General features: G+C 59.5%; 108 protein-coding genes (2 of these 108 running past the window's edge). 49 read left to right on the top strand and 59 right to left on the bottom strand.

What is annotated here, in order from left to right; translation table 11 throughout:
- Nucleotides 1–9, top strand: partial view of a heat-inducible transcriptional repressor HrcA gene (hrcA, locus tag Q1A63_RS02085; protein WP_299630500.1) — the 3' portion only. The gene continues 1,056 nt to the left of window position 1, outside the view; 9 of the gene's 1,065 nt are visible here — the last part of the coding sequence; the start codon falls outside the window, past its left edge; its stop codon occupies nt 7–9.
- Nucleotides 10–18: 9 nt separating this feature from the next.
- Nucleotides 19–582 carry a nucleotide exchange factor GrpE gene (locus tag Q1A63_RS02090; protein WP_298968836.1) on the top strand — a complete coding sequence of 188 codons (564 nt, stop codon included), beginning with the start codon at nt 19–21 and terminating at the stop codon, nt 580–582.
- A 30-nt stretch (nt 583–612) separates the two neighbouring features.
- Here the strand turns inward: Q1A63_RS02090 and mutS are convergent, their stop codons facing one another.
- The gene (gene mutS / locus Q1A63_RS02095) at nt 613–3,249 is read right to left on the bottom strand and encodes a DNA mismatch repair protein MutS (protein WP_299630502.1); all 2,637 of its coding nucleotides are present in this window, start codon (nt 3,247–3,249) and stop codon (nt 613–615) included.
- 138 nt (nt 3,250–3,387) lie between these two features.
- Between mutS and Q1A63_RS02100 the strand changes: the two genes are divergently transcribed.
- Entirely contained in the window at nt 3,388–5,643 is a 2,256-nt protein-coding gene (locus Q1A63_RS02100) for an NADP-dependent malic enzyme (RefSeq protein WP_298968839.1), read from the top strand.
- A gap of 7 nt (nt 5,644–5,650) precedes the next feature.
- Here the strand turns inward: Q1A63_RS02100 and msrA are convergent, their stop codons facing one another.
- Nucleotides 5,651–6,313, bottom strand: a complete 663-nt coding sequence (gene msrA, locus Q1A63_RS02105; RefSeq protein WP_298968841.1) for a peptide-methionine (S)-S-oxide reductase MsrA — start codon at nt 6,311–6,313, stop codon at nt 5,651–5,653.
- Nucleotides 6,314–6,504: 191 nt separating this feature from the next.
- Here msrA and Q1A63_RS02110 point away from each other — a divergent pair, with 191 nt between their 5' ends.
- Nucleotides 6,505–7,200, top strand: coding sequence for an HAD family hydrolase (locus tag Q1A63_RS02110; protein ID WP_298968843.1), 696 nt, complete (start codon nt 6,505–6,507; stop codon nt 7,198–7,200).
- A 6-nt stretch (nt 7,201–7,206) separates the two neighbouring features.
- Here Q1A63_RS02110 and Q1A63_RS02115 read toward each other — a convergent pair whose 3' ends face one another.
- The gene (locus Q1A63_RS02115) at nt 7,207–8,424 is read right to left on the bottom strand and encodes an argininosuccinate synthase (protein ID WP_298968846.1); all 1,218 of its coding nucleotides are present in this window, start codon (nt 8,422–8,424) and stop codon (nt 7,207–7,209) included.
- A 133-nt stretch (nt 8,425–8,557) separates the two neighbouring features.
- Between Q1A63_RS02115 and ilvA the strand changes: the two genes are divergently transcribed.
- Both ilvA and Q1A63_RS02125 read left to right on the top strand, forming a co-directional pair.
- Complete coding sequence (gene ilvA / locus Q1A63_RS02120; RefSeq protein WP_298968848.1) at nt 8,558–9,793, top strand: threonine ammonia-lyase IlvA; 1,236 nt, start codon at nt 8,558–8,560, stop codon at nt 9,791–9,793.
- A 9-nt stretch (nt 9,794–9,802) separates the two neighbouring features.
- Nucleotides 9,803–10,615 carry an SDR family NAD(P)-dependent oxidoreductase gene (locus Q1A63_RS02125; RefSeq protein WP_298968849.1) on the top strand — a complete coding sequence of 271 codons (813 nt, stop codon included), beginning with the start codon at nt 9,803–9,805 and terminating at the stop codon, nt 10,613–10,615.
- Here Q1A63_RS02125 and Q1A63_RS02130 read toward each other — a convergent pair.
- Complete coding sequence (locus tag Q1A63_RS02130) at nt 10,612–10,944, bottom strand: Hpt domain-containing protein (protein WP_298968851.1); 333 nt, start codon at nt 10,942–10,944, stop codon at nt 10,612–10,614. The genes Q1A63_RS02125 and Q1A63_RS02130 overlap by 4 nt on opposite strands.
- 150 nt (nt 10,945–11,094) lie before the next feature.
- Here Q1A63_RS02130 and Q1A63_RS02135 point away from each other — a divergent pair, with 150 nt between their 5' ends.
- The gene (locus tag Q1A63_RS02135; protein WP_298968853.1) at nt 11,095–12,378 is read left to right on the top strand and encodes a SpoIIE family protein phosphatase; all 1,284 of its coding nucleotides are present in this window, start codon (nt 11,095–11,097) and stop codon (nt 12,376–12,378) included.
- Here Q1A63_RS02135 and Q1A63_RS02140 read toward each other — a convergent pair.
- Nucleotides 12,366–12,803, bottom strand: coding sequence for an NUDIX hydrolase (locus Q1A63_RS02140; protein WP_298968855.1), 438 nt, complete (start codon nt 12,801–12,803; stop codon nt 12,366–12,368). The genes Q1A63_RS02135 and Q1A63_RS02140 overlap by 13 nt on opposite strands.
- An 80-nt stretch (nt 12,804–12,883) precedes the next feature.
- Between Q1A63_RS02140 and Q1A63_RS02145 the strand changes: the two genes are divergently transcribed.
- From Q1A63_RS02145 to Q1A63_RS02180, 8 genes are all read left to right on the top strand, one after another.
- On the top strand, nt 12,884–13,873 hold the full coding sequence (locus tag Q1A63_RS02145) for an Hsp33 family molecular chaperone HslO (RefSeq protein ID WP_298968857.1): 990 nt from the start codon (nt 12,884–12,886) through the stop codon (nt 13,871–13,873).
- A complete protein-coding gene (locus Q1A63_RS02150) occupies nt 13,863–14,459 on the top strand; it encodes a CoA pyrophosphatase (protein ID WP_298968859.1) in 597 nt (198 codons plus the stop codon). Before Q1A63_RS02145 ends, Q1A63_RS02150 begins: the two co-directional genes overlap by 11 nt.
- Nucleotides 14,435–15,616, top strand: coding sequence for a CCA tRNA nucleotidyltransferase (locus Q1A63_RS02155; protein ID WP_298968860.1), 1,182 nt, complete (start codon nt 14,435–14,437; stop codon nt 15,614–15,616). The genes Q1A63_RS02150 and Q1A63_RS02155 overlap by 25 nt, the downstream gene beginning before the upstream one ends.
- 168 nt (nt 15,617–15,784) lie before the next feature.
- Complete coding sequence (locus Q1A63_RS02160; RefSeq protein WP_298968862.1) at nt 15,785–17,623, top strand: ABC transporter ATP-binding protein; 1,839 nt, start codon at nt 15,785–15,787, stop codon at nt 17,621–17,623.
- A complete protein-coding gene (locus Q1A63_RS02165) occupies nt 17,620–19,452 on the top strand; it encodes an ABC transporter ATP-binding protein (protein ID WP_298968864.1) in 1,833 nt (610 codons plus the stop codon). Before Q1A63_RS02160 ends, Q1A63_RS02165 begins: the two co-directional genes overlap by 4 nt.
- A 40-nt stretch (nt 19,453–19,492) precedes the next feature.
- Entirely contained in the window at nt 19,493–20,722 is a 1,230-nt protein-coding gene (locus tag Q1A63_RS02170) for an RsmD family RNA methyltransferase (protein WP_298968866.1), read from the top strand.
- Nucleotides 20,723–20,739: 17 nt separating this feature from the next.
- Nucleotides 20,740–21,519: an ion transporter gene (locus Q1A63_RS02175; protein ID WP_298968868.1), complete on the top strand. Its 780-nt coding sequence runs from the start codon at nt 20,740–20,742 to the stop codon at nt 21,517–21,519.
- A gap of 87 nt (nt 21,520–21,606) precedes the next feature.
- The gene (locus Q1A63_RS02180; protein ID WP_298968870.1) at nt 21,607–22,107 is read left to right on the top strand and encodes a L,D-transpeptidase family protein; all 501 of its coding nucleotides are present in this window, start codon (nt 21,607–21,609) and stop codon (nt 22,105–22,107) included.
- A 3-nt stretch (nt 22,108–22,110) separates the two neighbouring features.
- Here the strand turns inward: Q1A63_RS02180 and Q1A63_RS02185 are convergent, their stop codons facing one another.
- The gene (locus Q1A63_RS02185) at nt 22,111–22,638 is read right to left on the bottom strand and encodes a CAP domain-containing protein (protein ID WP_298968871.1); all 528 of its coding nucleotides are present in this window, start codon (nt 22,636–22,638) and stop codon (nt 22,111–22,113) included.
- Between the two features lie 166 nt (nt 22,639–22,804).
- Here Q1A63_RS02185 and Q1A63_RS02190 point away from each other — a divergent pair, with 166 nt between their 5' ends.
- Both Q1A63_RS02190 and Q1A63_RS02195 read left to right on the top strand, forming a co-directional pair.
- Nucleotides 22,805–23,416: a L,D-transpeptidase gene (locus tag Q1A63_RS02190; protein ID WP_298968873.1), complete on the top strand. Its 612-nt coding sequence runs from the start codon at nt 22,805–22,807 to the stop codon at nt 23,414–23,416.
- Between the two features lie 140 nt (nt 23,417–23,556).
- Nucleotides 23,557–23,733, top strand: coding sequence for a hypothetical protein (locus Q1A63_RS02195; RefSeq protein WP_298968874.1), 177 nt, complete (start codon nt 23,557–23,559; stop codon nt 23,731–23,733).
- Between the two features lie 79 nt (nt 23,734–23,812).
- Here the strand turns inward: Q1A63_RS02195 and hemH are convergent, their stop codons facing one another.
- Entirely contained in the window at nt 23,813–24,883 is a 1,071-nt protein-coding gene (hemH, locus tag Q1A63_RS02200; RefSeq protein WP_298968875.1) for a ferrochelatase, read from the bottom strand.
- A gap of 54 nt (nt 24,884–24,937) precedes the next feature.
- Nucleotides 24,938–25,750, bottom strand: coding sequence for a methyltransferase domain-containing protein (locus tag Q1A63_RS02205; protein WP_298968877.1), 813 nt, complete (start codon nt 25,748–25,750; stop codon nt 24,938–24,940).
- 15 nt (nt 25,751–25,765) lie between these two features.
- Between Q1A63_RS02205 and Q1A63_RS02210 the strand changes: the two genes are divergently transcribed.
- From Q1A63_RS02210 to Q1A63_RS02225, 4 genes are read left to right on the top strand one after another with little or no spacing between them, the layout of a single operon-like run.
- A complete protein-coding gene (locus Q1A63_RS02210; RefSeq protein ID WP_298968879.1) occupies nt 25,766–26,497 on the top strand; it encodes a ComF family protein in 732 nt (243 codons plus the stop codon).
- 39 nt (nt 26,498–26,536) lie between these two features.
- Nucleotides 26,537–26,794, top strand: a complete 258-nt coding sequence (gene grxC / locus Q1A63_RS02215; protein WP_298968881.1) for a glutaredoxin 3 — start codon at nt 26,537–26,539, stop codon at nt 26,792–26,794.
- Nucleotides 26,794–27,627 carry a carbon-nitrogen hydrolase family protein gene (locus Q1A63_RS02220; protein ID WP_298968883.1) on the top strand — a complete coding sequence of 278 codons (834 nt, stop codon included), beginning with the start codon at nt 26,794–26,796 and terminating at the stop codon, nt 27,625–27,627. The genes grxC and Q1A63_RS02220 overlap by 1 nt, the downstream gene beginning before the upstream one ends.
- Entirely contained in the window at nt 27,624–28,067 is a 444-nt protein-coding gene (locus Q1A63_RS02225; RefSeq protein WP_298968885.1) for a MarR family winged helix-turn-helix transcriptional regulator, read from the top strand. Before Q1A63_RS02220 ends, Q1A63_RS02225 begins: the two co-directional genes overlap by 4 nt.
- Here the strand turns inward: Q1A63_RS02225 and ubiG are convergent.
- Nucleotides 28,064–28,810, bottom strand: a complete 747-nt coding sequence (ubiG, locus tag Q1A63_RS02230; RefSeq protein ID WP_298968887.1) for a bifunctional 2-polyprenyl-6-hydroxyphenol methylase/3-demethylubiquinol 3-O-methyltransferase UbiG — start codon at nt 28,808–28,810, stop codon at nt 28,064–28,066. The genes Q1A63_RS02225 and ubiG overlap by 4 nt on opposite strands.
- Nucleotides 28,811–28,858: 48 nt before the next feature.
- Between ubiG and pip the strand changes: the two genes are divergently transcribed.
- The 6 genes from pip (at nt 28,859) to infB (ending at nt 36,198) form a co-directional block, all read left to right on the top strand.
- Nucleotides 28,859–29,830 carry a prolyl aminopeptidase gene (pip, locus tag Q1A63_RS02235; RefSeq protein ID WP_298968888.1) on the top strand — a complete coding sequence of 324 codons (972 nt, stop codon included), beginning with the start codon at nt 28,859–28,861 and terminating at the stop codon, nt 29,828–29,830.
- Nucleotides 29,827–30,723 carry an ABC transporter substrate-binding protein gene (locus Q1A63_RS02240; RefSeq protein WP_298968890.1) on the top strand — a complete coding sequence of 299 codons (897 nt, stop codon included), beginning with the start codon at nt 29,827–29,829 and terminating at the stop codon, nt 30,721–30,723. The genes pip and Q1A63_RS02240 overlap by 4 nt, the downstream gene beginning before the upstream one ends.
- Nucleotides 30,724–30,857: 134 nt before the next feature.
- Nucleotides 30,858–31,448 (top strand): ribosome maturation factor RimP, encoded by a 591-nt coding sequence (rimP, locus tag Q1A63_RS02245; RefSeq protein ID WP_298968892.1) that lies wholly within the window; start codon nt 30,858–30,860, stop codon nt 31,446–31,448.
- Complete coding sequence (gene nusA, locus Q1A63_RS02250) at nt 31,449–33,068, top strand: transcription termination factor NusA (protein WP_298968894.1); 1,620 nt, start codon at nt 31,449–31,451, stop codon at nt 33,066–33,068.
- 22 nt (nt 33,069–33,090) lie between these two features.
- Nucleotides 33,091–33,711, top strand: a complete 621-nt coding sequence (locus Q1A63_RS02255; RefSeq protein WP_298969574.1) for an RNA-binding protein — start codon at nt 33,091–33,093, stop codon at nt 33,709–33,711.
- A 9-nt stretch (nt 33,712–33,720) separates the two neighbouring features.
- Entirely contained in the window at nt 33,721–36,198 is a 2,478-nt protein-coding gene (infB, locus tag Q1A63_RS02260) for a translation initiation factor IF-2 (protein ID WP_298968896.1), read from the top strand.
- Between the two features lie 332 nt (nt 36,199–36,530).
- Here the strand turns inward: infB and Q1A63_RS02265 are convergent, their stop codons facing one another.
- From Q1A63_RS02265 to Q1A63_RS02275, 3 genes are read right to left on the bottom strand one after another with little or no spacing between them, the layout of a single operon-like run.
- Nucleotides 36,531–36,929: a (deoxy)nucleoside triphosphate pyrophosphohydrolase gene (locus tag Q1A63_RS02265; protein ID WP_298968897.1), complete on the bottom strand. Its 399-nt coding sequence runs from the start codon at nt 36,927–36,929 to the stop codon at nt 36,531–36,533.
- 5 nt (nt 36,930–36,934) lie between these two features.
- Complete coding sequence (gene argJ, locus Q1A63_RS02270) at nt 36,935–38,161, bottom strand: bifunctional glutamate N-acetyltransferase/amino-acid acetyltransferase ArgJ (RefSeq protein ID WP_298968899.1); 1,227 nt, start codon at nt 38,159–38,161, stop codon at nt 36,935–36,937.
- A gap of 5 nt (nt 38,162–38,166) precedes the next feature.
- Nucleotides 38,167–39,030 (bottom strand): peptidylprolyl isomerase, encoded by an 864-nt coding sequence (locus Q1A63_RS02275; protein WP_298968901.1) that lies wholly within the window; start codon nt 39,028–39,030, stop codon nt 38,167–38,169.
- A gap of 173 nt (nt 39,031–39,203) precedes the next feature.
- Between Q1A63_RS02275 and secA the strand changes: the two genes are divergently transcribed.
- From secA to Q1A63_RS02290, 3 genes are all read left to right on the top strand, one after another.
- Entirely contained in the window at nt 39,204–41,909 is a 2,706-nt protein-coding gene (gene secA, locus Q1A63_RS02280) for a preprotein translocase subunit SecA (protein WP_299630517.1), read from the top strand.
- 108 nt (nt 41,910–42,017) lie between these two features.
- Nucleotides 42,018–43,046, top strand: coding sequence for a hypothetical protein (locus tag Q1A63_RS02285; protein WP_298968905.1), 1,029 nt, complete (start codon nt 42,018–42,020; stop codon nt 43,044–43,046).
- A 21-nt stretch (nt 43,047–43,067) separates the two neighbouring features.
- Complete coding sequence (locus Q1A63_RS02290; RefSeq protein ID WP_298968908.1) at nt 43,068–44,627, top strand: phosphate ABC transporter substrate-binding/OmpA family protein; 1,560 nt, start codon at nt 43,068–43,070, stop codon at nt 44,625–44,627.
- 89 nt (nt 44,628–44,716) lie between these two features.
- Here Q1A63_RS02290 and radC read toward each other — a convergent pair whose 3' ends face one another.
- The 3 genes from radC to dnaK form a co-directional block, all read right to left on the bottom strand.
- On the bottom strand, nt 44,717–45,478 hold the full coding sequence (gene radC, locus Q1A63_RS02295; protein WP_298968909.1) for a DNA repair protein RadC: 762 nt from the start codon (nt 45,476–45,478) through the stop codon (nt 44,717–44,719).
- A gap of 179 nt (nt 45,479–45,657) precedes the next feature.
- Nucleotides 45,658–46,812: a molecular chaperone DnaJ gene (gene dnaJ, locus Q1A63_RS02300; RefSeq protein WP_298968912.1), complete on the bottom strand. Its 1,155-nt coding sequence runs from the start codon at nt 46,810–46,812 to the stop codon at nt 45,658–45,660.
- 77 nt (nt 46,813–46,889) lie between these two features.
- Entirely contained in the window at nt 46,890–48,800 is a 1,911-nt protein-coding gene (gene dnaK, locus Q1A63_RS02305; protein ID WP_298968914.1) for a molecular chaperone DnaK, read from the bottom strand.
- Between the two features lie 211 nt (nt 48,801–49,011).
- Here dnaK and Q1A63_RS02310 point away from each other — a divergent pair, with 211 nt between their 5' ends.
- Together Q1A63_RS02310 and Q1A63_RS02315 are read left to right on the top strand one after the other, a co-directional pair.
- Nucleotides 49,012–49,614 carry an alpha-ketoglutarate-dependent dioxygenase AlkB gene (locus Q1A63_RS02310; RefSeq protein ID WP_298968916.1) on the top strand — a complete coding sequence of 201 codons (603 nt, stop codon included), beginning with the start codon at nt 49,012–49,014 and terminating at the stop codon, nt 49,612–49,614.
- A gap of 366 nt (nt 49,615–49,980) precedes the next feature.
- Nucleotides 49,981–50,811, top strand: a complete 831-nt coding sequence (locus Q1A63_RS02315; RefSeq protein WP_298968918.1) for a VPLPA-CTERM sorting domain-containing protein — start codon at nt 49,981–49,983, stop codon at nt 50,809–50,811.
- A 142-nt stretch (nt 50,812–50,953) separates the two neighbouring features.
- Here the strand turns inward: Q1A63_RS02315 and Q1A63_RS02320 are convergent, their stop codons facing one another.
- Nucleotides 50,954–51,778 (bottom strand): ABC transporter permease, encoded by an 825-nt coding sequence (locus tag Q1A63_RS02320; protein WP_298968920.1) that lies wholly within the window; start codon nt 51,776–51,778, stop codon nt 50,954–50,956.
- Nucleotides 51,779–51,896: 118 nt separating this feature from the next.
- Here Q1A63_RS02320 and cysQ point away from each other — a divergent pair, with 118 nt between their 5' ends.
- The 7 genes from cysQ (at nt 51,897) to Q1A63_RS02355 (ending at nt 59,593) form a co-directional block, all read left to right on the top strand.
- Nucleotides 51,897–52,694 (top strand): 3'(2'),5'-bisphosphate nucleotidase CysQ, encoded by a 798-nt coding sequence (gene cysQ / locus Q1A63_RS02325; protein ID WP_298968922.1) that lies wholly within the window; start codon nt 51,897–51,899, stop codon nt 52,692–52,694.
- Entirely contained in the window at nt 52,694–53,494 is an 801-nt protein-coding gene (locus tag Q1A63_RS02330; RefSeq protein WP_298968924.1) for a manno-octulosonate cytidylyltransferase, read from the top strand. The genes cysQ and Q1A63_RS02330 overlap by 1 nt, the downstream gene beginning before the upstream one ends.
- A 247-nt stretch (nt 53,495–53,741) precedes the next feature.
- A complete protein-coding gene (gene galU / locus Q1A63_RS02335; RefSeq protein ID WP_298968926.1) occupies nt 53,742–54,635 on the top strand; it encodes a UTP--glucose-1-phosphate uridylyltransferase GalU in 894 nt (297 codons plus the stop codon).
- Between the two features lie 19 nt (nt 54,636–54,654).
- Complete coding sequence (gene galE / locus Q1A63_RS02340; protein ID WP_298968927.1) at nt 54,655–55,638, top strand: UDP-glucose 4-epimerase GalE; 984 nt, start codon at nt 54,655–54,657, stop codon at nt 55,636–55,638.
- A gap of 137 nt (nt 55,639–55,775) precedes the next feature.
- A complete protein-coding gene (locus tag Q1A63_RS02345; protein WP_366524255.1) occupies nt 55,776–56,705 on the top strand; it encodes a glycosyltransferase family 2 protein in 930 nt (309 codons plus the stop codon).
- Nucleotides 56,706–56,909: 204 nt separating this feature from the next.
- Nucleotides 56,910–57,896: a glycosyltransferase family 2 protein gene (locus Q1A63_RS02350; RefSeq protein ID WP_298968930.1), complete on the top strand. Its 987-nt coding sequence runs from the start codon at nt 56,910–56,912 to the stop codon at nt 57,894–57,896.
- Nucleotides 57,893–59,593: a beta-1,6-N-acetylglucosaminyltransferase gene (locus Q1A63_RS02355; protein ID WP_298968932.1), complete on the top strand. Its 1,701-nt coding sequence runs from the start codon at nt 57,893–57,895 to the stop codon at nt 59,591–59,593. Before Q1A63_RS02350 ends, Q1A63_RS02355 begins: the two co-directional genes overlap by 4 nt.
- A 39-nt stretch (nt 59,594–59,632) precedes the next feature.
- On the opposite strand, the gene Q1A63_RS02360 is transcribed toward Q1A63_RS02355, so the two are convergent.
- The 34 genes from Q1A63_RS02360 to Q1A63_RS02525 form a co-directional block, all read right to left on the bottom strand.
- On the bottom strand, nt 59,633–60,097 hold the full coding sequence (locus Q1A63_RS02360; protein WP_298968934.1) for a PTS sugar transporter subunit IIA: 465 nt from the start codon (nt 60,095–60,097) through the stop codon (nt 59,633–59,635).
- 43 nt (nt 60,098–60,140) lie between these two features.
- Nucleotides 60,141–60,707 carry a ribosome-associated translation inhibitor RaiA gene (gene raiA / locus Q1A63_RS02365; protein ID WP_298968935.1) on the bottom strand — a complete coding sequence of 189 codons (567 nt, stop codon included), beginning with the start codon at nt 60,705–60,707 and terminating at the stop codon, nt 60,141–60,143.
- A 251-nt stretch (nt 60,708–60,958) separates the two neighbouring features.
- Nucleotides 60,959–61,717, bottom strand: coding sequence for an LPS export ABC transporter ATP-binding protein (gene lptB, locus Q1A63_RS02370; protein WP_298968938.1), 759 nt, complete (start codon nt 61,715–61,717; stop codon nt 60,959–60,961).
- Nucleotides 61,717–62,169, bottom strand: coding sequence for an LptA/OstA family protein (locus tag Q1A63_RS02375; protein WP_298968940.1), 453 nt, complete (start codon nt 62,167–62,169; stop codon nt 61,717–61,719). Before Q1A63_RS02375 ends, lptB begins: the two co-directional genes overlap by 1 nt.
- Before the next feature lie 42 nt (nt 62,170–62,211).
- On the bottom strand, nt 62,212–62,820 hold the full coding sequence (locus tag Q1A63_RS02380; protein WP_298968942.1) for a hypothetical protein: 609 nt from the start codon (nt 62,818–62,820) through the stop codon (nt 62,212–62,214).
- A 6-nt stretch (nt 62,821–62,826) separates the two neighbouring features.
- A complete protein-coding gene (locus Q1A63_RS02385; protein ID WP_299630527.1) occupies nt 62,827–63,789 on the bottom strand; it encodes a KpsF/GutQ family sugar-phosphate isomerase in 963 nt (320 codons plus the stop codon).
- Entirely contained in the window at nt 63,786–64,400 is a 615-nt protein-coding gene (locus Q1A63_RS02390) for a ribonuclease D (RefSeq protein ID WP_299630529.1), read from the bottom strand. The genes Q1A63_RS02385 and Q1A63_RS02390 overlap by 4 nt, the downstream gene beginning before the upstream one ends.
- 7 nt (nt 64,401–64,407) lie before the next feature.
- Nucleotides 64,408–65,220, bottom strand: coding sequence for a PaaX family transcriptional regulator C-terminal domain-containing protein (locus Q1A63_RS02395; RefSeq protein ID WP_299630531.1), 813 nt, complete (start codon nt 65,218–65,220; stop codon nt 64,408–64,410).
- Complete coding sequence (paaZ, locus tag Q1A63_RS02400; RefSeq protein ID WP_298968950.1) at nt 65,210–67,252, bottom strand: phenylacetic acid degradation bifunctional protein PaaZ; 2,043 nt, start codon at nt 67,250–67,252, stop codon at nt 65,210–65,212. The genes Q1A63_RS02395 and paaZ overlap by 11 nt, the downstream gene beginning before the upstream one ends.
- Nucleotides 67,253–67,261: 9 nt before the next feature.
- Nucleotides 67,262–68,326 carry a ferredoxin--NADP reductase gene (locus Q1A63_RS02405; RefSeq protein ID WP_298968952.1) on the bottom strand — a complete coding sequence of 355 codons (1,065 nt, stop codon included), beginning with the start codon at nt 68,324–68,326 and terminating at the stop codon, nt 67,262–67,264.
- A 3-nt stretch (nt 68,327–68,329) separates the two neighbouring features.
- The gene (gene paaD, locus Q1A63_RS02410) at nt 68,330–68,797 is read right to left on the bottom strand and encodes a 1,2-phenylacetyl-CoA epoxidase subunit PaaD (RefSeq protein ID WP_298968954.1); all 468 of its coding nucleotides are present in this window, start codon (nt 68,795–68,797) and stop codon (nt 68,330–68,332) included.
- Between the two features lie 7 nt (nt 68,798–68,804).
- Nucleotides 68,805–69,560, bottom strand: coding sequence for a 1,2-phenylacetyl-CoA epoxidase subunit PaaC (paaC, locus tag Q1A63_RS02415; RefSeq protein ID WP_298968955.1), 756 nt, complete (start codon nt 69,558–69,560; stop codon nt 68,805–68,807).
- Complete coding sequence (gene paaB / locus Q1A63_RS02420) at nt 69,557–69,901, bottom strand: 1,2-phenylacetyl-CoA epoxidase subunit PaaB (protein WP_298968957.1); 345 nt, start codon at nt 69,899–69,901, stop codon at nt 69,557–69,559. The genes paaC and paaB overlap by 4 nt, the downstream gene beginning before the upstream one ends.
- 5 nt (nt 69,902–69,906) lie before the next feature.
- Complete coding sequence (paaA, locus tag Q1A63_RS02425) at nt 69,907–70,899, bottom strand: 1,2-phenylacetyl-CoA epoxidase subunit PaaA (protein WP_298968959.1); 993 nt, start codon at nt 70,897–70,899, stop codon at nt 69,907–69,909.
- Nucleotides 70,900–70,929: 30 nt separating this feature from the next.
- Nucleotides 70,930–72,135, bottom strand: coding sequence for a 3-oxoadipyl-CoA thiolase (pcaF, locus tag Q1A63_RS02430; protein WP_298968961.1), 1,206 nt, complete (start codon nt 72,133–72,135; stop codon nt 70,930–70,932).
- Between the two features lie 96 nt (nt 72,136–72,231).
- Nucleotides 72,232–72,963 (bottom strand): hypothetical protein, encoded by a 732-nt coding sequence (locus Q1A63_RS02435; RefSeq protein ID WP_298968962.1) that lies wholly within the window; start codon nt 72,961–72,963, stop codon nt 72,232–72,234.
- Nucleotides 72,964–73,193: 230 nt separating this feature from the next.
- Nucleotides 73,194–74,333, bottom strand: a complete 1,140-nt coding sequence (locus Q1A63_RS02440) for a Gfo/Idh/MocA family oxidoreductase (protein WP_298968964.1) — start codon at nt 74,331–74,333, stop codon at nt 73,194–73,196.
- A 2-nt stretch (nt 74,334–74,335) separates the two neighbouring features.
- A complete protein-coding gene (locus Q1A63_RS02445) occupies nt 74,336–75,388 on the bottom strand; it encodes a sugar phosphate isomerase/epimerase family protein (RefSeq protein ID WP_298968966.1) in 1,053 nt (350 codons plus the stop codon).
- A 1-nt stretch (nt 75,389) separates the two neighbouring features.
- Complete coding sequence (locus tag Q1A63_RS02450; protein WP_298968968.1) at nt 75,390–76,466, bottom strand: LacI family DNA-binding transcriptional regulator; 1,077 nt, start codon at nt 76,464–76,466, stop codon at nt 75,390–75,392.
- Between the two features lie 11 nt (nt 76,467–76,477).
- Nucleotides 76,478–78,109 carry a dihydroxyacetone kinase subunit DhaK gene (locus Q1A63_RS02455; protein WP_298968970.1) on the bottom strand — a complete coding sequence of 544 codons (1,632 nt, stop codon included), beginning with the start codon at nt 78,107–78,109 and terminating at the stop codon, nt 76,478–76,480.
- Between the two features lie 13 nt (nt 78,110–78,122).
- A complete protein-coding gene (locus tag Q1A63_RS02460; RefSeq protein WP_298968972.1) occupies nt 78,123–79,118 on the bottom strand; it encodes an ABC transporter ATP-binding protein in 996 nt (331 codons plus the stop codon).
- Nucleotides 79,111–80,208 carry an ABC transporter ATP-binding protein gene (locus tag Q1A63_RS02465; RefSeq protein WP_298968974.1) on the bottom strand — a complete coding sequence of 366 codons (1,098 nt, stop codon included), beginning with the start codon at nt 80,206–80,208 and terminating at the stop codon, nt 79,111–79,113. Before Q1A63_RS02465 ends, Q1A63_RS02460 begins: the two co-directional genes overlap by 8 nt.
- A 6-nt stretch (nt 80,209–80,214) precedes the next feature.
- Complete coding sequence (locus tag Q1A63_RS02470) at nt 80,215–80,403, bottom strand: hypothetical protein (RefSeq protein ID WP_298968976.1); 189 nt, start codon at nt 80,401–80,403, stop codon at nt 80,215–80,217.
- A complete protein-coding gene (locus Q1A63_RS02475) occupies nt 80,400–81,338 on the bottom strand; it encodes a carbohydrate ABC transporter permease (protein ID WP_298968978.1) in 939 nt (312 codons plus the stop codon). Before Q1A63_RS02475 ends, Q1A63_RS02470 begins: the two co-directional genes overlap by 4 nt.
- Nucleotides 81,335–81,520 (bottom strand): hypothetical protein, encoded by a 186-nt coding sequence (locus tag Q1A63_RS02480; RefSeq protein ID WP_298968980.1) that lies wholly within the window; start codon nt 81,518–81,520, stop codon nt 81,335–81,337. Before Q1A63_RS02480 ends, Q1A63_RS02475 begins: the two co-directional genes overlap by 4 nt.
- Nucleotides 81,520–82,467 (bottom strand): sugar ABC transporter permease, encoded by a 948-nt coding sequence (locus Q1A63_RS02485; RefSeq protein ID WP_298968982.1) that lies wholly within the window; start codon nt 82,465–82,467, stop codon nt 81,520–81,522. The genes Q1A63_RS02480 and Q1A63_RS02485 overlap by 1 nt, the downstream gene beginning before the upstream one ends.
- Before the next feature lie 94 nt (nt 82,468–82,561).
- Nucleotides 82,562–83,881, bottom strand: coding sequence for an extracellular solute-binding protein (locus Q1A63_RS02490; protein ID WP_298968984.1), 1,320 nt, complete (start codon nt 83,879–83,881; stop codon nt 82,562–82,564).
- Nucleotides 83,882–84,070: 189 nt separating this feature from the next.
- On the bottom strand, nt 84,071–84,982 hold the full coding sequence (locus Q1A63_RS02495) for a DMT family transporter (protein WP_298968985.1): 912 nt from the start codon (nt 84,980–84,982) through the stop codon (nt 84,071–84,073).
- Between the two features lie 192 nt (nt 84,983–85,174).
- On the bottom strand, nt 85,175–85,597 hold the full coding sequence (arfB, locus tag Q1A63_RS02500) for an alternative ribosome rescue aminoacyl-tRNA hydrolase ArfB (RefSeq protein WP_298968987.1): 423 nt from the start codon (nt 85,595–85,597) through the stop codon (nt 85,175–85,177).
- Between the two features lie 9 nt (nt 85,598–85,606).
- Nucleotides 85,607–85,969 carry a VOC family protein gene (locus Q1A63_RS02505; RefSeq protein ID WP_299630540.1) on the bottom strand — a complete coding sequence of 121 codons (363 nt, stop codon included), beginning with the start codon at nt 85,967–85,969 and terminating at the stop codon, nt 85,607–85,609.
- Nucleotides 85,970–86,228: 259 nt separating this feature from the next.
- On the bottom strand, nt 86,229–86,849 hold the full coding sequence (locus Q1A63_RS02510) for a queuosine precursor transporter (protein WP_298968990.1): 621 nt from the start codon (nt 86,847–86,849) through the stop codon (nt 86,229–86,231).
- An 87-nt stretch (nt 86,850–86,936) separates the two neighbouring features.
- Nucleotides 86,937–87,854 carry an esterase-like activity of phytase family protein gene (locus tag Q1A63_RS02515; RefSeq protein ID WP_298968992.1) on the bottom strand — a complete coding sequence of 306 codons (918 nt, stop codon included), beginning with the start codon at nt 87,852–87,854 and terminating at the stop codon, nt 86,937–86,939.
- Nucleotides 87,833–88,762, bottom strand: a complete 930-nt coding sequence (gene mepA / locus Q1A63_RS02520) for a penicillin-insensitive murein endopeptidase (protein ID WP_298968994.1) — start codon at nt 88,760–88,762, stop codon at nt 87,833–87,835. Before mepA ends, Q1A63_RS02515 begins: the two co-directional genes overlap by 22 nt.
- A complete protein-coding gene (locus Q1A63_RS02525; protein WP_298968996.1) occupies nt 88,759–90,186 on the bottom strand; it encodes an MFS transporter in 1,428 nt (475 codons plus the stop codon). Before Q1A63_RS02525 ends, mepA begins: the two co-directional genes overlap by 4 nt.
- A gap of 97 nt (nt 90,187–90,283) precedes the next feature.
- On the opposite strand from Q1A63_RS02525, the gene Q1A63_RS02530 reads away from it, so the two are divergent.
- From Q1A63_RS02530 to yaaA, 3 genes are all read left to right on the top strand, one after another.
- Nucleotides 90,284–90,571: a YggT family protein gene (locus tag Q1A63_RS02530; protein ID WP_298968998.1), complete on the top strand. Its 288-nt coding sequence runs from the start codon at nt 90,284–90,286 to the stop codon at nt 90,569–90,571.
- Nucleotides 90,572–90,704: 133 nt separating this feature from the next.
- A complete protein-coding gene (recQ, locus tag Q1A63_RS02535; RefSeq protein ID WP_298968999.1) occupies nt 90,705–92,750 on the top strand; it encodes a DNA helicase RecQ in 2,046 nt (681 codons plus the stop codon).
- 52 nt (nt 92,751–92,802) lie between these two features.
- Nucleotides 92,803–93,582, top strand: a complete 780-nt coding sequence (gene yaaA / locus Q1A63_RS02540) for a peroxide stress protein YaaA (protein ID WP_298969001.1) — start codon at nt 92,803–92,805, stop codon at nt 93,580–93,582.
- On the opposite strand, the gene Q1A63_RS02545 is transcribed toward yaaA, so the two are convergent.
- From Q1A63_RS02545 to Q1A63_RS02565, 5 genes are all read right to left on the bottom strand, one after another.
- Complete coding sequence (locus tag Q1A63_RS02545; RefSeq protein WP_299630544.1) at nt 93,567–95,864, bottom strand: response regulator; 2,298 nt, start codon at nt 95,862–95,864, stop codon at nt 93,567–93,569. The two genes, yaaA and Q1A63_RS02545, sit on opposite strands and share 16 nt — an antisense overlap.
- 110 nt (nt 95,865–95,974) lie before the next feature.
- Nucleotides 95,975–98,017: a hypothetical protein gene (locus Q1A63_RS02550; RefSeq protein WP_299630546.1), complete on the bottom strand. Its 2,043-nt coding sequence runs from the start codon at nt 98,015–98,017 to the stop codon at nt 95,975–95,977.
- Nucleotides 98,014–100,791 carry a DUF4159 domain-containing protein gene (locus Q1A63_RS02555; RefSeq protein WP_299630548.1) on the bottom strand — a complete coding sequence of 926 codons (2,778 nt, stop codon included), beginning with the start codon at nt 100,789–100,791 and terminating at the stop codon, nt 98,014–98,016. Before Q1A63_RS02555 ends, Q1A63_RS02550 begins: the two co-directional genes overlap by 4 nt.
- Nucleotides 100,788–101,669: a DUF58 domain-containing protein gene (locus tag Q1A63_RS02560; RefSeq protein ID WP_298969009.1), complete on the bottom strand. Its 882-nt coding sequence runs from the start codon at nt 101,667–101,669 to the stop codon at nt 100,788–100,790. The genes Q1A63_RS02555 and Q1A63_RS02560 overlap by 4 nt, the downstream gene beginning before the upstream one ends.
- A 20-nt stretch (nt 101,670–101,689) precedes the next feature.
- Nucleotides 101,690–102,697: a MoxR family ATPase gene (locus Q1A63_RS02565; protein WP_298969011.1), complete on the bottom strand. Its 1,008-nt coding sequence runs from the start codon at nt 102,695–102,697 to the stop codon at nt 101,690–101,692.
- Between the two features lie 68 nt (nt 102,698–102,765).
- On the opposite strand from Q1A63_RS02565, the gene Q1A63_RS02570 reads away from it, so the two are divergent.
- From Q1A63_RS02570 to Q1A63_RS02585, 4 genes are all read left to right on the top strand, one after another.
- Nucleotides 102,766–103,341 carry a DUF1285 domain-containing protein gene (locus Q1A63_RS02570; protein ID WP_298969575.1) on the top strand — a complete coding sequence of 192 codons (576 nt, stop codon included), beginning with the start codon at nt 102,766–102,768 and terminating at the stop codon, nt 103,339–103,341.
- A 91-nt stretch (nt 103,342–103,432) separates the two neighbouring features.
- Nucleotides 103,433–104,119, top strand: a complete 687-nt coding sequence (locus Q1A63_RS02575; RefSeq protein WP_298969013.1) for an SDR family NAD(P)-dependent oxidoreductase — start codon at nt 103,433–103,435, stop codon at nt 104,117–104,119.
- A gap of 36 nt (nt 104,120–104,155) precedes the next feature.
- The gene (locus tag Q1A63_RS02580; protein WP_298969014.1) at nt 104,156–104,920 is read left to right on the top strand and encodes a TIM barrel protein; all 765 of its coding nucleotides are present in this window, start codon (nt 104,156–104,158) and stop codon (nt 104,918–104,920) included.
- Between the two features lie 94 nt (nt 104,921–105,014).
- Complete coding sequence (locus Q1A63_RS02585; protein ID WP_298969016.1) at nt 105,015–105,245, top strand: DUF2798 domain-containing protein; 231 nt, start codon at nt 105,015–105,017, stop codon at nt 105,243–105,245.
- A gap of 23 nt (nt 105,246–105,268) precedes the next feature.
- Here Q1A63_RS02585 and polA read toward each other — a convergent pair whose 3' ends face one another.
- The 4 genes from polA to Q1A63_RS02605 form a co-directional block, all read right to left on the bottom strand.
- Nucleotides 105,269–108,064: a DNA polymerase I gene (gene polA / locus Q1A63_RS02590; protein ID WP_298969017.1), complete on the bottom strand. Its 2,796-nt coding sequence runs from the start codon at nt 108,062–108,064 to the stop codon at nt 105,269–105,271.
- Between the two features lie 84 nt (nt 108,065–108,148).
- Nucleotides 108,149–108,604, bottom strand: a complete 456-nt coding sequence (locus tag Q1A63_RS02595; protein ID WP_298969018.1) for a hypothetical protein — start codon at nt 108,602–108,604, stop codon at nt 108,149–108,151.
- Nucleotides 108,605–108,678: 74 nt separating this feature from the next.
- Complete coding sequence (locus Q1A63_RS02600) at nt 108,679–108,858, bottom strand: zinc-finger domain-containing protein (protein ID WP_298969576.1); 180 nt, start codon at nt 108,856–108,858, stop codon at nt 108,679–108,681.
- Nucleotides 108,859–108,934: 76 nt separating this feature from the next.
- Nucleotides 108,935–109,402 (bottom strand): DUF1203 domain-containing protein, encoded by a 468-nt coding sequence (locus Q1A63_RS02605; RefSeq protein WP_298969020.1) that lies wholly within the window; start codon nt 109,400–109,402, stop codon nt 108,935–108,937.
- A 310-nt stretch (nt 109,403–109,712) separates the two neighbouring features.
- On the opposite strand from Q1A63_RS02605, the gene gpmI reads away from it, so the two are divergent.
- The 3 genes in view from gpmI to Q1A63_RS02620 are tightly spaced (at most 6 nt apart) and all read left to right on the top strand, a layout consistent with a single transcriptional unit that may run on beyond the window.
- Nucleotides 109,713–111,230: a 2,3-bisphosphoglycerate-independent phosphoglycerate mutase gene (gene gpmI / locus Q1A63_RS02610; protein ID WP_298969021.1), complete on the top strand. Its 1,518-nt coding sequence runs from the start codon at nt 109,713–109,715 to the stop codon at nt 111,228–111,230.
- A complete protein-coding gene (locus tag Q1A63_RS02615) occupies nt 111,227–112,357 on the top strand; it encodes a peptidase M23 (RefSeq protein WP_298969023.1) in 1,131 nt (376 codons plus the stop codon). The genes gpmI and Q1A63_RS02615 overlap by 4 nt, the downstream gene beginning before the upstream one ends.
- Before the next feature lie 6 nt (nt 112,358–112,363).
- On the top strand, nt 112,364–113,176 hold the 5' portion of the coding sequence (locus tag Q1A63_RS02620) for a S41 family peptidase (RefSeq protein ID WP_298969024.1). The gene runs 528 nt beyond the window's last position; only the first 813 of its 1,341 coding nucleotides appear in the window; it begins with the start codon at nt 112,364–112,366; its stop codon lies beyond the right edge, outside the window.

Genomic DNA, 113,176 nt, shown 5'->3' on the forward strand with positions numbered 1-113,176 from the left:
CGGAGCTAGAGGTGAATTATGGCAGAGCCCAAGAACGAAGAGTTTCTGGACGACATCGAAGACGCGGAAGCGGAGGCTTTTGCAGATGAGATGGAAGAGATTGATGACGAAGCGCTGGAAATTGACCAGCTGCGCGCGGAGCGTGATGAACTGCGCGATCGGTTCATGCGGGCGCTGGCCGATGCCGAGAATGCGCGCAAACGGTCGGATCGGGATCGGCGCGAGGCGGAAAACTACGGTGGGTCAAAACTGTCGCGTGACATGCTGCCCGTCTATGACAACATGAAGCGCGCGCTGGAAACGGTGACCGATGAGCAGAAAGAAGCAAACTCGGCTTTGATCGAAGGCATTCAGCTGACGATGCGCGAACTTTTGAGCGTCTTTAAAAAACACGGGATCGAGGTAATCGCGCCAGAAGTGGGGGATCGTTTTGATCCGCAGCACCATCAGGCCATGTTCGAAGCGCCGGTGCCCGGGACGAAGGCGGGCGATATCATTCAGGTCGCCGCAGAAGGCTTCATGCTGCACGACCGGCTGCTGCGTCCAGCGCAGGTTGGGGTGTCGTCGACGCCTGCCGGGTAAGCCACAGCCCATAGCGTGAAAAGAAGGCCGTCAGGATTTGGCGGCCTCTTTTAGTTTGTAGAGCGTTTCAAGCGCCTGGCGCGGGGTGAGTTCATCCGGGTGAATGTCGGCAAGCACCTCTTCCACTTGCGACGTTTTCGGCGGCGCGGGCGGTGGCGTCGGTGTCGCCGAAAACAGGGGCAGATCATCAATCAGGGTTTTCTGGGTGGCGCCGCCCTCGCGTTCGCCTTTCTCAAGCGCATCCAGAACCACGCGGGCCCGCGCAATCACGGGCGCGGGCAGGCCTGCAAGTTGTGCCACCTGAACGCCATAGGAGCGGTCGGCGGCCCCCCTTTTGACTTCATGCAAAAAGATGACCTCACCTTCCCATTCTTTCACGGTGACCGTCGCATTATCGACCCCCGGCAGTTTGCCCGCCAGCGCCGTCATCTCGTGATAATGCGTGGCGAAAAGCGCGCGGCTTTTGTTGACATCATGCAGGTGTTCCAGCGTGGCCCAGGCGATGGAAAGCCCGTCATAGGTGGCGGTGCCGCGACCGATTTCGTCCAGGATCACCAGCGCCCGGTCATCCGCCTGGTTGAGGATCGCGGCGGTTTCCACCATTTCGACCATGAAGGTCGAGCGGCCCCGTGCCAGATCATCGGAGGCTCCGACGCGGCTGAACAACTGACTGATCAGCCCGATGTGCGCGGATTGCGCGGGCACGAAGCTGCCCATTTGGGCCAGCAGCGCGATGATCGCGTTCTGACGTAGAAAGGTGGATTTACCCGCCATGTTGGGGCCAGTGAGCAGCCAGATGTTTGCCGCGCTGTCATCGGCGCTCAGGTCACAATCATTCGCAATGAACGGCTCGCCAGAGTTGTTTTTCAACGCATGTTCGACAACCGGATGGCGCCCGCCCGAGATGTCGAAGGCCCGGCTGTCATCGACCTTGGGCGCCGCCCAGTTTTCCGAAATCGCCAGGTCCGCCAATGCGGTTGTCAGATCAAGCTCGGCAAGCCCGGCAGCGGCCTGCGCAATCGTTGCCGCGTTTTCCAGGACCGCATTGCGCAGCACCTCGAACAGACGTTTTTCAATCTCAAGCGCCCGACCCCCGGCATTGAGAATTTTCGTCTCCATTTCTGACAGTTCTACGGTGGTGAAGCGCACCTGATTTGCCGTGGTTTGCCGGTGGATGAAGGTTTCCGACAGGGGTGGGGACAGCATCTTGTCCGCATGTGTGCTCGGGGTTTCGACGAAGTAGCCCAGCACGTTATTGTGTTTGATCTTAAGCGAAGAAATCCCCGTGTTAGAGACGAAATCAGCCTGCATTTGGGCGATCACGCCCCGGCCTTCGTCTCGCAGTTTTCGCGCCTCATCCAGCTCCGCGTCATGGTCGGGCGCGATGAAACCACCGTCCCGGGTGAGCAACGGGGGCTCCGCGATCAGAGCGGCGTCCAGCTGATCGATGAGGTCGGAATGACCGGCCATGTCACCCAGCGCTTTTTTCAACAGCTCGGGCAACTCCAAGGGGCTCAGGGCGTCGCAAAGTGTTTCGGCCTGCGACAGACCGTTTCGAATGGCCGCAAGATCGCGGGGGCCACCGCGCTCAAGCGACAGCCGCGACAGCGCGCGATCAAGGTCCGGCACCTTGCGCAGTTGCTCGCGGATATCCTGCCGATGCGGGGCATTTTCGGTGGCCCAATGCACGGCGTCCAGACGATCGCGGACAAGAGACAGCACGCGTGAGGGGCTGGAGAGCCGCCGTTCCAGCAGCCGTGCCCCGCCAGCCGTCGCGGTTTTGTCGATCACCGACAGCAACGATCCTGCACGGCCCCCCGACAGCGCCTGTGTCAGCTCCAGATTGCGCCGTGTGGCGGCATCAATTTGTACCGTGCGGGCTTCTGCTTCCTTTTGCGGCGGGCGCAGGAGCGGCAGTTTGCCTTTCTGGGTGATCTCCAGATACTGCAGGATCGCGCCCATCGCGGCGACCTCTGCGCGATCAAAGGCGCCGTAGGCGTCCATCGTCTCAACTTCAAAAAGCGCGCAGAGCCGTTTTTCGCCGCCGGTGCTGTCGAAGGCCGACCGCGCCAATCCGGTCAGGGCGATGCCAAAATCCTCGGCAGTCTCTCTCAAATCCGCCTCCTTGGTCTCAGAGACGATCAATTCCGAGGGTGCAAGCCGTGCCAATTCCGGCCCCAGGCGCAAACGGGTCAGGGGCATCACATGAAACGCACCGGTGGAGATATCGACCCACGCCAATGCCTGCGCGTCCCGAACTTCTGCAAAACCCGCGAGATAATTGTGCCGCCGCGCTTCGAGCAAGGCCTCTTCGGTCAGCGTGCCGGGGGTGACCAGACGCACCACATCGCGCTTCACCACCGATTTGGAGCCGCGTTTTTTCGCCTCCGCCGGGCTTTCCATCTGCTCGCAGACAGCAACGCGGAACCCTTTGCGGATCAGCGTCAGCAAATACCCTTCGGCGGCATGCACCGGGACGCCGCACATCGGGATGTCGGCGCCATCGTGTTTGCCGCGTTTGGTCAGCGCAATATCCAGCGCCTGCGCGGCGGCAACCGCATCCTCGAAAAACATCTCGTAGAAATCGCCCATGCGGTAAAACAGCAAGGCGTCCGAGTAATCGGCTTTCAGTTCGAGATATTGCGCCATCATTGGCGTGACGGTCATGCGGTGCCCCCCGGCGGTTTGCGCAGACCTTACAAACGGTGCGGGGGAGGTAAAAGCCTCAAATGCTGTCTGCTTGAGGCGGCGCGCGCGCTGGGCTAGAGGTTACACGCTCGGAACATCAGTAAAGGCCCCAGTCCCATGTCAAAAACCCGCGTGACACCCGAAGAGGCGCTGGCCTTTCATCTGGAACCGACCCCTGGCAAGTTCGAGATCACGGCCACCGTGCCGATGACCACACAGCGCGATCTGAGCCTGGCCTATTCGCCTGGGGTTGCCGTGCCCTGCGAGGCGATTTTCGCCAACCCCGAGACCGCCTATGACTATACCAATAAGGGTAATCTGGTGGCGGTGATTTCCAACGGCACGGCGGTGCTGGGTCTTGGTAATTTGGGTGCGCTGGCCTCCAAACCGGTGATGGAGGGCAAGGCTGTCCTGTTCAAGCGCTTTGCCGATGTGAACAGCATCGACGTCGAACTGGACACCGAAGACACCGACGCCTTTATCAATGCGGTCAAGCTGATGGGCCCGACCTTTGGCGGCATCAATCTGGAAGACATCAAGGCGCCCGAATGTTTCATCATTGAACAGCGCCTGAAGGAAGAAATGGACATTCCGGTCTTCCATGACGACCAGCACGGCACGGCGGTAATTTGCGCGGCGGGTCTTTTGAATGCGCTTCATATCTCCGGCAAGAAGATCGAAGACGTCCGGATTGTGCTGAATGGGGCGGGTGCAGCGGGCATTGCCTGCCTCGAATTGCTGAAAGCCATGGGCGCAAAGCACCAGAACTGCATCATGTGCGACACCAAGGGCGTCATTTATCAAGGCCGCGCCGAGGGGATGAACCAATGGAAATCCGCCCATGCAGTGGCCACCGAGCTGCGCACGCTGGAAGACGCGATGAAAGACGCAGATGTGTTTCTGGGTGTCTCGGTCAAGGGCGCGGTGACCCAGGCCATGGTCGAAAGCATGGCGGAAAACCCGGTGATTTTCGCGATGGCGAATCCAGATCCGGAAATCACGCCAGAAGAAGCGCATGAGGTACGACCCGATGCGATTGTGGCCACCGGGCGCAGCGATTATCCCAATCAGGTCAACAACGTGCTGGGCTTTCCCTATCTTTTCCGCGGGGCGCTGGACATCAACGCGCGCGCCATCAATGACGAGATGAAGATCGCCTGCGCCCATGCGCTGGCCAATCTGGCGCGTGAGGATGTGCCCGATGAGGTGGCGCTGGCTTACGGCAAAAACCTGACCTTCGGGCGGGACTATATCATTCCAACACCGTTTGATCCGCGGCTCATTCACCGGGTGCCGCCCGCCGTCGCGCAGGCGGGGATGAACACCGGGGCGGCGCGGAGGCCGATCATCGACATGGAGGCCTATGAGCTGTCGCTGAAATCGCGCATGGATCCGACGGCCAGCATCCTGCGCGGCATCAATGCGCGGGCGCGTGCCAATCAGGCGCGGATGATTTTCGCTGAAGGCGACGACCCGCGCGTGTTGCGTGCAGCCGTCATGTACCAGCGGGCCGGGCTTGGCAAAGCGCTGGTTGTGGGGCGCGAAGACGACGTGAAGAGCAAGCTCGAAGCGGCCGGTCTGGAAGGTGCCCACCGCGAGGTCGAAATCGTCAATGCCGCCAATACGAACCATTTAGAGACATATAAGCAGTTCCTCTACGACCGTCTGCACCGGCGCGGTTTTGATGCGCAGGACATTCACCGGCTGGCCGCGCGCGACCGGCATGTCTTCTCGGCGCTGATGCTGCAGCACGGCCATGGCGACGGTCTTGTCACGGGTGCGACGCGCAAGTCGGCCCATATTCTGGACCGGATCAACCACGTCTTCAACGCCGATAAGGAACATGGTGTGGCCGGCATCACCGCCGTTCTGAACAAGGGCCGGATCGTCTTCATCGCCGATACGATTGTGAACGAATGGCCGGATGAAGAGGACCTCGCCAACATCGCCGAGCGCGCCGCCACGGTGGCACAGAACATGGGCCTGGAACCGCGCGTGGCTTTCGTCAGCTTTTCCACCTTCGGCTATCCGGTCTCTGAGCGGGCAGAGAAGATGGCGAAGGCGGCGGATGTGCTGGATCAGCGCGGCGTGAGTTTCGAATACGAGGGGGAGATGACCGTCGATGTGGCGCTGAACACGCTCGCGCAGGATGCCTATCCCTTCTCAAGGCTCACGGGTCCGGCCAATATCCTGATTGTGCCCGCGCGGCATTCGGCCAGCATTTCGGTGAAACTGATGCAGGAGATGGCGGGGGCCACGGTGATCGGGCCGATCCTCGCAGGCGTCGACGGGTCGATCCAGATTTGCTCCACAGTGTCGACCGCCAACGACATTCTCAACATGGCTGTGCTGGCGGCATGCAAGGTCGGATAGTCGCGGGTCAACTGCCCGCAAATGGTGCCGCACTGCCCCAAAGCTCTTTGACGCGCGCGTCCCGGCCGCAGGCTTCGCGATAGGCTTTGTAGGCCGATGCCTGGCGTTTCGGCCCAAAGCGGGTGATCACCAATTGCCGACCCTTGTAGTAATCCTGGTGGTAGGCGTCTGCGGGATAAAACTCGCCTGCTGGCAAGACCGGTGTCACAACCCGTTGGCCAAGATCGGCTTCGGCCTTTGCCTTCGCAGCCTTCGCGGTTTTCTCTGCATTGGGGCCATCGACAAAAATGGCCGTCCGGTAGCTCTCGCCGCGATCACAGAATTGACCACCGGCATCCGTCGGATCAACGGACCGGAAAAAGAGATCCAGCAGGGTTCTCTGGTCAACCACACTGGGGTCATAGGTGATCTGGACCGCTTCATAATGGCCGGTCCCGCCAGCGGTGACCTGCTTGTATGTCGGGTTCTGGACTATACCCCCGGCAAAACCGGAAACAGCGCCTTTGACCCCTTTGACCTTTTCGAAATCAGCCTCAACGCACCAGAAACAGCCCCCTGCAACCGTGAGCGTTTCCAGATCGGCGGCTTCTGCTTTGTGACCTTGTGTGGTCAAGGCAAAGGCAATCATGCCGGCCAGTGCAATGGATTTCAGCGTGTCATATTTGAGCATATCGCGTCTCCTTTGGCCTCAGAATGCAGACCAGACACCCGCGCGGCAATTCACGAGCCTGCGATGTCACGGGCTGGTGAAGACAGTTTACGGCTTGGCAATTTATGCCAGTGTTTTTAGCGTGAATTGAAACATCGGGGAGGGCGTGCGATGCCTGTTGAAACAATTTTCGCCTTCTGGGGTCGCCGCTAATGCGCCTTGCGATGTGGTCGGGGCCGCGTAACCTGTCGACGGCGATGATGTATAGTTTTGGCGCCCGGCGCGATTTCACCGTGATGGATGAGCCGTTTTATGCGGCTTATCTTGCGGGGTCGGGGGCGGATCACCCGATGCGGGACGCGATATTGGCCAGCAATCCCAACGATCCGGTTGCCGCCGCCGCGCAATGTGCCGCACCTGTGGCGACGCCACATCTCTACATGAAACACATGCCGCACCACATGCTGGAGGCGTTCCCGCTGGATTGGGCGCAGGATTGTGTGAACGTGCACCTGATCCGCCACCCGGCCCGTGTCATCGCCAGCTATGCCGCCAAACGGGAGGCGCCGACGCTGGAGGACATCGGGTTTGTCCAGCAGCATGCGCTCTATGAGAAACTGGGCGGGATCGTCATCGACAGCACTGACATCCGGGCCGACCCTGAGCATATGTTGCGCCTTTTGTGCGAGACCATCGATCTGCCGTTTGATCCGGCCATGTTGCGCTGGTCTGCGGGGCCGCGGGCGGAAGACGGCATTTGGGCGAAACACTGGTACGGCGCAGTGCACAAAAGTACCGGATTCGCTGGTGCTGAAGGAGACATGCCCAAGCTAGAGCCTGATTTGACGCCGCTTTTACAAGATGCGTTGCCGTACTACCAAGCCCTGGAATGCCACAAACTGACCTGATTTCAGTTACTTCAACCGACGATCCCGCGCGGCCAGCAGCTTCAGGCGCAGCGCGTTGAGCTGGATAAAGCCCGCGGCGTCCTTTTGATCGTAGGCACCGGCGTCGTCCTCAAACGTGACATGGGCTTCGGAATAGAGGCTGTGATCGGACCAGCGACCCACCGTCCGCACGTGACCCTTGTAGAGTTTCAGGCGCACGGTGCCCGTGACATGGGTTTGGCTGGCATCAATCGCGGCTTGCAGCATCGTGCGTTCTGGCGAGAACCAGAACCCGTTATAAATCAGCTCGGCGTAGCGCGGCATCAGCTCGTCCTTCAGATGCATCGCCCCGCGGTCCAGCGTGATCGATTCAATCGCGCGGTGCGCTTCCAGCAGGAGCGTGCCGCCGGGCGTTTCATAGATGCCGCGGGATTTCATGCCGACAAAGCGGCCCTCGACCAGATCAAGGCGTCCACACCCGTGTTTGCCGCCCAATTCGTTGAGCTTGGTCAGGATCGTGGCGGGCGACATGGCGGTGCCATTGATGCTGACCGCGTCACCTTTTTCAAAACCGACCTCGACGTATTCCGGCGTATCGGGCGCGTCCTCGGGGCTCACCGTCCGCTGGTATACATATTCGGGGGCATCCACGGCCGGATCTTCGAGGACCTTGCCCTCAGAAGAGGTGTGCAGCAGGTTGGCATCGACGCTGAACGGCGCTTCGCCCTGTTTGTCCTTGGCAATGGGGATCTGATTTTTCTCAGCAAAATCAAGCAGTTTTGTACGGCTCGACAGATCCCATTCCCGCCAGGGCGCGATCACCTTAATCTCCGGGTTCAGCGCATAGGCGGCCAGTTCAAACCGAACCTGATCGTTGCCTTTGCCGGTCGCTCCATGCGCCACGGCATCCGCGCCGGTTTCTGCGGCAATCTCGACCAGACGTTTGGAAATGAGCGGGCGGGCAATGGAGGTGCCCAGCAGATAAAGCCCTTCATAGACCGCATTGGCCCGGAACATCGGGAAGACGAAATCGCGCACGAATTCTTCGCGCACATCCTCGATGTAGATCTGCTTGACGCCCATTTGTTCGGCTTTTTTACGCGCGGGTTCCAGCTCTTCGCCCTGCCCAAGATCGGCTGTGAAGGTCACCACTTCGCAGCCGTATTCGGTCTGCAACCACTTCAGAATGATCGACGTATCCAAGCCACCGGAGTAAGCGAGCACAACTTTTTTGGGCGCAGCCATTGATATCTTCCTTCGTCACTATGCGTGCTGCCGATACCGGGTTTTAACCAGCGCAGCAAGGTTGAACCGCGTTGACCGTATGCGCGCGCGGGCCTACTGATCATCAACCCGGTAAACCTGAAGGAGTGGGCGCATGGCCCCGAGTGATTTCGTCCAGGCCGCGCGCGCTGCCGAGCAGGAAATGCGCGCTGTTTTTCCACCCACACCGCTCCTGCGCAACGATCATCTCTCCGACCGGTTCGGTGCGAATATCTGGCTGAAGCGCGAAGATCTCAGCCCGGTGCGATCCTACAAGCTGCGCGGCGCGTTTAATGCGATGCGCAAGGTGATCCCGGAAAAATCGGTGTTTGTCTGTGCCAGCGCGGGCAATCATGCGCAGGGCGTGGCCTTCATGTGCCGTCATTTCGGGGTGCAGGGTGTTGTTTTCATGCCGGTCACGACGCCGCAGCAGAAAATCCAGAAGACCCGCATGTTCGGGGGCGAACACGTCGAAATTCGCCTTGTTGGAGACTATTTTGACAACACGTTGTCCGAAGCGCAGGCCTTTTGCACTGCGGCCGGCGCGCATTTTTTGTCTCCCTTTGACGATGAGGATGTCATCGAAGGTCAGGCATCGGTCGCCGTGGAGATAGAAGCCCAGCTTGGGCGTATCCCTGACCGGATTATTCTGCCTGTTGGCGGCGGCGGCCTGTCGTCAGGTGCGCGCAGTTTCTTTGGAGACAGCTGCGCCTATACCTTTGTCGAGCCAACGGGGGCGCAAAGCCTCGGCTGTGCGTTGAAAGAGGGGGCGCCGGTGGATGTGTCACCGATCAACAGTTTTGTGGACGGGGCAGCCGTGGCCAAACTGGGTGCGCGCACCTTTGACCGGCTCAGGGGTGTGGCGCCGCGTGATGTCATTCATCTCTCCGAAGATCGCATTTGCACCACGATTGTCGAGATGCTGAATGTCGAAGGTATTGTCTTGGAACCCGCTGGCGCGCTTGCGATCGAAGCGCTTTCGGACCTTGCGGAGGAGATCAGGGGCAAGACCGTTGTATGCATCGCATCTGGCGGCAATTTCGATTTTGAGCGTTTGCCGGAGGTCAAAGAGCGGGCGCAGCGCTACTCCGGGGTGAAAAAGTATTTCATTCTGCGCCTGCCGCAACGGCCCGGCGCGTTGAAGGAATTCCTGAACATTCTTGGTCCGGACGACGACATCGCGCGCTTCGAGTACCTGAAAAAATCCGCCCGGAATTTCGGGTCTGTTCTGATCGGGATCGAGACCACCCGGCCTGAGAACTTCGCGCGTTTTCTGTCCGAACTGGACGCCGCCGGGTTCACCTATACCGACATCACCAATGATGAGACGCTGGCACAGTTTGTCATCTGAGGAGGCCGCATGGAGTTCACGAACAAAACGGTTGTGATCACCGGTGGTGCCGGCGGGATCGGTTTCGCCTTGGCCGCTTTGCTCAGCGCAAAGGGCGCGAAGGTCGCCATCGCCGACCTTGATGCTGAAGCGGTTCAGACGGCGGCCGCGCACATCGGGTGTTTGGGAATTCCCTGCGATGTGACCGACGAAAGCAGGGTCCAAAGCCTTGTTACATCCGTGTCGGAAAAGCTTGGAGAGATCGATATATATGTCTCTAACGCGGGCGTTTTTCATGGCCAACCGGATCATGCGGCGTCAGCGACCGATGATGTCTGGATGCGCAACTGGTCGGTTCACGTCATGGCGCATGTCTATGCTGCGCGCGCCCTGCTGCCGCAGATGTTGAAGCGTGGATCCGGGTATTTCATCAATGTCACATCCGCGGCGGGACTGCTGAACCAAATTGGTGATGCGGCTTATTCGGCGACCAAGCAGGCGGCAGTGAGTTTTGCGGAGTCGCTGGCGATCACCCATGGTGATGCCGGGATCGGGGTTTCGGTGGTCTGCCCGCAATATGTGGCGACCCCGTTGATTGGATTGCAGGATGCCGATGCGCAAACCCAGCCCGGGCTGCTGACGGCAGAGCAGGTTGCGGAATCAATCCTGAAGGGGGTCGAGGCCGGACAATTTCGTATCCTGCCGCATCCGGAAGTTGCCCGTTTTGCCGAGATGCGGGCGCAGAATCACGATGGGTGGATAGAAGGCATGCAAAGGCTTCGCGCCAAATCGCTTGCGAAACTTGGAGCCGAGCGTGTTGCCGAGTTGTACAGAATTCTCTAGCTCGCCAGTTTCAGCGAGATTTCATCGAGAAATACGCCGCGGGACTGATGGTAGGATTGCAAAATCTCATTGATATCAACGGCAGCGCTGGAATCCTGTGACAGCGCCGTCTCGCCGACCTGACACAGCCCGGAGAAATGCTCAAACCCGAGGCTGAGCGCGCTGCCTTTCAGGAAATGCAGCTTTTCTTCGAGAGCTGTCTGATTCTCCTTGATGGACAATTCATCAATCGCCGCGTCGACTTCCTCCAGGAATAGTTCGACAACCTCGTCAAAATCCTCTGCGCCGACTTCTTCCCGCAGCGTCGCAACTCTGTCCCAATCAATCATGTCGACCTCCATTGATCTGATACGCAAGTATCATCGCAAGGTCCTAAAAGTCCGTGACCAAATAGGGCGAATTTGAGCAGAGTTTTTGGCTTCATCGGACCTTAAGCATTGTCGGTCTATGGACGTAAAATAATTTGAGCAGAGACTTTGATGACTGGAAACCCAACACTTCAGGATGGCACAGAGGAGACCGATACGTCGGATCGGCCGAAGCTTGTGCTGGTTGTCGATGACAGTCGGCTGCAGCGCAAGATCCTGTCCAGCTCGCTCAAGCGTTGGGGCTATGAGGTTATCGAGGCAGATTCCGGCGAAGCCGCGATGGAAGTTTGCGCGGATCATGCCCCCGAGCTGGTTTTGAGCGATTGGATGATGCCGGGCATGTCGGGCATTGAGTTCTGCAAAGCCTTTCGCGAGATGTCGGGCGACGCTTACAGCTATTTCATCCTGCTGACCTCCAAGAGCGAAAAGAACGAAGTTGCCGAAGGTCTGGATGCGGGTGCGGATGATTTTCTGACCAAGCCGGTTGATGGGCATGAGCTCCGGGCACGCATGACCGCCGGGGAACGTATCCTGGAGATGCAGCGTGAATTGACGCTCAAGAATACCGTGATCACCGAAACGCTGGATGAGCTGCAGCGCCTCTACGATTCGCTCGACAGCGATTTGATCGAAGCAAAGCAGTTGCAGCAGTCTTTGGTGCCGGAACGGTTCAAGTCCTTTGATGGCGGTGATTTATCGCTATTCTTGCGGTCCAGCGGCCATGTGGGTGGCGATCTGGTGGGGTTTTATCCCGCCGCAGAAGGGCACCTGGGGCTCTATTCAATCGATGTATCTGGTCATGGCATCAGCTCGGCGCTGATGACGGCGCGGCTGGCGGGGTATCTGTCTGCAAGTGCGCTGGATCAGAACATCGCATTGGAGAAATTGCCCGATGGCAGTTTTCAATCGCGACCGCCCGAAGAGGCCATCGAAACGCTGAATGAGCTGGTTCTCGACGAGATGGAGACGGAGCATTACTTCACGCTGATGCTGGCGGATATCGACCTCAGGACCGGCAAGGTGGTGATCGGCCAGGCGGGCCACCCGCATCCGGTGATTCAACGCAAATCGGGTGCGTTGGAGCAGGATGGATCTGGCGGGTTCCCGGTGGGCCTGATGTCCGGTGTCACGTTCTCTCAATTCGAAATGCAACTCTATCCCGGGGACCGCTTATTGATTCTATCGGATGGGGTGACCGAATGCCCCTCTACCGAGGGCAATTTCATTGGTGAAGATGGTCTGGAAGAGATTTTGGCAAAACTGCACGATGTGGCGGGGCCGGCCTTGTTCGAATCGCTGATGTGGTCGCTGACTGAAATCTCCGGCCTGTCCGAGTTCCCCGACGATGTGTCGGGTCTGCTGTTTGAATATACTGGAATGGATCAGAAGAAATAACGCTTCACAAACATCCGGTCCCCGTCATTGCCTAGAAGGTCAACCGCGTCATCGGCAGACAGCACCAGAGATTCGTGATCGGGTTCGGACGGCGGACCCAATTCGTAGATCGGGCGCGCCACGAAGATGTGGCACACTTTTTCAGCGAGAATGCCGTATTCGGGCATATAGACAAACCGCCGAAAAGCGCCAAGCCTGCGCGGATTGCCAATGCGCCAACCGGTCTCTTCCAGGACTTCGCGATGCAGCGCCCGGATCGGGCTTTCGCCTGGATCGATGCCGCCGCCGGGCAGCTGAATGTCCACCTCTTCTGCGATCTGTGCGGTCAACAAGACACCCCCGGACACCGGCAAAATTGCATATGCTCCGGGACGCAGGACATACTTCTGATCTGCAACTGGCGCATGGCCGACGCGCATCATCATTCTGGCTGCCCCTCTTTTCATCGCTCACAAGACGTTTATATGGGGCCGGTATGCCAACCCCTTGGCGATAAGGAAACCCCATGACACTCGGACACCAGATCGCGTGGGACGATACGGTCCTGCCCTTTCAACTTGATGCCAGCGACATTCGCGGCCGCGTTGCACGGCTGGACGGTGCGTTGAATGGCATCCTGAAGCAACATGATTACCCGCCGCAGGTCGAAGCGCTGGTGGCGGAGATGGCATTGTTGACGGCGCTGATCGGGCAGACCATCAAGCTGCGCTGGAAGCTGCAATTGCAGGTTCAGTCAAAGGGTGCGGTGCGCATGATTGCCACGGATTATTACGGGCCCGAAAAGGCAGGGGATCCCGCGCATATCAGAGCCTACGCAAGCTATGATGCGGATCGTTTGACCGATGCGCCCGCCTTTGATCAGATTGGCGAAGGGTATTTCGCGATCATGATCGATCAGGGCAAGGGCATGACGCCCTATCAGGGGATCACACCGCTGGAGGGCACGTCGCTTGCCGCCTGCGCCGAAACCTATTTTGCGCAGTCCGAACAGCTGCCAACGCGGTTTTCGCTCAGCTTCGGGACGTCTACTGAGCCGGGTGTCGCCGAGCATTGGCGCGCCGGGGGCGTGATGCTGCAGCACATGCCCAAGGCGTCTCCTTTCGTGGCCGAAGGCGATGGGTCCGGCGAAACGCTTTCTGCGGCGGATCTGGTCCAAGGCGATGAGGCGGAAAACTGGAACCGTGTGAACATCCTGTTGGACACGGTTGAGGAGCTGGAACTGATCGGGCCAAAGCTGGCGCCGAACGATCTGTTGCTGCGCCTGTTTCACGAGGAACAGCCTCGCGTTTATGATGCGCAATCCGTCCAGTTCGGGTGCACCTGCTCCGAGGACCGTGTGCGTCAGAGCCTGTCAATCTATTCGGCGCGAGACATTGAAAAGATGACCACCGATGCGGGTCGCGTCACAGCAGATTGCCAGTTTTGCGGGGCGCATTATGACCTTGATCCGGCTTCGGTCGGGTTTGAGGCTGAACAGGGTGGCAATGACGCCTGAACTGGATATCCTGCGCGCGGCATTGGGGCGCCCGGGGCGTCCGTCGTCCGATTTTGACCTCAATCCGGAAACGGTCCTGCCTGCCGGTCGCAAACTGCGGCCGGCAGGTGTTTTGGCGCCGATTGTTCGTAAAAACGACGACCTGCATCTGCTGCTCACCAAAAGGTCGTCGGCGCTGAAACACCACCCTGGCCAGATCGCTTTTCCCGGTGGCAAACAGGATGACACGGATACGGATGTCGTCGCCGCGGCGCTCAGGGAAGCCCGTGAGGAGATCGGGCTGCCGTCTCACACGGTCGATGTATTGGGCACGTTGCCCGCCCATGAAACGGTCACCGGGTTCATCGTGACGCCCGTCATTGGTTTCGTTAACGAAGATTTCGCGATCAGGCCGGAGCAGGGCGAAGTGGCCGAGGTATTTTCCGTACCGTTGAGCCATGTTCTACGGGTAGAGAACTACGTGGTTGAATCGCGACGCTGGCGCGGCACCAGACGCTCCTACTTTGCCGTGCCCTACGGCCCCTATTACATCTGGGGCGCAACTGCGCGTATGTTGCGGGCATGGACAGACCAGATCTCACAGTAATCCCGCCGCAGACCCCCTGGCTGACGGACCCCGCTGTCCAATCTGTCTGCCGGGCGATCCGCGCGGAGGGCGCCGAGATCTATTTTGTCGGCGGCTGTGTACGCGATGCGCTGCTGGATCTGCATGGCTCGGACGTCGATATGGCGACAAATGCCACACCGGATGAGGTTACGCGCCTGGCCAAAGCCAAGGGCTTGAAAGTTGTGCCAACGGGGATCGACCACGGCACCGTCACCGTGGTGTCAGAGGGTAACGGATTTGAGATCACCACCTTTCGCCGGGATGTCGAAACCGATGGTCGCCGGGCCGTTGTCGCGTTTTCCGACGATATCTTAGAAGATGCCTCGCGTCGCGATTTCACGTTGAACGCGCTTTACGCGACGCCGGAGGGGGAGGTTGTCGATCCGCTTGGGCAGGGCATCGAGGACTGTCTGGCGCGCCGCATCCGCTTCATTGAAAACGCCGATGCACGGATCAAGGAAGACTACCTGCGCGCCCTGCGGTTTTTTCGGTTTCACGCATGGTATGCCGATCCTACGCAGGGCTTCGACGCAGATGCCTTGGATGCCATTGCCCGGAACACAGCCGGGTTGGAAACGCTATCTGCCGAACGTGTGGGGGCAGAAATGCGCCGGTTGCTGACGGCGCCCGATCCTACACCTGCGGTTGCAGCGATGCAGCAGGCGGGGGCCTTGCCACGCGTTTTACCTGGCAGCGACATCACTTTTCTCGGCCCGGTCATTCATCTGGAAGCGGCACTGAGCCTCACCCCAAACTGGCGGTACAGGCTGGCGGCGCTGGGCGGTCAGGACGTGTCTGATCGATTGCGGTTGAGTGGTAAGGACACCAAGGTTCTCGATGCCCTGCGGGATGAAATCGGCAATGCCATGCCGATGCCGGAAATCGCCTATCGGCAGGGCACGGAGATCGCATTTGGCGTGCTTATTCTACGGGCGGCTATGGCCAATCGGATGCTTGAGCCCGCTGCCCTTGACCCCCTGCGATCTGCATCTCAGGAGCAGTTTCCCGTGCGTGCAAAGGACCTGATGCCTGCTTTCAAAGGCAAGGCGCTGGGCACCCGCTTGGCCCTGCTGGAGCGGCGATGGATCGCCTCGGATTTCCGGCTGACACGTGAAGAATTGATGACACTGAAATGAAGTGGTCGACAAAACGGGTGCCGTTTTGTAAACAATCTGCATGAACAAGGAGGAATACGAAATGTATCGCGGGATCTGGTTCGGCTGAGGCCGTCATAACCAATCTCATCTCGGCCCTGCAGCGCAGTGCCTGATCATTTCGTGTATTCTGACTTAAGGCCTCCTGTCATGTTCCGCTATTTTGAACGTCTTGTTGATCCCTACACCCCTTATGTGGAATCGGATAATCCGCCGCAACGGCTTTGGCCGTTCCTGTGGGAGTATTCGCAGCCCTTCAAAAAGGTCTTCTTCTGGGCCGGGCTGATGTCCGTCATTGTGGCTGGCATCGAGGTTGGTCTGATCTACTACATGGGTCGCGTCGTTGATCTTCTGGAAGGGGACCCCGCAGCATTCTGGAGCACTTATGGGCTCGAATTGGCCCTCGCAGCCCTCTTTATCCTGCTGGTGCGGCCCTTGCTGCAGGCGCTGGATGTGGCGATTCTGAACAACACCATCTTGCCGAATTTCGGCACATTAATCCGGTGGCGGGCCCACCGACAGGTGTTACGACAGTCGGTCGGCTGGTTTGAAAATGACTTCGCCGGACGGGTGGCCAATCGGATCATGCAGACCCCTCCGGCAGCGGGTGAGGTCGTGTTCCAGGTCTTTGATGCGATCTCCTTTTCGTTGGCCTATCTGTTGGGAGCGGCGATTTTGCTGTCCTCCTCTGACCCCCGGTTGCTGTTGCCGCTGGCGGGGTGGTTCGTGCTTTATATGCTGTTGTTGCGCTGGACGGTAAAGCGGGTCGGTCCGGCCTCGCAGGCGGCCTCGAACGCGCGGTCGCTGGTGACCGGCCGTGTTGTCGATGCTTATACGAATATCCATTCGGTCAAGATGTTTGCCCATCATGAGCAGGAGCTGGAATACGCCAAGGAAGCCATCGAGGAAACGCGCAAGACCTTCCAGAGGGAAATGCGGATTTTCACCGTGATGGACGTCACGTTGGTGATGCTGAACGGTCTGCTGATCATCGGTGTTGTGGGCTGGGCGATCCTGCTCTGGAGCCAGGGCGCGGCCAGTGTGGGCGTCGTTGCGGCGGCCACAGCACTGACCCTGCGGCTGAACGCCATGACGGGCTGGATCATGTGGGCGCTGACCACGTTTTTCCGCGAATTGGGCGTTGTGGCCGAAGGGATGGAGACGATTGCGCAGCCGATCACCCTGACCGATGCAAAGACCGCGACACCCCTGAAGCTCAGCGATGGCACGATCGAGATCAAAGAATTGTCGCATCACTATGGCCGCGGGTCCGGGGGTCTGGACCGGATCGATCTCACCATCCGCCGGGGTGAGAAAATCGGCCTTGTGGGGCGGTCCGGTGCGGGGAAATCCACGCTTGTGAAGCTGCTCTTGCGGTTCTACGATCCCGAAACCGGTCAGATCCTGATTGACGGGCAGGACATCACGCATGTCACGCAGGACAGTCTGCGTCTGGCCATCGGCATGGTGCAGCAGGACAGTTCGCTGCTGCACAGGTCGGTGCGTGACAACATCCGTTATGGCCGCGTTGGTGCCACAGAAGAGGCGGTCATCGCGGCCGCAAAACAGGCGCAGGCGCATGAGTTCATCCTGGATCTCGAAGATCCGGAGGGGCGCCGGGGCTATGACGCGCAGGTTGGCGAGCGGGGCGTGAAACTCTCTGGCGGTCAACGTCAGCGGGTGACATTGGCGCGGGTGATCCTCAAGGATGCGCCGATCCTGCTGCTGGACGAGGCCACCAGCGCGCTCGACAGCGAGGTGGAGGCCGCCATTCAGGATACGCTTTACGGCATGATGGAGGGTAAGACCGTGATCGCCATTGCCCACCGGCTGTCCACGATTGCGCAGATGGACCGCATCCTGGTGCTCGACCAGGGGCGGATTGTCGAAGATGGCAGCCATGACGCGCTTTTGGCACGCGGCGGGCTATATGCAGAATTCTGGGCCCGGCAGTCGGGCGGATTCCTGACAATTGAGGAGGCTTCGTGAGGATAGGAGACTTGATTGATGCGTTTCGTGCCGCCGAAGGTCCGCCGCCGCAAACACTTGGCGCTTTCATGCGCTGGTGCCTGTCAGGCTCCTGGCCCGCGCTCTGGCTGGCTGCGTTTTTCTCCGCCGCTGCCGGCGCGATGGAGGCGGGCACGGCGCTTATCCTCGGGCTGGTCATCGATGCCACGTCAAATGCGGGGCCGGAGGCGTTTTTTGACGGCGGCAATATTGGTCTGATCGTCGCTGCCGTGGGCTTCTTTCTGGTCGCACGCCCTGTGCTCTTTGGCCTCTCGGCCTCGGCAAATTCAATCATCGTCGGGCCCAATGTGAACCCGCTGGTGCTGTCACGTCTGCACCGCTGGACGCTGGGCCAGACGGTCGGGTTCTTTGACGACGATTTCGCAGGCCGGATTGCGCAAAAACAGATGCAGGCGGCCCGCGCCGTTACGGATGTGGTGGTGGAGGTGATCAACGTCGTGGCCTTTGCGCTGGCCTCGCTGGTCGGCTCGGTTTTGCTGCTGCTGGCCATCGATTGGCGGGTCGCGCTGGGTTTTGCGGTCTGGCTGGTCTTCTACTTCGTGATGATCAACTGGTTTTTACCGCGTGTCCGCCAACGATCTGCCGGGCGGGCCGCTGCGCGCGCCATGGTGTCGGGGCAGGTTGTCGATACGATCACCAATATCAAGACGGTCAAGCTCTTTGCCCATGCCGATCACGAAGACCGCGCGGCACTGGGCGCGATGCAGACCTTTCGGGCGCGGGCGCTGGAATTTGGCTATCTGGCGGCGGGGTTTCGCTTTGCACTGATGACGCTGGCCGGGCTGCTGCCGGTGCTGTTGCTTGGTGGAACGATTGTGCTCTGGCAGGCCGGGCAGGCGTCTCAGGGCGATATTGTCGCGGCAGGGGCGGTGGCGATCCGTATTGCGCAGATGACCGGTTGGGTCAGTTTTACGCTGATGGCGATCTATTCGAACATCGGCGAGATCGAAGACGGCATCCGCACGCTCACGCCGCGCAACCGGGTGGAGGATGACACGGATGCGAGGGGTCTAAACGTGCCAGAGGGAGAGATCGTGCTGCGCGATCTTGGCTTTGCCTACGGGCGGGACAAGGGCGGCGTGCAGGGGATTAACCTGACCATTCATCCGGGCGAAAAGCTGGGCATCGTCGGGGCGTCCGGCGTTGGCAAATCGACCCTCGTCGCCCTGCTGTTGCGGCTCTATGACGCCGAAGAAGGCGTGGTTGAGATCGACGGACAGGACATCACCGCCGTCACGCAGGAAAGCCTGCGGCGCAACATCGGCATGGTCACGCAGGAAACGGCGATGTTCAATCGGTCGGCTTTGGACAATATCATGTATGGCCGCCCCGATGCCACACCTGACGACGTGATCGCCGCGGCGAAAAAGGCAGAGGCGCATGAGTTCATTCAGGAGCTGGTCGATCATAGAGGGCGCACGGGCTATGACGCGCATCTGGGGGAGCGGGGGGTCAAGCTGTCCGGCGGGCAGCGGCAGCGGATTGCCCTGGCCCGCGCGATTCTGAAGGATGCGCCGGTTCTGGTGCTGGATGAGGCGACAAGCGCGCTCGACAGCGAGGTGGAGGCGTCGATTCAGGCAGCACTTGAGCGGGTCATGGAGGGTAAAACCGTTCTGGCCATTGCGCACCGCTTGTCGACGCTGACGGAGATGGACCGGATCATTGTGATGGACGCAGGCCGCATCGTTGAGAGCGGCAGCCACGATGCGCTGCTCGCCGAGGGTGGCCGCTACGCACAGTATTGGGAGCGGCAATCAGGCGGGTTCATCCGCACACAGGCCGCGGAATAGGGGCTTTTGCGCGGGCGCGTCCTGCCGTAAGCCAAGCGCCATGACAGAGATTACAATCAAGCGCCTCGGCCTTCAGGGGGACGGTGTTGCCGATGGTCCGATCTACGTGCCGCTGACCCTGCCCGGGGAAGTGGTGGAGGGGACAATCGACGGCACAGTGCTGCGCGATCCAAAGATCATCCAGCCCTCGGACCGCCGCGTTGCCGCCCCGTGTCGCCATTTCAAATCCTGTGGCGGTTGCCAGTTGCAGCACGCGGATGATGCATTTGTTGCCGCGTGGAAAGTGGAGGTGGTGCGCAAAGTGCTGGAAGCGCAAGGGGTAGAGACGGTTTTCAGGCCGATCCAAACCTCACCGCCACAGTCTCGCAGACGGGCGGGATTTGCCGCGCGCCGCACCAAGAAGGGCGCGATGGTCGGATTTCACGGGCGCGCGTCAGACACCATCATCGCGATTCCCGACTGCCAGCTGCTGGACCCGTTGGTGCTCGCGGGGGTTCCTGTCGCCGAAGCGCTGGCCGTGATCGGGGCGAGTCGCAAAACCGCCTTGTCCGTCCTGGTGACCACGACCAAAACCGGTCTGGACGTCGCCGTCACCCATGGCAAACCGTTGGACGGTCCTTTGCGGCAACAACTGGCGGCGGTCTGCGATCAGTTTGGCCTTGCGCGACTGTCCTGGGACGCAGAAGTTGTGGCCATGCAATCACCGCCCGTGCACATGCTGGACGGTGCCCAGGTTACGCCACCGCCGGGCGCATTCCTGCAGGCAACGGCGCATGGTGAAGCAGCCCTCACCCAGGCGGTGCAAGAGATCGTGCAAGAGGCGCGTCAGGTGATCGATCTCTTTGCCGGTTGCGGGACGTTTTCGCTGCCGCTGGCCCGGCGTGCAGAAGTGCATGCGGTGGAGGGTGATGCAGAGATGGTCGCGGCGCTGGATCAGGGCTGGCGGATGGCGCAGGGGTTAAAAACCGTCACGACAGAAGCGCGGGACCTCTTTCGCCGACCGCTGATGCCGGATGAGATGCGCAAGGCGCAGGCCGTGGTGCTGGATCCGCCGCGCGCCGGGGCCGAGGCGCAGATTGCCGAACTGGCGCGGTCCAAGATCCCGCGCATTGCCTATGTTTCGTGCAATCCGGTGACATTTGCGCGGGATGCGCAAACCTTGGTAAACGCAGGCTTTACTCTTGATTGGGTACAGGTTGTGGATCAATTCCGCTGGTCCGCGCATGTGGAGCTTGCCGCCAGCTTCACCGCATCCCATATGCGCGGATAGCTTACGAGGAGACGCAGATGAGTTTGCGCCAAAAACTGGATGTCTGGCTGGACCAGCCATGGGTGATCAACCTGGTGATGGGGGTGATCGTGTTCAACGCGATCCTGCTCGGCATGGAAACCTCGCCCGAGATGATGGCGCGGGCCGGTGGCATCATCGTTGCGCTGGACACCGCATGCCTTGGGTTCTTCGTTGCTGAAATTCTGCTGAAGATCTTCGCGCGCGGGACGAAGTTTTTCCGCAGCGGCTGGAACTTATTTGATCTCGCCATTGTCGGGGCGGCCCTCGTGCCGGGATCGCAAACCATGTCCGTGTTGCGGGCGCTGCGGATCTTGCGGGTGCTGCGAGTCATCTCAGTGGCGCCGCGTCTGCGCCGCGTGGTCGAAGGCTTCGTGACCGCGCTGCCCGGCATGGCCAGCGTCTTTCTGTTGATGGCGATCATTTTCTACATCGGTGCGGTCATCGCCACCAAGCTCTTTGCTGCCAGTTTTCCGGAGTGGTTCGGCTCCCTGCCGCTCAGCGGATATACCTTGTTCCAGATCATGACGCTGGAAAGCTGGTCCATGGGCATCGTGCGCCCGGTGATGGAGGTGTATCCCTACGCCTGGGTATTCTTTGTGCCCTTCATCATGATCACGACCTTCGCGGTGGTGAACCTGCTGGTCGGTTTGATCGTGAATTCGATGCAGGATGCGCATCAGGAAGAGGCGGGTGCGGTTACCGATGCCTACCGGGATGAGGTTCTGACGCGCCTGATCGCAATTGAGAAACATCTGGAGGAAAAAACGCGTTCCTGACAAAGTTGTGAGGTTGATTAACCTTTCATCCATGGTACCTGTGCAAAAAAGAGCAGAACGTCGAAAAGACATACGGGACAGCAGAAAATGCGTCGCAGAGATTTGATTTTATCAACCGCCGCCGCCGTGGCGTTGGCCGGTTGTTCAGGCAGTTCGAAATTTCGTCGATATGACGGTCCAGATGTGACCTTTGTCGTGGTGAACAAGGGCCAGCGGCGCATGCATCTGTTGCATCATGTATCGTTGCTGAAAAGCTATGATATCAATCTGGGGTTTGCGCCCATCGGCCACAAGCAGATCGAAGGAGACGGGCGCACGCCGGAAGGGGTCTACCGGATCGACCGCCGCAACCCAAATTCGCAGTTCCATCTTTCATTGGGCATTTCATACCCCAATGTGAACGATGTGGCGGCGGCCAAGGCGATGGGCAAATCCGCTGGTGGTGACATCTTTATCCACGGTCAAAAGAACCCGTTCAGAGCGGACAAGAAGGATTGGACATGGGGCTGTATCGCCGTCTCCAACGATGAGATGGAAGAGATTTACGCGATGGTTCCAAACGATACCCTGATCGCTCTGAACCCCTGAAATCTAGACTGCGCCGGCACCAGCACTCAAACCGGTGCTGCCGGTGACCATGGTCCACCAGATCTTGCCATTGGTCTCCTGAAACCAGGCAAACCCCATCTGCGTTGCATCGGGCGACAACACAACACGGCGGGTGTCGGGCTGTTCCATCCAGGCGGCCAGTGTTTCCAATTCGGACTCGTAGGTTTCGGAGATGTTTTCGCCGACCAGCGTGCCCTGATACCCAACGCGTTGTGCCCGATCAATGGGCGATGAGCCGTCAGATCCGAAATGCCAGGGGCGATTCTGGATCGACATGTCGCGCGAATGGGTTGCGGCGGCAGCGTTCAGTTGCGGGTTCAGCTCCAGCGGTGCCTGCCCGGAGGCGCTGCGCAGCGCATTGACCGCATCCAGCATGCGGAACTGTATCTTTCCGGTATCGCTCCTACCGATTCGATAGATGTTGGCTGATCCATCGTTGAACGACCCCGAAGACCCGCAAGCGGCCAAAGCCAGGCCCATTACCAGAAAAATCGAAAACAAACGGATCATTTTGCACTCCTTAAGCGTTACTTTACCGAATATATTGCAATGCGTTGTAATTCAAACGCACATCAGCGACTGAGTGCCATATGACAAGTGTTTGATTTGCGACTGCGACTTTCGCGCAATAAAATGCGTGAAATTCCCTACCAGCCTGTACTTATGGAGGCATCTGATGTCTGACAAACGTTTCCAATTACCCAGCCGCCGTTCCTTTTTAGCGGGCAGCGCTGCCATGCTTGCCACACCAGCGATCGCGCAAGACGCGGCATCGGTCAACTCATCCGCAACCACGCAAGTGGAGCGCGATTTGACGGAAGTGGTGCGCCGTAACATTTCCAGCTTCCGGACGCTGGACTGGCAGCCCTATTTTTCCAATCTGAACAATGGCGCCATTCTGGTCGATATCGACAGCCGTGCGCTGCACTATTGGGCCGAGGACGAAAGCTTTTACAAGCTATACCCCTCCAGCGTGCCGCTGACCGAAGACCTGACGCGCCGTGGCCGGACAAAAGTGATCCGCAAGGTCGAGGGCCCAAGCTGGCGCCCGACACCCTCAATGCTCAAGCGAAATCCGGAGTGGCCAGAATTCATCGGGCCCGGCCCGGACAACCCGATGGGGACGCATGCGCTCTATCTGAGCTGGACCTATTATCGCATCCACGGCACCCACGATACGCGCAAAATCGGGCGCCAATCGTCCAATGGATGCATCGGTCTGTACAACGAGCATATTTCCGAACTCTTCGCGCTTTCGAAGGTCGGAACACAAGTGTTGCTTATTTGACGACATCACAATTCATCTGAGAATTGAATTCCGAATCCGGTTGGCAATGGCATAGGTATGATGCTTTACAATCAGTTACGAGGTAAGTCTTGGGTGCGTGCTATCGCTTTGCGTGGCACGCCGTTTCTGGAGGTTATGATATGAAAAAACTCGTTCTCGCAGCTGCTCTGACAGCCGCCGCATCGACAGCTTACGCAGGTTCGCTTGCCGAGCCAGTTGTTGAAGCACCAGTTATTGTTGAAGAAGCAGAAAGCTCGTCCGCAGGCGTGCTGCTGCCAATCCTTCTTCTGATCATTGCTGCTGCAGCACTCAGCTAATTAGCTGCGTTCATGCAAAGACACTAAAAGGCGGCGTATTGCGCCGCCTTTTTACGTTCCGGATCGGCAGTGACGGGCCTTAGCCGATCCAGCCTTTGAGATTGTCGTCGATGACATTCGACAGCGCATGGATATGCGTGTCATCATCGTTCAGGCAGGGGATGTAGGTGAAGTTTTCGCCGCCCGCCTCTTCAAAGCTTTCCTTGATCTCTTCGTTGATCTCTTCAAGCGTTTCGATACAGTCGGCGGAAAAGGCAGGCGCACAGACAGCGATGTTCTTTTTCCCGGCCTCCGCCAGTCTCGCAACCTCCTCGACGGTATAGGGCTGCAGCCACTCTTCGGGACCGAATTTGGATTGGAACGTGGTGGTGATTTCCGTGTCCTCCCACCCAAGCCGTTCCTTCAGCAGCCGCGTCGTCTTCTGGCATTGGCAATGATAGGGGTCGCCTTCCATCAGATAGCGAATGGGCACACCGTGATAGGAACAGACCAGAATGTCGGGCTTGGTTTCCATCCGCGCATATGCGCGCTCAATCGATTGCGCAAGCGCCTCGATATAGTCCGGGCGATCAAAATACGGCTCCACGGTTCGGGTCACCGGCTGCCACTTCTCATAGGTCAACGCGCGGAAGAATTCATCATTTGCGGTCGCCGAGGTTGCCCCAGCGTAGTGTGGATAAAGTGGGAAAAACAATATCTTACGGCATCCTGCGGCGGTCATTTCAGCAACTTTTGACCGCGTCGATGGATTGCCATACCGCATGCAGAAATCGACCATGACCTCATCGCCGTGACGCTTGTGCATCTCGGTCGTGATCTTGGCGGCCTGCGCCTTGGTGATGGTCATCAGGGGGCTTTCACCCTCGGCCTCGTTCCAGATGGATTTATAGGCGGCACCGCTGGAAAACGGGCGTTTGCTGAGGATGATCAACTGCAGCAGCGGCTGCCAGATCCAGGGGCTGTAATCGATCACGCGGCGATCCGAGAGGAATTCGTTCAGGTAGCGCCGCATCGACCAGTAATCGTAGTTGTCGGGCGTTCCCAGATTGGCCAGCAAAATTCCCACCTTTGGCGTCGCAATCGCAGGGTGATCGTCCTTGGCATGAGCCGGGCGAACCGTCACGGGCGCAGAGGCGCTGCTGTCCAGCATATATTGATCCTTGTGAAGCAGTTTGAGCCTGAGATAGACGGTTTTGCGCGGGCGTCAATCGGGCAAAGGGGTTTCAGGAACGGCGAGTGCGTCGGCGAGCCGCTGTTTTGCGGATCCGGGCCGCAGGGGTTTTTGCTGGCTCTCGTCCGGCGCCCAGCCCGTCAGGAAAACCATCTCGAAGGTCGCTCTGACGCGCCCATCCTGCGTTGAAAAGTGGTCTCTATAAAGACGTGTGGTCTCTTCAAAGAGTTGTCGGGACCCGTTGGTACGCTGCCGCGCGGCAAGTGCGTTGGCCTCACCCATGGCGCGCAGATCACGCATCAGATGCCAGGCGTCGCGATATTCGACGTCCAAACTGAGACCATCCGCCACAGGTAAGGCGAGCCCCGCGCGTTGCAGCAGAGCGCCCAGATCGCGAATCTCTCCCATGGGCGCGATGCGGGGGGACAACCCACCCGATACCGCGATTTCGGCCTGTCCAAGGCAGCTGCGCAATTCCTCCAGCGTCCGACCCCCGAGGCAAGCGACGATCAATAGCCCGTCTGGTTTCAGGGCGCGGCGACATTGAATCAGTTGCCCGACGGGATCATTAGCCCAATGCAAGCCCATGGCATGGATCACTAAATCATGCGCCTGTTCCGACAGGGCCAGCGTTTCTGCATCGGGGCAAATCCGGGCATCCGACATGCGCCCGGCCCAGACCTGGTGAAAAGGTGTCACGATGGCGGGTTTCGTAAACGACCTGTTAACCATGCCCAGGCGATCCTGGATTTCGTCCGCTGCGGCCTCCTGCAAAAAGAAGGTGGAGGCGCGGGCGCGGTGCAGGTGAAGCGCATGGGTATCGGTCAGCGGAGCGGGTGTGGTCATGAATGGGAGAATAGGGTGTCGGAACTAAGTTTTCAAACAGCGGTCTCGCTGATTTATCCGCCGCGGTGTCTGGGATGTGGCGGCAAGGTGATGAGCGACTTTGGCCTGTGTGGGCCTTGCTGGCGCGACACGTTGTTTATCGGCGGATCGATCTGCGATTGTTGTGGTGCGCCACTGCCGGGTGACGACAGGGCGGATACACTAAAATGTGATGACTGCATCAAGACGCCGCGGCCCTGGAAAAGCGGCAGGTCCGCCCTGATCTACAAGAACAACGGTCGGCGGCTGGTGCTTGCCCTGAAACACGGTGACCGACAAGAAATCGCTACACCTGCCGCCAAGTGGATGGCGCAGGCCATCTCCGATATTCCGCAGGACAACATGATCATCGCGCCGGTGCCCCTGCATTGGACGCGGATGGTGAAACGCCGCTACAATCAGTCGGCGTTATTGGCGCAAGCCCTTGCAAAACAAACCGGTTTACCCGTTTGTCCCGATTTGTTGATGCGCCAGAAACGTACCAAGCCCATGGAAGGCATGACCAAAGAAGTGCGGTTTTCCTCGGTGAAGGGCGCGATCTCCATCCATCCGCGCCGTCGGCACCGTCTGGTCGCGCGCCCGGTTCTGATCGTGGATGATGTTCTCACGTCCGGGGCGACCTTGGCGGCATCCGCGGATGCCTGCATTGCAGCAGGCTCAGGTCCGGTATACGTCGTCACCCTAGCGCGCGCGGTCAAGGATGCCTAAGTTCCGTCCCAACGCCGCGTGGATCAAGGATCGGAAGACATGCAGAACGTCGAAATTTACACATCACCCCTTTGCGGGTTCTGTCACGCAGCCAAACGCCTGCTGAAACAAAAAGGCGTGAAATTCGCTGAAGTGGACGTCTGGGCGAACCCGGATCGCAAGCCCGAGATGATCCAACGCGCCAGTGGTGGCCGCACGGTGCCACAAATTTTTGTGGGTGAGACCCATGTCGGTGGCTGTGACGATCTATATGCGCTGGAGCGCGCTGGCAAACTTGACGCCCTTCTGGCGGCCTGATGAAAACGGCGCTGCTGCAGCTGAACGTATCAGATGACCCGGTGGCCAACCTTGAGGTGACGCTGGGCTATTTTCGTCAGGCAGTGGCTGAGGGGGCTGAATTCATTCTGACGCCGGAGGTCACCAATTGCGTGTCCACCAGCCGCAAACATCAGAATGAGGTCCTGCAGCACGAAGCGGATGACATCACGCTGGCCGCTTTGCGTGCGGAAGCGCAGGCGCAGGGTGTCTGGCTGCTGATCGGGTCGTTGGGATTGAAAACTGGCGATGCGGACGCTCGTTTTGCCAACCGCTCCTTCATGATCTCGCCGCAGGGGGAGATCACGGGAAGATACGATAAAATCCACATGTTCGATGTCTCCGTGACGCCGGAGGAGACCTGGCGCGAATCCGAAGGATACCGCCCCGGAACGCAGGCAGTGGTGGCGCAGACCTCTTTTGCGCCCGTGGGCATGACCGTTTGCTATGATGTGCGGTTTCCGAAACTGCACGCAGCGCTCGCCAATGCCGACGCGCAGATCCTGACCGTGCCTGCGGCGTTTTCGCCGGTTACGGGGGCTGCGCATTGGCACACCTTGCTGCGGGCGCGTGCCATTGAAACGGGCTGTTACGTGCTCGCGCCCGCACAGACCGGCACGCATGCTAGTGCTGCGCATAAAACGCGGCGGACTTACGGGCATTCGCTGGTGGTGACCCCCTGGGGAGAGGTCCAAATGGACGCAGGTGTGGTGCCTGGCGTTTACACGACAGACCTCGATATGGGAGAAGTGGCCAAGGCGCGAAGCCGTGTGCCCAGCTTAGAGAATGCGCGCCCCTTTGATGGACCGGGATGAACGAAGACAGAAATGCTCTGGCAATTGCGCTTTTCAGCGAAGTGCTCGCCGCCGATCAAATGGTGCGCGCGCGCCTGAGTAGTGTCCTGCCCAAAGGCATGGAAATCTCGCATTTTTCGGTTCTGAATCACCTGGCGCGCAACATGGTGGAACGCACGCCCGCGCAATTGGCAGAGACGTTTCACGTCACGCGCGGGGCGATGACCAACACGCTGAGCAAGCTTGAATGGGCCGGATACGTACACATTCGCCCCGATTGGGATGACGCACGGCGCAAGATGGTCGCGATCAGCCCGGCGGGTCGGCAGGCACGGGATCAGGCCGTGGGCTCAATCACGCCGGTGATCAATCAGGTGGTGGAAAAGCTGGGCGATGAAAAGGTGCGGGAGGCGCTGCCAATACTCCGGGAGCTGCGTTTGCGCTTGAGCGAAAAGCCCTAAGCAGGCTTCAGGCTCGCGGTGACGTAGTTCACGCTCAGATCCCGATCCGACAAACGCCAGGACCAGGTCAGCGGGTTGAAAACAAACCCTTTGCGATCCACCGGATCGAGCCCCGCATCCTGCATCAGATCGTAAAGCTCATCGGGGGTGATGAATTTCGACCATTCATGCGTGCCTTTGGGCAGCCAGCGCATCACATGTTCCGCGCCGATGATCGCCATCATGTAGGATTTCGGGTTCCGGTTGAGCGTCGAGCAAATGTGCAGCCCGCCGGGTTTCAGCAGTTTGCGGCAGGCGATCAGGTAGTCGATGGGCGACGCCACATGTTCAACCACTTCCATATTCAGTACGACATCGAATTGTTCGCCCGCCTCGGCCATATCCTCCGCCGTGGTATGGCGGTAATCGATGTCCAGTCCGGATTGCTCTGCATGGATGCGCGCGACCGGAATATTGCGCTCGGCGGCATCGGCCCCCACCACTTCTGCACCAAGCCGCGCCATGGGTTCCGCCAACAGCCCGCCGCCGCAGCCGATGTCGAGGATGCGCAGGCCCGCAAACGGCTTGGCGGTTTTCAGGTCTCGGTCGAATTCTCCGGCGATCTGGGTGGTGATATAGTCCAACCGGCAGGGGTTGAGCATGTGCAACGGCTTGAATTTACCGTTCTCGTCCCACCATTCCGCAGCCATCGCCTCGAATTTCGCGATTTCCGAGGGGTCAACAGTGGTTTGAGGCGCTTGCATTCTCATCTCCATATGCTCAAGTGCGTATTCGTATGATATAGGCCTGTAATGGACAAATTCTCGGACCAAAAGCGCGCAGTACAATATCTGTACCCGCCGATCGATCCTTTCGATCAGCGAATGCTCGACGTGGGCCAGGGTCACAAGGTCTATGTGGAGCAATGCGGTAACCCAAACGGCATTCCGGTGATCGTGCTGCACGGGGGCCCGGGCGGGGGATGCAGCCCGGCGATGCGGCGGTATTTCGATCCCGAAGTCTATCGGGTGATTCTTTTTGATCAGCGCGGCTGCGGCAGGTCCCGGCCTCATGCCAGCGTGACGCACAATACGACATGGCATCTTGTAGCGGATATCGAAACAATCCGCCGCGAAATGGACATCGAGCATTGGATCGTCTTTGGCGGCAGTTGGGGGGCGACGCTGGCGTTGATTTATGCGCAATCGCATCCCGATCACGTGCGCCACATTGTGTTGCGCGGTGTGTTCCTGATGACCCAGCGCGAGCTTGACTGGTTTTACGGTGGCGGTGCCGGTCGGTTCTGGCCCGAGGTCTGGGCGCGGTTTACGGCGTTGATCCCTGAAGACGAACAGGGTGACCTGATCGAAGCCTATCGGCGCCGGTTGTTCTCGGGTGACATTGCGCTGGAGACGCGGTTTGCCAAGGCGTGGTCAGCCTGGGAAAACGCGCTGGCCTCGATTCATTCCTCCGGTTCAACCGGTGAAAGTCCCGGAGAATATGCGCGGGCCTTCGCACGGCTGGAAAATCATTATTTCTCAAACGCGGGTTTCCTGGATTTCGATGGTCAGATTCTCGCGCATGTGGGGCGGATCGCCCATATCCCCGGCGTGATTGTGCAGGGTCGCTATGATATGATCTGCCCGCCCGACAGCGCCTATGCGCTGGCGGAGGCTTGGGATCATTGTGAGCTGAAGATGGTGCGCAACGCCGGGCACGCCCTGTCGGAGCCGGGCATCAGCGCGGAACTGGTGCGCACCATGGATCGGATCGGCGGCAGATGAGCGCACGGCGGCCCCATATCGACAGACGGGCGCTTTTTGCCTCCGGTGCTGCCGCGGCCTTGCTGGCCGCCACCGGGCTTTCGGCGCAGACCGCACCGCAACAAGGCGGCAGGTTGCGCATGGCCTTGTCCGGCGCCTTGCGCAGCGACCGCTTTGATACCCGTGACCAACAGGGACTGTTCATGCAGGTCGCAACAGTGGGCGCGGCCTTTGAGACCCTCACCGAGGTTGCCGCAGACGGTACTCTGCGCGGCGAGCTTGCGACGCAGTGGCAAGGCAGTGCGGATGCGCGCGTCTGGGAGTTCCGCCTGCGCAAGGATGTGATTTTTCACAACGGCAAAACGTTCACCGCCGACGATGTGGTGGCCTCCTTCGCGCTGCACGCCGAAACCATCCTGTCGGACATTGACCGCATCGAGACACCGGGCACCCATCGGCTGAAAATCACCCTGTCTGATGCGGATGCGGATTTCCCCTATCGGCTCAGCGGGCCGCAGATGGTCATCTACCCCGGCGACAACATCGAGGACGCCATGGCACATGGCATTGGGACCGGCCTCTACCGGACGCATCGGTTTCTGCCCGGTCGGCAATTTGTCGGTCACCGCGTCGATGGGCATTACAAGGATGGTCAGGCGGGCTGGTTCGACAGTGTCGAGCTGGTATCGCTGCCCGCAGACACCGTTCGTGCCGAAGCGTTGCGGGATCATTTTGTCGATGCGGTCGATCTGACCCATTCGGCGGACCTGGGGGTTTTGAAAGAGATCACCCTGCTGCCCGAAGAGCACTTCATGACCTGTGCCGTCCGCAACGAAATCGCCCTGCCGCAGAGCATTGGCACGCGCTGGCCGCTGGACAATCTGCGGGCCGCGGAACGGTGGTGGATCACGTAACGCGATCGGGGGTTGCAGACTCAGTCCGCCATGCGTATATCCTGCGATAACAGCGGCGCGTTCGGGTCCACACCAAACGCACCACCGAAACACGATACGGGCCGCGCGCCCGTTTTTTTGTGCCTGAAAGCCTGATGACCAACGATCTGATTGCAAAAGCTGCCATTGACCGCCGCATGGCCGAGATCATCACCCCGGTGATCGAGGATATGGGGTTTGAACTGGTGCGTGTGCGCCTGATGTCTGGCAAATCGACAATCCTGCAGATCATGGCGGATAAGCCCGAGGGCGGCATCGAGGTTGATGATTGTGCCGAGATCAGCCAGGCGGTAAGTGCTATCCTGGATGTCGAAGACCCCATTCTGGACGAATACACGCTGGAGGTTTCCAGCCCCGGGATCGACCGTCCCCTGACGCGGCTCAAGGATTTCGAGATGTTCGAGGGCTATGAGGCCAAGATTGAAACAGGCGAGATGATTGACGGCCGCCGCCGATTCAAAGGGGAACTGGCAGGGATTGAGGATGACGAAGTTCTGATCAATGTCGCGGAAGGCACGATTGGCCTGAAGTTCGACTGGCTCAGCGACGCCAAGCTGGTGCTGACGGATGATCTGATCAAGGAAATGCTGCGCCAGCGCAAGGCGAGCGGTGCAATTGACGAAACGAAGTTTGACGAAATTTCCGATGAGGTAGACACGGATATTTCCGCTGAGGGAGACCCATAAATGGCAATTACATCTGCAAACCAGCTTGAGCTGTTGCAAACCGCTGAGGCTGTGGCCCGCGAAAAGATGATCGACCCCAATCTGGTGGTTGAGGCGATGGAAGAATCGCTCGCCCGTGCGGCGAAGTCCCGCTACGGCGCAGAGATGGACATTCGTGTGGCCATCGACCGCAAGACAGGCCGCGCCACGTTTACCCGCGTGCGCACCGTGGTCGAAGATGAAGAGCTGGAAAACTACCAGGCCGAGTTCACCGTGGAACAGGCCAAGCAATATCTGGATGACCCCAAGATCGGTGACACCTTTGTCGAGGAAGTCCCGCCTGTGGAAATGGGCCGGATCGCCGCGCAATCGGCCAAGCAGGTCATCCTGCAAAAGGTCCGCGAAGCTGAGCGGGACCGTCAGTTCGAAGAGTTCAAGGATCGCGCCGGCACGATCATCAATGGTCTGGTCAAGCGCGAAGAATATGGCAACGTCATCGTCGATGTGGGCGCCGGTGAGGCGATCCTGCGCCGCAATGAGAAAATCGGCCGTGAAAGCTACCGCCCGAACGACCGGATCCGCGTCTACATCAAGGATGTGCGCCGTGAGCAGCGTGGGCCGCAGATTTTCCTCAGCCGCACCGCGCCGGAATTCATGGCCGAGCTTTTCAAGATGGAAGTGCCTGAAATTTATGACGGCATCATCGAGATAAAGGCGGTTGCCCGCGATCCCGGAAGCCGCGCGAAGATTGCCGTGATTTCCTATGACAACTCGATTGACCCTGTGGGGGCTTGCGTCGGGATGCGTGGCTCTCGCGTGCAGGCGGTTGTGAACGAGCTGCAGGGTGAGAAAATCGACATCATCCCGTGGAACGAAGATCAGCCGACCTTCCTTGTGAACGCTTTGCAGCCTGCAGAGGTCAGCAAGGTGGTTCTCGACGAAGAAGCCGGAAAGATCGAAGTTGTCGTGCCCGAAGAGCAGCTAAGCCTCGCCATTGGCCGTCGTGGTCAGAACGTGCGTCTGGCGTCACAGTTGACGGGCCTCGACATCGACATCATGACCGAGGAGCAGGAAAGCGCGCGCCGTCAGGCCGAGTTCGAACTGCGCACCAAGCTCTTTGTCGACAACCTCGATCTCGATGAATTCTTTGCCCAGCTGTTGGTGTCCGAAGGATTCTCCAACCTCGAAGAGGTTGCCTATGTCGAGATTGACGAGCTGTTGGTCATCGATGGCGTGGACGAAGACACCGCCAACGAATTGCAGGCCCGTGCCCGCGATGTGATTGAGGCGCAGAACAAAGCGGCCCTTGAAAATGCCCGTGCCCTGGGTGTTGAGGACAGCCTGGTTGAATTTGAGGGTCTGACACCCCAAATGATTGAGGCGCTGGCCAAGGATGATGTGAAGACATTGGAAGACTTCGCAACCTGCGCGGATTGGGAACTGGCCGGGGGCTGGACCACAACCGATGGCGAGCGCACCAAGGACGATGGCGTTCTGGAACCCTTCGACGTGTCACTGGAAGAAGCGCAGACCATGATCATGACCGCGCGGGTGATGCTGGGCTGGGTCGATCCTGCGGATCTTGAGGCGGATGCCGAAGAAGAGCTGGACGCTGAAGAAACGGAGGAAGCCGAGGTCTGATTTCAGGCCTCGGGGTCTCCTGATGGGTCGCGGTGGCGCTCCCAAAGACCGCGCAGACGGTCCCGAACGCAAGTGCATTGCCACGGGCGAGGTGCAGCCAAAATTTGGGCTGATCCGTTTTGTTGCTGGCCCGGAGGGGCAGATTGTCCCGGATGTTCTGGGAAAACTGCCGGGACGCGGAATTTATGTGGCAGCAGACTGCGTCGCGTTGGAAACGGCCTTGAAAAAGCGCCTGTTTGCCCGTGGCGCAAAACAGCCGGTCACGGTGCCGGATGATTTGGTGGCAGAGGTTGAGCGGCAACTGGTGCGGCGCGTGGTGGAGCTGATTTCGCTTCAGCGCAAGTCGGGTAAGGCGGTTGCCGGATATGAAAAGGTAAAAAACTGGCTTCAGATTGAAGAAGCCGAGGTTCTGATTCAGGCATTAGACGGGTCAGGCCGGGGAAAATCAAAACTGAGTACGCCCCACTATGGGTCGTACATTGGCTGTTTGACAGCGGATGAATTGGGTTTGGCATTTGGGCGTCAAACTGTGATACATGGGGCGCTCGCCTCTGGTGGACTCACGCAACGTGTTGTAGAGGAAGCCAACCGACTTAAAGGCGTGCGCGTAAAGGAGGGTGGCAGCGGCCACTCGAAAGGATAGACGAGCTTCATGAGCGATACTGACGGCAAGAAAACATTGGGTCTGCGTGGCGGTGGCGCGCGTCCGGGCAACGTAAAGCAAAGCTTTAGCCACGGACGGACCAAAAACGTCGTGGTGGAGACCAAACGCAAGCGCGTTGTGGTGCCAAAACCGGGTGCGGGTAAGTCCGGATCAGGTGTGGCCACGGCAGGTGATCCTTCGAGACGTCCCGCGGGCATTTCCGATGCGGAGATGGAACGTAGGCTGAAAGCGGTTCAGGCCGCGAAAGCACGTGAGGTCGAAGAAGCGGCCGCGCGCGAAGCCGAAGAGAAGGCGCGCGCCGAAGAGCGGGAGCGCCGCCGGGCCGAGATTGAAGAGAAAGAGCGCGTCGAGCGCGAACGCGAGGAAAGTCTGAAGGCGAAGGCCGAAGAGGACGCGCGGCGCAAGGAAGAGGCGGAGGCCGCGGCAAAAGCTGCAGCCGCCCCGGCGGAAGAACCCGTTGTTGCCCGCCCGACGAGCACCAAGGCGCCGGAAGCCGCCCCGCGAAAACAGCAGGACCGCGACCGCGACAACAACAAGCGTGGCGGCAAGGGCGGCGAAGACAACCGTCGTTCCGGCAAGCTGACCCTGAACCAGGCGCTTTCGGGCGGCGAAGGCGGGCGTCAGCGGTCCATGGCGGCGATGAAGCGCAAGCAGGAGCGGGCGCGTCAGAAAGCAATGGGCGGTTCGGTCGAGCGCGAAAAGGTTGTGCGTGATGTGCAGTTGCCGGAAGCGATTGTCGTTTCTGAGCTGGCGAACCGGATGGCGGAGCGTGTGGGCGAGGTCGTCAAGGCGCTGATGAACAACGGCATGATGGTCACGCAGAACCAAACCATTGACGCGGATACCGCCGAGCTGATCATCGAAGAATTCGGCCACAAGGTGGTGCGTGTTTCCGATGCTGACGTTGAGGATGTGATCAAAGAGGTTGAGGACGACGACAAAGACCTCAAATCGCGGCCACCAGTCATCACCATCATGGGCCACGTTGACCACGGTAAGACATCGCTGCTGGATGCAATCCGCAATGCCAAGGTTGTCGCAGGTGAGGCTGGTGGCATCACGCAGCACATCGGTGCCTATCAGGTGAAAACCGATGGCGGTCAGGTGCTAAGCTTCCTCGACACTCCTGGCCACGCGGCGTTCACCTCGATGCGATCCCGCGGTGCGCAGGTCACGGATATCGTGGTTCTGGTTGTCGCGGCGGATGACGCGGTGATGCCGCAGACCATCGAGGCGATCAACCACGCGAAAGCGGCGGAAGTGCCGATGATCGTGGCGATCAACAAGATCGACCGCCCAGCGGCTGATCCGGACAAGGTCCGGACGGACTTGTTGCAGCACGAAGTGATCGTGGAAAAGATGTCCGGCGACGTGCAGGACGTCGAAGTGTCTGCCATCACCGGTCAGGGTCTGGATGAACTGCTGGAAGCCATCGCGCTGCAGGCGGAAATCCTTGAACTCAAGGCCAACCCGGATCGTGCCGCACAGGGTGCGGTGATCGAAGCGCAGCTTGATGTGGGTCGTGGACCGGTTGCAACCGTTCTCATTCAGAACGGCACGCTGCACCAGGGCGATATCTTCGTTGTGGGTGAGCAGTACGGTAAGGTCCGGGCGCTGATCGACGATCAGGGCAATCGCGTGAAGGAAGCGGGCCCCTCGGTGCCGGTTGAGGTTCTGGGTCTGAACGGAACGCCCGAAGCGGGTGATGTTCTGAACGTGACATCGACCGAAGCGCAGGCCCGCGAGATTGCCGCCTATCGTGAGAATGCTGCGAAAGACAAACGCGCAGCCGCGGGTGCCGCAACGACGCTTGAACAGCTGATGGCCAATGCCAAGGCAGATGAGAATGTCAGCGAGCTGCCCATTCTTGTGAAAGCGGACGTGCAAGGGTCTGCCGAAGCCATCGTTCAGGCGATGGAGAAGATCGGCAACGATGAAGTGCGCGTGCGCGTGTTGCATTCGGGCGTGGGTGCGATCACGGAAACAGACGTGGGTCTGGCCGAAGCCTCCGGCGCGCCGATCATGGGCTTTAACGTGCGGGCAAATGCCTCCGCGCGGAATACGGCCAATCAGAAGAGCGTCGAGATCCGCTATTATTCGGTGATCTACGATCTTGTGGATGACGTGAAAGCGGCGGCCTCCGGGCTGCTCAGCGCGGAAATTCGCGAGAACTTCATCGGCTATGCGACCATCAAGGAAGTCTTCAAGGTCACGGGCGTCGGCAAGGTTGCCGGTTGTCTGGTCACCGAAGGCGTCGCAAGAAGATCCGCTGGCGTACGGCTGCTGCGTGACAACGTGGTGATCCACGAAGGGACGCTGAAAACGCTGAAGCGCTTCAAGGATGAAGTGGCGGAAGTTCAGTCCGGTCAGGAATGCGGTATGGCATTCGAGAATTATGACGACATCCGCGCCGATGACGTGATCGAAATCTTCGAGCGTGAAGAGATTACGCGGACGCTCAGCTAAGCGGATGCACCTCTGAAACAGAAAAAGGGACAGCCCTCAGCTGTCCCTTTTTTTCGGGTCGCGCGTATTCAGGCGGCCTTGGTGACCGGTGCGCCCACATAGCTCGTATCGTCAACTTTCACAACAATGCGTCCGTCTGGTAATGCTCGAACGTAAATGCCTTGTATCGAAACGGCGCTTCCCAAAGTGATTGTCCGTAACATGCCCTTTCCTCCCCAGGATCATGACTAACAAATCGTTACCTTAGAATGGTTAAATTACCATAAACAAAATTTGCCTATTCGCCTGATAGGCGAATTTCCGCAGATGGCCTCGCCTTTACCATGAGTCGGTCACAACCAATCCCGTAAAACTGGAATTAATGGGATATCTGCAGCGGGCATGGGGTAGTCTTTCAAGGCCTGCGGACGCACCCATTTCAGCGTTTGATTTTCACGTGAGACCGGCGTGCCCTCCCATTTTCGACAGGCAAAAAGCGGCATGAGCAAATGGAAATCGTCGTAACTGTGGCTCGCGAAGGTCAGCGGTGCCAGACAGGATTCCCAGGTATTGATGCCAAGTTCTTCTTCCAGTTCGCGGATCAGCGCGACCTCGGGTGTTTCGCCGGGCTCAACCTTGCCGCCCGGAAATTCCCAGAGACCGGCCATTGATTTGCCCGCCGGTCTTTGCGCCAACAATACGCGACCGTCTACATCGATCAATGCAACGGCAGATACAAGAATGACTTTCATGAGGCTCAGGACCGGTAGTCAGCGTTGATGCTGATGTAGCCGTGGGTGAGATCGCAGGTCCAGACGGTGGCGCGGCCCGCGCCCAACCCGATGTCGACCCCGATGAAAAGGTCCTGGCCTTTCATATGTGCGGCCGCTTTCGCTTCATCGTATCCAGCAGCGACCCAGCCTTTTTCGGCGACGGTCACATCGCCAAACCGGATGGAAAGCTGATCGCGGTCCGCGGCAGCGCCAGATTTTCCAACGGCCATGACGACACGGCCCCAATTTGGGTCCTCCCCCGCAATGGCTGTTTTCACAAGGGGGGAGTTCGCAATCGACAGGCCATGTGTCCTTGCATCTGCATCGCTGGCGGCACCGGTGACTTCGATTTCGACGAATTTGGTTGCGCCTTCGCCATCGCGTACCACCTGATGGGCGAGGTCCAGCATCACGCGGTAGAGTGCATCCGCGAATGTCTGATCGCCGCTGACGTCCACACCAGACGCGCCGGTTGCCGCGACCAGAAGCGTATCTGACGTGGATGTGTCGCTGTCGACCGTGATGCAGTTGAAGGACGTCGCATTGTGGCTCGATACCAGTGCCTGCAGGTCAGCCTGTGAGATCACCGCATCGGTAAAGATATAGACCAGCATCGTCGCCATGTCCGGCGCGATCATGCCCGACCCTTTGGCGATACCGGCAATTGTGACCGTACGGCCCCCGATGGTAAGCGTCTCACCAGCGCCTTTGGCGAAGGTATCCGTTGTCATGATCGCTTGCGCCGCAGGTTCAATGGCATCTGCGTCAAGCGTCCCGGCCAGAGATTGAAGATGCGCGGTGATCTTCTCAAACGGCAGTGGTTCGCCGATCACCCCGGTGGAGGCGGTGAACACCCGGTCCACGGGCAGGTCGCAGGCCGCTGCCGTTGCGGCGGTGATTGCTTCAACAGCTGCTATGCCGTTGCGCCCGGTGAAGGCATTGGAGTTGCCCGAATTCACCAGGATGGCTGCACCGGCATCGCACGGCCCCCCCAGTTTTGCCTGACAATCCAGCACCGGCGCCGACCTCGTGGCCGAGGTGGTGAAAACCCCGGCAATGGTCGTGCCGGGAATGAGCTTTGCCAGCATGACATCGGCGCGGCCCTGGTATTTCACACCCGCGGCGATGGTCGCGAAACTTACACCTGCCACAACCGGCAGCGCCGGGAACGCGTCAGGCGCCAGCGGCGATACAGCAGTGATATCGGCCATTGGGATTATTCCAGAAGTTCGGTTTGCTTCAGGATCGCGGGATCAAGATCCAGCTCTGCCGGAACTTTTACCTCTGCCTTGTCGGTAGCTTCCTCGATTGCGGCCTGCGCGGCTCCCTGACGGATTTCATTGGACAGTTCTTCGCGCACATCGTCCAGGGTCGGGATTTCCGCGCTGCGGGTCTCGTTCAGCTTGATCACGTGCCAGCCGAATTGGGTCTGGACCGGGGAGGATACCTCGCCCACGGCCAATGCAATGGTCGCAGCCTCAAAACTGGGCACCATCATGCCCGCGCCAAACCATCCCAGATCACCGCCATTGGGGCCGGAGGGGCCGGTAGACTTCTCACGTGCCGTGGCACCAAAATCAGCACCGCCATCGATCTCTTCCTTGATCGCCTGCGCCTCTTCCTCGGTCTCAACCAGAATGTGGGAGGCGTTATATTCTTCTGCGGGATCGATATCGCCATACTGCCGGTCATAAAGCGCCTGCAGCTCATCATCGGTCACGGCATCCGCCAGGGCGCTTTCGATAACCTCCGCTGCGGTCAGGGAGCGGCGTTCGTTCTCCAGCGATTTGGTCACGCGCGCAGGTAGTTCTCCTTCAAACAGCTGCGCCAGAGCGCTCTGTTGCACGAGCTGTTCCAGAATACCGTCATAGAGCACGCTGTCCTCCAATTGCTGGTATTGCTGCGGCAGCGTTGCGCGGGCAGCGATCATGTGGCCCAGCGTGATCTCGACGCCGTTCACCGTGGCAACAACCGTGTCGACAGTTGGCGCTTCGGCTTCGGTCTGGTCCTGTGCCCAGCCTTGAGCGGCGATACTCACCACAAACGCAGCGCTGGCCATAATTCTGAGATGTTTTTGCATGGATCGGTCCTATGGATGCGTCACGGCGGGGCGCGACATTGACACGGTTTGGCGTGACCCTTACATCGCCGTATGGACGTGGCAAGGGTGCTGCGTTCACATCCTATCTATGGGCTGCACCGCGGACGAGCAAGCAGATCGGCACCATTGACTAAACTTCGGCTGGAGAACGCATGCTGGGCATCGGAACAATCGCAAAAAAGGTCTTCGGCACGCCAAACGACCGCAAAGTCAAAGCGACCCGCCCGCTGATCGAAAAGATCAACGCGCTTGAGCCGGAATTCGAAAAGCTCTCCGACGACGGCATCAAGGAAAAAACCGAAGCGTTCCGCAAACGCGCGTTGGAGGGTGAGGCGCTTGATGACCTGCTGCCCGAAGCCTTCGCCAATTGCCGCGAAGCTGCGCGCCGCGCCTTGGGCTTGCGCGCCTTCGATACACAGCTGATCGGCGCGCTTTTCCTGCATCAGGGCAATATCGCGGAGCAAAAGACCGGCGAAGGTAAAACACTGACCGCGACCTTTGCGGCTTATCTGAACGCGCTGACAGGCAAGGGCGTGCACATCGTCACCGTGAACGAATACCTCGCCAAACGGGATGCGGGCTGGATGGGCCAGGTCTTTGGCGCGCTGGGGCTGACCACTGGTGTAGCGCACGCCGACATGACCGAAGAGGCCAAGCGCGAGGCTTACGCCAGTGACATCACCTATGCTACGAACAACGAGCTTGGCTTTGATTACCTACGCGACAACATGAAATCCGAGCTCAGCCAGATTTTTCAGAAACAGCATAATTTCGCGATTGTGGATGAGGTCGATTCGATCCTGATCGACGAGGCGCGCACGCCGCTGATCATTTCGGGCCCGTCACAGGACCGCTCCGAGATGTACAAGGTCATCGATGTTGTGATCCCCGAGTTGCAGGATGACCACTACGAATTGGACGAAAAGACCCGCAACGTGACCTTCACCGACGAGGGCAACGAATTCCTGGAGGAGCTGTTGCGGTCGCGTGAACTGCTGGAAGAAGGGCAATCGCTTTACGATCCGGAAAGCACCACGGTTGTGCACCACGTGAACCAGGGCCTGCGCGCGCATAAGCTGTTCCAGCGCGACAAGGATTACATCGTGCGCGACGATGACGTCGTGCTGATCGATGAATTCACTGGCCGCATGATGGCCGGGCGGCGCCTGTCAGACGGTCTGCATCAGGCGATTGAAGCCAAGGAGAATGTCTCCATCAAGCCGGAAAACGTCACGCTGGCCTCCGTAACCTTCCAGAACTATTTCCGCCTCTACGATAAACTGGCCGGGATGACCGGGACCGCGCTGACCGAGGCAGAGGAATTCCAGGAAATCTATGGCCTTGGGGTCGTGGAAATCCCGACCAACAAACCCATCGCCCGTGTGGATGAGGATGATCAGGTCTATCGTACCGTGCGTGAAAAATACGGGGCGATGCTGGAACAGATCAAGGCGAGCCATGAGAAGGGCCAGCCCGCTCTGGTCGGCACCACGTCGATTGAAAAATCCGAAGCGCTGAGCCAGATGCTGACGGACGCCGGGATCAAACACAATGTTTTGAACGCTCGCCAGCACGAGCAGGAAGCGCAGATTGTTGCGGATGCCGGGAAATTCGGTGCTGTGACCATCGCGACCAACATGGCGGGTCGCGGGACGGATATTCAGCTTGGCGGCAACGTCGACATGCAGGTGATGAACGCCATCGCCGAAGATCCCGAAGCGGATCCCGAAGCGCTGCGCGCGAAGGTCGAGGCGGAACACGCAGGTGAGAAGCAAAAGGTGCTGGAGGCGGGCGGGCTCTATGTTCTGGCGTCCGAACGCCACGAAAGCCGCCGGATTGATAACCAGCTGCGCGGGCGTTCCGGTCGTCAGGGTGACCCGGGTCGATCCTCGTTTTATCTGAGCCTTGAAGACGATTTGATGCGTATTTTTGGGTCGGAACGTCTCGAAAAAGTACTCACAACGCTGGGTTTGAAAGAAGGCGAAGCCATCGTTCACCCCTGGGTCAACAAGTCGCTGGAGCGGGCGCAGGCCAAGGTCGAAGGCCGCAACTTCGACATCCGCAAGCAGCTTTTGAAGTTTGACGACGTGATGAACGAGCAGCGTAAAGTAATCTTTACCCAGCGCCGTGACATCATGGAAGCCGCCGATCTCAGCGAGATCACGCAGGACATGCGCCATCAGGTCATTGACGATTTCATCGACCAGTTCCTGCCGCCCAACACCTATGCGGATCAATGGGATGCGGAAGGTCTCTATGAGGCCGCAAAAGAACATCTCGGCGTTGATGTGCCGGTGACGGATTGGGTCGAGGAAGAGGGTGTTGACGACGACGCGATTCGTGACCGTCTGATCGAAGCCACTGACACCTATATGAAGGATAAGGCGGCGCAGTTCGGCTCGGAAAACATGCGCAACATTGAAAAACAACTGTTGTTGCAGGCCATCGATACGAAGTGGCGCGAACACCTGCTGACGCTGGAACATTTGCGATCTGTTGTTGGTTTCCGCGGATATGCGCAGCGCGACCCGCTGAATGAATACAAGAACGAATCCTTTCAGCTGTTTGAGCGCATGCTCGATAGCCTGCGAGAAGATGTGACGCAGAAGCTTTCCCAGATCCGCCCGCTGACCGAAGAAGAGCAGCAAGCGATGCTTGACCAGATGCGAGCCCAGCAAGCCGCAGCACAGGCAGCTGCAGCAGGGGCTACGGCGGGCGCAGCGGTTGTAGCAGGTGCCGGCGCGGCAGAGGGTTTTGTCGAGGATGACCCCTCCACATGGGGAAATCCGGGCAGAAACGAGGAGTGCCCCTGCGGTTCCGGTAAGAAATTCAAGCACTGCCACGGGCGCCTTATCTAGGGTATTTGCCTTCTTCTTGCCCGAATGACTCCCCGGCACGGTCACAACTCAGCCGTGTTTACACATCATTAACCTTTGTATTCCGACTGGCGGAGAGGGATCAAAGGTATGTCGCATAAAAAAGAAGTAGCTACGGCCGTTGGCACGCTTGCGTGCGCCGTTGGCATAGGCTTCGTGATGCAGAATGGGGAAGTTGCCGAATTACGATACGGATCGGCACCTGTCATTGTCGAAGAGTTGAAGGTGCAAAGCACGCTGTCGGTGGACGCGTTGAAGCTGGCCGATCCATTGCTTCACGATGATGACCAGACCCTGGATGTGCGCTCGATTACCCTGACTTCTGCTGAAGTAGAAGCGCCACACGTCATTCCAGTTTTCGCAGAACCGACGCTCACACGGGTGGGCCCGGTCAGCAGTCTGATCGCACCCACGGCTCCGGAAGTGCAGCCCATCGACGTCTGCCCGATTATGCTTTCGACAATGCCTCATGCGGCTGCGATGGTGAAACTGAGCCTGACGGCACCCTGTTTGCAAAATGAGCGTGTCACGGTACGTCACAACGGGCTGGAATTTACCGAAACGACCTCAGCCAGCGGTGGTCTAGATATCGCCGTGCCCGCCTTGGAAGATCACGCCAAGTTTGCCCTGACCTTCCTCAACGGCAATACGGTGACCGCCCATGCGGAGGTGCCCAGTATCGCGCTTTATGAGCGTATCGTTGTGCAATGGCAGGGCCGGGACAGGGTTCAGCTGCATGCGCGGGAATTCGGCGCCAGCTACGGTGACAGTGGGCACGTCTGGGCTGGTGCGGCACGCGATGTCACCGCCGTTATGGATGGCAATGGCGGTTTTTTGAGCCGACACGGCGACAGCGCTGCGCCGCTTGCCAAAATGGCCGAGGTCTACACCTACCCCTCAGCGATGACAGAAACCACTGGCGCGGTGGAGATCAGTATCGAAGCCGAAGTCACCCCCGCCAACTGTGGTCGGGAAGTGAAGGCACAAGCGCTTGGCGTTGTCGGCGGCAGGACCACGCAGGCACAATCGGTATCCCTCGCGATACCCGGATGTCATGCGGTGGGGAACTTTCTGGTGTTGAATAATCCGCTCCCAGACCTGAAAGTCGCAGCCAACTAAATCTGCGACGAGGCCACAAAAATGAACATGAGACGTGCAGCGACCTACGCTGCACTTTTCCTTTTTATCTCATGGCAGGCGGCATGGGCTCAGGATGTGACCCTGACGTCCCGCGACGGTCGTGTGGAGTTGACGGGTACGCTGCTCGGCTTTGATGGTGAATTCTACCGGATCGAGACGATCTATGGCGAATTGACGGTCGATGGGTCGGGTGTGCTGTGTGATGGCCCGGGATGTCCCAATTTGGCGGATTATGTTGCGGAGCTCTATATTTCCGGATCGGCCACGATGGGGGCGGTCCTGATGCCCGCCCTGATCGAGGGGTTTGCGCTGCGCAACGACTACACCGCCACACGGCAGGTCGAAGATAAAACCCACTTCAACTACACGTTAACGGACGATCAAACGGGCAAGCGCGCCGCTGTCTTTTACTTCCGGGTGACCAACACGAACGAAGGGTTCGCCGACCTGCTGGCGAATGAGGCGGACATGGTGATGGCGCTGCGCGAAATCCGACCTGACGAACAATTGCGCGCGGAAGAAGCGGGCATGGGTGACATGACGGGGGACAATCGCAGCCGCGTTTTGGCGCTTGATGCGGTTGTGCCGGTTGTGGCGCCGAACAATCCCGTGCGGGATATTTCGCCGGTGGACCTTGCGCGGGTCTATGCCGGGCTCATCACCAACTGGTCCGATCTCGGCGGTCCGAATGCGCCGATTACCCTGCATGCGCCGCAACCGGAAACGGGTCTCGGGCAGGCCATCGTGGATGAGATCATTGCCCCTGCCGGTCTGCAAATGTCGCCCAACATCAAAAGGCACGACCGGGGCGCCGAACTTGCACAGGCGGTGGCGGCGGATGCCTTTGCACTGGGCGTGGCGAGTTTTGCCGAGGTTGGCAATGCCGAAGCTCTGACGCTGACCGGGCAATGTGGGCGGTCCCTGCGGGCCAACCGTCGATCAATCAAGACGGAAGATTACCCGCTCACGGCACCGATGTTTGTCTATTTGCCCGCGCGACGGCTGCCAAAGGTTGCGCGGGAATTCTTGGCGTTCACCCGTGGTCCGACCGCTCAGATCGTGATCCGGCGGGCCGGATTTGTTGATCAGGCGCCTGAGGAAGTGCCGGTGGATGAGCAGGGCAATCGGCTGGCAAATGCCATTGCGGCAGCTGGGCCAGAGGTTGGCCTGCGCGAATTGCAACGGATGACCTCCACCTTGGTGCCCATGAAACGGCTGACAACCTCGTTCCGTTTCGAGACAGGCTCCATCCGTCTGGATGCGCAATCGCGCTCAAACATTCAACAGCTGGCGCGCGCATTGGAGCAGGGGCGTTATGACGCGCGACGGCTCTTGTTTGTGGGGTTTAGTGACGGCGACGGACCTGCAGAGACCAACAAGGGCATCGCATTAAGACGCGCAGATGCGGTACGTCGTGCGGTCATGGAAGCGGCCGAAACCGCAGATCTGGAGCGTGTCGCGCTAGAGATTGATGCATTTGGCGAGGCGATGCCAATGGCCTGTGACAACAGCGCTTGGGGCCGACAGGCGAACCGCCGTGTCGAAGTATGGGTGCGATAGCGTCATTATTTTCAACGTGGCGCGAAACGGATCTCGCTTTGCTGAATGCGAAAAATGGGTCTCTTAGGCCCTCATTCATTCCAATGGCGCTAAAGAAATCCTTCGCTGCGAAAGCTGATTTCGCGTGATTTACCGATGATCAGGTGATCGTGCAGCGTCAATCCTAAGGCCTGGCAGGCGTTGTTGATCTGGTCCGTCATGGCGATATCAGCCTGGGACGGCGTGGGGTCACCAGAGGGATGATTATGCACAAGTATCAGCGCACTTGCGTTCAACTCCAGCGCCCTTTTGGCAATTTCGCGCGGATAGACAGGGACATGATCCACCGTGCCCTTGGCTTGCTCTTCGTCCACAATCACCACGTTTTTCCGGTCGAGAAACAGCACGCGGAATTGCTCTGTTTCGCGATGCGCCATGGTGGTGTGGCAGTAATCCAGCAAGGCATCCCAACTGCTAAGCACGTTCTGTTCGATCACCCGCGCCCGGGCCATACGCTGCGCCGCGGCCTCGACGATCTTCAGCTCCGTGACGACGGCGTCACCCACGCCGGATACATCGCGCAAACGTTCCGGTGGCGCGGTGATGACCCGATTGAAATCACCGAACCGCTTCATCAGATCATGTGCAAGAGGTTTGACATCGCGGCGCGGGATGGCGCGAAAGAGAACCAGCTCCAGCATTTCATAATCCGGCAGGGCAGCGGCCCCGCCTTGCATGAACCGGCTGCGCAATCGCTGCCTGTGATCGCTGATGTAAGAGGGCGTTTTGCCCCCGGCCAGGGGCCGGGGTTCAGCCTCGTCCAACAGGAATGGCAGCGGTGATTCCGCAAAGGTGCTGGAGTCTCTCGTCATGCTCCAAAGGTGTCGGATCATAGTTTCTGAACGGTTAATCGAAGCGCTAAAAGCCGATTTTTTCGGATCGCTTCGTTGATGGTCGCTACCGTGCCTAGCAAATAGAAAAGACCGGGCGAAACACCCGGTCTTTGTGGTTTGATAGACTGAACCGGTGCGGTGCCGCCATCCTAGGGCGCTTATCCCTTCATCGAATCCCAGAAGTTTTTCACCGAGGAAAAGAAACTGGAAGTTTCGGGGTTGTTGTTCTCCGACAGGTCCTCGAATTCGGCCAGCAGTTCTTTTTGCCGAGAGGTCAGGTTCACCGGTGTCTCAACCGCCAACTCGATGAACATGTCACCCGCGCCAGCGCCACGCAGGGCGGGCATGCCCTTGCCGCGCAACCGCATTTGACGCCCCGATTGGCTGCCTGCCGGAATCTGCACGCGCCCCCGGCCGCCGTCGATGGTGGGCACTTCGATGGAGCCCCCCAGTGCCGCTTTGGCCATGGAAACCGGCACGCGGCAGAAAAGACTGCCACCATCACGCTGGAACAAATCGTGCTCTGCCACGTCGATGAAGATGTAGAGATCGCCGGATGGTCCACCGCGCATGCCCGCTTCGCCTTCGCCGGCGAGCCTGATCCGCGTCCCTGTTTCAACGCCTGCAGGGATGTTCACGCTCAGCGCGCGATCTTTCTCGACCCGGCCAGCACCCTGACAGGACTTACAGGGGTTTTTGATGATCTGACCCAGACCCGAACAGGTCGGGCAGGTGCGTTCGACCGTGAAAAAACCCTGTTGTGCGCGGACTTTACCCATGCCGGAACAGGTCGGACAGGAGGTGGGTTCTGCACCGCCCTCGGCACCGGAGCCATTGCAGGCGTCGCATCCAATGGAGGTCGGTACATTGATGGTTTTCTGCAGGCCGGAGAAGGCTTCTTCGAGGGTGACGCGCAGGTTGTAGCGCAGATCGGAACCGCGCGCGGCACGGCGTCCGCCGCCTCCGCCGCGTTGGCCGCCCATGAAGTCACCGAAGAGGTCGTCAAAGACATCCGAAAAGGCGGATGAAAAATCGCCCTGACCGCCGCCAAAACCGCCGCCCGGACGGCCACCGCCGCCCATACCGCCTTCGAAGGCCGCGTGGCCGTAGCGATCATAGGCTGCCTTTTTGTCCGCGTCTTTCAGAACTTCGTAGGCTTCATTGGCTTCTTTGAACTGGGCCTCTGCCTGTGGGTTGTCCTTGTTGCGGTCCGGATGCAGTTCTTTCGCCTTGGTGCGATAGCCCTTTTTGATTTCATCCGCGGACGCGCCTTTGGCGACCCCAAGCACGTCGTAGTAGTCACGTTTTGCCATTCGAGTAGTCCCCTTACTGGAACGTGAGAGGCCGACCCGGGGGTCGGCCTATGCAGTGGTTCCGGGTATCGCGCAACTTACGCGCGCTTGTCGTCGTCGAGGTCTTCGAACTCGGCATCGACGATGTCATCATCGTCACCGCGGGGCTCATCGGCAGCTTCGGGCGTGTCTTCACCCTCTTCCTGCGCCGCCTTGTAGATGGCTTCGCCCAGTTTCATGGCGGCTTCTGTCACGTTCTGGATGCCGGATTTGATCTTGTCGGCATTTTCAGTTTCCAGCTCGTCTTTGAGCGCTGCGATCGCAAGCTCAATGGCTTCCACCGTGGTTGGGTCAACCTTGTCGGAGTGCTCCTCAACCGACTTCTCGGTCGAGTGGATGAGGCTCTCCGCCTGGTTCTTCGCCTCGATCAGCTCGCGGCGCTCCTTGTCGGCCTCGGCATTCTCTTCGGCGTCCTTGACCATTTTTTCGATGTCCTCGTCAGAGAGACCACCGGAGGCTTGGATCGTGATTTTCTGTTCCTTGCCAGTGCCTTTGTCCATCGCACCCACGGACACGATGCCGTTTGCGTCAATGTCGAAAGTCACTTCGATCTGCGGCATACCGCGCGGTGCGGGCGGGATGTTTTCGAGGTTGAAGGCGCCGAGGATCTTGTTGTCCGACGCCATCTCCCGCTCCCCTTGGAAGACGCGGATCGTCACAGCATTCTGGTTGTCTTCAGCCGTGGAGAAAATCTGCGACTTCTTCGTTGGGATCGTGGTGTTGCGGTCGATCAGACGGGTGAAGACACCACCTAAAGTTTCAATGCCCAGCGAGAGTGGGGTCACATCGAGCAGGACCACATCCTTGACGTCGCCTTGCAGAACACCGGCCTGGATCGCGGCACCCATGGCCACAACCTCATCGGGGTTCACCCCTTTATGCGGCTCCTTGCCGAAGAACTTGGTCACTTCTTCGACCACTTTCGGCATGCGAGTCATACCACCAACAAGCACAACCTCGTCGATGTCGGAGGGCGACAGACCTGCGTCTTTCAACGCAGCCTGGCAGGGTTTGATCGAGTTCTTGATCAGGTCGTTGACGAGGCTTTCCAGTTTGGAGCGGGTCAGCTTCATGACCATGTGCAACGGCTGACCAGTGGCACCCATGGAGATGAACGGCTGGTTGATCTCGGTCTGGCTGGCGCTGCTGAGTTCGATCTTTGCTTTCTCAGCGGCTTCTTTCAGACGCTGCAGGGCCATCTTGTCCTGGGTCAGGTCAACCTGGTGCTCTTTCTTGAACTCATCCGCGAGGTAGTTGACGATGCGCATGTCAAAGTCTTCACCCCCCAGGAACGTATCGCCGTTGGTGGATTTCACTTCGAAAAGACCGTCGTCGATTTCCAGAATGGTCACGTCGAAGGTACCGCCGCCGAGGTCATAGACCGCGATGGTCTGGGTGTTTTCCTTGTCGAGACCGTAGGCAAGTGCTGCAGCTGTCGGCTCGTTGATGATGCGCAGCACTTCTAGACCGGCGATTTTACCGGCGTCTTTGGTGGCCTGACGCTGAGCGTCGTTGAAATAGGCGGGCACGGTGATGACCGCTTGGGTCACGTCTTCGCCGAGATAGGACTCGGCGGTCTCTTTCATCTTGCCGAGGATGAAAGCGGAGATCTGGCTGGGCGAGTATTTCTCACCCTTGGCTTCCACCCAAGCGTCGCCGTTGCCGCCATCGATAACGTTGAACGGCATGTTCTTCTTGTCCTTGGCCAGATCCGCGTCGTCGAACCGACGACCGATCAGACGCTTGACGCCGAAGATGGTGTTTTCGGGGTTGGTGACGGCTTGCCGTTTCGCGGGTTGACCCACGAGGCGCTCATCATCCGTGAAGGCGACGATGGACGGTGTTGTCCGCGCGCCTTCGGCGTTTTCAATTACACGGGGCTGGCTGCCGTCCATGATGGAAATGCAGCTGTTGGTGGTTCCCAGGTCGATACCAATGACTTTGGCCATGTTTAGATCCCTCATTTACTCAAGGCGATGACACGGAGCGATTGGCCCGTTATGGCGCCGCTGCCCCGATCTCAATACACATGAAGCGGGTCGCTCCATGCGGTTCGGAGGGTATATAAGGAGGGGCTTGGGGCGCTGCAACCTTTACGGACCCCGCTGCAGAGGATTCTTGTGGCAATTTCTGCGCAATTTTGACCATCCCGGAGGGTTAATGGCACATTTGAGGGTTTCTGAGTTTGACATCCATAAATCCTACCTGCCCGGGGCGGCGCAAAAGCACCTGCTGGCAGAACTGCGTGAGATCGTGCGTGCGGCCCCTTTTGTCTCGCCGGTGACGCCCCGTGGCAAGCCGATGTCCGTGCGGATGACGGCGGCGGGGGACTATGGCTGGATCACCGACCGCAAGGGGTATCGCTATGCGCCGCAACACCCGCAAGGCACGCCCTGGCCTGCGATTCCCGAGGTGGTTCTGGACATCTGGCGCGATCTGACCGGGCTGTCGCGCATGCCGGAGTGTTGTCTGATCAATTACTACGGCGAAGGCGCGCGCATGGGGCTGCATCAGGACAAGGATGAAGCCAGCTTTGACTGGCCCGTCGTGTCGGTCTCTTTGGGGGATGACGGGCTGTTTCGCATGGGCGGGCCGACACGGGGCGGCAAGACGCAATCGATCTGGTTGCAATCGGGGGATGTGGTGGTGATGAGCGGTACCGCGCGGCTGTCGCATCACGGCGTGGATCGGATCAGGTTCGGGTCCAGCACTTTGCTGCCCAAAGGCGGGCGGATCAATCTGACGCTGCGGGTGGTGACGTAGTGCGGTCATCCCAGACTGGAATATGTCGCAAGGGCCGGTCACCCAGTTTGGATACGATAGATGCCCTGCGCCGGACGGCCCGGCCAAAATCCTGCGCCGAAAGTCACTCAGCCAAATCCCGGCCATGCCAGCACCATCGTCGCGGGCCCGACGAAAAACGCCTCTGGCTCTTCGGTCGCAAGAAACCGCCACCGTGGCAAATACCACGGTAATACAACGCTGATTACAACGCTGGCTACAACGGTAGGAGTGGAAACTCGCGCGGGTGGCGGGCAACCGATTCAGCTGCGCAAAAAAAGCTTTTGGCGTGCATCTGCTTCGTTTGTCCGGACCACAATGTTCATTTTGACAAGAGGTAGAATTAGCATGCGTTCACTTTCACCCCTTCTTTTGGTGCTGGCTTTGGCCGGTGGCCCCGGATTTGCGGCCCCGATCGTTTTTTCGGATGCCGGGCCCGGCGCGGAAGACATTCAAGACAGCGTCGATGGCTTCCGGGACCAGTTTTCGGCACTGAATTCGTTTACGCCGACCAATGAGGACCCGGAAGGTCGGCGCGAGATCAATTGGGACGGTGTCCCGGACAGTCTTGCCGATCCCAATGATTTCCCCGGCGACTTCTTCAACGGCGATGCGCCGGGCCGCGCCCGGGGGATTGAGTTCAAAGAGACCGGCGATACCGAAGGGTTCGAAGTGTCGGCATCCTCGGCATCGGGCGTGCCAACGCTCTTTGATGAACCTGATGAATACAGCTTCTTCAGCCCGGAACGTATTTTCCGGCCAAAAGACGGCGCGACCTTTGACATCCTGTTCTTTGATCCGCTGGACCAGACGACGCAAGCCTTGACGCGCGGTTTCGGCGCCGTGTTCACCGGCCTTGAGGAAGTCGACCAGGTCATTCTGTCCTATTACGGCATTGATGGCGAATTGCTCGCCGAGGAAAGCGCCCCGCCGAGCGGTCTGACCAACCTCTCCTTTCTGGGTGTTGTGTTCGACGAAGCGGTGGTCGCGCGGGTTTCGGTTGGAACGGGCCTGATCGATTTCGATGATGAGCCAGTGATGGACGACTTTCTTTATGGCGAGCCGATCCCGGTTGATCTGGCACCGGTGCCGCTCCCTGCGGGTCTGCTCTTTGGTCTGACATCGATTGCAGGTCTTGCCGCGTTCCGTCGGCGCCGTCCGGCCAGTGTCTCCTCCTGAGTCAAAAAGCGGATGCCCGGCGAAAGGCCGGACATCCCCGCCCATGGCTGGGATGCGGCAATGGCGGGTCAAATTAGTATTGGAACCAAACCCTGAAGATGCTCTGCGCGATAATTATGCCCCGCAAAAAAGAGTGTCGTCCCTACCGGCGCGCGCTCCAGCTCAGCGAGGCGTGGCGGCGGGTGTAGAATTCGCCCATCAGGCCGATCATCACCAGCACCAGCCCAACCCAGAGTGCGTAATGCCAATCGGTGTAACGCGGATTGTAGTTGATGAATATAAAGCCACGGGCCTGATCAATTGCATGAAAGAGCGGGTTCCAGTCGAACATGGCCAGCATGAAGCCCGGCAGGCTGTTGGCCACAAACATCTTGCCGGATGCGATCATGTTGGCGCGTTGGTAGATCGTGCTGAAGATCGACACGAATTGCGGAAACCAGGGTTTCAGCGCCAGCAGTACCAGTCCTAGCGCGGCCCCTGTGTACCATGCCAGCAGCAACATCCCGAAAGCCGCGACAGGTTCTTCTATGACGATCGGGGTAAAGGCTACGTGATAGGCAAAGAGCACCAACGACAGAGACAGCACCTGAATGTAAAGCGCGCCCAAAGCCGCCGAGGCAATGGCGATGATAGTGTTCATCGGGGCGTGCTGCATCATCGGGCTGGCAGGCCCCTCAGAGCCGACAACAGCACTCAACGTCTTGGTGTGCGTCATGAACAGAAAAATACCCGACATGATATAGAGCAGGAAATCCCCACGGATGGCGGAACCGCGCAACCCGAGCAGGGAGAACATGACATAGAATGCCATGACAAAGATCACCGTTTGCAGGACGTTTATCCCAATCGCCACAAAGGCGTTGCCGTGGCCTTTGCGCACGGAACGAACAATGGAGTGATAAATCAGCTCAAACAGTGTGAGAGCGGATGAAATACTATTGTTGTTTCGTCGTTCTGCTTGAAACATGCCTGCTGCGCCTTGCGATATTCGCCACACTCGCACGGAAATCTTGCTGTTCCGTTAGAGCGGTAGCATAAGGGGCATCGATTTGAACATCAATGATCGCAGAATTGGGAAATCAGGTATGGATTACGCGAAGTTGACCGAGGTGATGCGCAAGCTGTCGCTGGAAGCGGGCGCACGGATCATGGAGATCTACGAGGCCGACGATTTTGATGTGAAGGTCAAATCGGATGAAAGCCCGGTCACAGCGGCGGATGAAGCGGCGGATGCCCTGATTTCCGCGGGGCTGCGCGCGGCCTTTCCGGATGTGATGTTGGTGACCGAAGAGCAATCCGCGACCCATAGCACCCGCGGAGATACATTTCTGATCGTGGATCCATTGGACGGCACCAAGGAATTCATTCACCGGCGCGGCGATTTCACCGTGAACATTGCGCTGGTGGAGGCGGGCGTGCCGACGCGCGGCGTGGTCTATGCCCCTGCGAAAGGCCGGATGTTCTACACTGACGCCTCAGGCCAATCGGTGGAAGAAACCGGGGATCTGGCGCTGGACACGGTGGGGCCGTTGACGCCAATCAAAGTCTCAGCGGCAGATAACGCCGCGTTGATGGTCGTCGCGTCTAAATCCCACCGGGATCAGGCGACCGATGACTACATCTCCAAATATGATGTGAAAGACATGAAGAGCGCCGGGTCTTCGTTGAAATTCTGTCTCGTGGCAACGGGCGAGGCTGACCTCTATCCGCGTTTGGGGCGGACGATGGAATGGGACACGGCGGCGGGCCACGCGGTGCTTTCCGGAGCGGGTGGCGCCGTGGTGCGCTTCGACGATCTGACGCCGCTGGGCTACGGCAAGGATGACTATGCCAATCCGTTCTTTATCGCCTACGCGCCGACTGTCGATTTGAAAGAAGCCTGATGTCTGTTCTGATCGCGATTCCGGCGCGCTATGCCTCCGGCCGTTATCCCGGCAAGCCGCTTGCCGAGCTGCGCGGGGCAAACGGCGTATCGCGCAGCCTCATCGAACGCAGTTGGCTGGCGGCCAAGGCGGTGGGCGGCGTGGACCGGGTGGTGATTGCGACCGACGACAATCGTATCAAGGAAGCGTCAGAGGCTTTTGGGGCCGAGGTCGTGATGACCTCATCCGATTGCGTCAATGGCACCGAACGCTGCGCCGAGGCACATGACGCGCTGGGCGGTGGTTATGAGATCATCGTGAACCTGCAGGGGGACGCGCCCCTGACCCCGCATTGGTTCATCGAGGATCTGGTGTCCGGTCTGCGGGGTGCGCCTGAGGCGGAGATTGCAACGCCGGTGCTGCGCTGTGATGGCCTGACCCTGAACGGTTTTCTGAACGATCGCAAAGCCGGGCGCGTCGGGGGCACAACGGCGGTTTTTGCGCAAAATCAGCAGGCCCTCTATTTTTCTAAAGAAGTGATCCCGTTCACCGCGCAAACATATGCCGACCATGAAGACACCCCGGTGTTCCACCACGTTGGCGTTTATGCCTACCGTCCCGAGGCGTTGGCGGCCTATGCCTCCTGGCCGGTTGGCCCGCTGGAACGGCTGGAGGGTCTTGAGCAATTGCGGTTCATGGAAAACGGTCGTGCCGTACTCTGCGTCGAGGTTGCTGCAAACGGCCGACAGTTTTGGGAGCTGAACAATCCCGAAGACGCGCCGAAGATCGAAAAAATGATGGCGGACATGGGATTGGACTGAAGTGATCCGGCCCAGAATGGAATCGTAAACGACTACGAAACAACCACCGTTTCGCGATAGGGTTGTTGCTGCTGGTTTTTTATACACGCATTGCGGGAATATGCGGCAGTATCAAGCTGGATTTCGCCAAAATGACTGACTCGTGCTGGAAAATTGCTTTAATTGAGTCTGAAGTCGTGTTTTTGACGCATTGCAGCGTTACGGTTACGTTAGCTGAGTGCGATTATTTTAGTTTGAGGATCAGAGTATGAAACGCAAAGTGACGAAGGCAATTTTTCCTGTGGCGGGCATGGGAACGCGGTTTTTGCCAGCAACCAAATCTGTTCCCAAAGAAATCATGACCTTGGTGGACCGCCCGCTGATCCAATATGCGATTGATGAAGCGCGTGCCGCCGGCATCAAGGAATTCATCTTTGTGACCTCGCGCGGTAAAGGCGCGCTGGAGGATTACTTTGATCACGCCCCACAGCTCGAACAGGAGCTGGAGAAGAAAGGCAAGACTGACCTTCTCGAAACCCTGAAAAGCACCAATATGGAAAGCGGTGCGATTGCCTACATTCGCCAGCACCGGGCGTTGGGCCTGGGCCACGCTGTATGGTGCGCGCGCCGCTTGATCGCGGACGAACCCTTTGCCGTGATCCTTCCGGACGATGTGATTGCCGCGGAAAAACCCTGCCTGCAGCAGATGGTCGAAGCCTATGCCGAAACCGGCGGCAACATGGTCGCCGCGATGGAAGTCGCCCCCGACAAAGCGTCGTCATATGGCGTGCTGGATGTGTCCGAGGACATGGGCGCGATGGTCAAGGTGAAGGGCATGGTTGAAAAACCAAAAGCCGAAGAAGCACCTTCCAATCTGGCGGTGATTGGGCGCTACATTCTGTCGCCGAGCGTCTTGACCAATCTGAACAAGATGAAATCCGGTGCCGGTGGCGAGATTCAACTGACGGATGCGATTGCCACCGAGATCGAAAAGCAGCATGGCGTCTATGGCTACCGCTTCCGCGGACAGCGGTTCGACTGCGGCTCCAAATCCGGTTTCCTGCAAGCGACCGTGGCCTTTGGCCTCGACCGCGAAGAACTGCGCGAAGACCTGTCGGCCTATCTTCATGATGTGGTCAATATGGGAAAGGCTGCCGAATAATACCGGACAGGAATAATCGGTGAGTAACGTATTGGTCACGGGCGGCGCGGGCTACATCGGGTCGCACGCCTGCAAGGCACTGAAAGCAGCAGGCTTCACGCCGGTCACCTTCGACAATCTGGTCACGGGCTGGGAAGAGGCCGTCAAGTTCGGCCCCTTTGAGCGGGGTGACCTGCTGGACCGGGCTCGGTTGGATCAGGTTTTCGCGCAATACGCGCCCGTGGCGGTGATGCATTTCGCAGCGCTCAGCCAGGTTGGCGAAAGCATGCAGGACCCGGGCATCTACTGGCGCAACAACGTCAGCGGATCATTGACTCTGATCGAGGCGGCGGTGGCTGCTGGTTGCCTGAATTTCGTCTTTTCCTCCACCTGCGCCACCTATGGCGATCAGGACAATGTGGTGCTGAATGAGGACAGCGCGCAGCATCCGATCAATGCCTATGGCGCCTCGAAACGGGCCATCGAAGACATTCTGAAGGATTTCGAGCCCGCCCACGGGCTGCGCCATGTGATCTTCCGCTACTTCAACGTCGCCGGGGCTGACCCGGAGGGCGAGGTTGGTGAATTCCACCAGCCGGAGACTCATTTGATTCCGGTGCTTTTGGATGCCATCGACGGCAAACGCGATGCGCTGACCATCCACGGCACCGATTACGCCACCCCGGACGGCACCTGTATCCGCGACTATGTGCATGTCTGTGATCTGGTCGATGCGCATGTGTTGGGATTGAAATGGCTACAGGACGGCAAGGGCAGCCGGGTGTTCAATCTGGGCACGGGCAGCGGCTTTTCCGTGCGTGAGGTGATGGACCATTCGCGTGAAGTCACCAACCGCGAGGTGCCGTTTACCGAAGGGCCGCGGCGACCGGGCGATTGCACCAAACTTGTATCAGGCTCAACCCGGGCGGAAACGGAACTTGGCTGGCGGCCCACACGATCATCGCTGAAATATATGATCACAGATGCTTGGCGTTGGCACCAAAACGGGCATTATGACAAATAGGCGGTTTCCGCCTGGTCAACGACGTTTCTTCGCGCCCGAAAGCACATCTGATGGCACAGCCCGGTCTCTGGACGAGATACAAATTGCGGTGGCGGCGCAGACGTCTGCTGTGGCGGGGGTTTCGTAGCCGGCACCGATTGACGGTCATTCAGAACAGAACGGAAAAAATCGCGGCGGGTGACATCCTGCTGTTCGCGACCGTCCGCAACGAAGCGCAGCGACTGCCGTATTTTCTAGAGCATTACCGCGCGTTGGGGGTGCGGCATTTTCTGATCGTGGATAACGGCAGTGAGGATGGGACGCTGGAATTGCTCACAGCCGCACCGGATGTGTCGCTCTGGTCGACGCAAGCCAGCTATAAAGCGGCGCGGTTCGGGATGGATTGGCTGACCTGGCTGATGATACGCTACGGGCATGGGCACTGGACCGTCACCGTCGATGCCGATGAGTTGCTGATTTACCCCGAGCACGACACGCGGCCCTTGCCGGAGCTGACGAAATGGCTGGATCAGCAGAATATCGCCATGATGGGCGCGATGATGCTGGATCTTTATCCCAAGGGTCCGCCTGATGCGCAGGTCTATACACCCGGGCAAGACCCCTGCGGCGTTCTGAATTGGTTTGACGCCTACGGCTATTGGGTGCAACGCCAGCCAAAGCTGGACAATCTGTGGATGCAGGGGGGCGCCCGCGCGCGCTGTTTCTTTGCAGAAGATCCACGGCGGGCGCCGACCTTGAACAAGATCCCACTGGTGAAGTGGAACCGACGCTATGTCTATGTAAATTCAACACATAATGCGCTGCCGCGGCGGTTGAACCGAACCTATGACAGTGCCGGGGCGGAGCGGGTTTCGGGGGTTTTGCTGCACACGAAATTCCTGCCCGGTTCCGCCGCCCGCGCCTGTGAAGAACGCGCGCGCAAGGAGCATTTTTCAAATTCCGATCTCTATACCACCTACTATGACGCCTTGGCCCAAAACCCGGACCTGTGGCACGAAGGATCCACCCGTTTTACGTCCTGGCCGCAGCTGGTCGATCTTCACCTGATGGCGAAAGGCAAGTGGTGATGTCACACTTCCTGCGCTCCATCGGGCGAATTTCCATAAAACGTTGCGAAAATTCGATTTTTGAGCAATAAAATCTCAAGAAGTCGCGATTTAACATAAGCGGCATAGATCAACTGCGGGGAAACGCGGAGGGAACTCCCAACAAATCCTTCAGTAGAGGCGGTATAGAAGGGCGGAAGCTTGAGTGTTCTGGGATCTTACCGGATGCGTCTAGCGCGGAAGCGCTTACGTGTGCGTGCCAAACGCAAAAGCCTTGAACTGCGCCGGGTCGTCGACCGTACATCGCAGATCCGTGACGGTGACATCCTGCTTTTTTCCACCCAAAGAAACGAGAAGGTCCGCCTGCCGTATTTTCTGGACTACTACCGCGATATGGGCGTGACCCATTTTCTGATCGTGGACAACGACAGCACGGATGGCACCGCGGAATATCTGGCCGATCAGCCGGATGTGTCGCTATGGCGGAGCAAAAGCAGCTATAAAAAATCCCGCTTCGGCGCTGACTGGTTGAACTACCTGCAGGGCAAATATGCGGATGGTCATTGGTGCGTCGTTGTCGATCCCGATGAATTCCTGCTCTATCCGTTTTGCGACACGAGGCCGCTGCGCGCCTTGACCGACTGGTTGGATTCCTGCTCGATCCGCGCGTTTTCGGCGATGTTGCTGGACATGTATCCCAAGGGCCGTCTGGAAGAGCAGCCCTATCTGCCGGGTCAAAACCCGATTGATATCGCGTGCTGGTTCGACAGTGGCAACTATACGATTTCGCGAAACAGCCTCTATGGCAATCTCTGGATACAGGGCGGGCCACGGGCGCGCGTCTTCTTTCCCGAGGAGCCGGAGCGTGCACCTGCGCTCAACAAGATCCCGCTGGTGAAGTGGGACAAGCGATATGCCTATGTGAATTCGACCCATATGCTGCTGCCGCGCGGGCTGAACCTCGTTTATGACGAATGGGGTGGGGAAAAGGCGTCGGGCGTTCTGCTGCACGCTAAATTCCTCGACACCTTCGCCGATAAAGCCACAGAAGAGATCGAGCGCCAGCAGCATTATGCGGAATCCTACGAATATCGTGCCTACGCGCAGGGTCTGAAGGATGATCCTCAGCTGTGGTGCAAATGGTCGGAAAAATACATCAACTGGCGGCAGCTTGAAATCCTGGGTCTGATGTCGAAAGGCAACTGGGCGTGAGCGTCGGCATTGTCATGCTGGTGCATACGGCGCTCGGCCGGGCCGAACAGGTGGCGCGCCACTGGGCGGCGGCGGACTGCCCGATCGTAATCCACGTCGACAAGAATGTGCCGCGCAAGACCTACAATGCTTTCGTCTCCCGGCTATCGGATCTGCCGGATGTGGCATTTTCCAAACGCTTCCGCTGTGAATGGGGCACATTCGGCATCGTCGCCGCGACGCAATCGGCATCAGAACTGATGTTGTCGCGTTTCGCGCAGGTGCGGCACGTGTATCTGGCCTCAGGCTCTTGCCTGCCCTTACGCCCGGTGAATGAGTTGATCGACTACCTGGCAGAGCGACCTCAAACGGACTTCATCGAAAGCGCGACAACAACAGATGTGCCATGGACGGTCGGCGGGCTTGAGGCCGAGAGGTTCACGTTGCGGTTTCCCTTTTCTTGGAAACGGCAGCGGCTCTTGTTTGACCGATATGTCGCCCTGCAGCGTCTGTTGCGCGTAAAGCGCCGGGTGCCGGGCGGGCTGACCCCGCATATGGGGTCGCAGTGGTGGTGCCTGACACGTCAAACCCTGTCTGCCGTCCTGCAGGATCCGGCACGGGAAGAATATGACCGCTACTTCCGCCGCGTATGGATCCCCGATGAGAGCTACTTTCAGACCCTGGCCCGGCAATACGCGATCACGATTGAGAGCCGGTCCCTGACCCTGTCGAAATTCGATTTTCAAGGCAAGCCACATATTTTCTACGATGATCACCTGCAATTGCTGCGCAGGTCGGATTGTTTCGTCGCCCGGAAAATCTGGCCGCATGCCAACCGTCTATACGATGCGTTTCTGACGGATGCTGCGGGCGCGATGAAGAAGACCGAACCAAACCCGGGCAAAATCGACCGCATCTTTGCCAAGGCGGTGGAGCGACGAACACGCGGGCGCGCTGGCCTCTATATGCAAAGCCGCCATCCGCGCGAGGATTGGGAAAATGGGGTGACTGCCGCGCCCTATTCAATGTTCCAGGGGTTTGCCGAGCTTTTCGAGAATTTCGAGCCTTGGCTGGCACGGACCACCGGGGCGCGCGTGCATGGACATTTGTTTGCACCGGACGGGGCGCATTTTGGCGGTGGTCAAACGGCAATGAACGGTGCGCTGAGCGACAGTGCTACATTGCGTGATTATAACCCGCACGGTTTTCTGACCAACCTGATCTGGAATACGCGTGGTGAGCGCCAGTGTTTTCAATTTGGCCCCGGCGACAATCAGGTGATCAACTGGCGCGTCGCCAAGGATCCCAATGCGCAGATTTCTGTGATCAGCGGCGCCTGGGCGGTCCCCTTGTTTCGGTCAAACGCAAACTTCATGGATTTGCGAAAACTTGCAGCACAACTGCAGAAAACTGAAAGCGAACATCTGGATGTGCTGCGCTCAACCTGGGTAAAAGCGCGGGTGCGGATCTGGACGATGGCGGAGTTCATCGAGGCCCCGATGGAGCCGCTGCAAACCATCCTTGATGAAATTGGGCCGAATACATCGCACCGGCTGGCGGAAGTACCGCGTATGGTGGATCTGACAGGGTTTGGCCAGTTCCTGCAAAACCTCAAGAACCAGGGCATGCATCCCTATTTGATGGGCGACTTCCCGGTCGAGCAGGGCGATATCGTCAATACCAACGAAAAACCACGCAAACCCTATCTGGTCCGGTAGCCCAGCATCCCTGCGTCCGGTCCTGTGGCGAACGCGGTATCAGGCGGCTTGCTCGGATTCGTTGGATGTCAGAATCGTATGCAGCGTCGAAGGATTTGGGTTGGCCCGCAGTTTTGTGCAGATGCTCGTGTCGCGCAGCGTACGTGACACCATTGCCAGTGCCTTGAGATGCTCGACGCCCGCATCTTCGGGGGCGAAAAGTGCAAAGGCGATATCCACCGGCTGACGGTCGACGGCGTTGAAATCGATAGGTTTGTCCAGCAGCACGAAGGCGCCGACGACCTCTTCAAGGCCACTTAGCCGGGCGTGTGGCAGCGCAACGCCATGACCCACGCCAGTCGGTCCCAACGCCTCGCGCGCCAGCAACGCATCCAGCACATCGCCTGAATTCAGGTCATAGGCGTTCTCGGCGAGATCGCCGAGATCCTGCATCAACCGTTTCTTGCTTGAAGCGGAGGTTAATACCTTCACCGCCTCAGGCTTGAGGAGTTTGTTAAAATCCATTCTGCTCGCACTGTTCTGGAGGCATGTCGGCCTCGCGGGAATCCTACTGTGGGTCTATCCAGCCAATGTTTCCGTCATCACGACGATAAACGACATTTAAACCCTCTTTGCCTTCGTTTCTAAAGACTAGAACCGGCGCACCAGCGAGTTCCATCTGCATCACCGCCTCGCCCACGGAAAGAGATGGGATCTTGGTTTCCATCTCGGCGACGATGATTGGTTGCAGCGTCTCTGGTTCCTGCGACTCTGAGTCGGCATCTGATGCGAGGATATAGGAGGAGGCGCCGTAGATTTCAACCGGTTCCACCCGATCTTTGTGATGGTCCTTCAACCTTCGCTTGTATCGTCGGAGCTGTTTCTCCATTTTCGCGGAGCAGGCGTCGAATGCCGCATAGATTTCCGTTTGATGGGCCTTCGCCTGAGCGGTCAGGCCGGTGGACAGATGTACGGTCGCTTCGCAAACAAACTCATGTGCCGACTTTGAAAACACCACAACCGCTTCGGTTGGGCGTTCGGCATATTTCTTCACTGCTTCGCCCAATTCCGCTTTGACGTGGGTCTGCAGGGCTTCGCCGATGTCGATCTGTTTGCCGCTGATTTGATACCGCATACTCTCTCCTTCAAGTGGTTGATTTCAAATGAAACCCCAGGGCGCAAAAGAGCCTTGGAGATTGCAATTGAAATCACGGAAAATGGCATTCCTCTTGCATATTGCCTGCTGGGCCCTGACTATCAGGCCAATACACGATCGGGCAGGAGCTGGTGGGTGCCATACCCTTATTGAGCCCGATAACCAGACCGAGAGTCAAACAAAAGCGGGCGCGATCGGCGGAAAAAATGGTTAACAGAATTTTGCGGCGCTCAGGATATCTTGAAGTTTTCGCCAAGATATACGCGGCGCACATTTTCATTCTGAACAACTTCCGTCGGCGTACCGGACATCAGAACACGCCCCTCATGCAAGATATAGGCGCGATCCACAATCTCTAGTGTTTCCCGCACGTTATGGTCGGTGATAAGCACGCCAATCCCGCGTTTCTTGAGGTCGGATACCAGATGCCGGATGTCCCCGACCGAGATTGGATCAACGCCGGCAAAAGGCTCATCCAACAACAGATACTTTGGGTTCGCTGCAAGACATCTGGCGATTTCGACACGTCTGCGTTCCCCGCCCGAAAGGGCCAGCGCCGGGGCGCGGCGCAAATGCTCGATTGAGAATTCACTGAGCAGTTCTTCGAGCCGTTCGCGGCGTTTGTGGCGGTCCGCTTCGGTGATGTCGAGAATGGCGCTGATATTATCCTGCACCGACAGACCGCGGAAAATGCTCATTTCCTGAGGCAGGTAGCCGATGCCCAAACGGGCGCGGCGATACATCGGCAGGTTGGTCACATCCTGGCCATCAATGAGCACGGTACCACCCTCTGGCGTCACCAACCCGGCAACGGCGTAGAAAGTCGTGGTCTTGCCGGACCCGTTGGGACCCAGAAGCGCCACAACCTCGCCGCGTTGCAGATACATGGAGAAGTCGCGGATCACCGTCTTTTTCTTGTAGGACTTGCGCAGATGCTCGACGTGCAATCCGGCAGAGCCCTCTTCGACGGTAAGCGTGGGGCGGGCCATCAGTTGTCGCCGGTTTGCAGAATTGTTTTCACCGACCCGACCATCTGGGCGGTGCCATCGGTGAGCTGCACCGTCATCTGATCAGCGGTCAGGGCGGAAGGCCCCTGCGTCAGCAGAACATTGCCGCGCATCACGATGGTGCCATCGTCAATGTTGTAATCCGCACGCTCCGATTCTGCTGCATCGGGGCCGGAGACAAGAACCACGTCACCGGTGGCTTCCATCCGTTCAATGCCTTGCGTGTCCTCACGGTAGACCACCAGCAGCTTTTTCGTGGACAACCGCATCGCGCCCTGGGCTGCGACAACATTCCCGGTAAAAATCGCGGTCCCCGTGGCCTGATCCACCGACAGATTGTCGGCAGTCACCTCAACCGGCAAATCAGTGTCCTGTTGCAGCGCGCCAAAGGCAACTTGCGTCCCCTGTGCCGCCAACGCGGTCGCGGTCAACATCAAGAACAGGGGTAGCATCAAATTTTTAAACAATATCACGGGTCAGTCTTTCACCTGTTTGGGCAGATATAGCAGCTTCACGCCATTTGTGAAAACCAAATGGGCCGGCGCATCCGGTTCAGGCGATGACAAGTGCATCGACCCTGCCACGACCTCCCCCGCGGGTGTATCGGCAAAAACCGTATCGGGTGATCTGATGTCGAGTTCGGTCATACGGGCGGTGATGGCTTCGCTGGTGATGATGTACCCTTGGGAGGTGGTGATCACCACGTTGCCCGTCAAGTCGCTGATGTCTTCGGCTACGTCCATGGATGCCGCGTGTGAGGTCACCCGGATCGTGGTGCCGTCGATCATGTCCACCTTCACAAAAACATCGCGGGCTTCGCTGGGTCCGGTCAGGCCGTTTGGCGTTTTGACCGTCTCGGCGATAAAGGCGATCAGATCGCCATCCGCGGTCGTCCCGGAATAATAGGGGCCGGACACACGTTGGTTCAGCAGCCGGTCGCGGACTTCGGTGTCGGCAAAGGGGATGGATTGGGTTGGATCAACGACCCGCGACAGCAAGAACAGCGTCGACAAGAGCCCCAGTGCGGCAAGCGGCAAAGCAACTTTGAGCCATGCCACCGTGCGCGAATACCGATCACCCTGCATGGCGGATTACCCCAGACCCACGCGCAGGCAGTCGTGAATGCGGATCAACCCAAGTGGTTTCGGCGGCCCGTCCGCCGCCACCACAAACAGGCTGGTGATCTTGCGCGCCTGCATCATCGCGACGGCCTTTTCCGCCAGCGCGCCGGGCTCGATTGTCACCGGGGATGCTGTCATCACGTCCTTGGCAGAAAGGGACAACAGCCCATCCATGTGGCGCCTCAGGTCGCCATCGGTGATAATGCCTGCCAAGTGACCGTCTGCATCCGCTACGCCCACCACGCCGAAACTTTTTTGGCTGATTTCGATCAGTGCATCGGACATCGGTGTATCGGGTGCGACCAGCGGCATGTCGTCACCGCTGTGCATCAGGTCAGAGACGCGGCTGAGCTGTGCGCCCAGTTTGCCGCCGGGGTGAAAATCGCGGAAATTTTCTGGCGTGAAAGCGCGATGTTCCATCAACGCAATTGCCAGCGCATCGCCCAACGCCAGCGTCATCGTCGTCGAGGAGGAAGGTACAACACCCGTGCCACAGGCCTCGCCAAGTCGGGGCAGCAGGAGCACGACATCGCACTCGCGGCCCAGGCTGGAGGTTTCGACGCTGGTGATGCCCAGCAGTGGAATGCTGAAACGTTTCGCGTAGATCACGAGGTTGGCGAGCTCAGGCGCTTCGCCGGAATTGGAGATTGCCAGCACCACATCGGCGCTGGTGATCATGCCAAGATCACCGTGGCTGGCTTCCGCCGGGTGCACGAATTGCGCAGGCGTGCCGGTGCTGGCCATGGTGGCGGCGATTTTGCGGGCGATATGCCCGGACTTACCGATACCGGTGACGATCACGCGGCCCTTGCTGTTGAGCAAGAGATCAATGGCATCGCGAAACCGTGCGTCCAGCCCATCGGCCAGCGTGGTGAGCGCATCGGCCTCCTTGCGGATCACCCGCCGGGCGGTATCAAGGAAGGGCGTGCTCATGAATGTGCAAAGATGTCCGTGTCGGGCCACCCTTCAAGGTCGAGGCGCGCGCGCATGGGCAGGAAGTCAAAACAGCTTTGTGCAATCTCCATCCGGCCCTCGCGTTCCAGCATCGTGTTCAGTGCATCGCGCAAGCGGTGCAGGTAAAGCACGTCGGAGGCTGCGTAATCCACCTGCGCTTCGGTCAGCGTTTCTGCCCCCCAGTCGCTGGATTGCTGCTGCTTCGAGATGTCGATGTTCAGCAGTTCCTGCAACAGTTTCGCGAGCCCGTGCCGGTCGGTGTAGGTGCGAACAAGCCTGCTGGCGATCTTGGTGCAATAGACGGGGGCGGCGGTGGCGCCAAAGGTGTTCAGCATCGCCGCAATATCAAACCGTCCGAAGTGAAACAGTTTCAACACTTTGGGGTCTTCCAGCAGCGCGCAGAGATTTGGCGCTTCGGTCTGGCCGATTGCGACCTGGACGAGGTGCGCGGTGCCGTCACCGCCCGAAAGCTGCACCACGCAGAGACGGTCGCGGTGCGGCTGCAGCCCCATCGTCTCACAATCGATTGCCACAACAGGCCCCAAATCGAGGTCATCCGGCAGGTCATTCTTGTAAACGCTATGTGTCATGCGCCCCCTATATCCTGCCTCCTTGGCTTGTGGAAGCACGAGGTTCCTCCAAAAGCGTCGCGAGGTCGGGCCTTGGAAACCGGTGCAAAAGCTTGCTGACAAGTGCGCGGCAGTCATGCGCACGCCAGGCGTCGGTGTAAAGCGCTGCGGGCAGGTCAGGGTGTTTCAGCACGAGGCGTCGCCAGTTGTGTACGATCAGGCAGCGCAATATCGCCACCTCCAGCGGGGAGAGGTCCGAACCTTCGGGCAGTTCTGCATCGATCCGGGTCAGGATGACATGCAGGTTTTCGTAGTCCGCTATGAGGCGCGCAGGCGTAAGCTGGGTTTTGAGCCAATGCGGTACACGGTGGCCTTGCAATAGAAGCGCATCACCCGGCACCCTGGCATCCTGTGGACCCGCAAAAACCCGCGAGGTCAGTGCGGTGTATCCTTCGGCAACAATGCGCGCCCGTTGATCCGGGTCTGCGCCTTCCGTCAGGATGATCTGCCAGCGCGTTGGCATGTCGTCAGGACCGGCATAGATGCGTTTGGCGGCGGCGATCGTTTCTGCGCGGCCATGTGCGGTCAGGCTGTGCCTGCTGGTGCGGCCGGATTTCTGCGACGTGATCCAGCCATCGTTGCGCAGGCGGTGCAGCGCCACGCGGATGGCTTCGGGTCGTACGTCCATCGCCGTCATGATCGCGGATAGAACCGGGCCGTCGATGGCCGATGCCTCCTCCTGCGCCAGATCGCCAAAGACGCTGACGATCAGCGACCAGACCCGCTGCCCGCCGAGGTCGGTAAGTGCGGTTGTCAGCGGGCGCAGGGGATCAGAAGGCATTCATCGTCAACAATTCGTATTCCGCCACGGCGGCCTTTTCCTGATTGGTGAGGGTCACGTGCCAGCGGACCTCGCCATAGTCTTCATTGCGCGGTGTCTTGGCCTTGACCGTGAGGCGCACGTGGATGCTGTCGTCGGCCTGCACCGGTGCCATGAACCGCAAACTGTCCAGACCGGTGTTTGCCAGCACCGGGCCGGGATCGGGTTGCACAAACATGCCGGCGGCAAAGCTCAGAAGCAGATAGCCATGCGCCACACGGCCCGGAAAGAAGGGGTTGGCTGCGGCTGCGGCGTCATCCATATGCGCATAAAACGTATCGCCGGTGAAATGCGCGAAGGTTTCGATGTCCTCCAGCGTGATCTTGCGCGGGCCCGCCATGAGCGTGTCACCGATCTGCAGGTCATTGAAGGGGCGGGTAAAGGGGTGCGGTTTATCGAACGCCTCACGTGCACCGGGCACCCATTGGCCGCCGATGGCCGTCAAGATATCCGGGCTGCCCTGGATCGCGGTGCGCTGCATATAGTGCATCACACCCCGGATGCCGCCCAGTTCTTCGCCACCGCCCGCGCGGCCCGGTCCGCCGTGGACCATATGCGGCAGTGGTGCGCCGTGCCCGGTCGCCTCTGCCATCGAGGTGCGGTTGTTGAAGTAGAGCCGCCCGTGGTAGGCCGCCGCTCCCATCGTCATGTGCCGTGCGACGTCGCCATCGTTCGTGATAACGGAGGCGACCAGGGATCCGTTGCCCCGGTTCAGCAACGCGATGGCATGGTCCAGATCGCGGTACCCCATCACGGTGGAAACCGGCCCGAAGGCTTCGGTATCATGCACGCGTTCGGCAGCATCGGGATCAGCGCAGTGAAAGAGCATCGGCGGCAAAAAGGCACCTTTGTCCGCCTCCGCGCCGTCAACCGCAAAATGACCGGGGTCGCCAAAGACGCGTTCGGCCTCAGTCGCAAGAAGCCCGGCTTTGTCCAGAACGTCGTTTTTCTGCGCGCCCGAAACCAGCGCCCCCATGCGGGTCGTTTCCAGACGTGGATCCCCGATCCGGGTTTTGCCCAAACGATCTGAGAGCGCGGCGATGACGGCATCGACATGTGCTTGCGGCGCCATGATGCGGCGGATCGCGGTGCATTTCTGCCCCGCCTTTGCGGTCATTTCACGGTGCGCCTCCTTGATGAAGAGATCAAATTCCGGCGTTCCGGGTCCTGCATCCGGCCCAAGAACCGACGCGTTTAGGCTATCCTGCTCGGCCATGAACCGGGTGGAGCGGCTCAACAGCCGCGGATTGCCGCGCAGTTTCAATGCTGTGTCGGCGGAGCCGGTGAAGCTGACCACATCCTGACAATCCAGATGGTCCAGCATGTCGCCCAGACCGCCGGTGACCAGTTGCAGCGCGCCCGCCGGTAGCAGCCCGCTGTCCAACATGATGCGCACGCAAGCCTCGGTCACATAGCAGGTGGCGGTGGCCGGTTTCACGATCGCGGGCACACCGGCCAGCAGGGTGGGGGCCAGCTTTTCCAACATGCCCCAGACGGGGAAGTTGAAAGCGTTGATATGCACCGCGACGCCCAGCAGAGGTGTGGCGATGTGACGGCCCACGAACTGGCCTTCCCGACCCAACTGCTCGACGGGGCCGTCGAGATAGACCTGCGCATCGGGCATCTCACGCCGTCCTTTTGAGGCGAAGACCAGCGTGGTGCCGATGCCACCATCCACATCGATCATGTGATCGGACTGCGTCGCACCCGTGTCAAAACTCAGATCGTAGAGCGTTTGGCGATGTTCCCTCAGATGCAGGGCCAGCGCCTTGAGCATGCGTGCACGATCATGAAATGTGAGGCTGCGCAAGGCAGGCCCACCGGTGTCGCGGGCATAAGACAGCATCGACTGTACGTCGAGCGCATCGTTGCCTGCGGTCGCAATCACCTCGCCGGTGATGGCGCTGGCGATGTGGCGCGCGCCCTGCCCCGGGCTGATCCACGCACCGGCGGCAAAGCTGTGAATGTCGCGGATGCTCGAATCTTTCGGCATGATCTGTCCTTAATGGGTGTCGTATTCGACGGTGATTTTATCGCTCAGCGGATAGCATTGGCAGGTCAGGACCATGCCCTGTTCGACCTCATAATCTTCCAGCGCGTGGTTGCTGAGCATCTCGTACTCACCCTCCAACACCCGCGCCTTGCAGGTCGAGCAAACCCCGGCCTTGCAGGCAAAGGGGGCATCGAGCGCATTGTCGAGCGCGGCCTCCAGAACGGATTGATCCTTGGGCATGGTAAAGGACCGCGTGACACCTTCGACCGTGACCTGGGCTTGCGTTCCAGGTTGTTCCGCTGCGCGCGCGGCGATCTCCTGTTTGGCCAGACGTCCCTGCTGGCTTTCGGTGAAGAGTTCGAATTTGATCTGATCAGGCTCTAACCCATGGGTTTTCAAGCTCTCGGCAATGGCCAGCATCATCGGTTCCGGCCCGCAGATGAATGCGGTATCGATCAATGTCACATCGATCCAGTGCTTGAACAGGTTTTCGCATTTCGCTTGGTCCACACGGCCGGTGAAGAGCTCCATATCCTGCCCGGATTCCAGAACGTGGATGATGGTCAGCCGCCCCATGTAGCGGTTTTTCAGGTCCTCCAGCTCTTCGCGGAACATGATCGTGTTCACCGCCCTGTTGGCATAGACCAGCGTGAATGTGGCGCGAGGTTCGCGGTGCAGCACGGTTTTCAGGATCGACAGAACGGGTGTGATGCCCGACCCGCCCGCAAAGCCAAGGTAGTTTTTGGCCTTGTCAGGCTCTATCTGGGTGAAAAACGCGCCGGAAGGCGGCATCGCATGCAACGTGTCGCCGATCTTAAGGTCCGTGTTCGCAAAGGTGGAAAACGCACCGCCGTCGACCCGTTTGATCCCCACCTGCAGCACACCATCATCGAGGCCCGCACAAATCGAGTAGTTCCGCCGCAATTCCGTGCCGTCAAAATCCTGTTTGAACGTCAGATACTGGCCTTGGGTGAAGGCAAAGACACCGGGGTCCTCCGGCTTCAGGGTCAGCACCACGGCATCGCGAATAGTGTGGTGGATCTCGGTGACGGTGAGTGGATGAAACTGGGCCATATCTCAGATGCACTTGAAGTAGTCGAAGGGTTCCAGGCAATCGCTGCAGCGCCACTGCGCCTTACAGGGGGTCGAGCCAAACTGGCTGATCCGTTCTACCTGATCGGATTTGCAAAGCGGGCAATGCTGCGGCCCACCGGCGGGTTGCGGTGGCGCGATGCCATAGGCCTCAAGCCGCGCTCTGCCACGCTCGCTTAGCCAATCGGTGGTCCAGGCGGGCGATAGCTGCGTTTTCAGGGTGATGCTTTCGATCCCCCGGTCCCGTAGCGCCGTTTCGATATCCAGATTGATGATCCGGGTCGCGGGGCAGCCGGAATAGGTCGGTGTCACGGTGACTTCGAGCGTGTCGCCCTGCCACTGAATGTCGCGAATGATGCCGAGATCAATCAGGCTGATCGCCGGGATCTCCGGGTCTGGCACGGCGTCGAGCCAATCCCATACCGTCTTCAGATCAGGCTTGTCGGTTATCATGTCGCGTCTACCATGTCGCGTCCGGATAGGTGCGTTGTAGCCATTGCATCTGCGCCAGCATATGGCCGAGATGTTCGGAATGGCGTTGCCCGGACTTGCCGCCCTTATGCGCAAAATCGCTCTCGGGTTTGGTGAGCGTGGCCTCGCGGAGGACCGCGTCGAGCACCGCGTCAAAATCCGCGCGCAAGGCCGCAGGATCGGGCGCGATGCCAGCTGCGATCATCGCGTCATCCACATCGTCCCTGACGAAGAGCTCACCAACATAAGGGTAGAGCTTATCAAGGGCCTTTTGCATCCTGTTGTGGCTTTCCTCGGTGCCGTCGCCCAGGCCGATCACCGTGTCCATCGTGCGTTCAAGATGATAGGTGACCTCTTTGAGAGATTTCTCGGCGACGGCTGCGATCTGATCATGTTTGCTGTCTTGCAGCGCGGTCAGATAGCCCTTGTGCCAGACATCGAACAGAAACTGCCGCATCATGGTCTGGCCGAAATCACCATTGGGCTGCTCCACCAGCAAAACATTTCGGAAATCCCAGACATCCCGGCGAAAGGCGAGCGCATCAGCGTCACGCCCCTTACCCTCGACCTCGCCCGCCAGGTTCAGCCAAAGCGTCGTCTGACCAATCAGATCCAGCGCGGTATTGGCCAGCGCGATGTCTTCTTCCAGCACCGGCGCCACGCCGCACCACTCCGACACGCGATGCCCCAGCACCAGCGTGTTGTCCCCCATCCGGCAGAGGAATTCGAACAGCGGGTCGCTCACATCGCACCTACTTCGTCGGGGATGTCGAAGAACGTCGGGTGGCGGTAGACCTTGTCGTTGGACGGCTCGTAGAGCGGCCCTTTTTCCTCCGGACTGGAGGCGGCAATGGCGCTGGCTTCGACCACCCAGATGCTGACTCCCTCGTTGCGGCGGGTGTAGACGTCGCGGGCGTTTTTGATGGCGCTTTCTGCGTCGGCGGCATGCAGCGAGCCCACATGCCGGTGGCTCAGCCCGTGCTGGCCGCGAATGAACACTTCCCAGAGCGGCCATTCGGTGGCGCGGGGTTTGCCATGGGGTGCGGCCTCGGTGGCGTCGTAGGATCCGGATTCAGGGCTGCTCATATCTTTTACTCCGCTGCCATTTTGCGTGCGCGTTTCTTCTCGGCATGGGCCAGCAATCCTTCGCGGACCCAACGGCCCTCATCCCAGGCTTTGTTGCGCGCCTCCATCCGGTCCACCGAACACGGTCCATTGCCTTGCAACACGTCAAAGAACTCGTCCCAGTCCGGTTCCGAGAATTCGTATGACCCGCGATCTTCGTTCCATTTCAGGTGTTCATCCGGGACGGTCAGGCCAAGGTATTCCGCCTGTGGCACGGTCTGATCGACGAATTTCTGACGCAGCTCGTCATTGGAATTCATCTTGATCTTCCAGGCCATGGACTGCGCCGAATGTACCGAGTTTTCATCCGACGGGCCGAACATCATCAGCGAGGGATACCAGAACCGGTTGAGCGCATCCTGTGCCATCTTGCGCTGCGCCTCTGTGCCATTGGCCATCTTCATCATGATGTCGAAGCCTTGCCGCTGGTGGAAGGATTCCTCCTTGCAGATGCGCACCATGGCGCGGGCGTAGGGCCCGTAGGAGGTGCGCTGCAACGGTACCTGGTTCATGATCGCCGCGCCATCGACCAGCCATCCGACGGCCCCCATATCCGCCCATGTCAGGGTTGGATAATTGAAGATCGAGGAGTATTTCATCTTGCCACTGAGCAGGTCGCGGGTCAGCTGATCCCGGCTGACGCCCAGCGTTTCGGCGGCGCAGTACAAATACAGCCCATGGCCCGCCTCATCCTGTACCTTGGCCAGCAGTATCGCCTTGCGCTCCAGCGTCGGCGCACGGGTGATCCAGTTGCCTTCGGGCAGCTGGCCAACGATTTCGGAATGCGCGTGCTGGCCGATCTGGCGGATCAGCGTCTTGCGGTATCCGTCCGGCATCCAGTCCTTCGGTTCGATCTTACCACCGGCATTGATGCGTTCCTGAAAGGCGCGCTCATCGGGTTCCATCTCATCCAGAGATTTCACCCCCTTGCCGGTTGATTTAATCATCTGTGCATACATGGTTCAGGTCCTTTCAAGGATCAGCGCGCGTCACGTCGCACGCTCCAGAATAAGGGCGACGCCCTGGCCGACGCCCACGCACATGGTGCAGAGCGCATAGCGTCCGCCGGTGCGTTTGAGCTGATAGGCCGCAGTCATCACCAGCCGCGCACCCGACATCCCCAGTGGATGGCCGATGGCGATGGCCCCGCCGTTGGCGTTTACATGGGGCGCATCATCGGGCACCCCAAGCGCGCGCAACGTCGCGAGCCCCTGCGAGGCAAAGGCTTCGTTCAATTCTATCACATCCATCTGATCAATGCTCAGGCCCGCGCGCGCCAAAACTTTTTCGCAAGCGGGGACCGGGCCAATGCCCATGACCCGCGGCGCGACACCGGCCGCGGACATCGCAACGATCCGCGCCATTGGCGTCAGCCCATGGTCTTTCGCGGCGTCCTCGGAGGCAATGAGCAGGGCGGCGGCACCGTCGTTCACGCCAGAGGCATTGCCTGCCGTCACGGTCTTGTCGGCGCCGTTGATGCCGCGCAGTTTTGCCAGCGTCTCCGCGCTGGTGCCGGGTCTGGGGTGTTCATCCTTGTCAACGACGATGTCATCGCCGCGTCGCTGCGGTATTGCAATAGGCGTGATTTCTTCGGCAAAGACCCCTGCCGTATCCGCATCGTGCCATCTGGCCTGACTGCGGGCGGCAAAGGCGTCCTGATCTTCACGGCTGATCTGATAATCTTCGGCCACGTTATCCGCGGTCTCCGGCATCGAGTCCGTGCCGTAGGACTCCTTCATCTTGCGGTTCACAAACCGCCAGCCGATGGTCGTATCAAAGACCTGATTGGCACGGGAGAAAGCAGCCTCCGCCTTGGGCATCACAAAGGGCGCGCGGCTCATGCTCTCCACCCCGCCCGCGATGGCAAGGTCGATATCCCCTGCCCTGATTGCGCGCGCAGCGGCCCCCACGGCGTCCATGCCGGAGGCGCAGAGGCGATTGATCGTTGATCCGGGGACGTCAATCGGGAGACCTGCCAAAAGCGCTGCCATCCGGGCCACGTTCCGGTTGTCTTCTCCCGCCTGATTGGCACAGCCCAGGATAACATCATCCACACGTGCCCAATCCACAGATGGGTTGCGGGCCATCAGCGCCGCAATTGGCGCGGCCGCCAGATCATCTGCGCGCACAGAAGACAGACTGCCGCCATACCGACCAATCGGCGTGCGCTGCGCGTCACAAATATATGCCTGCATAGAGTCCTCCGAATTAGCCGGAGTTTAGGTCAGGCGGGGATTCGGTTCAATCATAATGTTACGATTTATCTGCATGCATATAAATTTGGTAACACTTTAGTCAGCTGCCAGGACAACTTCCCGCGCGGAATCGTAGATCGCCCGTGTGGTTTGCTGGCCGATGCCTTGGGTGCAATTGAAATCTGCCGGGGCTTGCGGGGCCTCTAGAGCTGGCGTGCTCATGGTCGATGGAGGACGGGTTTGGCGCACAGCATCCCTGATGTCCGCGACGGAGCGTTGAACCGTGCGGCAGATACCGCAGAGCCGGGTGACGCGGTTGAGACTGTCATGGCTGAACAGGCCCTGATCACGCGTGGCTTCAAACAGGGAGACCAGATTTTGCAATTGCATTTCAGCCAGCGAGGAATGGAACCGAATATTGTCAAAGGTGACCCTTTCGCTGTCCGGGCTGCGGTCTTGCGCGACCTGAAACGCGGTGCCGATCACGCGGTCAGCACCTGACGGCAGCTGCACGTGCTGAAGGGTCGTGTCCCACTCCTGCCAACCAAGCGGTGTCTCCCAGGTTTCGCGACAGCGAAGACCCTGCTGCATGCCAGCGCATCTTGTCAGGTTTCCCACCATGACTTTCGCCACCGTTTCCGGGAGAAAATCGCACAGATCACGCCCGCAGATTGTGTCAGGCTGAAATCCGGTGGCGCTGGACAGCGTGTGGTTGATGCAAATGTACCGAAAGCCATGCTTCCCTGTCGGGCGTTCGGCGGCGAACATCGGAACTGAGAATTGATTGAGCAGTCCCGCAAGCTGATCTGCGGAGTGTGTGTCTAACATTGTGCCCCTCTGACGAATGTGGACCCCATCGTGTCAAATTCATTCCGCCAGCGCCTGCCGGAAAACAGAACAGTTTTAAGCGAATTGCATGGGTTGGCGCCGAAAGGGATGTGAGACACAGTTGCCGCCAGAGTTTTCGTCATTGATATCAGACAGGTGCCCGCCTGCTGAGGTCAGCGGCGGGTATTCAATTCTGGCGCGTAAACAGTCTGTTTACGGAATGTAGATACCTAATCCGGCAAATTCACCCATGCGGCATTGCGGGCGGATGATCGCACACAGGCATCCACGAAATACATGCCGCGCAGGCCGTCGTGAATGGTCGGATAGGTCACCTCCGCGTCCGGTTTTTGCCCGGACCGATGGGCCACAATGGCCTCTGCCGCTTCGCTGTAAATGTTGGCGAAACCCTCCAGATAGCCTTCGGGATGGCCCGGCGGGACACGGCTCATCCTGGCCGCGGCCTCACCTGCGCCCGCCCCGTTGCGGGTGATCAGGCGTTTTGGTTCGCCAAAGGGCGTATGCCACAGATGGTTGGGATGTTCCTGTTCCCACTCCAGCCCGCCCTGCTCACCATAGACCCGAAGCCGCAGTGCGTTTTCGTTGCCGGGGGCGACCTGGCTGGACCACAGCATACCACGGGCGCCACCCGCAAAGCGCAGCATCACATGCGCATTATCATCGAGCTGTCGCCCGGACACAAAGGCCTGCAGATCAGCGGCGAGGCTTTCCACGCGGAGGCCGGTGACAAAACAGGCCAGATTATGTGCGTGGGTGCCGATGTCGCCCGTTGACCCGCCAGCACCGGATTGCGCGGGGTCCGTGCGCCAAGCGGCCTGCTTGAAATCCTCATGCTTGGTCAGCCAATCCTGCGGGTATTCCACCTGTACCACGCGGATCTCGCCGAGATCGCCGTTGGCGACCATCGCGCGCGCCTGTCGGACCATGGGGTATCCGGTGTAATTGTGCGTCAGGAGGAACAGCGCGTCCGAGTCCTCAACGGCCTTGGCCATCTTGCGGGCATCCGCCATGGTGGAGGTCAGCGGCTTGTCACAGATCACGTGGATGCCGCGTTTCAGAAATTCGCGCGCCGCGGCATAGTGGACGTGATTTGGGGTCACGATGGCTACGGCCTCGATCCCGTTCTTCAGCCGTGCTTCACGGATCGCCATCTGCTTGAAGTCATCGTAGGTGCGCGCCGGGTCGAGCCTTAGCGCCGCGCCCGAGGCTTGCGCTTTTTCTGCCGTGGAAGAGAGTGCCCCGGCGACCAGTTCATAGCGATCGTCGAGCCGTGCCGCGATACGGTGCACGGCGCCGATGAAAGCGTCGTTGCCGCCGCCAACCATACCTAGGCGTATGCGATTTGTCATGATCAGATCCCCAGCATCTTACGGTTTGCAGCATCATCCGTGCCGCCATCGGCAAAGTCGTCAAAGGCGCGTTCAGTCACACGAATGATGTGATCCTTGACGAATTGCGCGCCTTCGCGGGCGCCATCCTCTGGGTGTTTCAGGCAACACTCCCATTCCACAACGGCCCACCCGTCGAAATCAATCGCGGCGAGCTTGGAGAAGATGCCCGCGAAATCCACCTGCCCGTCGCCCAAGCTGCGGAAACGCCCGGCGCGGTCGACCCAGGACTGATAGCCACCATAGACGCCCTGCCGCCCGGTGGGATTGAACTCCGCATCCTTGACGTGAAACATCTTGATCCGGTCGGCGTAGATGTCGATGTGATCGAGGTAGTCGAGACACTGCAACACAAAATGCGATGGATCGTAGAGCATGTTGCAGCGGGCGTGGTTGTCGACCCGTTCGAGAAACATCTCGAAGGTCACGCCGTCGTGCAGGTCTTCGCCCGGGTGGATTTCGTAGCAGATGTTCACATCGTTGTCTTCGGCATGGTCAAGGATCGGACGCCAGCGCTTGGCAAGCTCGTCAAATGCGGTCTCGACCAATCCGGCGGGGCGCTGTGGCCATGGGTAGATATAGGGCCAGGCCAGCGCGCCGGAGAATGACACATGGTTCTTGATGCCCATATTGGCCGAGGCGCTGATCGCCTTCATGACCTGATCCACCGCCCACTCCTGACGGGCCTTTGGATCACCGTGCACGGAAGGATCGGCGAAGCCGTCGAAAGCGGTGTCATAGGCGGGATGCACCGCAACCAACTGACCCTGCAGGTGGGTCGAGAGTTCGGTTACCTCGACGCCATTCTCCGCCGCCTGCCCTTTGAACGTATCGCAGTAATCCTTGCTGGCCGCCGCCTGTTCCAGATCAAAAAGGCGTGCGTCCCAGCTTGGCACCTGCACCCCCTTGTAGCCGCAATCAGCCGCCCATTTGGTGATCGCATCCCAAGAATTAAACGGCGCATCATCGCCTGCAAACTGCGCCAGAAACAGCGCCGGTCCCTTGATGGTTTTCATCCTATCCTCCCAATGTGCCACCGGCATCCGGTGGCAGGTTTTCCTTTAGATATATGTCGATGCGAATGCGCTCCTGTGCCAGGTTGATTGGCGCGCTATCGCTGTGGGCACGCATGATGCGGACCGCGCTGCGCACCAGATGGCCGGAATCCTGACTGATGACCGCATCAAAAAGACCGGCGCCCAAAGCCGCGCGCGACAGGGGTGTCAATTCATGGGCAATGATCTTCGGACGCTTCACATCAGGGTGTTTGTCGAAATGTCGGATCAGACCGGCGTTGCCTGCAGCTGAAGAATAGATGCCCAGAATATCCCGCGATCCGGTCATTGCTTGTGGCAGGAGCTTTTCAATCAGATCGGGATCGTCCCGCCCTTCCAGCGAGGCAAGTATGTTCAGGTTGGGGAAGTCCCGCGACATGACCTCGTCAAAGCCCAGGCGGCGCTCCAGATGATCACGCGCCAGCATCGAGCCTGTGACCACGAGGATGTTGCCCGAAACCGGCCCGAGAAAACGACCCATGAGCTGGGCAGCGGTACGCCCGGCTGCGATGTTGTCGATGCCGACATAGGTGTTGCGTTCCGAGCTGGGGATGTCGGCCACCAGCGAGACAACCGAGACGCCGTGCTGACGCAGGCGCGAGATACTGTCGCGTACGGAAGGCGTTTCCGGCCCGAAGATCGCCACACCATCCACCTGTGTCGGATCAAGCGCATTGATGGCATCCGCCAGCGCCATGGGATCAAAGGCGGGGACGCGGGTGCAGGACAGCCGGGTGCGTTCACGTTTCAGACCGACAGATAGATCAGCCACCTGATTTTCGATGAGGTCGACAAATTCATTGTTGGTCGCGGGCAGAATGAACAGAAACCGATAGACCCGTCCACGCGCCAGATTGGCCGCTGCGGTATCGCGGACATAGCCCAGATCGGCAATCGCGCGGTTGACTTTTTCGACGGTGACTTTCCGCACGCCCGGGCGTTCGTTCAGCACGCGATCAACGGTCGCAAGGCTGACCTGCGCGACACGGGCAATGTCGTTCACGGTTGGGTTCAAGGGGGTGTCGCGGCCGATTTTCATGCTGTCTTTAGCTATCCTTTCAGCGCTTCCGCCAATCCTTCAAAGAGCCGTGCGACGGCCTCGGCACCGGGGTCGTTATGTCCGATCAGGTTTTCTTCGGGCACGTAGGAGGCGCGACCCGCTTTCGCCTTGCCCATTGCAGCAGTTCCATTCGCTCCCGTACGGGCAGCGAGGGCTGCGGTGTCGACCCCCTGCGGCAATGCTTCGAGAGCTGGCTGCAACGCGTCGATCATGGTGCGGTCGCCGATGCCCGCACCGCCCACCTGGCTGATCCGCTCCAAGCCCATCAACAGCGCTTCGGGCGTCGGGTGGCCATTGGCGCAGGCGTCCCCCGTGGCGCCAAAGAAAATCGCAAGGATCACCCCGGATGATCCGCCCATGGTCTGGCTCAGCTCATTGCCAATGGCGCGGAATAGCTGTGTCAGATCCGCCAGCGGCATTCTGTCCAGCGATCCTTTCAAGGCGCGTGATGCTGTTGCCAATGTGCTGCCCGTGTCACCGTCCCCGGATTTGGCGTCCAGCGTGTTGAGATCCGCTTCCGCTGCTATCAGCAGATCGCAGCAGGTTTCGATCAAGGCGCGCGTCTTGGCGTTTTGCGAGGGGATCGGCTGGATCGGGCTTAACCCGTCAGGAAGCGGTTTGACCGCGACCGGCGCCAACATCGCCATGCCCGGCCAATCGGGAAGCGGCACAGAACGGTTGAGCGCCGCCTGTCTATCGGATGTCATCGGCAAGACGGATACCGAAAACCCATGCATGTCCAATGACGTCATCATCGGGGCCGGGCCGATGATCGCTTTGATGCCTTGCGCCTTTTCCGAATGGGCCAGTGCGTGCGTCAGCACCGCCATTTCCAGAGGCGTGGTCGAGCCGAGATTGTTTAGAAGCGCCACACACTCCTGGCCTGCGACATGGGGCATGAGCTTGTCGAGCACCATCTCCATCGCGGAAATGGCCCCTTCAAAGGCGACCTGCTCGACACCTGCCTCGCCGTGAATGCCCAGCCCCAGTTCGGCCATACCGGTTGCGATGCGATCCTCTTTGGTCGATCCGGGCACGGTGCAGGTGTCCAGCGATTTGCCGATGGAGGCCATGTCGTTTACCGTCGTTTCGGCGGCTTGGGTAACGGTCTCCAGATCGGCGCCATCTTCGGCCAGGCTGCCGGCGATCTTGTGGACAAAAAGCGTGCCTGCCACACCGCGCGCCTGCGGCAGATCGGGGAGTGCGATGTCATCGTCGACAATGACCATCGAAACCTTCAAACCATACGCACGCGCACGTTCCGCCGCTAGGCCAAAATTGAGACGGTCGCCGGTGTAGTTTTTCACGATCAGCAAACAGCCCGCTTCGCCCGTGACCGCAAGGATACCTGCAAGCACGGCATCGACCGAAGGCGAGGCAAAGACCTCTCCGCAGACGGCTGCAGTGAGCATGCCGTCCCCGACAAATCCGGCGTGCGCGGGCTCATGGCCAGACCCGCCGCCCGAGATCAGCGCAACGCGGGATTTATCCCAATCGCTGCGGCACACAACCTTGATGTGCGGATATCCATCGAGCCGGTAAAGAGCGCCATCCGAGGCGGCCAACAACCCATCGATTGCATCCGTGACAAGCGTTTCCTTGTCGTTGATGAATTGTGCCATGTCTTTCCCCTTCTCAGTAAATTCTGTCACCGGATGCATCAAAGCAAAGCGGATCGCGCGGCGCGATTTTGATCTTGGCACCGGGCGCATAGTCTGCATGTGGATCGGCCAGCGTCGTGATGTCATGCCCTTCAAGGCGCAGATGCAGCCGGGTGTGATCGCCAAGATGCTCGACGCGCCCAACCTCGGCCGCCCGCCCTTCGCCTTGCTGAACGTGCTCGGGGCGCAATCCGATTTGATGGGCATCCTTCGGCGCGGCGCCAAAAAGATCGGCGGGCAGGATATTGATACGCGGTTGGCCCAGACGGGAGGCGACGTAAACCGAATTCGGGTTTTCATAGATTTCGCGCGGCGTGCCGTATTGCACCAGTTTGCCTTCGTTCAGGACGCCGACATGGGTTGCCATGGTCATCGCCTCGATCTGGTCGTGCGTCACATATAGGATCGTGGCCCCGAGGCTGGCCTGAATGCGTTTGAGTTCGATGCGGAGATCCGTGCGCAGTTTTGCATCCAGCGAGCTGAGCGGTTCGTCCATCAGGTAGACCTGCGGATCGCGCACCAACGCGCGCCCGATGGAGACGCGCTGCATCTCGCCGCCCGAAAGCGCGGTTGCCTTGTTGTCGAGCTTGTGGGTGATCTGCAGCACCGATGCGACCTCATCAACCTTGCGTTTGATTTCGTCCTTTGGCGTGTTCAGGATTGGCGATTTCAGCGGGAACTCCAGATTTTCGCGCACCGTCAGATGCGGATAAAGCGAGTATTGCTGGAAAACCATCGCCACGTCGCGTTGAGCCGGTGTCTCATCCATGACGTTGCGCCCGCCGATGCTGATCTCGCCCGCGTCAAGCTTTTCCAGACCTGAGATCAAACGCAGGGTCGTGGTTTTCCCGGCGCCAGTTGGGCCGAGTAACACCACGAAGGCGCCATCGGGGATGGTCATGTCGATGCCTGCAACGCCGACCGTATCGCCAAATGATTTCGAGACGCTCTTGAGAATGACCTCAGCCATGGGACAGCACCTCACTGTTGAGCTCAGAGCGCAGGGCGCGGCCAGATGTTTCATCAAATAGGGTCACTGCCTCCGGCTTGAACCCCAGCCCGACCTTCTCACCCACGGTCGCGACCTGCCCCGCAGGCACCCGCGCTTTCAATTCCCCGTTTGGTGTATCCAGCGTAATGATCTGCGTGGTGCCAAGGTATTCGGTTGCCAACACCTCGCCGCGGTAGCTGCCGCTGTCACTGAGCGTGACGTGCTCCGGCCGGACGCCAAACACCAGCTTGCCGGTGGTGCCTTCCATCTGGCGCGGCACGCCCATCGTCTGGCCATGCATGTCCACAGTCTGCGCACCCTCCGCAACAGCGCCGTCAAATCGCAGAAAATTCATCGACGGCGAGCCAATGAAATCAGCCACGAACATGGTGGCGGGCTTGTCGTAGATCTCCTGCGGGGTGCCGAATTGTTCGACCACGGCATTGTTCATGACCACGATCTTGTCGCCCATCTGCATGGCTTCGAGCTGGTCATGGGTCACGTAAACCGTTGTGGCCCCCATGCGGTCGTGCAACGCGCGCAACTCTTCGGACATGTGCTCGCGGAATTCCGCGTCGAGCGCGCCCAGAGGTTCATCCATCATGAAAGCCTTGGGATCGCGGACAATGGCACGACCAAGCGCCACGCGCTGACGGTCACCTCCCGAGAGGCCCCCCACCGGCTTGTTGAGAATGCTTTCGATCCCCAGAATGCCCGCAACTTCCGCGACCTTCGCTTTGACATCCCGGCGGGCCATGCCCTGCGAGACCAGCGGATAGCTGAGGTTTTTGCGCACATTCATATGTGGGTAGAGCGCAAACATCTGGAAGACAAAGGCGATGTCGCGCTGGCCCGGTGGTTTTTGACTGATCTCCTCGCCATCGAGATAAATCTCGCCCGACGTCGGCAATTCCAGACCCGCAATCATGCGCAGCGTCGTCGTTTTACCGCAGCCCGAAGGGCCCAGCAGCATGAAGAATTCCCCGTCCTCGATGGTAAAACTGGATTCCTTCACGGCGGTGAAATCGCCGAATTCCTTGCGGACGTTCTTGATGATGATTTGCGCCACGCGGGGTTACTCCGGAAAATGGCTGACGATGATGAACATCACCGTGCCGATCAATGTTGTGATGAAGGAGTAGGTGTAGGCCCACATCACGAAGGGTTGCATCAGCATGAAGACACCAAGGGCGATGAGAAGGGTTGCGACCATCTCCCAGGGGCCGCGTTTGAGGCGCAGCAGGCCGGTGATGAAGTTGCTCATTTGCGCACGGCTCCAAATGTGATCCCGCGCAGCAGGTGCTTGCGCAGCGCGACGGTGAAGATCATCACCGGCAGCAGGAAGATCGTGGCACCTGCGGCCACGGCCGGCCAGTCGAGGCCGCCGACACCGATGATTGTCGGGATAAAGGGCGGGGCGGTCTGCGCGGTGCCGGAGGTCAGCAGGACCGCAAAGGCGTATTCGTTCCAGGCGAAGATCAGGCAGAAGATCGCGGTGGAGGCGATGCCCGTGGCGGCCTGCGGCAGGACGACTTTGTAAAAGGCCTGGAACCTTGTGTAGCCATCTATGAGGGCCGCCTCTTCGTATTCGCGGGGGATTTCATCGATGAAGCCTTTGAGCAGCCAGACCGCCAGCGAGATATTCACTGCCGTGTAGAGCAGGATCATGCCAAGGTGCGTGTCCGACAGGCCAAGCTGGCGGTACATCAGGAAAATCGGGATCGCGACGGCGATGGGCGGCATCATCCGCGTCGAGAGGATAAAGAACAGCAGATCGTCGGCCAGAGGGATTTTGAACCGGCTGAAGGCATAAGCAGCGAGAGTGCCGAGGAAAATGCTGAGGAAAGTGGAGCCAAAGCCGATGATCACCGAATTCAGGAACCGCTCGCCGAATTTTGACGGGCCCGCGATGACCATATCGTATTGGCGCACGATCTCTTCGTACCAGGTTTCGGGCGGGTTGGCGGCGAGGAATTCGTCCGTTTGCCGGGTCCGCGTGGTGAAAAGGTTCACGTAGCCTTCGAGCGTGGGTTCAAAGAACACCTTGGGGGGATAGCTGATCGCGTCGGCAGGTGATTTGAACCCCGTGAGCATGATCCACGCCAGCGGGATCATCGTGATCAGCGCGTAGAGAATGACGAGGCTACCGGCAAACCACTTCGAGCGCTTGCTGGGCTCGGTCACGGAGAAGCTGCTCATGACGGGCTCTCCGAAGGATCGGGGTCCGGGTCGGCGATACGCATGCTTTCGATCCGTGCCGGTGCCGTATCAATGTTCGCATGGTCAGCCAGCGCGGCAAAGGCCAGGGCCAAGGGGGTGAGCGGCGCAGCCCAACGGCAGAGGCCTGCGTCTCTGGGCAGCCGGATTTCACAAAAAGACATCACCGTTCCTTCACCTTGTTGAGCGCTTTGACATAGATGCTGGCGAGACCAAACACGGTGACAAAGAGTATTATGGCATAGGCGGAGGCATAGCCCGTGCGCCATTTTTCAAATGCCTCGCGTTTGAGGTTGATCGAGGTGAGCTCGGTCGTGGACCCGGGGCCGCCGCCGGTGAGCTGCACCACCAGATCAAACATCTTGAAGTTTTCGATCCCGCGGAAGAGCACGGCCAGCATCAGGAAGGGCAGGATCATCGGGATGGTGATGGTGAAGAACTGGCGCAGTTTGGAGGCGCGATCCACCTCTGCGGCCTCGTAGATGTAATCGGGGATGGATCGTAGCCCGGCGAGACAGATCAGCATCACAAAGGGCGTCCACATCCAGGTGTCGACGATCACGATGGACCAGGGGGCGAGATCGACAGACCCGAGCATCTCGAAACTCGACGGATCCTTGCCGGTGAAGAACGCCACGATGTAATTGAAAAGACCGATTTGCGGCTGGTAGAGGAATTTCCAGAAATTGCCGACCACCGCCGGGCTGAGCATCATCGGCAGCACGATGATCGTGGTCCAGAGATCATTGCCCTTGAATTTCTTGTTGATCAGATAGGCGAGGGTGAAGCCGATCAGCACCTGCAAGACAATAGTCCAGAACAGGAAATGTGCGGTGGCCTGCATGTTCAGCCAGATGTCGCTGTCGGTCAGGATGCGTTCGTAGTTACGAAATCCGACGTATTCGACCTCGCGGTTCAGGCGGTTGGCGCGAAAATTGGTGAAGCTGAGATTGATCGTCCAGATCAGCGGAAAGATGTTGATCGCGAGCAGTAGAAAGATCGTTGGGCCAACAAAGGTCCAGGCGATGGCGCGGTCGCTGAGGCCCTTGATCTTGCGGGCGACGGTGGGCGGTGTCGCCGCTGCGGCGCGGGTGATTGGGGTCTCGGTCATCAGGCACAGCTTTCCCGTGGCAAGATGACCCACAGGCCCACCTCACCGGCTAGAAGAGGGGGTCAGGCGGGCCGAAGCCCACCTGACGTTTTGTTCAGAGTTTGCCTTCGTCTTCGAAGGTTTCCGTCCAGTCTTCGATCAGCTTGTCCAGCGCTTCCTTGGCGGTACCCTGATCGGCCACCACGTAGTCATGGATGCGTTTCTGCATCGCCAGCAGCAATTCGGCATAGGCTGGCTCCTGCCAGAAATCCTGCACCGCGCCCATGGCCTCAATGAAGTCCCCGGCAAAGGGGGCGCTGTCTTTGAACGTCGGGCTTTCCAGCACGGCCTTATGCGCGGAATAGCCGCCCAAGTCCCACCATTTCTGCTGGACCGCCGGATCGGCAAACCATTTGATGTACTCAAGTGCTGCGTCCTGCTTGTCGGAATAGGCCACGACGGAGATGCCCTGACCGCCCAGCGTGGAGCCTGCCTGATTTTGCGGCGGGTTCACGAAGAAGTCGATCTTGTCGCCCCCCGTATTCGGGTCGGCATAGAGGCCCGGGAAGAAAGCGAACCAGTTCATTGCCATCGCGACCTGACCGGATTTGAAGGCGTCGAGCGATTCACCCATGTAGGAGTTAGTGTAGCCCGGGGGCGTCGCTGTTTCATAGAATTCTTTATAGAATTCAAGCGCCTCAACAGCTTCGGGCGAATTTACAGCGCCCTCCATGTCATAGGAGCCGGGGGTGTTTTCATACTTGAAGCCCCAGGGGTAAAGCGCGCCAGTGACACCCATGGTGATGCCTTCGGATCCCCGTTCCGTGAAGATCGCGGCGCCATAGACGGTTTGGCCGTCGATTTCGCGTTCCTGGAAGAATTGCGCGATTTCAAGCAGCTCCTTCTGGGTCTTGGGTTCCGCCAATTCGCGGCCCGTGGCCTCTTGGAAGGCCGCTTTGATGTCGTCACGCTCGAACCAGTCCTTGCGATAGAACCAGCCGTTGGCGTCCCCCATCGCGGGCAGTGCGTAGTAGTTCGGCGTGCCCTTTGGCCATGTGGAATAGGCGTAGACCGTCGCGTCGGCGAAATCACCCATCGAGATGCCTTCGGCATCGAAGAAATCGTTGAGTTTTACGTAGTGACCATTTTCGGCACCACCGCCGATCCATTGGCTGTCGCCAATCAGCAGATCGCACAGCTTACCGCCGGAGTTGAGTTCGTTGAGCATGCGGTCCGCAAAATTTGGCCACGGAATAAATTCAAAGCTCATTGTGTGCCCGGACTGGGCTTCAAATTCTTTGCTGAGTTCAACAAGCGCGTTTGCAGGGTCCCAAGCGGCCCAGCACAATGTCAGATCTTCGGCCTGAGCGGATGCGCCCATGCTCGCGACGACGAGGCTGAGGGCGCTGACCGAAGCCAGTTTTGAATGTTTCATGTGTTACCTCCCATAAGTCCTCTCCGACCGGTCCATGCCGATTCGATTTTAGGACATCCTCAGGCTAATTGAGGGGCGTACCTCATGTCGATGATTTTTTTGAGGGGCGTACCTCAAAAGAATTTAACCAATTGATTTAAAGAGAAAAGTAGTTGCGAAGGTTCATGCCGGTTGGATCGGATTACCGATCTATTCTGCAACGCGGGCTTTGCTGCGTTGTCGTAAAACCCGCTCGCGCCAGACAATCATCAGGCCTCCGGCGGCGATCAGAAGAGCGCCCGGAAACAGAGCATCGAAGGGTGTTTCGTCAAAGAAGATCCACCCCAGAACAAAAGCCATCGGAATGCCAAAATAGCTGAACGGGGCGAGATTGCTTTGCTCTGTCATCCGGTACGAAACAACCAGAAAGAGCACCGCGGTACCTCCGACCGCCCCCATTGCGACGATCCACGCCATGTCGGTGCTATTGGCAATTGGGGTGAATCCGCCCCAGAAAAGAGCGACGAGAAACGCCCCCGCGAGTGAGGTGACAGAGGAGTAGAGGTTTACAAGCGGGCTGGGCACATCATCGTCGAAGAGCCGCGCGGTGACACCCACAAGAGCATAGAGAAAGGCCGCAATCAGCGGGAGCAGCGCATCGGTCGAAAAGGCGTCGGAGCCGGGTTGCATCACGAGGATGACACCGACGAAACCGATCATGACCGCCGCCCATCTGAGTGGCCCGACTTTTTCGCCAAGCAAGGGTACAGCCATTGCCGTCATGAACAGCGCATTCGCGTATGTGATGGTGGATGCGGTTGCAAACTCCAGCCGTCCCAGCGACAGGTAAAAACTCAACTGCGCCCCGGTGACGATGGCGCCGCGCGCCAGGGCAAGTCGCCATTGACGGATGCGCAGGTTACGACCGGCGTTGTGCCAGGACCGCGAGGACCAGAGCGCAATAGAGGCCGGTACCAGGCCAAACAGGTTGCGCCAGGCAGAGAGTTCGGCGGCTGAGTAGCCAGCCGATAAATGCTTGATGATCAGCCCCATTGCGTCAAATAGGGCGAGGGCAATTAGGCTGAGCAGTATCGCCAGGCCGGTTCGATCTTTGGTGGGCATGAAGGTTCCAGTTTGCTCGGCTCACCCTACGCGTGAAATATGGGATGTCACGCAAATAGGCGTGCGGGACGCGATGGTCCAAAGGCGATCTTCATAGCGTCCCGTGAAATACAAGGGTCGCTCCTGCGCTGCCATCCGTCTTTGTCTCAAATGAAAAGCGATGTTCGATGTCTTGGATTTTTGTGAAACGCGTCAGGTGTCAGGATCGACCCGGCCGCGCAGTGCCTTGACGTCGCCGCGGACCTTCTTGGCTTTGAGGCGGCGCTTTTTGGATCCCAAGGTTGGTTTGGTGGCGATGCGGCGTTTGGGCGGAACAAGCGCCTTGCGGATCAACTCGGCCAGCCGATCGCGAGCAATCACCCGGTTGCGGGCCTGGCTGCGGGTTTCGTCGCATTGGATGACCAAAGCCCCCTCAGACGTCCATCGTCGGCCCGCCAGCCGTTTCAAACGGGTTTTCACCGGACCGGGCAGGGAAGGAGAACGGGCTGCTTCGAACCGCAATTCCACGGCGGAGGAGACCTTGTTCACGTTCTGCCCGCCGGGGCCGGAGGCGCGCATGAAGCTTTCGGTCAACTCCCAATCCTGAAGGCTGATGTCATTGTTGATCTGCAGCACGCGCTTTCCCTACCCATTTGCCAAGCGACCGGACACGCTGACCGAATTGCCGGACGGATCCTTGGTATTGGCAAAAACATAGCCGTCTGCGTGATGCAAGCTCCCAAAAACCAGCCCTTTTGCGGCGCTGGCGTCACAAAAGGCAGGCACATCTGCCACGGTGAAGACTAGTTTGACAGCGGCCTGACCTTGGCGCGCGCCCTTTGCTGCAGGGTGCAACAATAGAATTGTGCCGTTGTCTTTTGGGCGCAACTCCACGATTCTGTCGTCGGGCAGCGCGTGACACGAGTAGTCGAAATGATCGACGTAGAATGCCGCCATTGCGTCGATTTTCCTGGTGTAGAGGATGAGGCTTCCAAGTGTGGGCGTCATGATACACTCCGATCACGGCAACGTAAAAGGGCCACACCCGGAAGTGTGGCCCAATCGAATGGTTTCAGGAGGGGGACCGGTTAGACCGATGTCCACTCAAGTGGTCTGCCCGTCAAGGGCTGCCTCAGCAGGCGACCTCCAAAGCTGTTCCGACACCTCGCTCCAATACCTTTCTTGACACTGGATCACCTCCTTTACCTATCTGTTGACGTTGAAAGAATCGTCGCACAGGTTTCGGAAATCACCAAGTTTTTTTTCGTTAATGCGCGGGGCTCAGCCGGGCAGTGATCACACGGAAGGGGATGAGCGCCAAGAGCGCAAGGCTCAGTTTCACGCCCCAGTCGGCAACCGCCAGTGACACCCAAAGCGGTGCGGCAGGACCAAAGCCCAAGATAGGGAGCACTTCGCCCGCCCAGCTGACATCGTTGGCCGGCTCAAGAAACACTAGGCTGGCGGAAAAGGCGATGGTGAAAAACAGGGCGGTGTCAATCGTGCTGCCGATCAGGGTGGAGGCCAGCGGCGCGCGCCACCAGCGCCCTTCGCGCAGTGCGGAAAAGATTGCGACATCCAGCAATTGTGCGGTCAGAAACGCGATGCCGGAGCCCAAAGCGATGCGCAGCGTCACCAGCGGGCCAAACTCACCCATGATCTGCGTGCCGATCAGCGAGCAAATCAACCCGACAACGAACCCCACCAGCACAACGCGGCGGGCGGCGGCGGCACCATAGACGCGGTTCATCACGTCGGTCACCAGGAAGGCAAGCGGATAGGTGAAAGCCCCCCAGGTCAGCCATTGGCCATAGAGGAATTGCACGAGAATGTTGGAGGCTACAACGATGGCAGCCATGGCAAGAATGCCGGGAAGATGGGCGCGTGTCATTTGAATATCCGTTTTGGCAAGGGTGCGGCACTTGGTCTGACGGGGCCAGACGCGCGGTCTTTAGGCCCTAACGAACGCCAGCGCAAGTCATTCGTTCAACACGTATTCGATCAGATCGGTGGGCAGGAGGAACAGAAAGTTATCGTCACTGACCATGGTGAGCCGGATGCTGCCGGTGCTGTCCGCCCAGACCGCAAGCCCTTCGACATTGCCATGCTGCCGCAGCGGTGTTTGCAGGATGATTTCAATGTCTTCGATCCCCGCTTCCGTCACCGTCATGCGGCGCACCTGACTGCGAAACCCGTAAGGGGTGAAGTCACGCTCCAGAAGATAGAGTTTTCCGTCTGGACCGAAATCGCCGCCGACCGGTGCAAAATCCGGCGTAAGCGGCAAGGTAAACGGCTGATCCCACTTGCTTTGCGGCAGACGGCGATAGACCAGCGCCTCATAGGCACCCACGGCGACCTTCTCGGGAATGGTGTAGAGCGTGCCGCCTGCATCGACGGCAACCATTTCCATCCCGGCATTGTTGAAGAACGACCGCCAGGCCCGCGTATAAGACGGCCACGCGGCGTCGCTTTCCCAGGTGTCATAGCGCAAGACACGGTGAACATGCTCGAACGACACATTCAGGCGGCCCTGTGCATCCAGGGCCAGGCCTTCGGCATCGGTATGTGGGAATTCCCGCGTTTGTCCTTTGTCATCCACCAAAGGTTGGGCGTCTTCGATTTCAACACCCGAAAGAACGCCATTTTCCCGTTTGAGAGTGCCGCGCAGGATGTAGCCGCGATCCGTGACCGCATAGAAGGTCTGCCCATCCGCGGTCACTTCGATCCCTGATAACCCGCCAAACCAATCGGCATCATGTGCCCAATTCAGCGTTGCGCTGTGCTGGGCGAGTTGATCCGTCGCGGCAATCTCCGGGCCCGAAGGGGGCGGATGCAATGCCAGAACCGGGGCGACACCAAGGGCCGCGATGAAAGCTACTGCAAGACTGCGGCGCATTGAGCGGGCAGGTCCGCGAGCAGGATCTCACGCTTTGGTTTTGGTTTGGGGGCGTTGGGGTCGGGCGGCGGTGGGTTCAGGATGTTATTCACCCAGGCCTGCGCATCCGCACACCCATCTCCGGGGGGCGGTGGGTTTTGATCTATACATCCCTGTGCCCCGTCGGGGCAGGCCAGCCGCACGTGGAAATGGTAGTGGTGTCCATACCAGGGCCTGATCTTGCGCAACCAGCTGCGGTCGCCCTTGGCGTCATTGCACATTTGCACCTTTGCGCCCGGGAAGATAAAAATCCGGGCCACGCGCGGGTCTGAGGCGGCTGCCTTCAGGATTTCGTGATGTGCCGGTGTCCAGTTGTCGTTCACGAAGGCCCCGGCATTCCGGCGCATGGAGATGGAGGAGATGTTCTCGCGCGCGCTTCTGCTCAGGGTCAGGTTATCTGCGGGACGCAGCCAGATGTCGGCATCCAGACCGATCTGATGGCTGGCATGACCCGACAGCATGGGCCCACCGCGCGGTTGGCTCAGGTCGCCGACATAAAGACCATTCCACCCCGGTTGCCGTGCGGCCTTGGCGCTGAGTTTCTGGACATAGTCCACGGTTTCAGGATGCGCCCAATTGCGGTTGCGGGACAGGCGCATGGCTTGCCAGGTGGGGCCGGTTTCAGGCAGACGCGCAGAGCCTGCCAGACACCCCTTTGAGTAGCTGCCAAATGCAGCAGAGGCTGCTGGGGAAGCGACTTGTTTCGCGCCAAACAGCTTTTTGGCGGGTTGGTTGGCCTGAATGTGCCCGGATGTGCCGATGGTTGGCAGAATGGCGGAGGCCTGTTGCTGCGATTGCGGTGTGCCATCGGAGCAGGCCGCGACACCTGTTGCAAGGACGGCGATGGTGACAAATCTGCGCAGGTTCATGTTTGGAAATCCCCTTTTGGCTTGACCCATGCTAACAGGATCAGCCCAAGAATAAACAGCCCCGCGACAGGTGTAATGCCCAAGCGCTGGCTGCCGCTGATATCGCTGGCCAATGCGATGAGCGCAGGCGCTAAAAAAGATGTGGCTTTGCCGGAAAGTGCATAGAGACCAAAGGCTTCGGTCATCCGGTGCGGATCTGCCTGATGGGTCATCATGTTGCGCGATGACGCCTGCAGAACACCGCCTGCTGCCCCGATCAGCGCACCTGCCACATAGAACATGATGTCTGGCAGCGAAGATCCCTCAGACAGGGTGACGCCCAGAACCGATGTTGGCGTCAGCGAGATGATCAGGCCGGATGTCAGGATCAGCGCGATACAGCAGGTCACAATAACGGGTTTGGGACCGATGCGGCGGTCAATGCGCCCGCCGACCCAGCAGAAAAACGCCCCGCTGATGGCGGCGAGAATGCCGAACACACCGATTTCCGTGATCGACCAGTTCAGCACCCCCAGCGCGTAGATGCCGCCAAAGGTGTAGAGCCCGTTGAGCGCGTCGCGATAGAACATCGATGAACCGAGATAGGCGAGAAGCGAGGGGTGTTGCGGCAGGTTTTTCAACGTGCGCCAAAGGTCGCGCACGCCCGCGCCCAGTTTGAATACCGTGGCGTTGGGGTCTACGCGGTCCCTTGTGTAAAGAAAGAAGGGGATCATGAAGACGGCAAACCAGAGGGCCGTGAGCGGCCCCACAATGCGGGTGTCTGCGCCGGTCTCGACATTGAGCCCGAAAAGCGGCGTCAGACCTGCAATCGTCCGCCCGGTGTCCCCCGCCTGAAACAGCGCCAGCATCAGGATCAGCGCGAGCACGCCGCCCAGATAGCCAAAGGCCCAGCCCGAGCCGGAGATGCGTCCGCGCTCATTTGGGTCATCGTGCAATTCGGGCAGGTAGGAATTGGTGAAAATCGTGGTGAACTCCATGCCAATAAGGCCGATACCGAAGAAAAACAGCGCCCAGATGACGGAGAAATCGTCGGGCGCGGTCCACCACAGCCCGCCCGCGCCAACCACGTAGAGGGCAGAGAAAAACCAGACCCACGGCAAGCGTTTGCCAGAGCTGTCAGCGACCGCACCGAGAATGGGGGCGAGGATCGCAATGCTGATCCCTGCCGCTGTCAGCCCATATCCCCAATAAGCCTGCGCCTGCGCTTTGGCCGCCGCCACATCCATACCCTCTGCGACCAGAGCTGCGGTCGCGGTCTGGGCAAAATACGGGCCAAAGATGAAGGTCAGCAACAGCGTGTTGTAGGGTTGGCTGGCCCAGTCAAAGAAGTACCACCCCCAGATGCGTTTGCGCGCGCTGATCATTGGCCTGCCTGTGTCGCTGCTCTCGGTGGCAGGTAGAGCAGGCTGGCGCGGATCAGGCAAGCAAAGCTTTGAGCGGCGTCAACCATGACCGGCCTGTTGGTCTTGCTTATTTTAGGCGGCTTGCTTACTTGAGGCAGACGCAAAGAGAGGTCCGCCGATGCAATCGCTGTTCGAAATCCTGATGCTGCTGCTGAACGTGCTGTGGTTCTTCATCATCGCCCATGTGATCATGAGCTGGTTGATCAATTTTCAGGTGTTGAACACGCGGCAGCAGTTGGTGGCGCAGATCTGGTACGGGCTGAACCGTATCCTGGAGCCAATTTATGCGCCGGTTCGGCGGGTTCTGCCCAATATGGGGGGCATCGATCTGGCACCGCTGGCTGTTTTGTTGGGCGTTGCGATTCTGCGGATTGTCTTGGTGAACAACTACGGTCTGTTTCTCTGATTTCCAAAAGAGACCCGGCCAGAAACACGAACTGAGGCGGCAGTTTTTCGATGGCCGGTCGGTTGAGGGCTTGTTCACGATTCCTTAGTGTGGGACTCTGCAAAAAAGAGCAGAACCGACGTAAGGAATTCGGATGTCAGGCGCGGCCAGGCTGTTACAGGATGTCTTTGGATTTGATGATTTTCGTCCTGGTCAGGGCGAGATTGTCGAGGCTGTTGCCGATGGCGAAAACGTGCTGGCCATCATGCCAACCGGTGGCGGTAAATCCCTTTGCTTTCAATTACCTGCCCTGATGCGGGATGGGGTGACGGTGGTGATCTCGCCGCTGATTGCCCTGATGCGCGATCAGGTTCGCGCCCTGCAGGAAGCTGGTGTCAGCGCGGGCGCCCTGACCTCGGGCAATACGCCGGAGGAAACGGACGCGGTATTTGAGGCGTTGGAGGCGGGTCGGCTCAAGCTGTTGTACATGGCGCCAGAGCGTTTGGCGGCGGGTGCAGCGGTTGGGTTGTTGCGCCGTGCGGGGGTCTCCCTGATTGCCGTGGATGAAGCGCATTGTGTGAGCCAATGGGGGCATGATTTCCGACCGGATTACCTGCGCATTGGTGCGCTGCGGCGTGATTTGAACGTCCCATTGGCGGCCTTTACCGCGACTGCGGACGCCGAAACGCAAGCAGAGATTGTCGAAAAGTTGTTCGACGGTGTGGCACCCCGTGCTTTCCTGCGCGGGTTCGACCGACCCAACATTCATCTGGCCTTTGCCGCCAAGGATGGACCGCGGCGGCAAATTCTGGACTTTGCGGCAGCGCGCAAAGGGCAATCGGGGATCGTCTATTGCGGCACACGTGCCAAGACGGAAAGCCTGGCAGCCGCCCTGCGCGAAGCGGGGCATACAACACTGCATTACCACGGCGGCATGGAAGCCGAAGACCGCCGCATCGCCGAGACCCGGTTTCAGCGCGAAGACGGGCTGATCGTAGTGGCCACCGTGGCTTTTGGCATGGGCGTCGATAAACCGGACATTCGCTGGGTCGCCCATGCGGACCTGCCCAAATCGATCGAGGCTTACTACCAGGAAATTGGGCGCGCAGGGCGCGATGGCGCTCCGGCTGAAACGCTGACTTTGTTTGGCCCGGAAGATATTCGTTTGCGCCGGTCGCAGATCGACGAGGGGCTGGCATCGCCCGAACGACGTGCGGCCGATCACGGGCGGCTGAACGCGCTCTTGGGTTTGGCGGAAGCGCTGAAATGTCGACGTCGTACCCTGTTGCAGTATTTTGACGAAACCGATGTCTCTTGTGGCAATTGTGATCTGTGCGACCGCCCTGCAGATGTGTTTGATGGTACCACGGCGGTGCGCAAAGCGCTGTCTGCCATTTTACGCACGGATGAATGGTTTGGCGCTGGGCATCTGATCGATATTCTCACCGGAAATGAGACGGATAAAGTGCGCCAGCGTGGTCACCAGACCCTGCCAACCTATGGCGTTGGCACAGAATATGACCGGCGGCAGTGGCAGGCGATTTTCCGTCAAATGATGGGACATGATCTGGTGCGTCCGGATCCGGAACGCCATGGCGCGTTGCGGATGACGGACGCGGCGCTGCCGCTTTTGCGGGATGAGACCTCAATTGAGCTGAGACGTGATAGCATTCGTGCCGCCGCCTCAACCCGGCGTCCGGCGGTCAAAGCCATGGTCTCAGAGGAAGATGCCCCGCTATTGTCTGCGCTTAAAGCCAAGCGCCGGGCCTTCGCCGAAGCGGCAAAAGCCCCCGCTTATGTGATTTTCAATGATCGCACGCTGATCGAAATGGCGGAAACGCGACCGCAATCCTTGGATGACATGGCGCGCATCGGCGGGGTTGGGGCAAAGAAACTAGAGCGCTATGGCGCGGCCTTTCTCGAAGTGATCGTCGGTGAGGCGCAGCAAATGCACCCGACACGGCGTAAACTGGCGGGGCGCGAAGCGGGCACCGTTTACGACCGGCTGCTGGCGGTGCAGGCGGATTTGACCCGCGGTGCGGATGGCGTCGAGAAACCGTTGAGTTGTTCGGCTTCGCTGCTGGCGAAGGTGGCACAGATGCGTAACGCCGACCCTTCTGCGCTGGAGCGATTGCTGGGAGACAGGCGGGCGGAACGATTTGGCCCCGCTTTTCTGGACGTGTTGCGGGAGGCGAGCTAAGTCATCGCGCAAGGGCGCCGCGCGCAGGACAGGCAAGATGGGGGAGATAGGTATGTTGGTGGTAATTTCGCCGGCCAAGCGTTTGGATTGGGCAGAACGGGGCGTTCAGACAACCGAACCGGTTTTTCAGGAAGATGCGGTCAGACTGGCCAAAACCGCGCGCAATCTCACCTTGGGAAATCTGCGGCGTTTGATGGATTTGTCGGATGATCTTGCCCGGCTCAACCGCGATCGTTTTGCCGCTTTTGAGGATGCGCCTGAGACTGAGGTTACACGCCCGGCCGCGCTGGCTTTTGCCGGAGACACGTATCAGGGGCTGCAGGCAGACAGTCTGGATGAGGACGATCTGGCCTGGGCGCAGGAGCATTTGCGGATTTTGTCGGGCCTTTATGGGTTGCTGAAACCTCTGGACGCCATTCAACCGTATCGCCTGGAAATGGGCAGCCGGTTGAAGACGCGGCGGGGTAAGACCCTCTATGAGTATTGGCGCGACGGCTTGTCCAAGGCGCTGAACGCGCAGGCGAAAGTGGTCGATACCGATACGCTGGTGAACTGCGCCAGCCAGGAATATTTTGGTGCGGTCGCGCCAAATGCCCTGAAACTGCGCGTCATCACGCCCGCCTTCATGGAGGATAAAGGTGATGGGAAGCGGCCAAAAACCGTCAGCTTTTTCGCAAAGAAAGCCCGCGGTGCCATGGCACGCCATATCGTTCAAAACAGGCTGACTTCACCTGAGGATTTGCAAGATTTCGACCACGAGGGATATCAGTATCGCGCAGATTTATCCGTTGTAGACAATCCTGTCTTTGTCAGACCCTATCCAACAGCCTGATCCGGCAGTTCGGGGCGCGGATTGACCGCATCCGCCGGACAATAAGCCATGATGTGTGTGTGCATCTCCGCCTTGCGCACGGGCTTGGACATGTAATGATCGAGACCAACCGCGAGTATTTCCTTGCTGTCTCCCTGCATGGCGTGGGCGGTCAAGGCGATGATCGGCACGTGATCACCGGTGCCTTCTTCTGCTTTGCGAATGGTTTGCGTAGCCTCTTTGCCGTCCATTCGCGGCATCGAGATATCCATGAAGATAAGGTCCGGCACGAAAGATTTGTGGGCCTCCACAGCTTCCAGCCCGTCATTTGCAAACTTCAGATCAACATCAAAGTCCTTGAGCATTTTGCGCAAGACCAGCTGATTGGTTTTGTTGTCTTCTGCCGCCAGAACCCGCATGCGTCGTGGACCGGTTTGCGGCGTTTCAATCTCTTCAAGAGCGGGTTTTTCGGCGGCCGTTTTGACCACTTCAAGAGGGGGATCAGCCGCCTTGCCACGCTTATGGGAAAATGTCGGTACGTCCAACTCGGGCAGTTGATCGGGGTTGTCTTCAACCTCTTCCACTTCAGCTGAGGACAGCCATTGCAGTATTTCGCGACGTGGAAACGGGCGCGGCGCAATGGAATTGACGGCGTCTTTCCCCGGATCGGCCTGCGCATGCCCGACATTGGAACTGAGCAGGACCATCGGCATTTCGTGCCCCGCCTTGCGCGCGGTTTCGGCGAACTCCAACCCGTTCATATCGGGCATGATGTGGTCGACCAGCACGATGTCCACGCTGCGGTCCAGCAGGGCCAGCGCGCTGGCGGCATCCGGGCATGAGGTTACCTTCAATCCGAGCGCTTCGATCTGTTGGCTCAGAATGTGCAGGTTGGGTTCAAAATCATCGACCACCATCACATGCCGCAGCGATGGTGGCAGCGCCGGAGTGTCAGGCTTGACCTCCTCGGCACCTTCAAAGGTAACCTCAAAGCCAAAGCACGAGCCTACACCCTCCTCTGAGGTCAGCCAGATTTTACCGCCCATCATGTTGATCAGGTGTTTTGTGATCGACAGGCCAAGCCCGGTGCCATCGAACTGACGATTTCGCTCATTTTCCACCTGGTTGAACTGGCCAAAGACATGATCGATCATATCTTCCGGAATGCCGATGCCGGTGTCTTCCACGGTGACGCTGAGCGTATATTTCTTGCTCGTATCGTCCAGCGCACCCCGCACTTTCACGATGACATGGCCCTGCTGCGTGAACTTCACGGCATTGCCCATCAGGTTGGTCAGAATCTGCCGCAACCGGCCCGGATCGCCGATGAAGCGCGAGGGCAGGAACATGTCATAGTCGAGCGCCAGCATCAGGCCCTTATCGCGGGCCGAGGACTGCAGCAGCATAATGATTTCAAGGATCGATTGCTCAAGATCGAAGGGTTCCGGATGAAGCTGCAGACGTTCCGCTTCGATCTTGGAGTAGTCGAGCACGTCGTTGATGATGACCAACAGCGCCTCGCCCGAGTTCTTGATCGTGTCGACATAAAGCCGTTGTTCTTCGGTCAGGGGCGTGTCGACCAGTACATCCGCCATGCCGACAACGCCGTTCATCGGCGTCCGAATCTCGTGGCTCATATTGGCGAGGAATGCCGATTTTGCCCGGTTCGCAGCCTCCGCACTCTTGCGGGCGGCCTTCAGCTTCTTCTCATATTCAACGGTTTCGGTGATGTTGAGCCCCAGCGAGATGATGTCGCCATCCGGCCCCCGTTGGTCGATCATCTTGATGTATTCGCCATTCCACAGGCGAATGACCACCGGTTCCGGTTCCGGGCTCTGCACCCGTTCGATCATATTCTGGCGCCAGTCGGCGGGTTTCATATCGCCGATGTTGACGATGCCCTCATCCGTCAGCACCTGCAGGATGGTGACGTAATTCACCCCTGGTTTGATCTCTTCAAGCTTGTCGAAAACGGCCAGATATGACCGGTTCGCCATGATCATTTCCAGACCCGGCGTGAAGAACGCAAAGCCGTCATTGATGGTTTCGATCGAGTGCCACAGCCGTCGTTCGACCAACTCGATCTTTTCATGGGCGGCGGAAAGGTCGGATTTGACGCGCTGGTTTTCATTCCGGACCGTGGCCACTTCGGCACGGGTTTCGACGATTTCATGCGAGAGCTGCTTGGCGTGTTCGCCAAGTTTTCTGTTGGCGGCAAAAAGCTCCGCCTGCTTGAGTTCAAGCAGGCGTTCTGCGGCCAATCTGCCACGCCGTTCTTCTGCCAATTTGTTGGCAAGACTCATCCGACCACCGGCATTTCCAATCCTTTTGCATAGATTGGCATGCGCAGGGTGAATATCTGTTTAACTCAGACGTCAGGGCCGAGCGGGCGTTGAGCCCGATGGTCAGCGGATCAGCGGCGGCCCTCACGCAACCACGCCGCGGTGATCAAAGCGGCGGATAACAACAGGACAAGCCAGCCGGGCAAAAGACCGGTCTGACGTACATCGCGGGTTTCAAACGCATCGCGTGGGGTCAGGCCGATCCACCCGCGCCCGGCGGCAGGCCTGCCAACGCGGATATTGCGCAGGCGTGGCAGGCCTTCTTCGATGCGGACAACACCGCCGCGCAGGTCTTCGAGCACTGGCGCCATGACATCCCCGGTCGCAATGGTCTGTTCGAACTCGCGCGGCGCAGCAGGCCCCAGTCCGATCACGGCGTTCTGGTCTCCATTGGCCAGCCGATAGAGGCCGATTTCGGGTCCCTCAAAAATACCCTCAAAAACGCCGGGGCTGGTCTCCGTGAGCGACAATTCCGTCTCATTGCCCGAGGGGTCAGTGATCGTTAGCGGCGGTACGGTGTCTTCGAGCGTGCGGCGCTTGATCCGCATGGTCTGCCCTGTGGCTTCTGCGGTCAGCGATTCCTCTTCGAGCTCGGGCTCTTTCATCATCCAGTGCGCCAGCCTGCGCAGCAGTTCCAATTGCGGCCCACCGCCCTCATAGCCGCGATTCCACAGCCACGCGTGATCGGAGGCCAGCAAGGCGACACGGCCCTGATCCACCCGATCCAAGATAAGCAAGGGGCGTTCATTCACACCGGACATCACGACGTTGCCGCGCGCTTGCGCGATATCAATCTGGCGCAGCCAACGCCCCCAGTCGCCATTGCCTGGCAGCTCGGTGGTAACCGGGTGCCGCTTGCCCAGATCAGTGATGGCCGGCAGGTAGGGTTCATCGAGCACGCGCGCAGTAGGCGAAGCAGGTAGCACCGTGCCCAGCGGTGAGCGATAGATGCTATCGGCACCGGCAAAATCGGCACCGGCCGCCACCAGAACAGCGCCGCCTTGCCGGATGTAATTGGCCACATTGTCAAGATAGAGCGCGGGCAGGATCCCACGTCGCTTATAGCGATCAAAGATGATCAGGTCGAAATCATCGATCTTTTCCAGAAACAGTTCCCGCGTCGGAAAAGCGATGAGGCTGAGTTCGCTGACCGGGACGCCATCCTGCTTTTCAGGGGGGCGCAGGATGGTGAAATGCACCAGATCAACCGAGCTGTCGGATTTCAGCAGATTGCGCCAGGTACGTCCCCCGGGATGCGGCTCGCCGCTGACCAGCAACACGCGCAGGCGGTCGCGCACACCATTCATCTGGATCAGGGCGGTGTTGTTGCGATCGGTCAATTCGCCTGGTGCCACAGGCACGGTGAATTGGATCACGTTGCGCCCGCCGTGCGGCAAGGTCACAGGCAGTTCGATGTCCTGGCCCAGGGGCACCTCAAAGCGTTGCGGCGTGTCACCATCCACGGAGATTTCCAGCGGCGCCAGCCCGGTGCTTTCCGGTGCCGCGCCCATGTCCTCAATCCGCAGTGTCAGGGTGACCGGCTCGCCGATGATGGCAAAAGCGGGGGCGTTTCGAATGCTCAGGCGGCGGTCCCAGTCGGTGGATTTTCCAGTCAGCAACAGATGCATCGGGGCGGGCAGATCAACCGGCAGGTCGGCGTCATGAACCTGCCCATCGCTGAAGGCGAGAATTCCTGCGATCCGGGCACGGGGCTCTTCGGCCAAGGCGCTGGAAAGCTTTGTCATCAGCTGCGTGCCCGCGTCCCCCTCGCCATCGGGCACCATAATCCGGCGCACTTCAGTATTCGGGCGGGCGGCGATCTGTGCGGCAAGGCGATCTGCGGCGGATTTTGTCTGTTCCGGCCTGTCCGAGAGTGCCTGACTGGCGCTTTCGTCTTCCAGCAACATCACGATATCGGTCAGCGGTGCGCGATCTTCCTGCTGGTAAGAAGGGCCTGTCAACGCGCCGAGGATGACCATCGCGGCCAGCGCCCGCAGTGCCCAGCCGTTGAGCCCCCGCACCGCGGCCAATATCACGCCAATGGTGGCAATGACGGCAACCGCCGCGACAAGGCTCCAGGGGATGAGCGGGTCAAATATGATGCTGCCGGTCATTGGCCCAACCTGTCGAGCAAGGCAGGCACATGCACCTGATCAGATTTGTAATTACCGGTCAGCACATGCATCACCAGATTGACCCCGAAGCGGAAGGCAAGCTCACGTTGACGCTCGCCAGTAAAGCCGCGCCCAATGGGCACCATGGGCGCGCCCGAGGCTGCAACGGCCCAGGCCGCGGCCCAGTCGTTGCCGCCGATGACCACTGGCGTCACACCGTCATTGAGGTTGCGGAAGGGCATGCCCTCCACCTGCTCCGCATCGGGCGGGGCGGCTTCGACCCAGACGTCGCGGCTGGTGTGGCGACCGGGGAAATCCTGCAGCAGGTAGAAGGTGCGGGTCAGCACGTGATCCGACGGCAGCGGCTCCAACGGCGGAATGTCGAGCGGCGCTGCAAGGTCCTGCAGCTTGCGCCCGTTCGGGCTGGCGGCGCCAAAGCGCGCGATATCGGCGTCGCGCGTGTCGAAAAGGATCAACCCACCGGATCGCAGATAGGCGTTAAGCCTGGCATAGGCCTCTGACGACGGGCGGGGCTGATCAGGGGTGATCGGCCAGTAGAGCACCGGGAAAAACGCAAGTTCATCGGTTTCCAGATCAACGCCGACGGGTTCGGCAGGCTCCACCGAGGTGCGGAAGAAAAGCGTGTCCGAGAGACCGCGCAGCCCCGCGTCCGACATATCATCCACGCGGGTGTTGCCGGTCATCACAAACGCCAGTGCCAGTTCCGCCGTTGCATTCAGGGCAAAGGCATCGGCATCGGTGGATTGGGCTTTGACATGTTGCGGCAGTCCAAGGGGCAAAAGAGTGACCAAAGCGACCGTTGCCGCGCGGTTCACCTTGCCCAGCAGTCGTCCGGACAGGGACAGTGATGCGACAACATCCGCCAGCAGCAGCAGGATCGCAAGGCTCAGAAGCCACCCGGCAACGGGTTGCTCCGGCGGCACGGCAAACCCTTTGATCGGGATGCGCGCGGGCCAGGTGACCGGCGTCAGAACGCTGTCCGCGGTAATGACGTTGCGGGCCAAACGCCGGTCGCCGGAGGCATAGATGCCAGGCTGCATATTGGGGCCGGGCGGTGCGTTCAGCAGATCGGGCCCCGGGACACCGGGCAGGTTACCTGCATCGCGCAGGGACCCGAAACCGTCCATGACCTGTTCCGGGGTCCAGGTGGTCCCTTCGAGCTGGCTGGCATCGGGTTGCGAGGCTGAGGTGGAGATCGCCAGCCGCTCCAGCATCTGCACGAAAAGACCCGACAGCGGCAGCGTCGACCAATCCGCGGTGGCGGTGATGTGAAAGAGCACGATTTGCCCCTGCTCGCGGGATTTGCGCGTGACCAGAGGGGTGCCGTCCGTGAGTTCCGCGATCACCCGTTCCGCCAGAGTTGGGTCGGGCTGCGCCATCACCTGTGACGTGATTTGCACATCATCCGGAATGGCCAGCCCAAAGAACGGGGAGGTTTCGCGGAACGGCGCCAGCGCCTTGGGCGCGCCCCAGCTCATCGCACCGCCCACCGTGCGGCCCCCGGTGCGCAAGCGCACGGGCATCATCGGGTCCTCGTCAATCCGGCTCACATCGCTGGCCGCCACACGCGGGCCCGCAAACCGCACCAGCATGCCGCCTTCATCGACCCAGGCGCCAAGCCCCTCCGCTTCCGAAGGGGACAGGGTCGCAATATCGGCCAGAATGATCACATCCGGATTGGCGGGCAGGATGTCGGTGATCGATCCACGGATCAGATCGGCATTTGGCGCAAGCGCCTGTTCGATGTAGTGCAGGGGCGACAGCAGCTGTAATCCCTCTCGGCTTTCACGTCCGGCGATCAGCGCAACCTCGCGGCGTCGTAATCCGTCATCGGCGAGCGTGGTGGCGCCCGCGGACCGCTGGCCTTGCAGGTCAAAACGTGTGATCCGCGCGCGCAATTCCGAGGGTAGCGAGAGTGCGGTATCCGCGCTTGTCGCGTCCTCTTCGAAGACCGCAGTGGCAGTGGCGAGAATACTGGCATTGCCTGCGGGATCACGTCCCTGGGCCTGCACGATGACTTCACGCTCCGGCCCGCCTGCCGCGCGTACTGCGGTGATCTGAACCGCGCCGTCCTCGAACCCGGCAGGCCGCAGCGCGAGTACGTTCGCGGCGGTTTGATAAACCTCCACCGCGCCCTTGGCTTCAAATGCGGCGAGCACATCTTCGCGCCCGGGATAATCGAGACCATCGCTGAACCAGAGGGTGTCAAACCCGTCCAGTGTCTCCGCGAAGGATACCGCTTGCGCGGACCGCGCCGCATCCGGCTGCCAGGGGGCTGGCCTGAACCCGGGTAACCTGCTGCGCCAGGCGTCAGCGGTTTGGAAAACAGGGGCTTGCGGGCGCGCCATATCCAGGAAGGCAACGGTGCGGCCTGCGCGGCTGGCGCGGGTCAGCTGGGCCGCAATTGCGTCTTCCTGCTCTGACCATCGGGTCGCACCGGCCCAGCTGCCATCCAGCACGATCAGCAACGGGCCGCTGCCCTGCGCCTGACCTTCATTGGGGTTCAGGACAGGACCGGCGAGGCCGAGAATGATCGCCGCCACCGCCAACATGCGCAGTAACAAGAGCCACCAGGGCGTGCGATCAGAAACGCTTTCGTCATCCTTGAGACCGAGGAGCAGCGCAACGCCGGGAAAGCGCCTGCGGATCGGGGCGGGGGGCACGGCGCGCAGGATCAGCCAAAGGATAGGCAGCGCCAGCAACGCCATCAGCAACCAGGGGGCGGTGAACCCGATGCCGCCCAGAACGGTCATCGCACACCTCCGGTATCAAGTGCACGGTAGAGCCACAGCAGTGCCGATTGCGCCGATGCACCCGTGTGGTGCAGCCCGTATTGCCACCCGGTCACGGTACAGATCTTTTGCAATTCCTCTTTGCGCTCCGCAAGCCGCGCGAGATAGCGGGTTTTGAGCTCGTTGGCCTTGAGCGTTTCATGCCGAAGGCTGCCGCCGACGCTTTCAAAAATGGTGCGTCCGCGGAACGGGAATACCTCTTCGGAGGGGTCGAGGACATGCATCAGAACACCGCGCACACCGCGATCTGCGGCCTTTGTCAGCGCCAGCTTGACCTCTTCGATGTCCCCCATGAAATCCGAGATGAACAGTGCGCGGGCAGAGGGGATCATCGCCCGGTGCTCGGGGGGCGCGTAGTCCTCCACGGCATCCGTGGTGAAACTTTCGGCCAGCCTGAGAACCTGGGCATTGCCGCGCCGGGGGGGCAATGTCGTGCCCGTCAGGCCCACACGTTCACCGCCGCGCACCAGCAGGATTGCCACGGCAAGCCCGAGCAGGCGCGCGCGGTCGGCCTTATGCGGCAAGGCATCGTCGCTGGAAAACCGCATCGATGCCCCCTGATCGACCCAGAGCATCACCGATTGCGCAATCTGCCATTCGCGTTCACGCACGAATTCCTGATCTCCGCGCGCGGAACGGCGGTGATCGATCAGACGGCGGCTGTCACCCACTTGCGCAGGCCGATATTGCCAGAAGTCGTCCCCCAACCCGGCGCGGCGGCGACCATGATCGCCCAACAGCACTGCACCCGCGAGATGTTCGGCGCGCGCCAACAGCGCGGGCAGCGAGGCCGCCTGCTCTTCGGCCTTTGCCCGAAGCGCCGTAGGCTGGGACGACATTTGGAGAGGGGCGGGTGAGGTCACGCGGCGGCCTTCGCTCCAGCAAGATCGGCAGCGGTGGACTCAATGAGCCCCGCAAGACTGTCGCCCCGCGCCCGTGCCGCAAAGTTGAGCGCCATTCGGTGGCTCAGAACCGGGCGTGCCATATCGAGAACGTCCTCGGCTGACGGGGCAAGCCGCCCTTCCAGCAACGCCCGCGCCCGCACGGTCAGCATCAGCGCTTGCGCCGCGCGCGGACCAGGGCCCCAGGCGACGGTTTCGCGCACTTGCTGCGATGCGCCTTCCTCTTCGGGGCGGAAGGCGCGCACAAGATCAAGGATCATTTCCACAACACTGTCGCCCACCGGCATGCGGCGCAGCAACTGCTGTGCGGCGATCAGTTCGGCAGCGGTAAAGACTTCTGTCGACGCGGCCTCTGACTCGCCCGTCGTGGCCAGGAGAATATCCCGTTCTGTGTCACGGTCCGGATAGGCCACATCAATCTGGACAAGAAAGCGGTCAAGCTGCGCTTCGGGCAGCGGGTAGGTGCCTTCCTGCTCAATCGGGTTTTGCGTTGCGAGCACGTGAAACGGCATGCCAAGGCTGCGATTCTCACCTGCAACAGTGACTGTTTTCTCCTGCATCGCCTGCAAGAGTGCCGATTGCGTCCGCGGGCTGGCGCGGTTGATCTCATCCGCCATCAGCAACTGGCAGAAAATCGGGCCCTGAATGAAACGGAAAGCGCGGCTGCCGTCTGCTGCGGTATCAAGCACCTCCGAGCCCAGAATGTCGGCTGGCATAAGGTCGGGCGTGAACTGAATGCGGTTTCCATGCAGCCCCATGACCGTGGAAAGCGTCTCAACCAGCCGGGTTTTGCCCAGTCCGGGCAACCCGATCAACAGCCCGTGGCCACCGCACAACAGAGCCGTGAGCGTCAGCTCTACGACACGCTCCTGACCAATGAACCGCTTGGTGATCGATGTGCGCGCTTCGGCAAGCTTGTCTTCCAGCGCCTCGATTTCCGCGACCAGGTCTTCTGCTTCACTCATGACAACGTGCTCCGATGGATTATATGCTTGATGTAACTCTAACGTGCGCATGGGAAATGGCAAAAGCAATGAGTGGACAAAAAACCGTGACACCGTCGGCAGAAAGTCTTGCTGCATCATTAACTGCTGCAAAAACACGCGGATTGCCGCCCGTGCACCTTTGGAATCCGCCTTTTTGCGGTGATCTGGGCATGCGCATCGCCCGGGATGGCACGTGGTTTTACCAGGGCACGCCAATTGGGCGGCCCGGATTGGTTAAATTATTTTCATCGATTCTCAAGAAAGAGGGCGAGAAGTACTTCCTTGTCACCCCGGTTGAGAAGGTTGGCATTACCGTAGACGACGCCCCCTTTGTCGCTGTGGACTTCGAGGTGGCGGGCGAGGGTGTCGACCAGATCCTGACATTCACGACCCAGGTGGGCGACAGTGCCACTGCCAGTGCCGATCTGCCAATCCGCGTGGTGCGTGATGCGGATACCGGTGAGCCATCGCCCTATGTACTGGTGCGTGCAAACCTCGAAGCGCTGATCGACAGAAAGAGTTTCTACCGTCTGGTGGATCTGGGTCAGCACCACGATGGCTGGTTTGGCATCTGGTCCAAGGGGAGTTTTTTCCAAATCATCCCAAGCGCCGAGCTGCCATAAGGGGTGGCGCACAGCCCTTGTGCGGTGACGTGGCTTTGCCCTGTCCGAAAGGGGATTACTATCTGCGGGTGACTCACGAAAGGGATAGATCATGAGCAAGGGAACAGCGGTGATTGTTGGCGCCGGCAGCGGGGTGTCGGCATCTCTGGCGCGGCAGTTGGCGGCAAAGGGATATGATTTGGTGCTGGGCGCGCGGAATACGGCCAAGCTTTCTGATCTCGCGGCAGAAACCAAAGCAAAGACCGTGTCGCTTGATGGCAGCGATCCAGCCCAGATGGCGGCTGTTTTTGAGGCTTTACCGAGTGAATTGCGGGTCGCCATCTACAATCCATCAGCGCGGGTGCGGGGCAGTGTGACCGAACTGGACCCCGAGGCGGTGCGCAACGCCATGGAGGTAACGGCCTTCGGAGCATTCCTGCTGGGTCAGCAAGCGGCCATCCGGATGGCGCAGAACGCGGGCGAGACCAAGGGCACAATTCTCTTCACGGGCGCCTCGGCAGGGGTCAAAGGCTTTGCCAACTCCGCGCCCTTTGCCATGGGAAAGTTCGCACAGCGCGGGTTGGCGCAATCCATGGCACGGGAATTGCATCCGCAGGGCATTCACGTCGCCTGGGTCAATATCGATGGCGCAATTGCCACTCTCGGGCGGGAAAACGATGGATCGGATCGGATGTTGGACCCAGAAGCGCTCGCCGTGGCCTATCTGCAACTGATCGATCAGCACCGCTCGGCCTGGAGCAGTGAAATTACACTGCGCCCTTGGGTGGAAAGCTTCTGAGCCTTAGGCTTTCGCGAAATTACGCGCAGAGGTCAGATGCTCAAACTCGCCGCCAATCTCAGTCACCTGTGGCAAGAGCTGCCCTATCTGGATCGTTTCGACGCCGCGGCAGAGGCCGGGTTCGACGGGGTGGAGGTGCTTTTCCCCTATGACATACCAGCCAAGGACACGCAGCGTGCTTTGCTCAGATGCGGCCTGCCGCTGGTTCTGATCAACGCACCGCCGCCAAATTACACCGGCGGAAAGCGCGGGTTCGCCGCTGTTCCCGGGCTGGAGGGCCGGTTTCGCTACGATTTGCGCCGTGCTTTGCGCTATTGCGAGGCGTTGCGCGTGCCCATGCTGCATGTGATGTGCGGTGTGGCGGAGGGCGCCGAGGCGCGTCAGACCCTGATTGGAAATCTGCGGTGGGCATCTGGTGAGCTGCCACAGGGCCTGACCTTGATGCTGGAGCCGCTCAACGCCGAGAGCATGCCCGGATATTTTCTGAACGATTACGGTTTGGCCGTGGACATCCTGCAAGAGCTGTCATTGCCCAATATCGCACTGCAATTCGATAGCTTTCATGCGCAATCCATCCACGGCGATGCGGTGAAGGTCTATCAGACGCACAAACCCTGGGTGCGCCATGTTCAGATCGGCGATGCGCCGGGCAGAACGACACCGGGGACGGGGAGCGTTGATTTCGAAAGTCTTTTTGAACATCTGATTGCGGACAACTACGCCGGTTGGGTCAGTGCTGAATACACGCCCGGCCCCCAGACCGAAGAGAGCCTGGCGTGGTTGCGTGCGCTGCGCGGCTGAGTTCCACAAAAACTGCGGTTCTAATGTGCGTTGACGCGCATGTAATCCCGGTTGCGGCATCCTATGTTCGGCGGGTTGAAACTGGGGGCGTGAGATGATTCCAGCAAAGTACCAGCATTTTGTATTCGGGTTCATCCTGTCGGGGTTGATGTCGTTCATGGTGTCAGGGATTGCCACGTTCCGCACAGCTGGTCTGATCGACGGGTTTTTGATGCTGTGGATCACCAATTGGCTGCCAAGCTGGTCTGTTGCCTTTCCCACCTTGCTGCTGGTTTCACCGATCGCACGGCGGATCGTCGCCAAACTGGTCCGTGCCGAGGCGTAATCCGGTAAACCGCTGTTCGCGGGCTAGTGCGCGACGGCCCAGTTAGGCCCCTGACCGGCATCGACGCTTAGCGTAACATCCAGTTTGACCACCGGGTCCGGGGCCGCTTCCATCACAGCCTTCGCCGCCGCGATCAGGTCATCCTGCGCACCCTCTTCGACCTCAAAGAGCAGTTCGTCGTGCACCTGTAGCAGCATTTTCGCAGGCAGATCGGCAATGGCGTCGGGCATCCGCACCATGGCGCGCCGGATCACATCCGCCGCCGTGCCCTGAATGGGCGCGTTGATCGCGGCGCGGGCGGCAAACCCGGCGTGCGGGCCCTTGGCGCCGATGTTGGGCGTGTGGATGCGGCGGCCAAAGAGCGTTTGGACATAGCCATGTTCTTTCGCAAAAGCCTTGGTGTCATCCATATAGGTGCGAATGCCGGGGAAACGTTCGAAATAGCGGTCGATGAAGCCCTGCGCCTCACTACGCGGGATGCGCAGATTGCGCGCGAGGCCAAAGCCCGAGATGCCGTAGATCACGCCGAAGTTGATGGCCTTGGCGCGGCGGCGGATTTCGGGTGTCATCTCCTCCATCGGCACGTCGAACATCTCCGAGGCAGTCATGGCATGGATGTCGTCACCGCGCTGGAAAGCCTCCTTCAGCGCCTCGATATCGGCGATGTGGGCGAGGATGCGCAGTTCGATCTGGCTGTAATCGAGCGCCACCAGCGTCTTGCCCTCTTCGGCGACAAAAGCCTCGCGGATGCGGCGGCCTTCTTCGGTGCGGATCGGGATGTTTTGCAGGTTCGGATCGGTCGAAGCCAGACGCCCGGTAGACGCCCCCGCAATCGAATAGGACGTGTGCACGCGGCCCGTGTCAGGATTGATATGATCCTGCAACGCGTCGGTATAGGTCGATTTCAGCTTCGATAGCTGTCGCCAATCCAGAACGCGGGCGGGCAATTCATGTTCGGTCGCGAGGTCTTCGAGCACATCGGCCCCGGTGGCATAGGCCCCGGTCTTGCCCTTTTTCCCGCCCTCAATCCCCATCTCGTCAAAGAGGATTTCGCCAAGCTGCTTGGGGCTGCCCACATTAAAACTGCGCCCCGCCAGCTCATGAATTTCCGCTTCCAACCCCGCCATGCTCTGGCTGAAGGCGTTGGACATGCGGCTCAACGTATCACGGTCTACTTTGATGCCGGTGCGTTCCATCTGCGCCAAAACCGGCACCATCGGGCGTTCGAGCGTTTCGTAGACCCGAGTGACCTGCGCGCGGTGCAGCGACGGTTTGAACTGCTGCCAGAGACGCAGGGTGATATCGGCGTCTTCGGCGGCATAGGGCACCGCGTCCTCCAGCGGCACCTTGTCGAAGGTGATCGCGGATTTGCCCGAGCCCAAGAGCGGTTTGATCGGGATCGGCGTATGCCCCAGATAACGGTCGGACAGCGTGTCCATCCCATGATTGTGCAGGCCGCCGTGCATCGCGTAGGACATCAGCATCGTGTCGTCTATGGGCGAAACATCAATGCCCATCTGCGCGAAAATCTTGGCATCGTATTTCATGTTCTGCCCGATCTTGAGGATTGACGCATCCTCAAGCACAGGTTTCAGCATCTCCAGAGCCTGGGTGACCGGCACCTGACCTTCGGCCAAATCGTCGGACCCGAAGAGACCATCGCCCTGATTGGCTTTGTGGATCAGGGGGACATAGCAGGCCTGCCCGGCTTCGACGCAGAGGGAAATGCCCACCAGATCAGCGGTCATTTCGTTCAGACCTGTGGTTTCTGTGTCCACGGCCACATAGCCACGTTCATAGATCCGATCGATCCAGGCCTGCAGCTCTTCGGCGGTGCCGACCTTGCTATATCCCGCCCGGTCAAACGGTATGTCTTCGACCTCCGGCGCATCGGGTGCCGCGGCGGGCGTATCGCCGATCTCCGGCGCTTCGACGCCGAGCTGATCTGCAATCCGTTTTGTCAGCGTGCGAAACTCCATTTCCGCCAGAAAGGGCATCAGCTGATCGGGGTCCGGCGTGCGCACTTCCAGATCATCCAGCGTGAAATCCAGTGGGGTCTCTTCGTCCAGCAACACCAGTTTGCGGGACAATCTGATCTGGTCGGCGTGGTTGATCAGCGTTTCGCGGCGTTTGGGTTGTTTGATCTCGCCTGCGCGCTCCAAGAGCGCGTCCAGATCGCCGTATTCATTGATCAGCAGGGCGGCAGTCTTGATTCCGATGCCAGGCGCGCCGGGGACGTTGTCCACGGAATCGCCCGCCAGGGCCTGCACATCGACAACGCGCTCGGGGTAAACGCCGAATTTCTCAAACACGCCATCCCGGTCGATGCGCCTGTTCTTCATCGCGTCCAGCATTTCGACGCCGTCACCGACCAGTTGCATCAGGTCCTTGTCGGAACTGATGATCGTGCAGCGCCCACCTGCCGCACGGGCCTGCACCGCCAGCGTCGCGATAATGTCGTCGGCCTCGTAGCCTTCCTTCTCCTCGCAGGCGATGTTGAAGGCGACCGTAGCGCGGCGGGTCAGAGGGATCTGCGGGCGCAGGTCTTCGGGCATCGCTTCGCGGTTGGCCTTGTACTGGTCGTACATTTCGTTGCGGAACGTATGGCTGCCCTTGTCGAAAATCACTGCCACGTGGGTGGGCGCATCGTCGCCCTTGGTTTCCTCCAGCATCTTCCAGACCATGTTGCAGAAGCCCGAGACTGCGCCAATCGGCAATCCGTCCGATTTCCGCGTGAGCGGGGGCAGCGCGTGGTAGGCCCGAAAGATAAAGGCCGACCCGTCGATCAGATGTAGATGATGCCCTTTGCCAAATGCCATGTCTGTGATCCCCTTGTCGCGCTACACCGTTCATGGCGTGCGCGCGACGTGAAGTCCAGAACCTGATCCGGTTGCCCGCGCCGATCAGCCGAGAATGGAGTCCAGATTTTGCATGATGCCGATCAAAAGCACCACGCCCGCGATCAGCAGAACGGCGTAGAGCAGAACCTGTATCATCACAGCCATTGCACCGAAGGCGACGCCACACAGAACCAGCTTGGTCGGTTCTTTGCGGATCATGCCAACAAGCGCCACGACAATTGCGAAAACGCCCATCGTTGGGGCGACCGCCCTAAGAATGCGGTCAATGTCCCACGCGCGGGTGACCGGTGCCGGTTGTTCCTGACCCAGCAAGGCGCGTTGTGCAGAGTCGCGAATACCGGCAGCGATCTCGCCAATCGAAACCTCAATGCTTTGCGTTGGTGCAAAAGGACCCGCGAAAGTGTGGATCAGTGCGATTGCCATCGCGAGCGCGGCCAGTCCAATGCCAGCCAGTGCGAAAGGCGCATGTAGAGGTTGGGGTGCTGGTTCAGCCGTCATGCCTGTTTTCTTCCGTCAAATCCACTGTGGTTTTCTTCTGCTACAGCGACATGAGGGCGGAAATGGGGCGAGACCTAGACCTTACTTTCAAAATCCTTGTGGATGTATTTGCAGTCGCAATAGCCGCATTCGACCCATCCAATGTCCCTTGGGATCTGCAGCCAGACTCGTGGATGGCCCAAAGCGCCTTCGCCGCCGTCACAGGCGATGCGGAAACTCTCAACAATCTTGGTCTCGGGCGGTTGCTGCATGATGGGCGTGTCCTTTGGCTCTGCGGTGCTGTTATGACCAAAGCGCAGGCGTGGAGCAAGCCCATGCCGCAGCAATTGGTCAATCGCGTTCGATCCGCGCCTGATAGCAGTTGTTGCGGGCGGAGCGGACATGGATGAAGGCGACGTCGGGGTTTTGGAAAACACTAGCAACTTTGGCTTGGATGTCTTGGGTCGCGACGACCTCGCCGGTGCCGTAGACAATGCGCTCATCCGCTGAATAGCCTTTGACCAAATAATCAGGAGAGGTCGTCAGGATCGGCGGCAATGCATCGGTGTCGCCGCCACGGGGGCAGGGGTTTGCACACAGGAAGATGGGGCCCGTTTCGGCATAGGCATGCACACCCTCAAAGGGCCGGTGCGCGAGGATCAGCATTTCCTCCCCCTCAGGGACGTCTTTCAGGCAGTGTCGGCAGGGTGTGCCCTTGCCATCCGAGATCTTGCGGTCGGGTATCTGACCATGAACATCTTTGCCGCCATTTTGCCAATGACGCGCGATATCAGTCTCTAATGCAATGAACTTGGGCATCTATCCTCTCCATCTCCGGGGTCTGTTTTGAGGTGAATATCCGGGCAGCGCGGTAAAAATCGATCCGAATGATGCGGTTTCGACAGGGCTTTGCATGTCGATGAACGCGCCTCCCGTCGGCGTTGAGCGTGCAGGCGATTGCGTTGATAGCGCCACCTCTGGTGCAATTGTGGTCCGAGGCAACACCTCTGGCTGACAGGACGGGAGTGGGAGATTTTCAGCCCTGAAGCAGGCAGACCCCGTGAAAGAGGTTCACCCTGCGCGCCGCAACCGTTAAAAGGCCCCCAAACCCGTCAGAGGAGATGAGCAGATGAGCGCGCGCAAACCGGTGGTGTTATGCATCCTTGACGGCTGGGGTCTCGGTGATCGTCGCGAAGGCAATGCGCCCTTGCTGGCAGAGACGCCGACGATGGATCGGATCATGGCCACCTGTCCCAACGCGACACTGACGACATTCGGCCCCGATGTGGGCCTGCCCAAGGGGCAGATGGGCAATTCCGAGGTGGGCCATACGAATATCGGTGCGGGCCGCGTTGTTGCCATGGATCTCGGCCAGATCGATCTGGCCATCGAGGAGGGCACATTCGAGAAAAACGAACGCTTATGTGCCTTGATTGACCAATTGAAAGGCACCGGTGGCACCGCGCACCTGATGGGCGTTGTCTCGGACGGCGGTGTCCACGGGCATCTTAATCACATGATTGCGGCCGCCAAGGCGCTGGATGCAGCAGATGTGCCCGTCGTCATCCACGCGCTGACCGACGGGCGCGATGTCAGCCCGTCCTCGGCGCTTGGGTTTTTTGAAACACTTCAGGCCAATGCGCCGGATGCCGTCCGGATTGGCACGGTCACGGGGCGCTATTTCGCGATGGACCGCGACAATCGCTGGGACCGCGTTGAAAAAGCCTATCGCGCCATCGTCGGTGCGGAGGGTGCGCGGGCCGCGTCAGCTGCCGCCGCCGTCGAAGAAGCCTATGCGCGCGGCGAAACGGATGAGTTCATCGCGCCCACGGTTCTGGACGGGTATCGCGGTGCGCAGGATGGGGACGGCGTCTTTTGCCTCAATTTCCGGGCAGACCGGGCGCGTGAGATCATGGCGTCGATTGGGGCACCTGATTTCGACGCTTTCGACACCGGGAAGCGCCCGGATTGGGCCAGCCTGATGGGCATGGCGCAATATTCCGAGGCGCATTCCGAATACATGTCCGTGGTCTATCCCAAGCCCGAGATTGTCAACACGCTTGGCGATTGGGTGGCGCAGCAGGGGTTGAAACAATTCCGGCTGGCCGAGACCGAAAAATACCCGCATGTGACCTTCTTTCTGAATGGCGGCGAGGAGGTATCCTTTGACGGTGAAGACCGCAAGATGCCGAAATCGCCTGATGTCGCGACCTACGATCTGCAACCTGAAATGTCCGCGGGTGAGGTGACGGATGCGCTCGTCGGCGCGATTGAGGCAGGCTATGACCTGATCGTCGTGAACTATGCCAACCCCGATATGGTGGGTCACACGGGCGACCTTGAAGCGGCCATCAAGGCCTGTGAAGCGGTGGATCAGGGTCTCGGCCGGGCGGTCGTGGCGCTGGAGGCTGCAGGTGGCGCGATGATCGTGACCGCCGATCACGGCAACTGCGATATGATGATCGATCCCGAGACTGGCGGTGCGCATACGGCCCATACGCTCAACCCCGTGCCGGTTGCCGTGCTGGGTGGCCCGGACGGCATGCATTTGTCCAAGGGTCGCTTGGCAGATCTGGCGCCCACGGTTCTGTTTTTGATGGGCCTTGAGGTGCCGCCGGAAATGACTGGCCGGTGTTTGCTGTCATGAAATGGGTCTGGCTGATAGCCGTGCTGATGCTGCCGACCATGGGGGCTGCGCAGCAGGACAATGTCGAACGCGCGCGGGCAGCGATGGACATGCTGGAAGCGGCATCACAACAATTGGTGGATGCGGAATCTGCACGCGACCGTGTCCGCGCGCTGACCAGCACAATTCAGGCCTTTGAGGAAGGGTTGAGCGCTTTGCGTAGTGGCTTGCGACAGGCCTCCGTGCGGGAAGAGCAGCTCGGCGCGCAATTGCAGGCGCGCGACGAAGAAATCGCCGGTTTGCTGGTGGTATTGCAGCGTATGGGCGCAGGCCCGTCGCCGGTGGCCCTGCTGCATCCGGGGGGGCCGACAGGCACGGCACGCGCAGGCATGCTCCTGGCGGAGATGACACCAGCCCTGAATGCTCGCGCCTCACACCTGCGCCGCGACCTCGAAGACTTGCAGGTATTGCGCGGCATGCAGACAGATGCGGCGGGTCGTCTGGTGGACGGATTGCGCGAGGTGCAGGACGCGCGTACCGCTCTCAATCAGGCCATCGCGGAGCGGACAGAGCTGCCGATGCGGTTTATCAATGATCCCGTGCGCGAGGCCATCCTGATTGCTTCCGCCGAAACGCTGGAGAGTTTTGCCAGCGGTCTTGAACGTGTTGCGGTCGACGTCAGGGCCACGGCACCCGCCCGGATCAGTGGCGAAAAAGGGGACTTGCCGCTGCCGGTTCAGGGGATCGTGCTGCGGGGGGCGGGCGAGGCCGATGCTGCGGGCATCACCCGGCCGGGCATCATTCTGGCGACCTTGCCGCGCGCCATTGTGACCAGCCCGGTCGCCGCGACGATCCGCTATACCGGCCCGCTGTTGGATCTGGGGCAGGTGGTGATTCTGGAGCCGCAGGCGCAGGTGCTCTTTGTGCTGGCGGGTTTAGATACCGTTTACGGTACTGCCGGAGAAGTCATTGACGCGGGCGCGCCACTGGGGCTTATGGGCGACGCTGCGGCGGAAAATCGGTCAGAGCTGTCAACAGATGGTGATGACACTGGCGCTGAGCGCTCAGAAACGCTCTATATAGAGGTAAGACAGCAAAACTCGCCTGAGGACCCGAGCCTCTGGTTCCGAACCGATAAGGATGGATAGAGAGACATGAAAAAATTTGCCATGGCGGCAGCGGGCGGTATCGTCGCAGGTGTCGTTGCCACAACCCAGATTGCGGGCCCCCTGCTGGCGCAGGAAGCGGCAAAGTCGAGCGGTGTCTACGAGCAACTGGATTTGTTTGGCGATATCTTTGAACGTATCCGCGCCCAATATGTCGAAGAGGTGGAAGCCGGTGAGCTGATCGAAGCCGCAATCGACGGCATGCTCACATCGCTTGATCCCCACTCCAGCTATCTCTCGCCGGATGATGCTGCCCAGATGCGGGTACAGACACGCGGCGAATTTGGCGGGCTGGGCATCGAAGTCACCCAGGAAGAGGGCTTTGTCAAAGTTGTTTCGCCCATCGATGGCACCCCTGCGGATGAAGCCGGGGTCGAGGCCGGCGATTTCATCACCCATGTGGATGGCGAATCCGTTCTGGGTCTGACGCTCGACGAGGCGGTCGAGATGATGCGTGGCCCGGTTGGATCGGAGATCCTGATCACGGTCGTGCGCGAGGGTGAAACTGAGCCCTTTGACGTCTCGATCATCCGCGACACCATCAAGCTGACGGCTGTGCGGACGCGGACCCAGGGCGATACCGTGGTCTTGCGGGTCACAACCTTCAACGATCAGACCTACACCAACCTGGAATCCGGTCTGAGCGAGCAAATCGAAACGGCGGGGGGCATGGACAAGATCAACGGCATCGTCGTTGACCTGCGCAACAACCCCGGCGGCCTCCTGACACAGGCGATCCGGGTGTCCGATGCCTTCCTAGATGAGGGCGAGATTGTCAGCACGCGGGGCCGCAACATTCAG

Source organism: uncultured Roseobacter sp., assembly GCF_947499265.1.
GTDB lineage: Bacteria > Pseudomonadota > Alphaproteobacteria > Rhodobacterales > Rhodobacteraceae > Roseobacter.

What these genes read in the sequence shown, in the direction of transcription:
- Q1A63_RS02130 (WP_298968851.1), bottom strand. Translation starts at nt 10,944, where the DNA reads ATGATTGATTGGGACAGAGTTGCGACGCTGCGGGAAGAAGTCGGCGCA.
- Q1A63_RS02315 (WP_298968918.1), top strand. Translation starts at nt 49,981, where the DNA reads ATGCGTTCACTTTCACCCCTTCTTTTGGTGCTGGCTTTGGCCGGTGGC.
- Q1A63_RS02220 (WP_298968883.1), top strand. Translation starts at nt 26,794, where the DNA reads ATGAAAACGGCGCTGCTGCAGCTGAACGTATCAGATGACCCGGTGGCC.
- paaZ (WP_298968950.1), bottom strand. Translation starts at nt 67,252, where the DNA reads ATGCCGAAAGATTCGAGCATCCGCGACATTCACAGCTTTGCCGCCGGT.
- Q1A63_RS02440 (WP_298968964.1), bottom strand. Translation starts at nt 74,333, where the DNA reads ATGACAAATCGCATACGCCTAGGTATGGTTGGCGGCGGCAACGACGCT.
- infB (WP_298968896.1), top strand. Translation starts at nt 33,721, where the DNA reads ATGAGCGATACTGACGGCAAGAAAACATTGGGTCTGCGTGGCGGTGGC.
- rimP (WP_298968892.1), top strand. Translation starts at nt 30,858, where the DNA reads ATGACCAACGATCTGATTGCAAAAGCTGCCATTGACCGCCGCATGGCC.
- Q1A63_RS02505 (WP_299630540.1), bottom strand. Translation starts at nt 85,969, where the DNA reads ATGACGCCCACACTTGGAAGCCTCATCCTCTACACCAGGAAAATCGAC.
- nusA (WP_298968894.1), top strand. Translation starts at nt 31,449, where the DNA reads ATGGCAATTACATCTGCAAACCAGCTTGAGCTGTTGCAAACCGCTGAG.
- Q1A63_RS02575 (WP_298969013.1), top strand. Translation starts at nt 103,433, where the DNA reads ATGAGCAAGGGAACAGCGGTGATTGTTGGCGCCGGCAGCGGGGTGTCG.
- Q1A63_RS02580 (WP_298969014.1), top strand. Translation starts at nt 104,156, where the DNA reads ATGCTCAAACTCGCCGCCAATCTCAGTCACCTGTGGCAAGAGCTGCCC.
- Q1A63_RS02435 (WP_298968962.1), bottom strand. Translation starts at nt 72,963, where the DNA reads ATGTTAGACACACACTCCGCAGATCAGCTTGCGGGACTGCTCAATCAA.
- Q1A63_RS02285 (WP_298968905.1), top strand. Translation starts at nt 42,018, where the DNA reads ATGTCGCATAAAAAAGAAGTAGCTACGGCCGTTGGCACGCTTGCGTGC.
- Q1A63_RS02170 (WP_298968866.1), top strand. Translation starts at nt 19,493, where the DNA reads ATGACAGAGATTACAATCAAGCGCCTCGGCCTTCAGGGGGACGGTGTT.
- Q1A63_RS02495 (WP_298968985.1), bottom strand. Translation starts at nt 84,982, where the DNA reads ATGCCCACCAAAGATCGAACCGGCCTGGCGATACTGCTCAGCCTAATT.
- Q1A63_RS02160 (WP_298968862.1), top strand. Translation starts at nt 15,785, where the DNA reads ATGTTCCGCTATTTTGAACGTCTTGTTGATCCCTACACCCCTTATGTG.
- Q1A63_RS02175 (WP_298968868.1), top strand. Translation starts at nt 20,740, where the DNA reads ATGAGTTTGCGCCAAAAACTGGATGTCTGGCTGGACCAGCCATGGGTG.
- ubiG (WP_298968887.1), bottom strand. Translation starts at nt 28,810, where the DNA reads ATGCAAGCGCCTCAAACCACTGTTGACCCCTCGGAAATCGCGAAATTC.
- Q1A63_RS02320 (WP_298968920.1), bottom strand. Translation starts at nt 51,778, where the DNA reads ATGTTTCAAGCAGAACGACGAAACAACAATAGTATTTCATCCGCTCTC.
- lptB (WP_298968938.1), bottom strand. Translation starts at nt 61,717, where the DNA reads ATGGCCCGCCCCACGCTTACCGTCGAAGAGGGCTCTGCCGGATTGCAC.
- pcaF (WP_298968961.1), bottom strand. Translation starts at nt 72,135, where the DNA reads ATGCAGGCATATATTTGTGACGCGCAGCGCACGCCGATTGGTCGGTAT.
- Q1A63_RS02275 (WP_298968901.1), bottom strand. Translation starts at nt 39,030, where the DNA reads ATGCAAAAACATCTCAGAATTATGGCCAGCGCTGCGTTTGTGGTGAGT.
- Q1A63_RS02310 (WP_298968916.1), top strand. Translation starts at nt 49,012, where the DNA reads ATGGCACATTTGAGGGTTTCTGAGTTTGACATCCATAAATCCTACCTG.
- Q1A63_RS02455 (WP_298968970.1), bottom strand. Translation starts at nt 78,109, where the DNA reads ATGGCACAATTCATCAACGACAAGGAAACGCTTGTCACGGATGCAATC.
- polA (WP_298969017.1), bottom strand. Translation starts at nt 108,064, where the DNA reads ATGGCATTTGGCAAAGGGCATCATCTACATCTGATCGACGGGTCGGCC.
- Q1A63_RS02390 (WP_299630529.1), bottom strand. Translation starts at nt 64,400, where the DNA reads ATGACACATAGCGTTTACAAGAATGACCTGCCGGATGACCTCGATTTG.
- Q1A63_RS02470 (WP_298968976.1), bottom strand. Translation starts at nt 80,403, where the DNA reads ATGAGCAACTTCATCACCGGCCTGCTGCGCCTCAAACGCGGCCCCTGG.
- Q1A63_RS02570 (WP_298969575.1), top strand. Translation starts at nt 102,766, where the DNA reads ATGAGTGGACAAAAAACCGTGACACCGTCGGCAGAAAGTCTTGCTGCA.
- Q1A63_RS02545 (WP_299630544.1), bottom strand. Translation starts at nt 95,864, where the DNA reads ATGAGTCTTGCCAACAAATTGGCAGAAGAACGGCGTGGCAGATTGGCC.
- Q1A63_RS02585 (WP_298969016.1), top strand. Translation starts at nt 105,015, where the DNA reads ATGATTCCAGCAAAGTACCAGCATTTTGTATTCGGGTTCATCCTGTCG.
- argJ (WP_298968899.1), bottom strand. Translation starts at nt 38,161, where the DNA reads ATGGCCGATATCACTGCTGTATCGCCGCTGGCGCCTGACGCGTTCCCG.
- Q1A63_RS02395 (WP_299630531.1), bottom strand. Translation starts at nt 65,220, where the DNA reads ATGCCTTCTGATCCCCTGCGCCCGCTGACAACCGCACTTACCGACCTC.
- Q1A63_RS02510 (WP_298968990.1), bottom strand. Translation starts at nt 86,849, where the DNA reads ATGACACGCGCCCATCTTCCCGGCATTCTTGCCATGGCTGCCATCGTT.
- dnaK (WP_298968914.1), bottom strand. Translation starts at nt 48,800, where the DNA reads ATGGCCAAAGTCATTGGTATCGACCTGGGAACCACCAACAGCTGCATT.
- mutS (WP_299630502.1), bottom strand. Translation starts at nt 3,249, where the DNA reads ATGACCGTCACGCCAATGATGGCGCAATATCTCGAACTGAAAGCCGAT.
- Q1A63_RS02090 (WP_298968836.1), top strand. Translation starts at nt 19, where the DNA reads ATGGCAGAGCCCAAGAACGAAGAGTTTCTGGACGACATCGAAGACGCG.
- Q1A63_RS02115 (WP_298968846.1), bottom strand. Translation starts at nt 8,424, where the DNA reads ATGGCTGCGCCCAAAAAAGTTGTGCTCGCTTACTCCGGTGGCTTGGAT.
- Q1A63_RS02100 (WP_298968839.1), top strand. Translation starts at nt 3,388, where the DNA reads ATGTCAAAAACCCGCGTGACACCCGAAGAGGCGCTGGCCTTTCATCTG.
- Q1A63_RS02155 (WP_298968860.1), top strand. Translation starts at nt 14,435, where the DNA reads ATGGACAGACCAGATCTCACAGTAATCCCGCCGCAGACCCCCTGGCTG.
- Q1A63_RS02195 (WP_298968874.1), top strand. Translation starts at nt 23,557, where the DNA reads ATGAAAAAACTCGTTCTCGCAGCTGCTCTGACAGCCGCCGCATCGACA.
- Q1A63_RS02405 (WP_298968952.1), bottom strand. Translation starts at nt 68,326, where the DNA reads ATGGCCCAGTTTCATCCACTCACCGTCACCGAGATCCACCACACTATT.
- Q1A63_RS02375 (WP_298968940.1), bottom strand. Translation starts at nt 62,169, where the DNA reads ATGTTGACCGCGACCGCGTTGGCGGCACAGGGGACGCAAGTTGCCTTT.
- Q1A63_RS02225 (WP_298968885.1), top strand. Translation starts at nt 27,624, where the DNA reads ATGAACGAAGACAGAAATGCTCTGGCAATTGCGCTTTTCAGCGAAGTG.
- Q1A63_RS02185 (WP_298968871.1), bottom strand. Translation starts at nt 22,638, where the DNA reads ATGATCCGTTTGTTTTCGATTTTTCTGGTAATGGGCCTGGCTTTGGCC.
- Q1A63_RS02615 (WP_298969023.1), top strand. Translation starts at nt 111,227, where the DNA reads ATGAAATGGGTCTGGCTGATAGCCGTGCTGATGCTGCCGACCATGGGG.
- Q1A63_RS02150 (WP_298968859.1), top strand. Translation starts at nt 13,863, where the DNA reads ATGACGCCTGAACTGGATATCCTGCGCGCGGCATTGGGGCGCCCGGGG.
- Q1A63_RS02565 (WP_298969011.1), bottom strand. Translation starts at nt 102,697, where the DNA reads ATGAGTGAAGCAGAAGACCTGGTCGCGGAAATCGAGGCGCTGGAAGAC.
- Q1A63_RS02450 (WP_298968968.1), bottom strand. Translation starts at nt 76,466, where the DNA reads ATGAAAATCGGCCGCGACACCCCCTTGAACCCAACCGTGAACGACATT.
- paaD (WP_298968954.1), bottom strand. Translation starts at nt 68,797, where the DNA reads ATGATAACCGACAAGCCTGATCTGAAGACGGTATGGGATTGGCTCGAC.
- msrA (WP_298968841.1), bottom strand. Translation starts at nt 6,313, where the DNA reads ATGCTCAAATATGACACGCTGAAATCCATTGCACTGGCCGGCATGATT.
- recQ (WP_298968999.1), top strand. Translation starts at nt 90,705, where the DNA reads ATGTCAGGCGCGGCCAGGCTGTTACAGGATGTCTTTGGATTTGATGAT.
- Q1A63_RS02290 (WP_298968908.1), top strand. Translation starts at nt 43,068, where the DNA reads ATGAACATGAGACGTGCAGCGACCTACGCTGCACTTTTCCTTTTTATC.
- Q1A63_RS02595 (WP_298969018.1), bottom strand. Translation starts at nt 108,604, where the DNA reads ATGACGGCTGAACCAGCACCCCAACCTCTACATGCGCCTTTCGCACTG.
- Q1A63_RS02445 (WP_298968966.1), bottom strand. Translation starts at nt 75,388, where the DNA reads ATGAAAACCATCAAGGGACCGGCGCTGTTTCTGGCGCAGTTTGCAGGC.
- Q1A63_RS02240 (WP_298968890.1), top strand. Translation starts at nt 29,827, where the DNA reads ATGAGCGCACGGCGGCCCCATATCGACAGACGGGCGCTTTTTGCCTCC.
- Q1A63_RS02135 (WP_298968853.1), top strand. Translation starts at nt 11,095, where the DNA reads ATGACTGGAAACCCAACACTTCAGGATGGCACAGAGGAGACCGATACG.
- Q1A63_RS02180 (WP_298968870.1), top strand. Translation starts at nt 21,607, where the DNA reads ATGCGTCGCAGAGATTTGATTTTATCAACCGCCGCCGCCGTGGCGTTG.
- Q1A63_RS02515 (WP_298968992.1), bottom strand. Translation starts at nt 87,854, where the DNA reads ATGCGCCGCAGTCTTGCAGTAGCTTTCATCGCGGCCCTTGGTGTCGCC.
- Q1A63_RS02555 (WP_299630548.1), bottom strand. Translation starts at nt 100,791, where the DNA reads ATGACCGTTCTGGGCGGCATCGGGTTCACCGCCCCCTGGTTGCTGATG.
- Q1A63_RS02360 (WP_298968934.1), bottom strand. Translation starts at nt 60,097, where the DNA reads ATGGATTTTAACAAACTCCTCAAGCCTGAGGCGGTGAAGGTATTAACC.
- yaaA (WP_298969001.1), top strand. Translation starts at nt 92,803, where the DNA reads ATGTTGGTGGTAATTTCGCCGGCCAAGCGTTTGGATTGGGCAGAACGG.
- Q1A63_RS02550 (WP_299630546.1), bottom strand. Translation starts at nt 98,017, where the DNA reads ATGACCGGCAGCATCATATTTGACCCGCTCATCCCCTGGAGCCTTGTC.
- secA (WP_299630517.1), top strand. Translation starts at nt 39,204, where the DNA reads ATGCTGGGCATCGGAACAATCGCAAAAAAGGTCTTCGGCACGCCAAAC.
- Q1A63_RS02125 (WP_298968849.1), top strand. Translation starts at nt 9,803, where the DNA reads ATGGAGTTCACGAACAAAACGGTTGTGATCACCGGTGGTGCCGGCGGG.
- Q1A63_RS02140 (WP_298968855.1), bottom strand. Translation starts at nt 12,803, where the DNA reads ATGATGATGCGCGTCGGCCATGCGCCAGTTGCAGATCAGAAGTATGTC.
- Q1A63_RS02530 (WP_298968998.1), top strand. Translation starts at nt 90,284, where the DNA reads ATGCAATCGCTGTTCGAAATCCTGATGCTGCTGCTGAACGTGCTGTGG.
- Q1A63_RS02330 (WP_298968924.1), top strand. Translation starts at nt 52,694, where the DNA reads ATGTCTGTTCTGATCGCGATTCCGGCGCGCTATGCCTCCGGCCGTTAT.
- galU (WP_298968926.1), top strand. Translation starts at nt 53,742, where the DNA reads ATGAAACGCAAAGTGACGAAGGCAATTTTTCCTGTGGCGGGCATGGGA.
- Q1A63_RS02205 (WP_298968877.1), bottom strand. Translation starts at nt 25,750, where the DNA reads ATGACCACACCCGCTCCGCTGACCGATACCCATGCGCTTCACCTGCAC.
- Q1A63_RS02385 (WP_299630527.1), bottom strand. Translation starts at nt 63,789, where the DNA reads ATGAGCACGCCCTTCCTTGATACCGCCCGGCGGGTGATCCGCAAGGAG.
- ilvA (WP_298968848.1), top strand. Translation starts at nt 8,558, where the DNA reads ATGGCCCCGAGTGATTTCGTCCAGGCCGCGCGCGCTGCCGAGCAGGAA.
- Q1A63_RS02380 (WP_298968942.1), bottom strand. Translation starts at nt 62,820, where the DNA reads ATGCAGGGTGATCGGTATTCGCGCACGGTGGCATGGCTCAAAGTTGCT.
- dnaJ (WP_298968912.1), bottom strand. Translation starts at nt 46,812, where the DNA reads ATGGCAAAACGTGACTACTACGACGTGCTTGGGGTCGCCAAAGGCGCG.
- radC (WP_298968909.1), bottom strand. Translation starts at nt 45,478, where the DNA reads ATGACGAGAGACTCCAGCACCTTTGCGGAATCACCGCTGCCATTCCTG.
- Q1A63_RS02480 (WP_298968980.1), bottom strand. Translation starts at nt 81,520, where the DNA reads ATGTCTTTTTGTGAAATCCGGCTGCCCAGAGACGCAGGCCTCTGCCGT.
- paaA (WP_298968959.1), bottom strand. Translation starts at nt 70,899, where the DNA reads ATGTATGCACAGATGATTAAATCAACCGGCAAGGGGGTGAAATCTCTG.
- Q1A63_RS02255 (WP_298969574.1), top strand. Translation starts at nt 33,091, where the DNA reads ATGGGTCGCGGTGGCGCTCCCAAAGACCGCGCAGACGGTCCCGAACGC.
- Q1A63_RS02490 (WP_298968984.1), bottom strand. Translation starts at nt 83,881, where the DNA reads ATGAAACATTCAAAACTGGCTTCGGTCAGCGCCCTCAGCCTCGTCGTC.
- Q1A63_RS02110 (WP_298968843.1), top strand. Translation starts at nt 6,505, where the DNA reads ATGCGCCTTGCGATGTGGTCGGGGCCGCGTAACCTGTCGACGGCGATG.
- cysQ (WP_298968922.1), top strand. Translation starts at nt 51,897, where the DNA reads ATGGATTACGCGAAGTTGACCGAGGTGATGCGCAAGCTGTCGCTGGAA.
- Q1A63_RS02350 (WP_298968930.1), top strand. Translation starts at nt 56,910, where the DNA reads ATGCGTCTAGCGCGGAAGCGCTTACGTGTGCGTGCCAAACGCAAAAGC.
- Q1A63_RS02485 (WP_298968982.1), bottom strand. Translation starts at nt 82,467, where the DNA reads ATGACCGAGACCCCAATCACCCGCGCCGCAGCGGCGACACCGCCCACC.
- gpmI (WP_298969021.1), top strand. Translation starts at nt 109,713, where the DNA reads ATGAGCGCGCGCAAACCGGTGGTGTTATGCATCCTTGACGGCTGGGGT.
- pip (WP_298968888.1), top strand. Translation starts at nt 28,859, where the DNA reads ATGGACAAATTCTCGGACCAAAAGCGCGCAGTACAATATCTGTACCCG.
- Q1A63_RS02265 (WP_298968897.1), bottom strand. Translation starts at nt 36,929, where the DNA reads ATGAAAGTCATTCTTGTATCTGCCGTTGCATTGATCGATGTAGACGGT.
- hemH (WP_298968875.1), bottom strand. Translation starts at nt 24,883, where the DNA reads ATGCTGGACAGCAGCGCCTCTGCGCCCGTGACGGTTCGCCCGGCTCAT.
- paaB (WP_298968957.1), bottom strand. Translation starts at nt 69,901, where the DNA reads ATGAGCAGCCCTGAATCCGGATCCTACGACGCCACCGAGGCCGCACCC.
- raiA (WP_298968935.1), bottom strand. Translation starts at nt 60,707, where the DNA reads ATGCGGTATCAAATCAGCGGCAAACAGATCGACATCGGCGAAGCCCTG.
- Q1A63_RS02460 (WP_298968972.1), bottom strand. Translation starts at nt 79,118, where the DNA reads ATGGCTGAGGTCATTCTCAAGAGCGTCTCGAAATCATTTGGCGATACG.
- Q1A63_RS02190 (WP_298968873.1), top strand. Translation starts at nt 22,805, where the DNA reads ATGTCTGACAAACGTTTCCAATTACCCAGCCGCCGTTCCTTTTTAGCG.
- grxC (WP_298968881.1), top strand. Translation starts at nt 26,537, where the DNA reads ATGCAGAACGTCGAAATTTACACATCACCCCTTTGCGGGTTCTGTCAC.
- Q1A63_RS02475 (WP_298968978.1), bottom strand. Translation starts at nt 81,338, where the DNA reads ATGAGCAGCTTCTCCGTGACCGAGCCCAGCAAGCGCTCGAAGTGGTTT.
- Q1A63_RS02560 (WP_298969009.1), bottom strand. Translation starts at nt 101,669, where the DNA reads ATGTCGTCCCAGCCTACGGCGCTTCGGGCAAAGGCCGAAGAGCAGGCG.
- Q1A63_RS02605 (WP_298969020.1), bottom strand. Translation starts at nt 109,402, where the DNA reads ATGCCCAAGTTCATTGCATTAGAGACTGATATCGCGCGTCATTGGCAA.
- Q1A63_RS02145 (WP_298968857.1), top strand. Translation starts at nt 12,884, where the DNA reads ATGACACTCGGACACCAGATCGCGTGGGACGATACGGTCCTGCCCTTT.
- mepA (WP_298968994.1), bottom strand. Translation starts at nt 88,762, where the DNA reads ATGAACCTGCGCAGATTTGTCACCATCGCCGTCCTTGCAACAGGTGTC.